Origin of the sequence: Burkholderia sp. CCA53 (assembly GCF_001685525.1) — a bacterium.
GTDB classification, from domain to species: Bacteria; Pseudomonadota; Gammaproteobacteria; order Burkholderiales; family Burkholderiaceae; genus Burkholderia; species Burkholderia multivorans.
On the sequence record NZ_BDDJ01000001.1, the window covers coordinates 621,878 to 736,024 of the forward strand.

The window sequence follows — 114,147 nt, forward strand, 5'->3', positions numbered from 1 at the left end:
GTGTCGAAGCGCGCGAGGCCCGCGAGCAGCACTTCGTGCGTCGGCGTCGATTCGAAGTCCACACGCAGCAGCTGCTGCTGGCGTGCGAGCACGCGCAGCTTGATCGTCGTCGGCAGCGCCGGATCGCGCTCGAGATGCGGCGTCACGCCGCTATGGCCGAGCAGCTCGACGATCCGCTCGCCGGGCTCGTCGCAACCGACCACGCAGAGCAGGCCCGCCTGGCCGCCGAGCGTCACCGCGTTGCGCGCGACGTTCGCCGCGCCGCCGAGCCGCTCCTCGTGACGCTGCACGTGCACGACGGGCACCGGCGCCTCCGGCGAAATGCGGTCGACGTTGCCGAACCAATAGCGGTCGAGCATCACGTCGCCGACGACGAGCACGCGCGATCGAGCAATCTGGTCGCGCGGAACCGGAACGACTTCGCGAAGCGTGGTCATCGTGCGTTCATCCATGGGAGTGGGCCTGCGGGTCGAGATGGGGGCGCCCGATCGCGTAGTAATCGATGCCGAGCTCGGCCATTGCGTCGGGCTCGTACAGGTTGCGCCCGTCGAAAATCACCGGTGCCTTCAGTTCGGCCTTCAGGCGCGTGAAATCCGGACTCTTGAATTCCTTCCATTCGGTGACGATCACGAGCGCGTCCGCGCCGATGACCGCCGCGTCCTGCGTGTCGACGAAGTGCAGCCGCGCGAGCGCGTCCGAGCCTTCGCCGAGATCGAGCGCGAACACGCGCCGCGCCTCGTCGAGCGCGACCGGATCGTAGGCGCGCACGGTCGCGCCGCGCGCGAGCAGCGCCGCGATCAGACGGCGGCTCGGCGCCTCGCGCATGTCGTCGGTGTTCGGCTTGAACGCGAGCCCCCAGACGGCGAATTCGCGGCCGCTCAGATCCGCGCCGAAACGCCGCTCGATCTTGCCGATCAGCACGTCCTTCTGCGCATGGTTGGCCGCTTCGACCGCTTCGAGAATGCGCAGCGGCTGGCCGTTTTCACCGGCGGTGCGGATCAGCGCCTGCACGTCCTTCGGGAAGCATGAACCGCCATAGCCGACGCCCGCGTACAGGAAGTGATAGCCGATGCGCGGATCCGAACCGATGCCGCGGCGCACGGCCTCGATGTCGGCACCGACCTTGTCGGCGAGATTCGACATCTCGTTCATGAACGAGATGCGCGTCGCAAGCATCGCGTTCGCCGCGTATTTCGAGAATTCGGCGGAACGCACGTCCATGTAGATCGTGCGCTCGTGATTGCGGTTGAACGGCGCGTAGAGCTTCTTCATCTTCTCGCGCGCGACCGTGCCGGTCTCGTCGTCGTCGACGCCGATGATGATGCGGTCCGGACGCATGAAGTCGTCGACCGCCGCGCCTTCCTTCAGGAACTCGGGATTCGATACGACCGAGAAGCGATGCGCGACGCTGCCCGCGAGGCCGCGCGCGGCGAGCGCTTCCTCGACGACGCCGCGCACGCGCTGCGCGGTGCCGACGGGCACCGTCGACTTGTCGACGATCACCTTGAAGCCGGTCATGTGGCGGCCGATGTTGCGCGCGGCTTCGAGCACGTATTGCAGGTCGGCCGAGCCGTCTTCGTCGGGCGGCGTGCCGACCGCGATGAACTGGATCTCGCCGTGCGCGACGCTTGCCTCGATATCGGTCGAAAAACGCAGCCGTCCGGCCGAGCGGTTGCGCGCGATGATCTCGAGCAGCCCCGGTTCGTGGATCGGCACGCCGCCGTTGTTGAGGATCTCGATCTTGCGCGGATCGACGTCGAGACAGAAGACGTCGTGGCCGATCTCCGCGAGACACGCGCCCGTGACGAGGCCGACGTAGCCCGTGCCGATGATGGTGATTTTCATAGATGTTCCGGTGCTTCCCGGTAATAGACTAACTTGGCCGCCGGGCTTCGCCCGGCGACGACCGCGATGCGTCGGCGCCGTGTGCCGGGATCAGCCCGGCATCGCAGGTTCGACGCGGCGCGGCGCATAGGTTTCCCAGCCGCTGCAGCCCGGGCATTGCCAGTAGAAGAGCCGCGCCCGGAAACCGCAATTCTGGCACGTATACCGTGGCAGATTTTTGGTGCGCTGCTTGATCAGCGCACGCATCATTTCAAGTTCCTTACGCCGCGGCTCGTCGGCACCGGCGATCTGCGCATCGAGCAGATGCAGCATGCCGGACAGATTCGGCGACTTCTCCATCTGCGTGCGCGCGAGCGTATGCGCGGCGTCCTGCCCGCGCAAGCCCGCGATGTGCTGATACGCGATGTCGAGCAGGTCGTTCGACGGATAGCGGTCGACGTAGCCCATCAGCAGCTCCGCACCCTCGGCCGCCTTGCCGAGCGCGACGTACGCCTTCATCAGCTTGTCGGCGACGAGCGGCAGATAGGCGGGATTCTGCGCTTCGACGCGCTTCCAGTGCTCGATCGCCGCCGCGTGATCGCCGGCCGCGTCGGCCGCATCGCCGGACAGGATCGTCGCGCGCACGTTCTGCGGGTTCGCGGCGAGCGCGAGCCGCAGCTGTTCGGCCGCCGCCGCGCCGTTCTTGCGCTGCAGCGCATCCTGCGCGAGCTCGCAATGAAACTGCGCGATTTCGGTCCCGAGCGGCTTGTCGCTCATCGATTCGATGCGCTTCGCGGTATCGATCGACTTGTTCCAGTCCTTCTCGATCTCGTAGATCGTCAGCAGCGCGCGCTGCGCACCGAGCGCATAGTCGCCGTCGGCGAGCTTGTGAAACGCCTCTTCGGCGCGATCGAGCAGGCCGGCCTTCAGGAAGTCCTGACCGAGCTCGTACAGCGCGTGATCGCGCTCGTTGACGGGCAGGTCGGTCCGACTCAGCAGATTCTGGTGCACGCGAATCGCGCGATCCGTCTCGCCGCGGCGGCGGAACAGGTTGCCGAGCGCGAAGTGCAGCTCGACCGTTTCGGGATCGAGCTTCGCGACTTCGATGAACGCATCGATCGCCTTGTCCGGTTGTTCGTTCAGCAGAAAGTTCAGGCCGCGAAAATACGAGCGCGGCAGGTTCGCGCTCTCCGACAGCAGACTCTTCAGGTCATAGCGGGACGCCGCCCAGCCGAGCGCGAAAGCGACCGGAATCGCGAGCAACCACCAGAAATCCAGATCCATGCGAAATATCGAAGCAGAGACGAAAACCGCGCGAGACTCGCGCGGTGTCGGGGTTTAAATGACGGGCGGCATCGGCGGCTGATCGACGACGGCCGGCGTTTCCCGCGCCGCGCGCAGATCGCGCTTCAGGCGGCCGTTCTCGAGCCGCAGGCGAAACACCGCAGGCAACGCGGACAGCAGGCCGGCCAGCAGCCCGACGCCGAAGAACGCCAGCCCGATCAGGATCAGCGGCGCCTGCCACGCATAGCCGGCAAGGAAATTCAACGTCGCCGTCTGCGTATTGGCCAGTGCGAGCACCAGCAGCAGCACGAACACCAATACCCGAACCAGCCAGACGATAAACTTCATGAAGCCCTCTCTTTGTTGAGGTTTGCCGCGGCGCGCGACTCCCCTTCGCCGCGCCGAATCGACCCGTATTGTAAAGGAAGCGTTTCCGCGTCAGCGCAGATCGTGCGCGCCGGCTATTGCGCGACGGCGGCCGGAAACGAAAAAAGCGCCCACGAAGGGGCGCTTTTTTCTTCAGCCTTTGCCGGACGGGTTCCGGGCCGGCCGCACGACGCTCAACGCTCGTCGTCCGGCTCGTCTGCCTTCAGCGGCTCGCCCGCGCGACCGTCGACGCGTTCACGCAACTCCTTGCCGGGCTTGAAGTGCGGCACGAACTTCTCGGGCACCTGCACTTTCTCCCCCGACTTGGGGTTGCGTCCGACGCGCGCCGGACGACGGTTGAGGCCGAAGCTGCCGAAACCCCGAATTTCGATGCGATGCCCTTTCGACAAAGCGTCGGACATCGCATCGAGCATCGTCTTCACCGCGAAATCCGCATCCTTGAGGACAAGTTGCGGAAATCGCGATGCCAGCTGCGCGACCAACTCGGATTTGGTCATACTTCAGCAGACCTCGTGAGGCTTACTGGTTCTGGCCGTCGAGCTTCGCCTTCAGCAGCGCGCCGAGGTTGGTCGTACCGGTCGCGGCAGCGCTGGTGTCGGCTTGCAGGCCGCGGATCGCTTCCTGCTGCTCGGCCGAATCCTTCGCCTTGATCGACAGGTTGATGCCGCGCGACTTGCGATCGATGTTGATCACCATCGCGTTGACCTTGTCGCCTTCCTTCAGCACGTTGCGCGCATCTTCGACGCGATCCTGCGAGATTTCCGACGCACGCAGGTAGCCTTCGATGTCGCCCGTCAGCGCGATGACCGCACCCTTCGCGTCGACCGACTTCACGACGCCGTCGACGATCGAGCCCTTGTCGTTCATGGCAACGTAGTTGCTGAACGGGTCGCCTTCGAGCTGCTTGATGCCGAGCGAAATGCGCTCCTTCTCGACGTCGATGCCGAGCACGATCGCTTCGACTTCGTCGCCCTTCTTGTACTTGCGAACGGCCTCTTCGCCGGCTTCGCTCCACGACAGGTCCGACAGGTGGACCAGGCCGTCGATGCCGCCCGGCAGACCGATGAACACGCCGAAGTCGGTGATCGACTTGATTGCGCCCGTGATCTTGTCGCCCTTCTTGAAGTTGCGGCTGAAGTCATCCCACGGATTCGGCTTGCACTGCTTCATGCCGAGGCTGATACGACGACGGTCTTCGTCGATCTCGAGCACCATGACTTCGACTTCGTCGCCGAGCTGGACAACCTTCGACGGTGCGACGTTCTTGTTCGTCCAGTCCATTTCCGACACGTGGACCAGGCCTTCGATGCCCGACTCCACTTCGACGAATGCGCCGTAGTCGGTGATGTTCGTGACCTTGCCGAACAGACGCGTGCCCGACGGGTAACGGCGCGAGATGCCTTCCCACGGATCGTCGCCCAGTTGCTTGATGCCGAGCGACACGCGGTTCTTCTCTTGGTCGAACTTGAGGATCTTCGCGGTGACTTCCTGGCCGACCGACAGCACTTCGCTCGGGTGACGCACACGACGCCATGCGATGTCGGTGATGTGCAGCAGGCCGTCGATGCCGCCGAGGTCGACGAACGCACCGTAGTCGGTGATGTTCTTGACCACGCCGTTGACGATCGCGCCTTCCTTCAGCGTTTCGAGCAGCTTCGCGCGCTCTTCGCCTTGCGTCGCTTCGATCACGGCACGACGCGACAGCACGACGTTGTTACGCTTGCGATCGAGCTTGATCACGCGGAACTCGAGCGTCTTGCCTTCGTACGGCGTCGTGTCCTTGACCGGACGCGTGTCGACGAGCGAACCCGGCAGGAACGCGCGGATGCCGTTGACCATCACGGTCATGCCGCCCTTCACCTTGCCGGTGATCGTGCCGGTGACGAGTTCGTTGTTGTCGAGTGCCTTTTCCAGCGACAGCCACGATGCAAGGCGCTTCGCCTTGTCGCGCGACAGGATCGTGTCGCCGTAGCCGTTTTCGAGTGCGTCGATCGCGACGGACACGAAATCGCCCGCCTGCACCTCAACCTCGCCCTGATCGTTCAGGAATTCCTCGATCGGAATGTAAGCCTCGGACTTCAGGCCTGCATTGACGACCACGAAGTTGTGGTCGACGCGCACGACTTCGGCGGAGATCACTTCGCCGGCGCGCATGTCTTGGCGGGTCAGCGACTCTTCGAACAGAGCCGCAAAGGATTCGGTATTCGGGTTGGAGGTTTGCAGGTCGGACATAAAAATCGGTTTGTGCGTGGATCGCGGTGCCGCGCCAGCCGGAATGGCTGACTGAAAGGGCCAGAGCGAAAACCACACGGGGTTAAGGGTTCAACACACACTCCGCGCTTGCGCGCGGAGCACCTACTGCCGCCCGCCGGATCAGGCGGGCTGGCCGAGCGCCCGGTACCACTGCAGCACCTGGTCGACCGCTTCATCGACCGACAATGCCGACGTATCGAGCAGCTTGGCGTCTGCCGCGGGCTTCAGCGGCGCGGCCGCACGATTGCTGTCGCGCGCGTCGCGCTCGCGGAGATCCCGGAGCAAGTCATCAATATTAGCAGAAAAACCTTTTTGCATCAATTGCTTATGCCGTCTGGCCGCGCGTGCCTCCGCGCTGGCCGTCAGGAACACCTTCAGCATCGCGTCCGGAAAGATCACGGTGCCCATGTCGCGGCCGTCCGCGACGAGGCCCGGCGTCTTGCGGAACGCGCGCTGGCGCGCCACCAGTGCGGCGCGCACCGGCCCGTGCACCGCGATGGCCGACGCGCGGTTGCCGACCGCCTCGGCACGGATGTCGTTCGACACGTCGACACCGTCGAGCTGGGCACAGCCTTCGCGAAACGTGATGTGGAGATCGTCGATCAGTTTCACAAGGGCGTCGACGTCTTCGGCCGCGATGTCGTAGCGCATGCTCGCGAGCGCCGCGAGGCGATACAGCGCGCCGCTGTCGAGCAGGTGAAAGCCGAGATGCGCGGCGACCAGCGCCGCGACGGTGCCCTTGCCGGAAGCGGTCGGGCCGTCGATCGTGATGACGGGGGTCGGGTGAAAGGGTCGGGTGGATTTCATCAGGTCAGTCGGTCAGGCCTTCGCGAGCGCGGCGAAGCGGTCGAAATAGTCGGGGAACGTCTTGCCGACGCACTTCGGATCGTTGATCCGCACGGGCACGCCGCCGAGGCTGACGAGCGAGAAGCACATCGCCATCCGGTGATCGTCGTACGTGTCGATCGCGGCGTTCGGCGTGAGCGCCGCGGGCGGCGTGACGACGAGATAGTCGGCGCCCTCCTCGACGGTCGCGCCGACCTTGCGCAGTTCGGTCGCCATCGCGGCGATGCGGTCGGTTTCCTTCACGCGCCAGCTGGCGATGTTGCGCAGCGTGCTCGTGCCGTTCGCGAACAGCGCCGCGACCGCGATCGTCATCGCCGCGTCGGGAATCAGATTGAAGTCCATGTCGATCGGCTCGAGCTTGCCGTGGTCGTGACCGATGCCGCGCACCTCGATCCAGTCGTCGCCCATCGTCACGTTCGCGCCCATCTGCATCAGCGCGTTGGCGAAGCCCACGTCGCCCTGGATGCTCGCGCGTCCGACGCCCTCGACGCGCAGCGGGCCGCCGCCGAGCGCACCGGCCGCGAGGAAGTACGACGCCGACGAGGCATCGCCCTCCACCATGATTCGCCCCGGCGAGCGATAGCGCACGCCGGCCGGCACCGTGAAGCGCTGCCAACCCTCGCGCTCGACGTTCACGCCGAAGCGCGCCATCAGCCGGATCGTGATGTCGATGTACGGCTTCGAGATCAGTTCGCCGTCGATCTCGACGATGCTGCGGCCGTCCTTCGCCTTCACGAGCGGCAGCGTCATCAGCAGCGCGGTGAGGAACTGGCTCGACACGTCGCCGCGCACGCGGATCGGCGCGTCGACCGAGATCGTCGCGGGCCGGATCCGCAGCGGCGGAAAGCCTTCGTTCTGCTCGTAGTCGATCTGCGCGCCGATCTGACGCAGCCCGTCGACGAGATCGCCGATCGGCCGCTCGTGCATGCGCGGCACGCCGTGCACGCGATAGTCGCCGCCGTTGATCGCGAGCGCCGCCGTCAGCGGCCGCACGGCCGTGCCCGCATTGCCGAGGAACAGATCGGCCGTCTTCGCGGTAAACGCGCCGCGCGTGCCGGTGACGACGCACGTGTCGCCATCGCGCGCGAGCTTCACGCCGAGCTTGCCGAGCGCGTCGAGCATCACGCGCGTATCGTCGGAATCGAGCAGGTTCGTGATCGTCGTGTCGCCTTCGGCGAGCGCGGCGAGCAGCAGCACGCGGTTCGAGATGCTCTTCGAGCCGGGCAGGCGCACGGTGCCCGACGCACTGGAATACGGGCCGAGATCGAGATAGTCCATGGGAATCGTCCTGTTATTGCTTGTTCGCTTCGGCAGCGGGCTTGGCGCCGCGCTCCTGCCACGCACGGCGCGCCGCGCGCGAGCGCGTGAAGACCGCTTCGAGCGCGGCCCCGTCGCCGGCGTCGATCGCCGCGCGCAACCGCGCGAGCACGCGCGTGTAGCCGTCGAGCTCGTCGAGCAGCGCCGCGCGGTTCGCAATGCACACGTCGCGCCACATTTCGGGGCTCGACGCGGCGATTCGCGTGAAGTCGCGAAAGCCGCCGGCCGCATACGAGAATTTCAGTTCGGCGTCCGCTTCGCCGAGAATCTGCTCGACGAGCGCGAACGACAGTACATGCGGCAGATGGCTCACCGACGCGAACACGCGATCGTGCTGCGCCGTGCTCATCGTGCGCACGTCGGCGCCCGTCGCGCGCCACATCGCGTCGATGCGCGCGACCGTCGCGGGCGCGTTCTCGGGCAGCGGGCACAGCACGACGTTGCGGCCGACATAGAGATCCGGCAGCGCGGCCTCGACGCCGCTCGATTCGCGTCCGGCGATCGGATGGCCCGGCACGAACTGCGCGATCCGCTCGCCGAGCGCGTCGCGCGCGGCCGCGACGACGTCCGACTTCGTGCTGCCGGCGTCGGTGACGATCGTCGCGGCGTCGAGCCACGGCGCGATGCGGCCGAGCAGCGGGCCCGTCTGCGCAACCGGCGCGGCCAGCAACACGAGATCCGCGCCGGCGAGCGCGTCGCGCAACTGCGCGTCGTCGTCGAGCGCCGCCGCGCGATCGATCACGCCGAGCGCCAGCGCGCGTTCGACCGAGGCGCGCGAGCGACCGACGCCGACGATCTCGCCCGCGCCGCCCGGCGCACGTTCGCGCAGCGCGCGGGCCAGCGATCCGCCGATCAGGCCGACGCCGAAGATGACCAGTTTGTTGAATGCAAAGCCTGACACGACTAGAGCCAAGTTACGCGCACGGGCCGCAGCCGCGCACACGGAATTCCAGATCCCGGGCAACGGGCCCGCACCGCGCGATCGCTCGCGGATGCCGCCCGAACCCGCCTTCGCAGCGCCGTCCGGCCTGCGCTGCGCGCGCCCTCGCGACACGCGCGCCGCGTGCGGGACGCGGCCGCACGCTCAGCGCGCGCGCGGATACGAACCGAGTATCTTCAGGAACGCGGCCTTCTGGCCGAGCTCCGCGAGCGCGGCCACGACCGGCGCGTCGTCGCGGTGCCCCTCGATGTCGATATAGAAGTAGTACTCCCACGTGCCGACGCGCGCCGGACGCGACTCGAAACGCGTCATCGACACGCCGTGCCGCGCGAGCGGCTCGAGCAGCTTGAACACCGCGCCCGGTTCGTTCTTCACGGAAACGATCAGCGACGTCTGGTCGTATCCGGTCGGACCGGCCGGCTGCTTGCCGATGATCACGAACCGCGTGCGGTTGTGCGGATCGTCCTGGATCAGCGAGAACGCGATCTGCAGCCCGTAATGCGCGGCCGCGCGATCGCCCGCGATCGCCGCGACGGTCGGATCGGCCGCCGCCTGCCGCGCGGCTTCCGCGTTGCTCGCGACGGCCTGCCGCTCGAGATGCGGCGCGTTCGCCGCGAGCCATTGCTGGCATTGCGCGAGCGCCTGCGCGTGTGCGCACACGCGCTTCACGCCGTCGAGCGTACCGCTCTGCGTGAGCAGATTGTGGTGGATCGGCAGTGCGAGCTCGCCGCTGATGAGCAGTTGCGTCTGCAGCAGCAGGTCGAGCGTGCGCGACACCGCGCCCTCGGTCGAATTCTCGACCGGCGCGATCCCGAACGATGCGGCGCCGGCCTCGACGGAGCGGAACACCTCGTCGATCGACGGACACGGCAGCCCCTCGATCGACTGGCCGAAATACTCGAACATCGCCTGTTCGCTATACGTGCCGACCGGCCCGAGAAACGCGACGTGGATCGTCTGCTCGAGCGCGCGGCTGGCGGCCATGATCTCGCGCCAGATCGCGCTGATATGCTCGCTCGCGAGCGGCCCGGCGCTCATGTCCTGCAGCCGCGCGATCACCTGCAGTTCGCGCTCCGGCCGGAACACCGGCGCGTTGAAATGCTTCTTGACCTCGCCGACCTCGAGCGCCACTGCGGCGCGCTGGTTCAGGAGCGTGATCAGCTGCGCGTCGATCGCGTCGATGCGGTCGCGCAGCGGTTTCAGGCGGGAATTCAGTTCGTCGTCCATGCGTTTTGCCGTGCTGTTTGAGCCGCGCGCCGCCGTCAGGCGCAGCGCTGCTCGAAGTCCTTCATGTACTCGACGAGCGCCTTCACGCCCTCGAGCGGCACCGCGTTGTAGATCGACGCCCGCATGCCGCCGACGGACTTGTGGCCCTTCAGCTGCAGCAGCCCGCGCGCCTTTGCGCCGGCAAGGAAGTCTTCGTTGCGCGATTCGTCGGCCAGGAAAAACGGCACGTTCATGCGCGAACGCACCGCCGGCTCGACCTTGTTCAGATAGAAGCTGCTCGCATCGATCGTGTCGTAGAGCAGCTTCGCCTTTTCGATGTTGCGCGCCTCGATCGCGCCGAGGCCGCCCTGCCGCTTCAGCCACTGGAACACGAGGCCCGCGATGTAGATCGCATACGTGGGCGGCGTGTTGTACAGCGAGTTGTTCGCGGCGACGGTCTTCCATTCGAACGCCGACGGGCAGATCGACAGCGCGCGGTCGAGCAGATCCTCGCGCACGATCACGACCGTCACGCCGGCCATCCCGATGTTCTTCTGCGCGCCGCCGAACAACACGCCGTACTTCGCGACGTCCATCGGGCGCGACAGGATGTGCGACGACACGTCGGCGACGAGCGGCACGTCGCCGAGATCGGGGATCTCGAACGTCTCGACGCCGTCGATCGTCTCGTTCGTGCAGAGGTGCACGTAGGCCGGATCGTCCGACAGTTGCCATTCGGCGAACGCCGGCGCGCGCGTGAAGCCGGCGTCCGTCTTGCCGGTTGCCGCGAGATGCGGCGTGCAGTATTTCTTCGCCTCGTTGAAGGACTTCTGCGACCACGAGCCCGTCACGACGAAGTCGGCCGTCTTGCGCGAGCCGAGCAGGTTCATCGGCACGATCGCGTTCTCCGCGATGCCGCCGCCCTGCAGGAACAGCACGCGATGGCTCGCCGGCACGTCGAGCAGCTCGCGCAGGTCGGCGAGCGCCGCCTCGTGGATCGACATGAATTCCTTGCCGCGATGGCTCATCTCCATCACGCTCATGCCGCTGCCGTGCCAGTCGAGCATTTCGTCGGCGGCCTGCCGCAGCACTTCCTCGGGCAGCGCCGCGGGGCCGGCGGAGAAATTAAAGACGCGCATCGTGAAAAACCTCGGGAGGGACGCGACCGGCGGGCTTGCCGCCTGTCATGCAATGCCAATGAGCCGCGCCGGAAAAGAAATGGCCGCTTGCGCTCGCGCGCAAACGGCCATTATCGCACTGTCATCAGGCTCCCGCCAAACGCGGCCGATCGGCCGGCGGCGTGCCCGGACCGCTTACTTGCCCGGCTTGACGGCCGCGACTTCCTTGTCGGCCTGGGCGCGCGTCGCCTGGATCGCTTGCGGCATGTACTTCTGCATCAGGCCGTTGACCACGTCGCGACCGACCTGATCCTGAACCTGGATGAACTTGCGGCCCGTCGGGCTCTTGTAGAACGTCGTCAGATCCTTGATCTCCGACGTGCTGTAGTACTTCGCGTACGCGTCGTACTGAGCCGACATCGCGTCGCTCTGGAACTGCTGCGTACCGAACACCTTGCCTGCGCTGTCGACCAGCTTCGGCACCGCGTTCTTCTGCAGCGTCGGAACGGCAGCCTGCTTCTGCTTGTCGTTCAGCGTCTTGTTCTCGGACAGTGCGTCCGACAGGATCGCCGGCACGAGCTGCTTCGCCTGCATCTCGGCGCTGTTGCCGATGGCCGACACGAGCTTCGGCGCGTCGATCGCGTCGAGCAGGTCCTTGATCGCCGCCTTCTTGTCGGCGTCGATCGGCGCAGCTGCCGCGGGTGCAGCCGGTGCGGAATTCGACAGCGCTTGCGCCATCGCGAACGTCGGCACCAGTGCAGCCAGCAGGACCAGTTGCTTGAATTGCTTTTGCATCATCACTCCCTCTTGGAAATATGAATGTTTTCTCGCCGATCGCAGCGTGCTGCGCTCACCCGCTTGCGCGGCACGCGTGCGGCGGCCCGAGAGTCTCATCCGTTCAGGCCTCGCCGTCCGACGCCTCGTCGGCTTCGCCGTCACCGTCCTCGGCCTCGGCGATCTGCTGCAGGCCAGAGAGCTTCGTACCCTCATCGAGACTGATGAGTGTAACACCTTGCGTCGCGCGTCCCATCTCGCGGATCTCCGACACACGCGTGCGGATCAGCACGCCGGCCGTCGTGATCAGCATGATCTGGTCTTCGGCGTCGACGAGCGTCGCCGCGACGACCTTGCCGTTACGCTCGGACGTCTGGATCGCGATCATACCCTTCGTGCCGCGGCCGTGGCGCGTGTATTCGGTGATCGGCGTGCGCTTGCCGAAGCCGTTCTCGGTCGCGGTGAGCACCGACTGGTCTTCGCTGCCGGCCACCAGCAGCGCGATGACCTGCTGCCCTTCGTCGAGCTGCATGCCGCGCACGCCGCGCGCCTCGCGCCCCATCGGCCGCACGTCGTTCTCGTCGAAGCGCACGGCCTTGCCGGCGTCGGAGAACAGCATCACGTCGTGCGCACCGTCGGTGATCGACGCGCCGATCAGGTAGTCGCCCTCGTCGAGGCCGACCGCGATGATGCCCTTCTTCATCGGACGGCTGAATGCCTCGAGCGGCGTCTTCTTCACGGTGCCGAGCGACGTCGCCATGAACACGAACTTGTCGGCCGAGAATTCCTTCACCGGCAGCACGACGTTGATCTTCTCGCCATCCTGCAGGGGGAACATGTTGACGATCGGACGGCCGCGCGAGTTGCGCGAGCCCTGCGGCACCTCGTAGACCTTGATCCAGTACACGCGGCCGCGGTTCGAGAAGCAGAGCATGTAATCGTGCGTGTTCGCGATGAACAGCGTCTCGATCCAGTCGTCTTCCTTCATCTGCGTCGCCTGCTTGCCGCGACCGCCGCGCTTCTGCGCGCGGTATTCGGACAGCGGCTGCGACTTCACGTAGCCCGCGTGCGACATCGTGACGACCATGTCCTGCGGCGTGATCAGATCCTCGGTGTTGAGCTCGGTCGCGTTCAGCTCAATCTTCGAGCGGCGCGCGTCGCCGAACTCGGCCTTCACCGTGGTCAGCTCTTCGCCGATCATCGTCGTGATCCGCTCCGGACGCGCGAGGATGTCGAGCAGATCGGAGATCTGCGCCATCACGTCGCGATACTCGCCGATGATCTTGTCCTGCTCGAGGCCCGTCAGGCGCTGCAGACGCATCTGCAGAATTTCCTGCGCCTGCGTGTCGGACAGCTTGTAGAGCCCGTCGCCCTGCATCCCGAACGCCGGGTTCAGCCCTTCCGGCCGATACGCCGCGCGGCCGCCGGCCGCCGCGTTCTCGGCTTCGGCGCGCGTGAGCATCTCGCGCACGAGCGACGAATCCCACGCCTTCGCCATCAGTTCCTGCTTCGCGATCGGCGGCGTCGGCGCGGCCTTGATGATCGCGATGAATTCGTCGATGTTCGCGAGCGCGACCGCGAGACCTTCGAGCACGTGGCCGCGTTCGCGCGCCTTGCGCAGTTCGTAGACCGTGCGGCGCGTCAGCACTTCGCGGCGGTGCGACAGGAAGCACTGAAGGATTTCCTTCAGGTTCAGCAGCTTCGGCTGGCCGTCGACGAGCGCGACCATGTTCATGCCGAACGTGTCCTGCAGCTGCGTCGCCTTGTAGAGGTTGTTCAGCACCACTTCCGGCACTTCGCCGCGCTTGAGCTCGATCACGACGCGCATGCCGCTCTTGTCGGACTCGTCGCGGATGTCGGAGATGCCCTCGAGCTTCTTCTCGTTGACGAGCTCGGCGATGCGCTCGAGCAGCGAGCGCTTGTTGACCTGGTACGGCAGCTCGTCGACGATGATCGCCATGCGCTGGCCGCGGTCGATTTCCTCGAAGTGCGTGGCCGCGCGCATCACGACGCGGCCGCGCCCGGTGCGGTAGCCGTCGCGCACGCCGGCGACGCCGTAGATGATGCCGGCCGTCGGGAAATCGGGCGCCGGGATGATCTCGATCAGCTCGTCGATCGTCGCGTCGGGATTGTTCAGCAGATGCTGGCACGCATCGACGACTTCGTTCAGGTTGTGCGGCGGAATGTTGGTCGCCATGCCGACCGCAATGCCCGACGAACCGTTGATCAGCAGGTTCGGGATCCGCGCGGGCAGGATCAGCGGCTGCATCTCGCTGCCGTCGTAGTTCGGGCCGAAGTCGACCGTTTCCTTGTCGATGTCGGCAAGCAGCTCGTGACCGATCTTCGCCATGCGAATTTCGGTGTAGCGCATCGCGGCGGCGTTGTCGCCGTCGATCGAGCCGAAGTTGCCTTGCCCGTCGACCAGCATGTAGCGCAGCGAGAAGTCCTGCGCCATCCGCACGATCGTTTCGTAGACCGCGCTGTCGCCGTGCGGGTGGTATTTACCGATCACGTCGCCGACGATACGCGCCGACTTCTTGTAGGCCCGGTTCCAGTCGTTGTTCAGTTCGTGCATCGCGAACAGTACGCGCCGGTGCACGGGCTTCAGGCCATCGCGGACATCCGGGAGGGCACGTCCGACGATCACGCTCATCGCGTAATCGAGATACGAACGGCGCATTTCCTCCTCGAGGGAGGTGGGCAGGGTCTCTTTGGCGAATTGATCCATGTATCCGTATCTTTTCGGAGCGAAGACGGGAACGCCTTTCGCGTGAGCGATGCATGCGCAACGCAACGCGAGATTCTAACATGCGCCCAACAGCCGCCAATTCGCCGCCCCTCTATATATAAATAGCGGAAATTTGCGCGGCGCCGGCTGCGCACTCGGCCGGCGCACCGCACGGTCGTGCGGCGATCTGTCGCGTCGCCGGCCGCGCCGGTAAACGACCTTCGCGTCCCGCGCAATTTTGCGGGTACGCCCTTGACAATTCCTGAAACTTACGGCAGGCCGGTGTTGCGCATGCACCACAATCGCGGAGACGATCTTGGGGTGGGGAGGATTTTTTTTCGTAGGAAGGGAACGATATGGCAAAATGCCAACGCACTGAAAGTTAGACGCTGCTCGAAGTCTACACAGAGCGGTGCCGCGTTTTTTGTGCCGCACCAATGTTATACTTCGAGCAATGTATGACTTGTCACCGTCAACAGGCTCGCAGTAAACCTGCGGTAATCTCAATTTCGAGAGGAGAAATATGAATAAACTTTCAAAGCTCGCGTTCATTGCAGCTACCGCAGTTATGGCTGCATCCGCTTCGGCACAGTCGGTGCCGGCGTCGCGTCAAGCCGTCAATGACAACTGGGTGAACGGCACGGGCGAATGGGTGTGGATGAACGGCACGAACGAGCTCTGCTGGCGTGACGCGTTCTGGACGCCGGCCACCGCCAACGCGAAGTGCGACGGCGCACTGGTCGCCCAGGCACCGCAGCCGCCGGTCGCTCCGGTCGCTCCGGCCATCACGAGCCAGAAGATCACGTATCAAGCCGACGCACTGTTCGACTTCGACAAGGCGACGCTCAAGCCGCTGGGCAAGCAGAAGCTCGACGAACTGGCTTCGAAGATCCAGGGCATGAACACGGAAGTGGTCGTCGCAACGGGCTACACCGACCGCATCGGTTCGGACAAGTACAACGACCGTCTGTCGCTGCGCCGTGCGCAAGCCGTCAAGTCGTACCTGGTCAGCAAGGGTGTCCCGGCCAACAAGATCTACACGGAAGGCAAGGGCAAGCGCAACCCGGTCACGACGGGCTGCAACCAGAAGAACCGCAAGCAACTGATCGCCTGCCTCGCACCGGATCGCCGCGTGGAAGTGGAAGTGGTCGGTACGCAAGAAGTGCAGAAGACGACCGTTCCGGCGCAGTAAGCCGCGGTTTTCGACTGCTTCAAAGCCCCGCTCCGGCGGGGCTTTTTCATTGACGCCCGTCCGGGCGCTCGCCGGTTCGCCGCTCGCCCGCATCTTATATACTCGGGACTGACGAACCGAAGCACCGCCCTCCTCCCGTATCCCGTTTGCCGACATGACCAACGCCGATCCGCACGAACTCCAGAAATTCAGCGACCTCGCCCATCGGTGGTGGGATCCGAATGCCGAATTCAAGCCGCTGCACGACCTGAACCCGGTCCGGCTCGCCTGGATCGATTCGCATGCGCATCTCGCCGGCAAGCGCGCGCTCGACGTGGGCTGCGGCGGTGGCATCCTGTCCGAATCGATGGCCGGCCTCGGCGCGCAGGTGAAAGGCATCGACCTGTCGACCGAAGCGCTCGGCGTGGCCGATCTGCACAGCCTCGAGAGCGGAATCACCGTCGACTATGAAGCGATCGCGGCCGAAGCGATCGCGGCGCGCGAGCCCGGTACCTACGACGTCGTCACCTGCATGGAAATGCTCGAGCACGTGCCGTCGCCGGCCGACATCGTCGCCGCATGCGCGACGCTCGTGAAGCCGGGCGGCTGGGTGTTCTTCTCGACGCTGAACCGCAACCTGAAGTCGTACCTGTTCGCCGTGATCGGCGCCGAATACATCGCGCAGATGCTGCCGAAGGGCACGCACGACTACGCGCGCTTCATCCGGCCGTCGGAACTCGCGGGCTTCGTGCGCGCGACCGATCTCCACATCGTCGAGATCAAGGGCATCACGTATCACCCGCTCGGCAAGCGCTTCGCGCTGTCGAACGACACCGACATCAACTACCTGGTCGCGTGCCGCCGCGCCGCGTAACCTGCCGACCCGCATGACGACTCCCCTTTCGCCCGCGCGGGACGTGCTCGACGCACCGCCCCTGCAGCACTGCGAAGCCGTGCTGTTCGACCTCGACGGCACGCTCGCCGATACGGCGCCCGATCTCGCGGCGGCCGTCAACAAGATGCAGCGCGTGCGCGGCCTGCCGGAAACGCCGCTCGACGCGCTGCGGCGCCTCGCGTCCGCGGGCGCGCGCGGCCTCCTCGGCGGCGCGTTCGGCATCACGCCCGAGACGCCCGGCTACGATGCGATGCGCGACGAGTTCCTCGCAAACTACGCCGCCGATATTTGCGTTCAGACGACGCTGTTCCCCGGCATTGCCGAGGTGCTCGACGAACTCGAAGCGCGCGGCGTGCGTTGGGGGATCGTCACGAACAAGGCGATGCGGCTGACCGCGCCGCTCGTCGAATTGCTGGGCCTCGCGTCGCGCGCGGCCTGCGTGGTGGGGGGCGACACGACGCCGCACTCGAAGCCGCATCCCGCTCCGCTGCTGCACGCGGCCGGCCTGCTCGCACTGGCGCCGGACCGCATCGTCTACGTCGGCGACGACCTGCGCGACATTCAGGCGGGCTACGCAGCCGGGATGGCGACGGTCGCGGCCGCGTACGGCTACTGCGGCGACGGCGCCGCGCCGGGCGACTGGCGTGCGCAGCACCTCGTCGGCACGACCGGCGAGCTGCGCGATCTGCTGCGCGATGTTGCGCTATAATGATCAATCTTATCCGCGGGGGCGACCTGGTTTCGACAGGGGTTGTGAAGCGGCTAGGGCATGTCGAGGACCCGTCACCTCGTTAATCAATGGGAAAAACGTAACTGCAAACGACGATACGTTCGCACTGGCAGCCTAAGGGCCGCCGTCCTCTGCCTAGTTCACTGACGGGCTAGCGTCGCAAGACCGGTAGCAATACCGCCAGAGGTCATATACGTCAGTTAAGCCTTGCCGGCGTCGCGACGGCCGGGTCGAAAACTTAGCGAATCGCCGTAGCGCAGCGTGTTCGTCCGCGTCGCTGCGGTTAAATCAAAAGACTGAACTAAACATGTAGAACTAGTCGTAGAGCGCTTCTGGACGCGGGTTCGATTCCCGCCGCCTCCACCACTTACCAAAAACCCAACCACTCTCGGTTGGGTTTTTTTCTGCCCGGAACGCCAGTGTTGGCGCGGTTCCGCGTCGATGTCTCGCGAGCGCCACCCAGCCGGGTGACCCCGTTTCGGCGTCCTTCCCGCCTCTCTGTCTCCGTTTTTCTCTGCTGGCCTCGTGAGCGTTCTCGGCCACACCTCCCGCATTCTTGCGGGTTTGCGCGGGGCTGGTTGTAGATTGCAACTGCTTCCCCCGGTCGGGCACCGAGAACGGAGAAACGCACGGAAGCCGCCCCGGCGGTGGCTTCCCGCAGGGAGGGCTTGGCTGTGGCCGAACCCCGGCGCAGGATGAGGCCGAACTACCAGGAGAACCGATGAGAACCGTGGAAGACGTGATGCCGATCCGCTCAGACGCCGAGTACCAGCAGGTGCTGGAGGCGATCAGGGCTGCGTCCGACGCGGCGACGAGTGATGAGCGTTTGTTGGCGCTACGGCAGCGCGCCGAGGCCTACGAGCGACGACTCCGGGTCGATCCGAAGCGCTTGCGCGCGCTGGAGGAACTCGCCGCGCAGGCGCAAGATTTGAAGATGGGGTACGACTGACGGCCGCCGCAGTGCGGCCGCCAGTTCATGCAACGGGGCCGAACAGCGCCGGAGGTATCCGGAATTTCGTGTGTGAGGCGGGTTGAGATTCGGACTCCAATGTTGAATCGTTCCGGGTAAAGCAGCGCGAACTGTGTCATCGCGCTCTTCCAATCGTGCCGAGAGCCGGTCCACTTGGCCACGACGTTGCGCAGCGCCAGCCAGATCAGTTTGAGCGCGGCCTCGTCCGACGGGAAGTGGCCGCGCGCCTTGATGATCTTTCGAAGCTGCATGTGCAGCGACTCGATCGCGTTGGTCGTATATACAATTTTCCGGATGTCAGGCGCGAAGGCGTAGAACGGAATCACCTGATCCCAGGCCCGGCGCCAGAGCGCGGCAATCGGAGGGTATTTCGTACCCCACGGGCTCGTATCGAACGCGTCCAGCGCCACGGCGGCCGCTTCGGCCGACGGTGCCCGATAGACCTCCTTGAGCGCCGCTGCGACCGATTTCCTGTCTTTCCAGCTGGCAAAGTCCAGCGAGTTCCGGATCAGATGCACGATGCAGGTCTGGACCGTCGTTTCCGGGAACACCGTGTTGATCGCTTCGGGGAAGCCCTTCAGGCCGTCGACCACGGCGATCAGGATGTCCTGCACGCCGCGCAGCTTCAGGTCGTTCACCACCCGCAGCCAGAACTTGGCGCCCTCGGTCTGCTCGATCCAAAGGCCGAGCACGTCGCGTGTGCCGTCGCGGCGCACGCCCAGCGCCAGGTAGATCGCCTTGTTGCGCACCACGCCTTCGTCGCGGATCTTGACTCGCAAGGCATCGAAGAACACGACCGGGTACATCGGCTCGAGCGGTCGCTGCTGCCATTCGCGCACTTCGTCGATCACGGCATCAGTCACCGTGCTGATGAAGTCCGGCGACACCTCGATGCCATACATGTCCAGCAGGAAGCCCTGAATCTCCCGCACGCTCATGCCGCGGGCATACATCGCGATGATCTTGTCGTCGAAGCCTGTGAAGCGTCGCTCGCCCTTGGCGATCAGCACCGGATCGAACGTGCCTTCGCGGTCGCGCGGAATCTCGACGTCGAGCAGGTCATTGTCGGTTGCGATGCGCTTGCGGCTGGTGCCGTTGCGATGGTTCGTGCGGCCCGCCGGCTTGGCATCGCCCTTCTCGTAGCCCAGGTGGTGGGTCAGTTCGCCGCCCAGCGCGCGCTCGAATATCGCCTTCTTCAGGGCCGCGAATTGCTCGTTGATCGTCGCCCGATCCAGCGTCCCGGGCACCAGTTGCTTGATGAGTTCCGGGTCCAGGTTCAATCCCTTGCCCGGTTCAATCGTCACTTCTTCCTTGCGTTTGCGTGGCATAAAGTGGCTCCTTGGCCATCAGTTTATGCCTCACACACAAAAGTTCGGATAGGCTCCCAGGCTGCCGAAGGACTGAAGCAATTGATCATTCCGCTCATCCTCAAAATCACGGCCTGCGGTTTGCAGCACTCCAATTCCAGGTCGTGCCTGCAGAGGGACAGGCATGCCGTTGGCCTCAAGCTCCGAGTCCTCGTGTAATGACAGATAAAGCTCACGGTCGCACTTTGTGCGGAGAAACATGGACAGAGTGCTTTTTGAAATTCGTTTCTTTGCCATAGTGATTAATCCGCACAGATGTTCGCGCAGCCTTTCTTGGAATTTGCTTGAAATCAGTTCTGCCGATCGGCAGGCTGGTCAATTGTCTTGCGTGCGCGACGCGTCTCCTCGAACTCACGCCATCCCGGCACATGCGCGCTCATCAGCGCCTTAAACACCCGCCCATGGTTCGCGAAGCGCAAGTGAAGCAACTCATGGACGATGACGTAGTCCTGGAAGCGTTCATCCTGACTGACCAGATCGGCGGCCAAGGTGACCGTCCCGGCCGAGGAGCAGGAGCCCCATTTCCTGCGCATTTCCTGAACCCGAACGACACGCGGGTTGAGGCGCAACTTCACCGCCCACGCCAGAGCACGTCGTCGCAGTTCTTGCGTGGGGTACAGGGACGACTTCACTCGCCGGCCTCTGCAAGCAGCAGCCGGATGATCAGGTCGACGACACGGGCGCGTTCGTCCTGTCGAAGTGCCAATACCGGCTTGTACATGGCCGCGCGAAGGCGGCGTTGCTCATCGGGATTCACAGCTGCATTCGGGAAGCGCGACAACAGTGCTTCGGCATCCTTTGCGAGCGCCATCGCATCGACCGACGCCGCCTTGACAGCAGCGTCTTCGCGCAGCACCCAGTAGACGGCAAACGCTCGCGCTGAAAGTCCGCTGTCCCGTGCGGCCTTCATCGCGATTTCCTTCTCGGCCGCCAATGCCGCGAGCTGGTCCATTGCGGCCAGGCCGGTAGTCTTACGATCCTCCAGGTCCTTGAGGATGCGCTCGGCGCGATCCTTCAAGGGTTGCAGCACGGGCGCGGCCGCCGGGTCCTCGTCCATCTCCTGCTGCAGGCCCCGCACCAGGTTGAAGACCTTACCCTCGTCTGAGCCGTCCTCTTTCCGCAGAGCTTGCAAGGTCCGCACGTCGAATGTGACGCTCTTGGTCAACCTACCCAGCCCTTGCTGTTCCGCGCTCTCCTCGATCAAGCGGCGTGTTTTGTAGGCCAGGTCCGCCACGAACCCGACCTTCTCGGCGTAAGCGTTGCGCACCGCTGCATAGAGCTGCGTAAGCTGCTTGTAGGTGACGATGTGATCGCGCAGCTCCGGCGATGGCGAGAGGATTTCCCATAGCGCCTCGATTTCCTTGTAGGCCTCGAAGAACGCCTTGCGCGCTTCGGGCGCGAGGAAGCGGCCGAAGACCAGCTTCTCCAGCCGCTCGTCCGGCGTGTCCCCGCTGGAAACCAGCAGGTAGTCTTTCTCGGCTTGCGCGATCTTCTGCAGGAAGTCCTGGAGCAGCACGTCTAGGTCTTCGATCACGCCGCTGACGTCCGACGAATCAAACTGCAGCGCCTTCTTCAGTTCGCGCAACACGCCCACGAAATCCACCACCAGCCCGACGCGCTTCTGGACGCCATTGGCATCCACGTACGGGCGGTTCACGCGCGCAATGGATTGCAGCAGCACGTGGTCGCGCATTGGCTTGTCGAGGTACAGGCAGTACAGCGGCGGGGCGTCGTAGCCCGTTAGCAGCTTGTCGGTGACGATCAGGATCTTTGGGTTTTCGGTGGGCTTCTTGAACAGCAGGCGCACCTGCTCCTCGCCCTCGTCCGAGAGCTGCAGTTTGGCCACCAGCGGACGGTCCACCACATCCGCCGCGTTCTGCGTGTAGACCGGTGCCGTCCATTCGGGAGGAAGCAGCTTGTCCAGCGCCTTCTTGTACTTGGCGCAGGCCTCGCGATTCACCGCCACCACGAACGCCTTGTAGCCCAGCGGCAGGACGTTCTCCTTGAAGTGCTCGGCGACGAAGGCGGCCACCTTCTCGATGCGGTCGTCAGCGGTGAGGAAGGTGCGCAGGCCCACGGCGCGGTCAAGCACCTTGTTCAGCTCTTCAACATCGGTGACGCCCTCGCTTTCGGCCAGCGCGAAGAACTCCTTGTCCAGTCGCTCGGCAGGCACCGTCATCTCGCTCGGCGCCATCACGTGCTTGATTGGCAGCGTGGTCTCGTCGGCGATGCTCTCGGCAATCGAGTACTTGTCCAGGTAACCGAGCTCGTCTTGAGTACCGAAGATCTTGAACGTGCCTTCGCCCTGCGAGGTGCGCGAGATGGGCGTGCCGGTGAAGCCGATGATCGTGGCCGTGGGCACCGCAGCCATCAGGTAGGTGCCGAGGTCCTTGGCCACCGAGCGGTGGGCTTCGTCGATGAAGACGTAGACGTTGTCGCGCAGGCAACTGTCTTTGCGGATGGCCTCGAACTTATGGATCATCGAGATGATCAGGCCCCGGAAGTCGGCGTCCAGCAAGGACTGCAGCTCAGCCTTGTTGTTGGCTCGCTTGACCGCGATGTCCTGCTGCTGCATCTCGCCGAGCAGGCGCTCCACCCAGCCTTTCAACTGGCCTTCCAGCTCGGTGCGATCTACCACCAGGATCACCGTCGCATTGGCGAAGCGCGCCCTGTCTTCCAAGATCAGCCGCGCGGCGGTCAGCAGGGTGAAGGTCTTGCCCGAACCCTGGGTGTGCCAGACCAGACCGCGCGTCTTGGTCGGATCAGCGCAGCGGTCCAGGATCGCGTCAATCGCTCGCCGCTGGTGCTGCCGCAGTATGGACTTGCGGGTCTCGCCGTCCTGCACGTAGAACAAGATCCAGTGCTGTAGCGTGCGCAGGAAGTCGGTGGGCTCGAAGAAGGCCTGCACCGCGAAGCGGTAGGTCTCTTCCGGCGCCTGCTTCCAGCGTGCCATGTCGCGCCGGTTGGCGTTCCAGGTCACGCCGTACCAATAGTCCAGCAGGTGCGTCACGTTGAAGAGCTGGGCCGTACCTAGCAGCTCCGGCGTCTCCAGCTCGTAGCGGCGCAGTTGCTTAATCGCACGCTCGATGGCGTCACCGTCCTTCGGGTTCTTGTGCTCGACGATCACCACCGGCACGCCGTTGACGACGAACATCACATCGGCGCGGTTGCCCTTGCGCGCGGGCGGCTTGATCTTCCACTCCCACGTCACGTGGAAAGCGTTGTCCGCCACGTGCTCGAAGTCGATCAGCGTCACCGGCCGGTGCCGCTTTTCCGCCTCGTCGTACCACTGGCGCTCGCCGCGCAACCAGGCCAGAAGCTCACGGTTGCCCTCAATGCTGGCTGGTAGCGCATCAAGCGTTTCCACCACAGAGCGGACCGCGTCCGCGGACATCCAAGGGTTGAACGCCGCGAGCTTGGCTTCCAGCACGTCGCGGAAGAAGGTGCCCGCCTCGCCGCCGCGCTTGGCGCGCGCGTCCTCCGGTGTGATCGGCGTCCAGCCGATCTCCACGGCGTGCTTCACCATCGGGAACTGCACGGTGCCGGCCTCGCTGATCTTCAGTGTGCTCATGCCGCGACCTCCTCACGCTGTGTCGAGGCCGTGGACAGGGCCGACAAATCCAGATCCGAGACCGAGATTTCCCCGGTCATCAGCTTATGCAGCAAGGATTTGAAAAGCTCCTCCAGTACCTTGCGCTTCTTCTGGTGCAGGTCGATCTTGCGGTCGAGGGCTTCGAGGACGCCGACGATTTCCGCCTGCTCGTCCAACGTAGATGGCAGGGGCAGCGGCAGCGAGTCAATGGTGCCGGTGTTCAAGTTGTACTTGCCGTCTGCCGCTGGGGTCGCGCGGCCGGCGACCAGCGATGTGCCGCGGCGTGATCCGTAGAAATAGGAGAGGTACCGCGGATCGGCGACTCCCGTCTTGATGCGAGCCCGGATCAGGTAGGACGCGAAGAGGGCCCCTTCCGGCTCCCTCTGATAGACGGCGCAAGAGCCTAGTCGTTCCAGTACCCCGTTGGTGCGAATGAAAAGGAGATCGCCTGGTTGCAGCAGATACTTGCTGGCCTCAGCGGCAGAAAGGTCGCAGTACTTCAAGTCAGAAGGGTTGACGCGCCCGGACTCGACGTTCGGTATCCGCAAAACCGGATAGCTGCGTCTTTCCACGGTGCAGTGGGTGGATGTGCCGTACTGCAACCACTCCCGGATTTCGCGGAACTCGACGAGGTTCCAGCTCTCCGGCATCGGCCCGATCTCCGTTTCCTTCTGCGATTCGCCGCGCAAGCCGCGCGTGAAAAGGTCATTCATCACCGCGTGTTTCAGCTCCAATGCGGTTGATGTGGCCTTGTCATGAACGGTGATCGCGTCGCGCACCTTGGCAAGCGACTGCGCAATCGACTGCTGTTCTGCTGGCGGCGGGTGGGGAACGCCCAGTGCCGCGAGCCGGTTGCGAGAAAGATTGGGGATCGTAGTCTTGTTGCCTGCGCCTTCAAAGATGCCCAGCTGCGTGAACGCACTCTGCAGGAAATAGACGTAGAACCGCGCATCGACGTCGTCCTGAATGGGGCGCAGACGATGCAGGTGGTTCTGGAACGACATCACCGGTACGCGACCATCCCAGACGGCCGCACGCCCGATCTCTCCACCCTCGCAGACCAGCAGATCACCCGCCTTGAGGCTCTTGTCCACTAGCTCGGCTGCAGAGATCGACATCTCGTCAACCTCCGTGAGATCGATTTCGTCCCACAGCACATTCGATGTGCGAAGAAAGGGGACTTTGTCAGTGCCAGCGCGCGCGGCGGCGGACATCGTCTTTCCGGCGCCAATGTCGAACAGCTCGCCCAGGGGGCGCCATTTCCAGTTTGGGTTTGTCATAGCGGTGCGAGCACCTTTGCGAGGGTCTGGTCAATCTCTCTGGCCTTCTCGTCTAGTGCCAGCATGTCCTTGACGATGCTCTTGATGGACCGATGGTCAGCGTCGCCGCCCTGTGCGATCCAACGCCCCGGGCTGAGGTTGTAGTCCGCCTCTTCGGCTTGCTGCTTCGTGATGACAGTCAGCTCGCCCTCTACCGGTTCGCCCTTGAGGTACATCGCCGCCAGAGCCCGAATGTCCTCCTCGGGCAGGTAGTTCTTCGGCCGGCCCTTGCGGAAGTGGCGGCTGGCGTTGAGCAGGACGATCTTGTCCTTGCGCGCGGCGGGTTTGCGCTTGTTTAGCACCACGATCACGCCCGCCGCCGTCGTGTTGTAGAAGAGGTTTTCGGGCAGCAGGATCACCCCGTCGATCAAGTCCTGATCGACGAACCACTTGCGGATGTTTCGCTCCTTGTCCTCGTTCTTCGAGCCTGAGCCGCGTGTGACCGCGCCGGTATCAAGCACCACTGCGGCCCGACCGTCGTCATCCATGCAGGCAAGCGTGTGCTGCAACCAAGCCCAGTCGCCCTTGCCGCTCGTGACGCCGCCGGCAGTGCGGAATCGATCAAACGGGTCGTTGGCGAACAGGTCTGACGTGAACGGCTGGTTCCACATCGGATTGGCAACGACGATGTCGTGCTGGCGGATCGTGCCGTCAGCATTCCGGAACTTGGGATTAATCATCGTGTCGCCGCGCGCGAGCTCCACCTCCATGTCGTGGATGATTGCGTTCATCTGCGCGACGGCGTAGCTCTCGGCCTGGAGCTCCTGGCCGGAGAGCCTGAGCGGTACCTTGCTGGTCGGGTCGAGTTCGCGGGCGACGAGCTGCAGTTTGATGAGCAACCCCGCCGAGCCGCATGCGTAGTCATGGCAGGTTTCGCCGGGCTTCGGCCGCATGACGTGGGCCATCAAGAAGCCCACCTCGGTCGGCGTGAAGAACTCACCGGCGCTCTGGCCCGACCCTTCGGCGAACTTGCGCAGCAGGTACTCATAGGCACGCCCCAGGAAGTCTGGCTGCACGTCGGCCAGGCCGAGGCGGTAGCGCGGATCGGAGAACGTCTCAACCACGCCGCGCAACTTGGCGGGGTTGATGTCGCGCTCGCCGTTGCGTTCTGTAGCGAAGTCCACCACGTCGATCACGCCGGAGAGCGTCGGGTTCTGCTTGACCACGGCACGCACGGCCTTAGTCAGGTGCTCACCGATGTCCCTAGGCGCGGTCGGGCGGCCGCGCTCGTCCAGCGGCCAGTCAAATGACTCGCGCCCGCTGATAACCGCCCATCGGGCTTCCGGGGGCAGGTAGAAACGTAGCAGCGAGTGATCGGATTCAGCGATCTCCAGAGCGGTAGCACTGTCGCCGTACTCTTCGGCTAGCCGTTCGATCTCGTCATCGAACACGTCGGACAGCCGCTTCAGGAAGAGCAAGGGCAGCAGGTAGTCCTTGAACTTGGCCGCATCTTTCTCGCCCCGGATCGAGCACGCCGCATCCCAGAGCATTTGTTCCATTGGTTTGGTGCTGGTGGCCTGAGCAGCTGCCGCGCGCCCGCGACGGCGGCGTGGCGGCATGGGGCTCTCGCCCGGGTCCACAGCAGGCTCGTCTGCAACACCAGCATCTTGGGCGAGCGCCGTGATGGCCTGCACCGCTGCACGTTGGGGTTTGCTACCACCACCTTCCCAACGGTTGACGGTGGCGAACGAAACACCCAGCCGCTCTGCGAGCTGCTCCTGGGTGAGGTTGAGCTTGGCGCGGATGGCGCGAAGCGTATTGGGCAGGGAGGAGGCTTGATCTGTCATGTTTGTGATATTTGCAATATCGCAGAATTTTGTCAAGCCCCTGCCAGCAACCAACCGAACTGCAACCCCCGAAAAGCTCAAATCATCGAATCCGCGCCCTCAAGGCCGAGGCGTTGCTATCTGGTTCAGCAAGCGGACGCGGGTTCGGTTCCGTGTTCCGCCACCACATTCAGCGTCACGCGCAACAACCCCGCACGACATCGCGTCTGCGGGGTTTTTTGTTGCCGACGCGGCCCGCGCATCCGCCTCCGAAATAGCGCCCGGCCCTCCTCGAGCCAGCCGCCTGCCGCCGGCATCCCGGCAGCAGGAGGTGACGCACGTGGGCCGGCGCCTGTATCTGCGTAGGTGCCGGCGGACGCGGCGCCGCCTTGCGGACGCGGCTCATCGCCGCACCCCATACCGGCCGCATCGCGCACTACGCTGATTAGCTGCCGCGATACAGCGACTTCATTTCCTCGTCGCTCGCCGGGCGCACGATCGCGCGCGAACCCGACGCCGATGCGCCTTGCGCCTGCGCGCCATAACCGCTGGTATCCGCGCCTCGCGATTGCGCCAGCGCGGCGCGCTGCTGTTCCGCGACGCGGGCCGTCGCCGCCTGAATGGCTTCCGGGTAATGCGGATCTTCGCCGCGGGCCGAGTTGTAGCCGGCTTGCTGCAGCTGAATCAGCTCCGCGCGGACCTGCTCGCGCGTGATCGTCGAGCCCGACTGCGCGAACGACACGACCGGCGCAACGACGGCTGCGGCAACGACAACGGCTTGAACGAGCGACTTCATGATGACCTACCTCCAGATTTGTCCGATTTCGCGATGAACACCTCGCTCATCGCTGACAGTCCGAAGTTTATGTAGGCGAATGCTTAAGAATAAGGCAGGTTTCAGGAACACATCCTTCCTGAATTCGGGTTAACCCGAATCCGAAGCGGACATACCGCCCGAAACGTATGAGCCCCGCGCAACACCATGGCTGCGCGGGGCTCGTCTGCTTGTCTGCCGAGTCGGGCGTCGACGCACGCGCGCGACGCCGCGATCAGCGTGTCACTGACTGTCCATCGGGCACTTCAGGTTGCAGCCGTTCGGATCGCCCATGTCGCCCTTGCGGCGCAACGCCGACTTCTTGCCGCTCTGATATTTCCTGGACGGCTCCGATGCCGCGAACGGCATCTGCGGATGCTCGTTCAGACGAAACTGGTCGCTGAGGATGCCGCCCGGCACGCCCGGCGAATTCTGCGCGAGTGCGAGCGGCGAAACAGCGATCAGGAACCCCGCGGTCAACGCTGCCGCGGAGAGGGAAACGGAAAGTTTCATGGCGGGAATGACGCCTGAACGGCGTGCTTGTTGGAACGTTGGTCAAGCGGCAAGCGTAGCGCAATTCCCCCGCTGCTGCAGCGCGGCCCGGCGGCCCGCGTGTTACCGCGCATTGCCGCCCTCCGCGGCTGCGAGGTCGCCGCCCGCGAGCCCCGCGGCGACGTCGACCAGCGTCCCGCAGGCGGCCGGATCGTAACCGTCGAGATCGCCGACGCGCTCGATGAAGCGCGCATCGCGCAACAGTGCGAGCACGCCCGCGAGCGGCCGTGCGTCGAGCCGTGCCCGCTCGCAGGCGAAGTAATAGTCTTCGTCGACGACCGGAATGAAGTCGAGCCCGAAATGACGGGCCGCCGGCTCGACGCCGAAACCGAGATCGGCCATCCCGCTCGCGACGAACGCGGCGATCGCCGAATGCGTGAGCTCGGCCGACGCATAGCCGTTGATGCGCGCCGGATCGATGCCGATCGCGCTCAGCGCGAGCTCGAGCAGCATGCGCGTGCCCGAGCCGGGCTGGCGGTTCACGAACCGGATGTCGTCGCGCGCGAGATCCGCGAGCCCCTTCACGTGCTTCGGATTGCCGCGCGGCACGAACAACCCTTGCTGACGGCGCGTCAGATGAATCAGTACATGCCGGCCGTCGTCGAGCCACGGCCGGTAGATCTGCGCGCACTGCGCGCGAAACGCGCCGCGCGGCAGATGAAAGCCGGCCAGTTCGCACTCGCCGCGCGCAAGCGCCCGCACGGCCTCGACGCTTTCCCGATACTTGATGTCGACGGCGGCTTGCGCATCGACGAGCGCCGATACGAGCGTCGCGACCGCATAGCCGTGCGACGCGTGAATCCGTACGGCGCCGTCGCGTTGCGCGAGCCGCCGGTTCAGATCGCTCGCCACTTCGGCCGCGAGCGCGCGCAGGTTGCCGTCGAGGCGGCTGCGCGCGAGGCGCTGCGCGTCGACGATCGCCAGCCCCAGCTCGGACAGCGTCGAACCCTTGCCGCGCGCGGTTTCGATCAGCTCGCCGCCGACGCACGCCTCGAGCGCACGAAGCATCCCCCACGCATGACGGTACGACAGCCCTTTCGCTTGCGCGGCCTGCGCGATGCTGCCCGTTTCGGCGACCAATTCGAGCAGCGGCGCGACCTCCGAGAGGCTCGCGGTGCGCCCTTCCGTGTCGCGCACGGTCAGATACGCGTCGCATTCGATTCGAATCAATTATGTACTCCGATTTCCTATTGCGACGTCGAAAGCTTCCGCTTATCGTTGACCAAAATCAATCAGAACGAAGTCGCCATGCGGACTATATGAAGTTCAGTCGCATATGAGACTTTGGAGGAGCATAACCGATGTCCCCGAATTCCCACGCGCCCGAGGCGCTGGTCGAGCGCCATGCGCGCGCCGGCCGGTCGCTCGTCGCGATTCTGCACGCCATCCAGGACGAGGTGGGCTATGTGCCGCCGGGCTGCGTCGCGCCGCTCGCGAAGGCGCTGAACCTGTCGCGTGCCGAAGTGCATGGCGTGCTGACTTATTACCACCACTTCCGCACTGCGCCGCCCGCGCGCGTGACGATCCAGATGTGCCGCGCCGAAGCGTGCCGCAGCATGGGTTGCGAAGCGCTCGCCGAGCATGCGCAAACGCGTACCGGCTGCCGCTTCGATGCCGCGCACGACGACGCGGCGCAGGCCTCGGCGCCGCCCGCCGTCGCGCTCGAATCGGTGTACTGCCTCGGCCTGTGCGCGCAGTCGCCGTCGATGACGGTCAACGGCGTACTGCACGCGAAGGTCACACCGGAAAAATTCGATGCGCTGCTCGCCGACGCGGTCGCGCACGCCGGGGAGGCCGCATGACGACCCGTATCTACGTCCCGCGCGATTCGTCCGCGCTCGCACTCGGCGCCGACGCGCTCGCCGCCGCGATCGTCGCCGAGGCCGAACGGCGCGGCGCCGCGATCGAACTCGTTCGCAACGGCTCGCGCGGGCTGCTGTGGCTCGAACCGCTCGTCGAAGTCGGCACCGCGGCCGGCCGCGTCGGCTATGCGAACCTGACGGCCGCCGACGTCCCCGCGCTGTTCGACGCCGGCTGGCTCGAAGGCGGTGCGCATCCGAGCGGCGTCGGCCTCGTCGACGCGCTGCCGTATCTCGCGCGCCAGCAGCGCCTGACCTTCGCGCGCATCGGCATCACCGACCCGCTGTCGATCGACGACTATCTGAAATACGACGGCCTCGTCGGCCTGAAGAACGCGCTCGCGCTCGACGGCGACGCCGCATGCGAGACGCTGATCGAGTCGGGCCTGCGCGGCCGCGGCGGCGCGGCGTTCCCCGCCGGCATCAAATGGCGCACGGTGCGCCAGGCGAGCGCGAAACAGAAATACATCGTCTGCAACGCAGACGAAGGCGACTCGGGCACGTTCTCCGACCGCCTGCTCATGGAATGCGATCCGTACTGCCTGATCGAAGGGATGATCATCGCCGGCGTCGCGACGGGCGCGACGGTCGGCTACATCTACGTGCGCAGCGAATACCCGCACGCGATCGCGACGCTCGAAGCGGCGATCGCGCGCGCCCGCGAAGCCGGCTGGCTCGGCGAGCACGTGCTCGGCTCCGCGCACGCGTTCGAACTCCACGTCGCGAAGGGCGCGGGCTCGTACGTGTGCGGCGAGGAAACGGCACTGCTCGAATCGCTCGAGGGCAAGCGCGGCGTCGTGCGTGCGAAGCCGCCCCTGCCCGCGCTCGCGGGCCTGTTCGGCCAGCCCACCGTCATCAACAACGTGATCACGCTCGCCACCGCGCCCGTGATCTTCGCGCGCGGCGCGGCGTTCTATCGCGATTACGGGATGGGCCGTTCGCGCGGCACGCTGCCGTTCCAGCTCGCCGGCAACATCCGCTACGGCGGCCTCGTCGAACTCGCGTTCGGCGTCACGCTGCGCGAGCTGCTGTTCGACTTCGGCGGCGGCACCGCGACCGGCCGCCCCGCGCGCGCCGCGCAGGTCGGCGGCCCGCTCGGCACCTACCTGCCCGAGCATCAGTGGGACGTGCCGCTCGACTACGAGGCGTATACGGCGATCGGCGCGGTCGTCGGTCACGGCGGCATCGTGCTGCACGACGACACGTCGAATCTCGCGGAACTCGCCGAGTATGCGATGAAGTTCTGCGCGATCGAATCGTGCGGCAAATGCACGCCGTGCCGGATCGGCTCGACGCGCGGCGTCGAGACGATCGCGCGCATCCGCGGCGGCGACACGTCCGAACGGCAGATCACGCTGCTGCGCGACCTGTGCGACACGATGCTCGCCGGCTCGCTGTGCGCGATGGGCGGGATGACGCCGTATCCGGTGCTGTCCGCGCTCGACCATTTCCCCGAAGATTTCGGGCTCGCCGCCGGCACGGATGCCGCGTCGAAGCCCGTCAAGGCTGCGGCCTGAGCCAGAAGGAGCCCTGCATGTCCCTCGACACGAACAACGTCCGCCAAGGCGGCTGCGGCTCGGGCCAATGCGCGTGCAAGAGCGCCGCACAGGCGCGCACGCGCGACCCGCTCGACGATACCGATTACGGCACGCCGCAGCGCTATGCGGACACCGACGTCACGCTCGAAATCGACGGCCAGCCGGTCACGGTGCCGGCCGGCACGTCGGTGATGCGCGCCGCGATCGAAGCCGGCATCAACGTGCCGAAGCTCTGCGCGACCGATTCGCTGGAGCCGTTCGGCTCGTGCCGCCTCTGCCTCGTCGAGATCGAAGGCCGGCGCGGCTATCCGGCGTCGTGCACGACGCCCGCCGAAGCGGGCATGAAGGTACGCACGCAGTCGGACCGGCTGCAGGCACTGCGCCGCAACGTGATGGAGCTGTACATCTCCGATCACCCGCTCGACTGCCTCACCTGCCCGGCCAACGGCGACTGCGAACTGCAGGACATGGCGGGCGTCGTCGGGCTGCGCGAGGTGCGCTACGGCTTCGACGGCGCGAATCATCTGCACGATCGCAAGGACGAATCGAATCCGTATTTCACGTACGACCCGTCGAAGTGCATCGTCTGCAACCGCTGCGTGCGCGCGTGCGAGGAAACGCAGGGCACGTTCGCGCTGACGATCGCCGCGCGCGGCTTCGAGTCGCGCGTCGCGGCCGGTGAAAGCGAGCCGTTCATGGAGTCGGAATGCGTATCGTGCGGCGCATGCGTCGCCGCATGTCCGACCGCGACGCTGCAGGAAAAGACCGTCGTCCAGCTCGGCCAGGCCGAGCATTCGGTGATCACGACCTGCGCGTACTGCGGCGTCGGCTGCTCGTTCAAGGCCGAGATGAAGGGCACGCAGGTCGTGCGGATGACGCCGCACAAGAACGGCCTCGCGAACGAAGGGCATGCGTGCGTGAAGGGACGTTTCGCGTGGGGCTACGCGACGCACAAGGACCGCATCACGAAGCCGATGATCCGCGAGAAGATCACCGACCCGTGGCGCGAAGTGAGCTGGGACGAAGCGCTCACGTATGCGGCGACGCAATTCCGCAAGCTGCAGCAGAAATACGGCCGCGATTCGATCGGCGGCATCACGTCGTCGCGCTGCACGAACGAGGAAACCTATCTCGTGCAGAAGCTCGTGCGCGCCGCGTTCGGCAACAACAACGTCGACACCTGCGCGCGCGTGTGCCACTCGCCGACCGGCTACGGGCTGAAGACGACGCTCGGTGAATCGGCCGGCACACAGACCTTCGCCTCGATCGGCAAGGCCGACGTGATCGTCGTGATGGGCGCGAACCCGACCGACGGCCACCCGGTGTTCGGCTCGCGGCTCAAGCGCCGCGTGCGCGAAGGCGCGAAGCTGATCGTCATCGATCCGCGCCGCATCGACGTCGTCGACGGCCCGCACGTGAAGGCCGCCCATCACCTGCAGCTGCGCCCCGGCACGAACGTCGCGATCGTCAACGCGCTCGCGCACGTGATCGTGACGGAAGGACTCGTCGACGAATCGTTCGTCGCCGAGCGCTGCGAAACGCGCGCGTTCGAGCAGTGGCGCGATTTCGTCGCGCGCGCCGAGAACTCGCCCGAAGCGACCGCGGACGTGACGGGCGTGCCGGCCGAACTGGTCCGCGCAGCCGCGCGGCTGTACGCGACCGGCGGCAATGCGGCGATCTACTACGGGCTTGGCGTGACCGAGCACGCGCAAGGCTCGACGACGGTGATGGGCATCGCGAACCTCGCGATGGCGACCGGCAACGTCGGCCGCGAAGGCGTCGGCGTGAATCCGCTGCGCGGCCAGAACAACGTGCAGGGCTCCTGCGACATGGGTTCGTTCCCGCACGAACTGCCCGGCTATCGGCATATCGGCGATACGACGGTGCGCACGCAATTCGAGCAGGCATGGGGCGCGACGCTGCAGCCGGAACCGGGGCTGCGCATTCCGAACATGTTCGACGCGGCGCTCGACGGCAGCTTCAAGGGGCTCTACTGCCAGGGCGAGGACATCGTTCAGTCCGATCCGAACACGCAGCACGTCGCGGCCGCGCTGTCCGCAATGGAATGCATCGTCGTGCAGGACATCTTCCTCAACGAGACCGCGAAGTATGCGCACGTGCTGCTGCCGGGCTCGACGTTCCTCGAGAAGGACGGCACGTTCACGAACGCCGAACGCCGGATCTCGCGCGTGCGCAAGGTGATGCCGCCGCTCGCCGGCTATGCGGACTGGGAAGTCACGCTGATGCTGTCGCGCGCGCTCGGCTACGAGATGCACTACGCGCATCCGTCGGAGATCATGGACGAGATCGCGCGGCTCACGCCGACGTTCGCCGGCGTGAGCTACGAGAAGCTCGACGCGCTCGGCAGCATCCAGTGGCCATGCAACGAGGACGCGCCGGAAGGCACGCCGACGATGCACGTCGACGCATTCGTGCGCGGCAAGGGCCGCTTCGTGATCACGCAGTTCATTCCGTCGCCGGAAAAGGTCACGCAACGCTATCCGCTGATCCTGACGACCGGGCGCATCCTGTCGCAATACAACGTCGGCGCGCAGACGCGCCGCACCGAGAACGTGCGCTGGCATGAGGAGGATCGTCTCGAGATCCATCCGCACGACGCGCAGGATCGCGGGATCCGCACCGGCGACTGGGTCGGCATCGAGTCGCGCGCGGGCCAGACGGTGCTGCGCGCGCTCGTGACCGACCGCATGCAGCCCGGTGTCGTCTATACGACGTTCCACTTCCCCGAATCGGGCGCGAACGTGATCACGACGGAGAGCTCCGACTGGGCGACGAACTGCCCCGAATACAAGGTCACGGCCGTCCAGGTGATGCCGGTCGCGCAGCCGTCCGACTGGCAGCGCGCGTATGCACGCTTCAACGCCGAACAGCTCGCGCTGCTCGAGCAGCGAACCGGTGCTCCCGCCGCCGCGACGGCAGGCAAGTGAGGAATCGATGGACAGCACACACCTGATCGACATGGCGAACCAGATCGGCGCCTTCTTCGAATCGATGCCCGATCGCGAGGAAGCGCTGACCGGCATCGCCGAGCATATCCGGCGCTTCTGGGAACCGCGCATGCGCCGCGCGTTGCTCGCTTCGCTCGACGATCCGTCCAGCGAAGCGGCGCGGCGCGCCTCGCCGATCGTGATCGAGGCGGTAGCCACGCACCGCGCTTCGCTCGTGCCGGCCGCTGCAACGGCCTGAGCGCGCTACGCAGACGGTGAAGGAACGCCCGCGAACCAGGTTTCGCAATGTCGCAGCAGCGCGTTCGCGTCGCTCGATGCGCGGCCGCGTGCGGCGATGTAGCCGTCCGGCCGCAACAGGTAGAACGCCGGACGCGAGCGGCCGTACGCCTGGACCAGCGTGTCCGCGCCGTCGCCTTCGACATCGGTCACGCGCCAAGCGCGCACCGCGCCCGGCATGATCCGTTCGAGGCGCTGGATCAGCGCTTGTGCGTCGGCCGCCAGCGGCGACACGTCGTCGAGGCCGGTGCTCGGGGGCGCCTCGAGCAGCAGCAGCGTGAAGCTCGCCGGGTCGTGCACGTCGTATAGCCGCGCGGTGCCGGGCGCCTGACCGAGCGGCCCGTCGATCACATGCAGCAACGCATCGGGCGCGCGTTCGCCCGCGCGCGGGCCGCCGTCGAGCACGCGTTCGAGCGTGAGCGGACTCTTCCGGTACTGAACGCCGAGTTCGCTGACACTACGCCGAACCGCATCGCGCAGCGGCCCGAGCGACACCAGCAGCGGCACCAGGTGATCGCGCAGCAGCTTCATCGCGCCATGATCGGCTTCGACGATCTGCGTGACCAGACTCGTCTGGCGCAGCACGTCGCGCTCGATCGGATGACGCTCGGTGTGGTAAGTGTCGAGCAGCCGGTCGGGCGCCCCGCCCGCGAGTACGCGCGCGAGCTTCCAGCCGAGGTTGAACGCCTCCTGCACGCCCGTGTTCATTCCCTGCGCACCGGCCGGGCTGTGGATGTGCGCGGCGTCGCCCGCAAAGAACACGCGGCCGTGCCGCAGCCGCTCGACCATGCGGCTGTGCAGCCGAAAATACGACGACCATGCGAGATCGCTCGGCGCGATCGACGCGCCGATGCGCGCCCGCACGACCGCTTCGCAGTCGGCCAGCGACGGCGGCGGCGAGTCGGGCGACACATCGCCGACAGGCGGACGGTCGGCGACGAGCCGATAGCGGCCGCTACCGAGCGGAAACAGCCCGGCGATGCCGTCGGGCGTCGTGAATAGGTGGATCTCGTCTTCCGGCCAGTCGGGAATCGCCGCGAAATCGGCCAGCAGAAACGTCTGTTCGAACGCGCGGCCCGCGAAGCCGATGCCGAGCAGATGCCGCACCGTGCTGTGCGCGCCGTCGGCCGCGATCAGATACGACGGCGAGAACCGCTCGTCGCGGCCGCCGGCATCGCGCAGCGTCACGTCGAGCGACGCGCCGCCCGCATCGCATTCGACGAGCGTCACGCCGCGCTCGATCGTTACGCCGAGCTCGGCGAGATGCTCGGCCAGCAGCCGCTCGGTGACGCTCTGGTCGAGCAGCAGCAGATAGGGATAGCGCGTTTGCAGCGGATCGAAATCGAGCCGCGCGATCACGCGGCCGTCGGCATGCAGCGCGGCCGCGTGCGCGCGATGCCCAAGCGCGAGAAACGGTTCGACGGCGCGGTGCTGCTCCAGCAGTTCGAGCGTGCGCGCCTGGATGCCGATGGCGCGCGAATACGGCGCCGGCGCCGCGAGCTTGTCGATCACGCGCACCGGGACGCGGGCACGCGCGAGGCTCATCGCCGCAGCCAGGCCCGTAGGCCCGGCGCCGACGATCAGCACTGGCGGGATGTCGAGCAGGGTGTCAGCCATGAGTTCCTCGATCGGACACGACGCTGCCAGTCTACGCCGCTCCGCGTGACGGGGCCATATGCCGAACGGCCGAGCGGCGGCGTGCCTGCGCGCTGTGGGAAAATACGCGCTTTCCGCCAGTTTTCGCGTCATGGATTCCGCATTCGACCGAGCGTACGCCGCGCATCGCGCCGGCCGCCTCGCCGAGGCCGAGCACGGCTACCGCACCGCCCTCGCCGACAATCCCGCCGATGCCGACGCACTCCACCTCTTCGGCGTGCTGCGGCATCAGCAGGGGCAGCATGCCGAAGCGGCCGATCTCGTCGGCCGCGCGGTCGCGCTGCGCCCGGGCGATGCCGCGCTGCAACTGAACCTCGGCAATGCGCTGAAGGCGCTCGGCCGGCTCGACGAAGCGATCGAGCGGTTCCGCAACGCCCTCACGCTCGCGCCCGAATTTCCGCTCGCGCATTACAACCTCGGCAACGCCTATGCGGCGCTGCAGCGTCACGAAGACGCGGTCGACGCGTTTCGCCGCGCGCTGCGGCTCACGCCGGACGACGCGTCGATCCACAACAACCTCGGCAACGCGCTGAATGCGCTCGGCCGTCACGACGATGCGCTTGCCGCGTTCCGCCGCGCGCTGGAGCTGCGTCCGGGCCACGCGGGCGCGCACAACAATCTCGCGATGGCGCTGAACGCGATGGGCCGCGCGGACGAAGCGATCGCGCATTTCCAGGCCGCGATCGCCGCGCAGCCGCGCTTCGTCGCCGCGCACTTCAATCTCGGCAACACGCTCGACGCGGTGGGCCGCCATGCGGAAGCCGCGGCCGCGTTCGAGGCGGCGCTCGCGCTGCATCCGCCGTTTCCGCTCGCGCTGTTCGGTCTCGCGAACGCGCTCAGCGCGCAATCGCGTCACCGCGACGCGCTGCCGTATTACGAGCGCGCGGTCGGCCTCGACCCGTCGTTCGCGCTCGCCTGGCTCAATCTCGGCAATGCGCATCACGCGCTCGGCGCACACGAGCGCGCACTGCGCGCGTTCGATCAGGCGCTGCGCGTCGCGCCCGACCTCACGCTCGCGCAACTGCACCGCGCCGTCACGCTGCTGACGCTCGGCGACTTCACGCGCGGGCTGCCCGCCTACGAAGCGCGTCACGACACGCCGGGCGCGACGCCGCTCGGCGGGCTGCCGCGCTGGCAAGGCGAGCCGATCGCGTCGCGCACGCTGCTGATTCGCGCGGAACAGGGGTTCGGCGATACGCTGCAGTTCGTCCGCTTCGTGCCGCGCGCGCGCGCGCGCTGCGCGCGTGTCGTGCTCGAAGTACAGCCGGCGCTCGTCACGCTGCTCGCGCCGGCCGCCGCGCAGTGGCGCGTGACGCTCGTCGCACAAGGCGCGCCGAAGCTGCCGGCCGCCGATGTCGCCTGCACGCTGATGAGCCTGCCGTTCGCGCTCGGGCTGCAACCGGCCGACATCGCGTCCGGCACGCGCTATCTCGACGCGCCCGACACCGCGCGACGACGCTTTCGCGGTTCGCTCGGCGGCCAGGCCAAGCGCAAGTTCGGGCTCGCATGGTCGGGGCGCCGTCAGGCGCAGGACAATCGGTCGATGCCGTTCGACGCGCTCGCGCCGCTGCTCGCGCTGCCCGACATCGACTGGCTCGTGCTGCAGCCTTCGCTCGACGACGACGAGTGCGCCCGCGTCGACGCGCATCCGCGCGTGTATCGTCTCGACGGCCGGCTGAACGACTTCGCGGATACGGCCGCGCTGATCGAACGGCTCGACGGCGTCGTGACCGTCGACACGGCCGTCGCGCACCTCGCGGGCGCGCTCGGCAAGCCGCTGTGGGTCATGCTGCCGTTCGCGGCCGACTGGCGCTGGTTCACTGGTGACGAATGCCCGTGGTATCCGCGTGCGCGGCTCGTGCGTCAGCCCTCGCCCGGCGCATGGGACGACGTCGTCGCGGCCGTCGCGCAGGCGCTCGCCGCGCCCGGGCGCGGATGAAAAAACGGAGCGCCGTGCGCTCCGTCCTTCGTTACCGCCAGGCCGCGCCGCGGTGCGGCGTCAGACGGCCTTGTACTGGTTGCGCGACTCCGGCGTCCGGTACAGCACGAGCGTCGCGATCAATCCGCACAGCGCGGCGACGCTGAGCCACAGCCCGGGCGCGGCCTTGTTCGCCGTTTCGTGGATCAGCAGCGTCGAGATCGCCGGCGTGAACCCGCCGATCGTCGTCGCGAGGCTGTACGCGAGCGAGAAGCCGGCCGTGCGCACGTCGGCCGGCATCACTTCGGTCAGCGCGACGACCATCGCGCCGTTGTACGACCCGTAAAGGAACGACAGCCACAGCTCGACGGCGAGCAAGCGCAGGAACGACGGCTCGGCGACGAGCCACGACACCGTCGGGTACGCGGTGAGCAGCGTGAGCACGGTGAACGCGATCAGCACCGGGCGGCGGCCGATGCGGTCCGACAGGGCACCGGACAGCGGCAGCCAGACGAGGTTCGACACGCCGATGCAGACCGTCACGACGAGCGCGTCGAGCGACGAGAGGTGCAGCACTTCCTTGCCGAACGTCGGCGTATAGGCGGTGATCATGTAGAACGACACCGTCGTCATGATCACCATGCCCATCCCCGCGATCACGATCCCCCAGTTGTCGAGCATCGAGCGCATGATCTCGCCCATCGACGGACGATGGCGCTTCGCGAGGAACTCGTCCGTCTCCTTCAGCGAGCGGCGAATCAGGAACAGGAACGGCACGATCAGGCAGCCGATCAGGAACGGGATGCGCCAGCCCCATGCGGTCATCTCTTCGGCCGGCAGCGTGCGGTTCAGCAGCACGCCGACGAACGCCGCGAACACGACCGCGACCTGCTGGCTGCCCGACTGCCACGACGTGTAGAAGCCCTTGTGCCCCTTGGTCGCGATTTCGGACAGATACACCGACACGCCGCCCAGCTCGACCCCTGCCGAAAAACCCTGCAGCAGGCGCCCGAGCAGCACGAGCACCGGTGCGAGCACGCCGATCGTCGCATAGCCGGGCACCGCGGCGACGGTCAACGTGCCGAGCGCCATCAGCGTGAGCGTCAGGATCAGCCCCTTGCGGCGTCCGTGATGGTCGATGTACGCACCGAGCACGATCGCGCCGACCGGGCGCATCAGGAAACCCGCGCCAAACACCGACAGCGACAGCATCAGCGACGCGAACGCGTTGCCGCTCGGGAAATAGGTCTTCGCGATCGCCGACGCGTAATAGCCGTAGACCATGAAGTCGTACATTTCGAGGAAGTTGCCGCTGACGACGCGAAACACGGTGCGGACTTTCGATTCCTGCGTGATGGCTTGCGATGCTGTGGACATGTCCTTGTCTCGATCTCGAAGGGCGCGCGACCGTCGGCGCCTCATGAACGGACGCGGCGTGCGCCGTGCCGACCCCGACACCTGCACGCTCGCGCCGTGCCGGCCGCTGCGCACGATGAACGCGGCGGCGGCCGGCATGATCGGGCCATGATGCCACGCGAACCCGACATTTGCCTTTTGGTGACCATCCGCCGTCGCGATCGCGCGCGGGTCGTGCCGCTGCGGAAAAGCATGCGCCCGCGCAAAAAATCGGATCGACGCGATGGCCACGGCAGCATGACGCGCCGTTGCCCGTGCCAACTAACGAGAACGTGGGAAGGCCGACGTCGGCGCCCGCGTACGAACCGAAACGCGCACCGATTGGCGCACACGCCGCGGCCGCCTCACGAACCGCGGCGACGCGCCCGCGCGGCCTTCCGCGGGCGCTGCGGAAGCCGCTTACAGACGCGTTTCGCGTGCCGAGCGCAGGAACGCGTCGAGCAGCGGCGTGCAGTCGAGCAGCTCGGAGCCGCCCGCGCGATGGAACTCCGGGTGCCACTGCACGCCGACGACGAACGGCGCGCGCCGATAACGGATCGCCTCGATGATCCCGTCGCCGGACGAGACGGCCTCGATGTTCAGATCGCGGCCGAGATCGCGAATCGCCTGATGGTGGATCGAATTGACGATCGCCTCGCTGCGGCCGGGGAACATGCTCGCGAGCGTCGACGAATCGGGAAAGCGGATCGCATGGCGGTGCTGGTCGTAATGCTCGCTCACGTGCGCGTTGGCGGTCGGCACGTCGGTCGCGATGTCCTGGTACAGCGACCCGCCGAATGCGACGTTGATCAGCTGACAGCCGCGGCACACGCCGAGCACCGGCTTGCCGGACTCGATGAACTCGTGCAGCAGCTCGAGCTCGTACATGTCGCGCACGCGGTCGCCGGGCCATTCGGGGCGCGCGTCGGACGCCGCGTAGGTCTGCGGCGACACGTCGGCGCCGCCCTGCAGCAGCAGGCCGTCGAGATGCTTCGCGTAATCGCGCAGCCGGATGTTGCTCGGATGCAGCATCCCCTGGTGGCCGACGGTCGGAATCATGAACACGAGCACGTCGCGCGACATCACCCAGTGCGCGATCGATTCCTCGAGATACTGCAGCGTCTTGCCGCGCAGCCCCTTCGCGCCCGGCTCCGGATGGAAGATCCGCGCCGACACGCCGATCCGCAGCGTGCGCTGCGTGATGCGCTGGCCGGCGCGGTCGAACAGCCGGCGTGCGCGCGCGGCGATGATGCGGCCGAACACCGACCACGGCGTGTCGCTCTGCTTCAGATACGCAGGCGGCGCATTCTGCGCGCTCGCGGGCGGCGGGCGCGGCGTGTCGAAATCGGGCGGCGCGCCGAATCCGGGCGGCGGCGATCCGGGCTTCGACGCGGCGGCCGCTGCCGTCGCGGCCGCGGGCTCGGCGGCGGTCGCGGGCTCGGCGGCGGTCGCGGACGAGCCGGGCGCGCCCGGTTCGGTTGCCGTCGTGACGGGCGACGCGCCGTCGTCGGCGACATCCTGTGCGGCAGCTGCCGCCTGCGCCGCCGACGTGTCGGACATGTCGGTGGCTTTGGCCGGGGTGGAACGGGGAGAATCGGAAGAAGCGGACGAGGTGCCGGGCAGACCGGCCGGGGAAGGCGTGTTTTCGCTCATGACGATGGTCTGGTGCGTCGCTCACGCGGGTAGATAGACGAGGATTCATTATGCTTCAGCGCACGATCGTCCGGTAAACCTGCAACATCCTGTCGAGATTGTTGCAAGCCCGTCGCAAGCGCCTCGCCGTACGTCCGGCATCCGGTTCGCAGCCGGCTGGACACGTGTGATATATCACAATAATATCGACGCTTCGCCACGTTTCCGGGATCCCGCGCCATGATCGCGCCTCGTCCGGCCGCCGCGCCGCCGTCCGCATGAATGCCCCGACCGACCGACCGCGCGACCGCATCGATGCGTCCGCCACGAGCCTCGCCGAGCGCGCGTACGCGCTGATCCGGCGCGACATCGTCACGATGCGGCTGAAGCCCGGCGCCGCGCTGAACGAGGCGGACCTGGTCGCGCGCACCGGCATCGGCCGCACGCCCGTCCATCAGGCCGTGCATCGGCTCGTGCTCGAAGGGCTGCTGTCCGTGATGCCGCGCAAGGGGTTGATGGTGCAGCCGCTGTCGCTCGACGAGATCGTCGCGGTGATCGACGTGCGCCGCATCAACGAAGCCCATTGCGCGGAACTCGCCGCGCGCCACGCGACGCCCGACGATCTCGCAGCGCTCGCCGCGCTGCTCGACGCAGGCCAGGCGTGTGTCGAGCAGCACGACGTCGAAGGGATGATGGAGCTCGATCGCGCGTTCCATCAGACGATCGCGGCGGCCGCGCGCAACGCGGTGCTCGCCGACATCCTGCGCGGGCTGCACGATCGCTCGCTGCGCTTCTGGTTCGTCACGCTGTCCGAGCCGCACCATCTGGCCGACGTCCAGCGCGAGCACTGCGCGCTGTTCGAGCGGCTGTCCGCGCGCGACGCCGCCGGTGCACGCGCGGCCGTCGAACGTCATATCGATTCGTTCCGCTCCACGCTTGTCCAACATCTTCGCCCCTGAGCCGCTCATGACCACTTTCACGCCCTTCCCCCCGCTCGCCCAGCTCGCCGCCGATCTCGCCGCCGGCACGACCACGAGCCGCGCGCTCGTCGACGCCGCGCTCGAACGGATCGCCGATCCGTCCGGCCAGGGCGCCGTCGTCTTCACCGAAGTCGATGCGGACAACGCGCGCGCGGCCGCCGACGCGCACGACCGGCTGCGGGCCGCGGGCACCGTGCTGTCGCCGCTCGCGGGCATTCCGGTGTCGATCAAGGATCTGTTCGACGTTGCCGGACAAGTCACGCGCGCCGGTTCGCGCGTGCTCGACGACGCGCCGCCCGCGCGCGCCGATGCGGTCGCGGTCGCGCGGCTGCGCCGTGCGGGGGCGGTGCTGGTCGGCCGCACCAACATGAGCGAGTTCGCGTTCTCGGGGCTCGGGCTCAATCCGCACTTCGGCACGCCCGCGTCGCCGTATCGACGCGACGTGCCGGGCGATGCACGCATCGCGGGCGGGTCGTCGTCGGGCGCCGCCGCGTCGGTCGCCGACGGCATGGCGGCCGTCGCGCTCGGCACCGACACCGGCGGCTCGATCCGCATTCCGGCCGCGCTGTGCGGGCTGACCGGCTTCAAGCCGACCGCGAGCCGCGTGCCGACGCAAGGCGGCGTCCCGCTGTCGACGACGCTCGATTCGTTCGGGCCGATCGGCGTGACGGTCGCGTGCTGCGCGCTCGTCGACCGCATGCTCGCCGGACTCGAGCCGAGCGTGCCGGCCGCGCGGCCGCTCGAAGGCGTGCGGCTCGGCGTGCTGACGAACTACGTGACCGACGGCGTCGACGCCGACGTCGCCGCTGCGCTCGATACCGCGCTCAAGCATCTGGAAGCGGCCGGCGCGATCGTCACCGAAGTGCGGTTCTCCGCGCTGGACCGGCTGCCGGACATCAACCGCTTCGGCTTCTCGCCGATCGAGGCGTACGCGTGGCACCGTCCGCTGCTCGCCGAGCATCGCGACCGCTACGACCCGCGCGTGCTGACGCGCATTCTGAAAGGCGAGCCGGCCACCGCGGCCGACTATCTCGATCTGCTCGCGGCGCGCCGCGCGATGCTCGACGAAGCCGCGCACACGGTGTGGGCGCGCTTCGATGCGCTGGTCGCGCCGACGGTGCCGATCGTGCCGCCACGCATCGCGGAACTCGAAACCGACGACGCCGCGTTCACGCGCACCAATGCGCTGATCCTGCGCAATCCGAGCGCGTTCAACTTCCTCGATGCCTGCGCGCTGTCGCTGCCCTGCCATCCGCGCGACGGCGCGCCGGTCGGCCTGATGCTCGCAGCCGCGCCGCACCGCGACGATGCGCTGCTCGCGATCGGCCAGTCGGTCGAGGCCGTGCTGAACACGATCCGCTGAGCGCGGCGCGCGGGGATGCGGCGGGGTGCCGCAGGCGCGGCGGCCGGTGGGGGCCGGACCGTTCGCGCTAAAATCGCGCGATCGTTTTCCGTACCGACCGACGAGGATCCCTGCCGACATGAAAGAAGCCACGCTTGCGCTGCGCCGCCAACGCCATCTGCTGATGCTGCTCGGATGGGTCTGCATTGCCCTGCTCGCCGGTGCGCTGTATCTGCAGTACGTGAAGAACGAAGATCCGTGCCCGCTGTGCATCATCCAGCGCTACTTCTTCGCGGCGATCGGCATTTTCGCGTTCCTCGCCGCCGGGATGCGCAACTGGCGCGCAATCTGGGTGCTCGAGCTGCTGATCGCGATCGCGGCGGCCGCCGGCGTCGGAACGGCCGCGCGGCACCTGTCGATCCAGATGAATCCGGGCTTCAGCTGCGGCTTCGACACGCTGCAGCCGATCGTCGACAGCCTGCCGCCGGCGCACTGGTTCCCCGGCATGTTCAAGGTCGCCGGGCTGTGCGAAACCGTCTATCCGCCGATCCTCGGGATCCTGCTGCCCGGCTGGGCGCTGATCGCGTTCGCCGTGATCCTCGTCGCGGTCGCCGCGAACCTCTGGCGGCATCGCCGCAAGCTCGCGGGCTGAGGCCTGCACACTGCGCGGGCGGCGGCCGCGCGCCGCGGCCCCGTTCGCACGCGGCCCGGCCCTGCCGGCCGCTGCGCGTAAACACCTAGCCGTTTCGTCCCCGTCGCGCGACGCCCGCGCGGCCCGCGCCCCTGCCGCGCAAACGGCGCGCCGCTGCGGCTTTCCGGCCCGACGCGCACGCATCGCTCCCCGCCATCGCGCGGTCGGCCTATGATCGACATGATCGCCGTCTGATAGCCCGCATCACCGCCCGGCCATGTTCGCGCGGCCGCGCGATGCTATCTTCGCGGCTGGATGGCGATCTACGTGCGCGAGGCCGGGCGGTCTCACCCTGCGTAACGCGCGCCTGATCCGCAATGTCGACTGGATTCATCATGACAACGCAAACCATCCGCATCCGTCACCCTCATGGCGTCCGCACGTCCGGCCGCCCCGCTTGCGCGCGGCCCGCGCCTGCCGGGCGCGGACCGCTCCCGACCGTTCCCGTTGCCGCCGCGCCCGCCAGCCCGCGCCGCGCGTCGTGCCGCGTCGTCCCGATCGGAGCGCGCTGATGGAAGCGTGGCTCGGCGATCTGCAGCAACTGCTCGCGCACGGCGAATCGGCCGTGCTCGTGACGGTCGCACACACCGACGGCTCCGCGCCGCGCGAGGCCGGCACGAAGATGCTCGTCACGCGCGATACGGCGCGTCATACGATCGGTGGCGGTCATCTGGAATGGAAGGCGATCGAAATCGCGCGGCATCTGCTGAAAGACGGCGCGCACGTGCCGCACGCGCGCCGGCTCGAACGGCTCGCGCTCGGCCCGAGCCTCGGCCAGTGCTGCGGCGGCGCCGTCGTGCTCGCGTTCGAGCGGCTCGACGTCGGCGATCTCGGCTGGATCACGTCGCTCGCGAAACGCGTCGCGGCCGGCGCGGCGACCGTGCGTAGCGTATCATTCGGCCCCTCGCCCGGTGCGCCGCTGCTCAGCGAGCCGGAACCGGCCGCCGCACGCGCCGACTGCCTGCTGTGGGAAACCGGCGGCGTGTCGCTGATGACCGAAACGATCGCACCGTATGCGTTCCCGGTCGCGCTGTTCGGCGCCGGCCACGTCGGCGCCGCGCTCGTGAAGGTGCTCGCGACGCTGCCGTGCCGCGTGCGCTGGATCGACCGGCGCGACGCGGCCTTCCCGGCGGCCGACGCGCTCGCCGGCATCGGCGATCTGACGATCGATGCGCTCGACGATCCGGCAACGGCCGTCGACACCGCGCCGCCGCACACGTACTTCGTCGTCATGACGCACGACCACGCGCTCGACTTCGCGCTGGCCGAGCGCATCCTGCGGCGCGGCGACTACGCGTACTTCGGCATGATGGGCTCGCACGCGAAACGCGTGCAGTTCGATCATCGCCTCGCGGCGATCGGCATCGATCCCGTTCAGGTCGCGCGGATGCGCTGCCCGATCGGCGTCGAAGGCATCGTCGACAAGGCGCCCGAAGTGATCGCGATCTCGGTGGCCGCGCAGCTGCTGCAGGCCGTCGAGGCGAACGCGCAGGTGCCGGCGCACGCTTCCCCTACTCTCTGACCGACCATCACGACGCCATGACTCCGACATTCAAGAACAAGATCGCTCGCGCGCCGAAGGCCGAGCTGCATATCCATATCGAAGGTTCGCTCGAGCCCGAGCTGATCTTCGCGCTCGCGCAGCGCAACGGCGTGAAGCTTCCCTACGATTCGATCGACGCGCTGCGCGCCGCGTACGCGTTCACCGATCTGCAGTCGTTCCTCGACATCTACTACGCGGGCGCGAGCGTGCTGCTGACCGAGCAGGACTTCTACGACATGACCGCCGCGTACTGCGAACGCGCGCTCGCGGACAACGTCGTCCATACCGAGCTGTTCTTCGATCCGCAGACGCATACCGCGCGCGGCGTGCCGATCGAGACCGTCGTCGCCGGCATCGAGCGCGCGCTCGCGGATGCGGAAAAGCGCGGGCTGTCGAGCAAGCTGATCCTGTGCTTTCTGCGCCATCTGCCGGAAGAAGATGCGCTCGCAACGTTCGAATCGGCGCTGCCGCTGTTCGAGCGCTATCGTCACCGGCTGATCGGCGTCGGCCTCGACTCGTCCGAGCTCGGCCATCCGCCGACGAAATTCGCGCGCGTATTCGACAAGGCACGGGCGCTCGGGCTGAAGCTCGTCGCGCATGCGGGCGAGGAAGGCCCGCCCGCGTACATCTACGAAGCACTCGACGTGCTGAAGGTCGACCGGATCGACCACGGCGTGCGCGCGATCGAGGACGGTGCGCTCGTCGAACGGCTCGCGCGCACGCGCACGGCGCTGACGGTGTGCCCGTTGTCGAACCTCAAGCTCTGCGTGTTCGACGACATGTCGAAGCACACGCTGAAGGCGCTGCTCGACCGCGGCGTCGCGGTGACGATCAATTCCGACGATCCCGCCTATTTCGGCGGCTACGTCAACGACAACTATTTCGCGACGGTCGAGGCGCTGCAGCTCGGCGACGCCGACGTGCACGCGGTGATCCGCAACGGCTTCGAGGCGTCGTTCGTCGACGCCGCGCAGCGCGACGCGCTGATCGCGCGGCTCGACGCATACTGGCGCGCCGCGTGACGGCTGCAATCGAGGCGACGGACAGATGATCACGCACCGCACCGGCCGGCATGTCGCGACGACGGGACGCGCGCCGCACCGCACGCCGAGGCGATGCGACGTGGCGCGCCCGCCGCGCCCGGCATGGGCAACGCGCGATGCGGTGCGCGCTGCACGCGGCGCAATCGCGAATAACCGCCATGCACGCGCGTGCGCATCGCAGCGCGCGAACCGCCGCTGCGCCGATACGCGCACGGCTTCGTCGACGCCTTCGCCGCTGCGGCGCCGGCCGTTTTCTTCTGTCTGTCTTACCTTGATGCAGGACCCTTCGTCATGACGCAAACCGCTTTTCGCTCCCAGTTGCTGACCTTCAACGGCGACCCCGCACAATCGAGCCAGGCCGCGATTCACGAGACCGACGGTCTGCTGATCGTCGACGACGGCAAGGTCGTCGCGGCCGGCCCGTATACGCGCATCGCGCCGATGCTCGCGCGCGACGCAGTCGTGCACGACCTGCGCGGCAAGCTGATCGTGCCGGGCTTCATCGACACGCACATCCACTACCCGCAGACCGACATGATCGCGTCGCCGGCGCCCGGCCTGCTGCCCTGGCTCGACACGTACACGTTCCCGACCGAGCGCCGGTTCGGCGATCCCGAGCATGCGCGCGAGGTCGCGGACTTCTTCGTCGACGAACTGCTCGCCTGCGGCACGACGAGCGCGCTCGTCTACTGCACGGTGCACAAGCAGTCGGCCGACGCGCTGTTCGCGGCGAGCGAAGCGCGCGACCTGCGGATGATCGCGGGCAAGGTGATGATGGATCGCAACTGCCCCGAGTTCCTGCGCGATACCGCGCAGTCCGGCTACGACGACACGGCCGAGCTGATCGGGCGCTGGCACGGCCGCGGCCGGCAGATGTACGTGATCACGCCGCGCTTTGCGCCGACCTCGACCGAAGCGCAACTCGAGGCATGCGGCGAGCTCGCGCGCCGCCATCCGGACGTGTTCGTGCAGAGCCACGTCGCCGAAAACGTCGACGAGGTGAAATGGGCGGCCGAGCTGTTCCCCGGCCATCGCAGCTATCTCGACATCTACGATCGCTACGGGCTGCTGCGGCCGCGCGCCGTGTACGGCCACTGCATCCATCTCGACGACGAGGACCGCCGCCGGATGGCCGAGACGCGCACGGTCGTCGCGCACTGCCCGACGTCGAACTTCTTCCTCGGCAGCGGCTTGTTCGATTTCGACAAGGCCGGCGAATACGGCGTGCCGGTCACGCTCGCGACCGACGTCGGCGGCGGCACGTCGTTCTCGATGCTGCAGACGATGAACGAGGCGCACAAGGTCGCGCGGTTGTCGGGCCATCATTTGAGCGCGACGCGGATGTTCTGGCTCGCGACGGCGGGCGCCGCGCAGGCGCTCGATCTCGCCGATACGATCGGCGCGCTCGCGCCGCGCACCGAGGCCGACTTCGTCGTGCTCGATCCGCAGGCCACGCCGCTGCTCGCGCGGCGCACGCAGCGCGCGGAATCGCTCGAGGAACTGCTGTTCGCGTTCGCGCTGCTCGGCGACGACCGCGCGGTCTATCGCACCTATGCGGCCGGCCGCCTCGTGCACGAGCGCGGCGCCGCACGCCGCGTCGCCGCGAACTGACGACGTCCCCGTGCCCGCACGCAGCGCGTGCGGGCCGGCAGCCGAGCGCCGTTCGATGCGCGCGCAACGCACATTTGCACGTTGCGCGCGCCATGCTAGAATGCGCCGCTCATTGGGGAGTAGCCGCTCCGCTCGATCCGTCGCACCGCTGCGTCGATCGTGACGGAGGCGTCCGTCAACAGACTTGGCCGTTCGGCCATGGCGGACGCAGCCACCGAGGCCTGGCGAGACCGATGGTTCATGGCGCGCCGCATCAGGGCCCGGCGCGCGGTGGATCGTCGCTCGCACGCATAACAAGGCCCGTGGAACCCCGTACGTGACTCAAGCCTTCCTGATCTCCACCGGCGCCGTCGCTCTCGCTGAAATCGGCGACAAGACCCAACTGCTCTCGCTCGTCCTCGCTGCGCGCTATCGCAAGCCGCTGCCGATCATTCTCGGCGTGCTCGTCGCGACGCTCGTCAACCACGGTTGCGCGGGTGCGCTCGGCGAATGGCTCGGCGCGCTCGTCACGCCGTCGATCATGCGGTGGGCGCTCGCGGTGTCGTTCGTCGGAATGGGCTTGTGGATCCTGGTGCCGGACAAGCTCGACGCGGACGAAGCCAATGCGAACCGCTCGAGGCTCGGCGTGTTCGGCGCGACGTTCGTCGCGTTCTTCCTCGCGGAGATGGGCGACAAGACGCAGCTCGCGACCGTCGCGCTCGCCGCACGCTTTCAGGATTACATTGGGGTCGTCGCCGGTACGACGTTCGGCATGATGCTCGCGAACGTGCCGGCGATCCTGCTCGGCGACCGCTTCGCGCATCGCCTGCCGACCAAGCTCGTGCACGGCATCGCGGCCGTGCTGTTCGTCGTGCTCGGCGTGCTGGCGCTGTTGGGCGTCGGCCTCTGATCGCACGCGCGGACGTCGCGGCGAACAGGCCGCGACAGTCCGCCTGCGCGCCGGATTCCGCCGATTATTTCGGCGCGGCCGCGGCGCCCGACGCCGGCGCCGGTGCAACCGGACGCTCGTTGGAAGCCGGCATCGCGGGCCCGCCACGCTTGTCGACCGGCAAGCGGACCGTGCGCACCGCGCCGTTCGCAAGCGGGAAATCGGCGAGCGCGCTGCGCGCGAGAAACGGCATCGCGTTGAGCATCGCGCCGTTGTCGCCGGTCGTGCGCGCGGTCACGTTGTAAACCTCCTTGCCGGTCGCGCGCTCGGTGATGCGGATGCCGAGCGTGTAGTCGAACACGCGATACGTCTGCGCGACGTAGCCGGCCGGCATCGGCCCCCAGGGCCCCCAGGGGCCCCACGGGCCGCCGCGCCAGTACGGCCCCGGCCCGATGAACCACGGATCGTAATAGACCGGCTGCGGCACCGTCACGAGATCGCTGCCGACGTTGTACGACAGGCCGACGAGATAGCGTGCCTGCGCAAGCGGCACCTGCCGGAACGCATACACGGACAGCTCGTTCGCGACGATCGGCTCGTACGTCGACTGCTCGATGCTGTTCTTCTGCGCATCGGTGCGCGTGAACGCATAGGTACGCGTCGCGTCGCTGCCGCTCCAGTCGGAAAAGGCCGTGACCTGCGTCGTCACATAGCTGGTGCAGCCTGTCAGCAGCGCCGCGCCGAATGCCGCGATGCAGCCGGCGGCACGATGAATCCATTCGCGTTTCATGTTCGTCCTCGTCGATCCGTTTCCCGTTCGTCGCACCGCGCGAACCGGACGGGATGTCGATAATACGCGGACCGTCCGAACCGGTAAAAAGTTCGCGCGGCGCGCAGCCGCAAGCCTTTGTACAATGAGCCGGTTCGCCAGGTCCGCGCCGCGGGCCCGATCCCCTTTCCACGACCTCGACGACCATGTCCGACAACGCCTCTTCCACCGTGATTCGCCGCGCCGACTACACGCCGCCGGCCTTCCTCATCGATTCCGTCGCGCTCGAATTCGATCTCGAGCCGGCCCGTACGATCGTCAGGAATACGATGCGCGTGCGTCGCAATCCCGATGCCGCGCCCGCACCGCATCTGGAGCTGATGGGCGAGGCGCTCGAATTCCTCGGCGCCCAGCTGAACGGCGCACCGCACGGCGCCGTGCGCGCGCACGAGCACGGGCTGACCGTCGAGAACGTGCCCGACACGTTCGACCTGACGCTCGAAAGCGCGTGCGCGCCCGACCAGAACACGACGCTGTCGGGCCTGTACGTATCGAGCGGCAACTTCTTCACGCAATGCGAGGCCGAAGGCTTCCGCCGCATCACATACTTCCTCGATCGTCCCGACGTGATGGCGTCGTATACGGTCGTGCTGCGCGCCGACAAGGCCGCGTATCCGGTGCTGCTGTCGAACGGCAACCTCGTCGATTCGGGCGACCTGCCCGACGGCCGCCACTTCGCGAAATGGGAAGACCCGTTCCGCAAGCCGAGCTATCTGTTCGCGCTGGTCGCGGGCAAGCTCGTCGCGATCGAGGAGCGGATCACGACCGGCTCCGGCAAGGAAAAGCTGCTGCAGGTGTGGGTCGAGCCGGCCGATCTCGACAAGACGCGTCACGCGATGGATTCGCTGATCCATTCGATCCGCTGGGACGAACGGCGCTTCGGCCTCGAGCTCGATCTCGACCGCTTCATGATCGTCGCGGTCGGCGACTTCAACATGGGCGCGATGGAGAACAAGGGGCTCAACATCTTCAACACGAAGTACGTGCTCGCGAACCCCGAGACGGCGACCGACGTCGATTTCGCGAACATCGAATCGGTGGTCGGCCACGAGTATTTCCACAACTGGACCGGCAACCGCGTGACGTGCCGCGACTGGTTCCAGCTGAGCCTAAAGGAAGGCCTGACGGTGTTCCGCGACCAGGAGTTCTCGGCCGACATGGCCGCCGGCGACGATCTCGAATCGGCCGCGCGTGCGGTCAAGCGCATCGAGGACGTGCGCGTGCTGCGCCAGCTGCAGTTCGCCGAGGACGCCGGCCCGATGGCGCATCCGGTGCGCCCGGAAAGCTACGTCGAGATCAACAACTTCTACACGATGACCGTCTACGAGAAAGGCGCGGAAGTCGTGCGGATGTATCAGACGCTGTTCGGTCGCGACGGCTTCCGCAAGGGGATGGACCTCTACTTCAAGCGCCACGACGGCCAGGCCGTCACGTGCGACGATTTCCGTCACGCGATGGCCGATGCGAACGGGCGCGATCTCGCGCAGTTCGAGCGCTGGTACAGCCAGGCCGGCACGCCGCGCGTCAGCGTGCGCACCGCGTATGACGCCGCCGCGCGCCGCTACACCGTCACGCTCGCGCAGGGCTACGGCGATGCGTCGCCGGCCGCGCGCGACACGCAGCAAGGTCCGCTGCTGATTCCGTTCGCGATCGGGCTGATCGGCCGCGACGGCCGCGACCTGCCGCTGCGCCTCGACGGCGAGGCCGCTGCAGCGGGCACGACCCGCGTGCTCGAGTTCACCGAGACCGAGCAGACGTTCACGTTCGTCGACGTGCCGGAAGCGCCGCTGCCGTCGCTGCTGCGCAATTTCTCGGCACCGGTGATCGTCGAGTACGACTACAGCGACGACGATCTCGCGTTCCTGCTCGCGCACGACAGCGACGCGTTCAATCGCTGGGAAGCCGGCCAGCGGCTCGCGACGCGCGCGCTGCTGACGCTCGCTGCGCGCGCGGCCGCGAACGAGCCGCTGACGCTCGGCGAGAACTTCGTCGCCGCGTTCCGCCGCGTGCTGACCGACGCGAACCTGTCGCCGGCGTTCCGCGAACTCGCGCTGACGCTGCCGTCGGAAACCTACCTCGCCGACCAGATGGCCGAAGCCGATCCGGCCGCCGTGCATCGCGCTCGCCAGTTCGTGCGTCGCCAGCTCGCGACCGCGCTGCGCGCCGAATGGCTCACCGCGTACGAACAGCACCAGACCCCCGGCACGTACGAGCCGACGCCCGAAGCGTCGGGCCGCCGCGCGCTGAAAAACCTCGCGCTCGCGTATCTCGCGGAACTCGAGGATCCGGCCGACGCGGTACGGCTCGCGACTGCGCAATACGAGGCGGCGAACAACATGACCGATCGCGCGGCCGCGCTCGGCGCACTGCTGTCCGCGGCGGCGGCCGGCGCGAACGAGCCGGCCGAGCGCGCGCTCGACGACTTCTATCGCCGCTTCGAGAAGGAAGCGCTCGTGATCGACAAGTGGTTCGCGATGCAGGCCGCGCAACGCGGCACGCCCGCGCAGCCGACGCTCGCAAAGGTTCGCAAGCTGATGGCGCATCCGGCGTTCAATCTGAAGAATCCGAACCGCGCGCGCTCGCTGATCTTCAGCTTCTGTGCGGCAAACCCCGCGCAGTTCCATGCGGCGGACGGCTCGGGCTATGCGTTCTGGGCCGAGCAGGTGCTCGCGCTCGACGCGATCAATCCGCAGGTCGCCGCGCGGCTCGCGCGTTCGCTCGAGCTGTGGCGCCGCTACACGCCCGCGCTGCGCGACAAGATGCGCGAGGCGCTCGAAAAGGTCGCCGCAGGCGCGAAATCGCGCGACGTGCGCGAGATCGTCGAGAAGGCGCTCGCCTGACGCGCCACGCATCGCGGCAGGCGCGCTCGCGCATCGAGGCCGGTACTGCGCCCTGCAGTGCCGGCCTTTTTCCATGAGGCGCGGAGCGTGCCCGCCGCGCGCGTGCGCTACCGCACCATAGCCACGCGAACCGGGCCGATTCGCGCGCCGCGCGTTGTAACGGGACGAAAAAACCCGTCGGCCGCCGAGGCCCGGCAGGTAAAATTGCGGCAACTCAAGGATTCTTTGGCCTTTCGGAGTCTGTCATGTCCATTGCCCGCCGCACCACGCTGTCCAAGTTCCTGATCGAACAGCAGCGCGAGACCAACAACCTCCCCGCCGACCTGCGCCTGCTGATCGAAGTCGTCGCCCGCGCGTGCAAGGCGATCAGCTACAACGTGTCGAAGGGCGCACTGGGCGATGCGCTCGGCACCGCCGGCAGCGAAAACGTCCAGGGCGAAGTGCAGAAGAAGCTCGACATCCTGTCGAACGAGATCCTGCTCGACGCGAACGAATGGGGCGGCAACCTCGCCGCGATGGCCTCGGAGGAAATGGAAACGTTCTTCCCGATCCCGGCGAACTATCCGCGCGGCGAATACCTGCTGGTGTTCGATCCGCTCGACGGCTCGTCGAACATCGACGTCAACGTGTCGATCGGCACGATCTTCTCGGTACTGCGCTGCCCGGACGGCAAGCAGGCGACCGAAGAATCGTTCCTGCAGCCCGGCACGCAGCAGGTGGCGGCAGGTTATGCGGTTTACGGCCCGCAGACGGTGTTCGTGCTGACCACCGGCAACGGCGTGAACTGCTTCACGCTCGACCGCGAAGTCGGCTCGTGGGTGCTCACGCAGAGCAACATGCAGATCCCGGCCGATACGCGCGAATACGCGATCAACGCCTCGAACGCGCGTCACTGGTACGACCCGGTCAAGCGCTACGTCGACGAACTGAACGCCGGCAAGGACGGCCCGCGCGGCGATAACTTCAACATGCGCTGGATCGCATCGATGGTCGCCGACGTACACCGGATCCTCAACCGCGGCGGCATCTTCATGTATCCGGCCGACAAGCGCACGCCGGACCGCCCGGGCAAGCTGCGCCTGATGTACGAGGCGAACCCGATGGCATTCATCGTCGAGCAGGCGGGCGGCGCGGCCACCACCGGCACGCAGCGGATCATGGAAGTCCAGCCGACCGGCCTGCACCAGCGCGTGCCGGTGTTCCTCGGCTCGAAGAACGAAGTCGAGCGTGTGACCGCCTATCACCACGAAAGCCAATAATTTGCACCGCAACACTGGACGGACGCGCGCGACGCAAGTAAAATCGCGCCTCGCGATGTGGCCCTGACAGGCCGCATCGCGGTGAAGTGAAAGCGGGAAGTCCGCCGGATCGACGGTTTCGCGAAGCAGGCGCCAGGCGCTAAAAAAATTTCGCGAAACCTATTGCCAAGGTCTCGGATTTCACCCTATAATTTCATTTCTCTGCTGCCGGTGTAGCTCAGTTGGTAGAGCAGCGCATTCGTAATGCGAAGGTCGTAGGTTCGACTCCTATCTCCGGCACCACTGATTCAGGCAAAAAGCCCAGTCCTCGCGACTGGGCTTTTTGCTTTCCGAGCCGCGATACGCGGCGCAACACGCTATGCGTGTCGCACGCAGCGCTCCGACACGATGCTGCGCTGCTGGATCCACGCGATCGCCAGTTCCATTGCGCGATCGCGCGCTTCGTCCGACTCCGCGAAGTTGCCTTCGACGCCGAGCGTGCGCGTCTCGCCGTCGCGGTCGGCGACGATCGCGGCCGCCGTGTAGCGGCCGTCCTCTTCCGTCGTGACGACGGTACGGATCGCGCAACTTCGGTATTCGCTGAACGTTTCCGTCTGCATGTTGCCTCCTATGGTCGCGTGTGCGCCGGCGAGCAATCGTCAGGCCGCGGTGCCGACGCGTCCCGACGCGATCGCCTTGATCGCATATTCCACGGCTTCGCGGTGCGCCTCGTCAGCGCTCGCCCACTGCTGCGCATAGCGCGGCAGATGCCAGTCGGCCAGCACGGTCCCCGCACGTACGATGCGCACGAGCGCGACGTACGTATCGCGCGTCGCCGACGGCGTCGCGCAATGCCTGACCGGCATCTCGCGCGTGTCGATCTCGAAGCCCTTCCAGTGTTCGTGTCTGACGGGATCGATCATGGCTCGTTTCTCCGTGTACGGCGCATCCCGTTACGTGCGATGCACCGGATCGTCGCGCCGTTGCGGCGCGGTATCGTCAGACGCTGCGGCCTGGCGCGCATCGAAGAAGCGGCCGATGCGCGTTGCGCGCAGCCGCGCGGGGAGACCCGCGAAGAAATGCGCGATCTGCCGTTGCAGGCGCCGCAGATCGCCACGCAGATTCACGTCGAAGAAAAAATCGCTCATCACCGGCTCCTGATTTCAGAGGGGCCTGCGCGCAAGCCGAACCGGACCACGCGCTCCAGTTCGTCTGCCGCGTGCATGGCCGCCGACACACAAATCGAAACACGCAGTGCGTGAACCGCAACTGCCGAGCGACAGATAACATAGCGCACGCGACGAAAAATTCAAGCGGCGCGGCCGGTTCGCATTCGCGCGACGCGCACCTCGTCTCGCGCACGACGGCAGCAGAAAAAACGGCCGGCATCGCTGCCGGCCGCTTGCACGAATTACCCGGTCACCGGGATGCGGCGCACGCGGCTCTGCGCGTCGGGCCGCTTCGCGATCGTCACGGTAAGCACGCCGTTGCGGAAGCTGGCCGTCACCTTCTCCGGATCGGCGTCGGGGCTCAACTGCACCGAACGCTGGAACGCGCCCTGCCAGCGCTCGCTGTAGACGGCGCCGGTCGACGCGCCCTTCTTCTCGCCGCGGATCGTCAGCACGTCGTGATCGAGCGACACGTCGATGTCCTTCTGCTCGAGGCCGGGCAGCTCCGCGACGACGGTGATTTCGTTGTCGCTCTCGTTGAGCTCGATGTTCGGCCAGCCGAACGACGAAGCCGCCAGCGACGAGCCGAAACGTGCGGGCATATCGAAGCTGCGGAAGAAGTCGTCGAAGAGCCGATTCATTTCGCGATGCAGCGCCAGCACCGGATGATCGTCCTCGCGCTGACGCACGGCCGGCACGTTGCGATCGCGGTTCCACGGAATCAGATTCCTGAAGTCCATTTTCCACCTCCTGTATTTCGGAAGGCAGGCGAACGATGCACGGCGAGCGCGAGACGCACTGCGTTCGTCCGCGCATGCTGCCTGCACACACGAAGCAGTCGACTACGGTCCGGCGCATTCGCGCCGAACCACCACGCCGTGAAGATAAGGGCAGCGCGCACGGCTTCAAGAGTGCCGAGCGCTCGCAGATGCGGCAGAGCGACGCTCGCGCAAGCGCTCGTCGGCACGGTCCGTATGCCGAGTGCGTTCATCAGGAAACCGTAGCTTTCGTTCAGGCGGGACGCGCACGAGCACGCAGTCGCCGCGATCGTCATTACATTTTCATTACGGCGAACATACTGCGCATTCGCGCGCGCTCATCAGACAAATCAACTGGAAAATCCCGTTAAGCGTGCATAACATTACTTAACGATTCCGACCCGTCTATCGCGTTACATTGCGAAGGCGGCACGACGGATCGTCAGCCGCACTCGCCCAGCGCTTGCGGCACTCCGCCGATGTCCGGTCATTTCGACTCAACACAAGGAGAGGATCAATATGACTCATGGCTTGATTATGTGGCTCATCATCGGCGCCATCGCCGGCTGGCTCGCGGGCGTACTCGTCAAGGGCGGCGGCTTCGGGCTGATCGTCGACATCATCGTCGGGATCGTCGGCGCGGTGATCGGCGGCTGGCTGGCCGGTGTGCTCGGCATCAGCGTCGGCAGCGGCTTCATCGGTTCGGTGATCATCGCGGTGATCGGTGCGGTGATCCTGCTGTTCATCATCCGCCTGTTCCGACGAGCCTGACGATCGTCTCCGCGCGCCCGCGGGCGCGCCCCGTATCGAGCGCGGCGCGCGGCCCCTTCGCCGCGCGCCGCGTTCCGTTTCAGCGCCGCTTCGCGCGCTGCAGCCAGCCGTCGAGCACGTCGTCGCTGAGCAACCCGCTGCGCGCCTCGCGCGCGCCGTCGCGCGCGATCCACACGGTGCGCGGCATCTCGCCTCGCCATCCCGCATCGAGCGCCGCGCGCAGACGCTCAGGCATCGGCTCCGCATTCGCATACTGCGCGATCTGCGGCGGCAGGTTCATCTGCGCGAGCGCCTGTTCGAGCGCCGCGCGATTGTCGTCGTACGCATCCATCGCGATCATCGCGACACGCACGTCCGGATGACGACGCTGCCACGCGACGAGATGCGCGGCGTTCTCGCGGCAGTAGCCGCAATCGAGCGACCAGATTTCGACCGCGAGCGGACGTTCGTGCGCGCCGGCGTACAGCGTCGCGACCTCGGTCGCGCGCAGCGGCTGCAGCGTGGCCGCCGCCCATGCAGACACGCTCGCCAGCACGAGCATCATCGATGCGATCAGCCGCTTCATTGCCCGTCCTCCACCGCGATCAGCCGGTAACCGTCGTTGCGCGTGCGCCACGACAGATAGATGCGGCCCGCATCGTCGAGCAGTTGCGGGTTGTCGCTCGCACCCGACGTCGAGGCAATCACGCGCGGCGCCGACCAGTGTTCGCCGCGATCGTCGGACCGGCGCAGCTTGATCTGCATCGCATCGCCGTCGAACGCCTTCCAGGCGAGCCACACGACATCGCCGTGCGATACGAGTGCCGGATGCGACGCCTGCTCGACCGGAGCCGCCGGATTCGCACCGAAGGCCCACGGCGTGCCGCGCGGCTGGCCGTCCGCGCCGATGCGCGAATAGAACACGTCGGCGCGGCCGCCGACGACGCCGAACCAGGCGAGATGGCGCGTGCCGTCCGGCGTGATCGCGAGCGCGGGCCCGTGCTCCGGACACGCTTCGACATGCCAGTTCGAGAACGTCGCGCGCAGCGGCACGACGGGCTCCGACGCCGATACCGGCAGCACCGCGAGCGCATGGTCGCGGATCTGCCCCGGAAACACGTTGCGCCAGGCCGCCTGGATGCGGCCGGCCGGATCGACCGTCATTGCGATCCGGCAGCACTCGCACGTGTGATCGGTCACCTTGCGCTCGGGCTCGAACGATGCGCCGCCGTCGCGCGACACCGCGTAGTAAACGGCCGCGCCATCGTAGCTGCGCCCCGCGGCCTTGGCGGCGACGAGGTCGCGCTTGTCGATCCACGCGATCGCGATATTGCCGGCCCGATCGACGGCCATCATGTCGAAGCGGTGCGTGATCGCCTGCCGATCGCGATGCACGGTCGTCGGCACGCTCCAGGTCGCGCCGCCGTCGAGCGAACGCGAGAAGCGGACCATGCCGGTGTACGGCGCATCGAGCGGCATCGACCACGACACGTAGACCGCGCGCCCGTCCGGGCTCGTCGCGACCTTCGGGCGATTCTCCGCACTCGTGTAGATCGGCTCCGGCATCGCATTGACGACGACCGGCGCGGACAAGGTGCGGCCCGCGTCGTCGGAGTGCGCGACGACGACATGCGCGCCTTCGACCCACGCGACCCACAGCCGATGCTGCGCGTCGAACGCGGCGCCGGTCGCGAGCGGTGCCTTCTGTTGCGCGGGCGCGCCCGACATGCTCATGTGCGCGGCATGCGGATCGGCGGCCGCCGGCGCATCGTGCGCGCCGGCCGACGACAGCGCCGCGAGCCACAGCGCGCAGCCGGCGACGATCGATTTCACAGCGACCATTTCAGTTCTCCATAGAAAGTGCGACCCGGATACGGGTGGAACACGTAGTAGCGGCGGTCCGTCAGGTTGTCGATGCCGACCGATGCGGTCCAGTGACGATCGAAGCGATAGCGCGCCTTCACGTCGACGACCGTAAACGCGCTCGTGCCGCCATAAACGTCGGGATTCACGTCGCTGTTGTCGAGCGTGTTGAACTGCCGCCCCGAATAGCGCACGCCGACGCTCGCGAGCCAGTGCTCGTCGAAGCGATACGACGCGAGCAGATTCGCGCGCATCCGCGGAATGCGCGGAAAGCGCGAGCCGACGTACGCGGGGTTGGCGGCATCGGCGAGAATCTGCGCGTTGCTCGCCGATACGTTCGCGTCGATCGCGAGTCCCTTGAGCCCGACGTTTTCGCCGCTGAACGCGAGTTCGACGCCGCGCACGCGCACGCGGTCGACGTTCGAGATGTTGGTGACCGTCGAGGCGCCGGCGACCGTCGTCTGGCTGTAGATCGAATCGCGCAGATCGCTCTGGAACACGCTCGCGCGCACGACGCCGACGCCGACGTCGCGCTCGGCGGTGAAGTCCCAGTCGATCGCCTTTTCGGGGCGCAGGCTCGGATTGTTGTTGACGATCGCGTTATTCGAGATCGTCCCCTGGAACAGCTCGCCGACCGTCGGAAAACGTGTGCCGGTCGCGAACGACAGCCGGAAGCGCCACACGTCGGTCGCATCCCATTGCAGCGCAACTTTCGGCGACAGCGCGTTGGCGCTGCGATCCGCATAGCCGAACGTGCCGCTCGCGTTGCCGAGCGCGCCGCCGTAGGCGTCCCAGCGCTCGTAGCGCAGCCCGAGCGTCGCGAGCCAGCCCGGCGCGAAGCGCCATGCGTCCTGCGCGTAGAGCGCCCGCGTGCGCGTATCGCCGCGATAGACGCTGGCGAGCGACGTGACCGGACCGTTCAGCCAGTCGGCCGTGTTGTACGTCACGTTGCGCAGGAAATAGTTGTCGTAGTGATAGCCGAACGTGAACGCATGGCCGTGCACCTCGGGCGCTTCGGCCTTCAGGTCGAGCGTGCGCCAGCCGGTGCCGTCGCCCTGGAACAGCGTGCCCGCCCCGCCCTGCGCGGTAGACGCGGCGCGCAGCACGTCGCGCGACACGTCGTACGCCGACACGATGCCCGACAGCCGCCAGCCCGAGGCGAGCCGGCCGTTGAGCCCAAACGCGTACAGCCAGTTCTCCTGGTCGCCGCGCTGCGGCGCGAATGCGCCGGGCGCAATCGTCATGCTCTGCCCGCCGACCGACACGTTGCCGCCGTAGACCGGCTGGCCGGCCGCGTCGCGCAGAAACGTGTCGCCGTGCTGGCGGTAGTGGTTCTCCCAGTGCCCGAGCGTCAGCGTCGCGTCGACGCGGTCGGTGAACGCATAGCCCATCCGCACGGTTTCGTTGATCTGCTCGGTGCGCTCGAGCGATTGCGCGCCGACGATCGTGCGCGCCTTGCCGTTCGGCCCGATGTCCGTTGCGGCGCCCGTGACGGGCACCGCGCGGCCGAGTTTCGCGTTGTAGCTCGCGTTCGGGCTCGCGTACTGCATCGGCTGACCGTCGTTCTCGAGCCGGTCGAGCGACAGCGAGAACCAGAAGCGGCCGATGCGGTTCGCGATTCGCGCAGTCTGATGATTGCCGCCGAAGCTGTCGGCGAATCCGTAGCCGTCGCGATAGCGCTGCGTGAAGAATTGCGTCGACAGCGACGCCTCGAGCTTGTCCGGCCGCCGCGTGGTGAGCAGCACCGTCGAGCCGATCGCATTGCCCGGATACAGCGCCGAAAACGGGCCGTACAGCACGTCGACGCGCGCGATGTCGTCGGGCGCGATCAGCGACCAGCGCGGCGGATACGCATAGCTCGAACCGAGCAGGTTCGACAACAGCAGGCCGTCCGCGTACACGAGGCCGCGCGCGCTCTGCAGCTCGTTGAAGTCGCGGCCCGCGAACACGCTGTTGCGGTCGCCGATATAGCGCTTGCGCACCATCAGGTTCGGTGCGTACTTCAGCGCATCCTCGGTGGTGACGTTGGTATGCGTGTCGATGCGCTCGCGCGTCATCGATTCGACGACGGCCGGCGTATCGGGATCGAGCGGCTGGCGCTGGGCCGTCACGCTGACGGCACTCAGCGTGTCGCCGGCCGGATCGGCGGCAGCGGCGGAAGCAGCCGAAGCCGCGGAAGCCGCGGGCACGGCGGCCCGCGCGGAGCGATTCGCCGGATCGCGGATCGGATCGGTCGGCGCGCTGTCGGACGATGCCGCATATGCGCCGGGCAAGGCAAAAGCGGCCGCGCACGCCAGCGCGAGCCGGCCGCGCGTCGGTCGCGCGGCAAGGATGAGCAACATGGAGGGTGTCCTGAAAACGTAACCGGATACCGCCGTGCAGATGCGGACGCCGGCGCGCCGTGCAGCAAGCGCACGGCGCGCGGCATCGGCCGCGGGCGGCGGACCGTGCGCCGCAGCGGCGCACGGACGACGTCAATCAGATCGCGGTGTTTTCAGGGGGAGCGCGCGGTTGCGCGAGACGCAGGCCCGTGCGTCTGACGTCCGCGGCGACGGGCGCGACGGCGCGGTACGCGAAGGCCCGCACGAAGCCGGGCAGCCGCGGCACGCTCGCGCCGAGCGCGAGGTTCGCCGCAAAGCCGGGACAGTACACGCAGTGCGGCACGCCGGCGTGATCGAACGACGACGCGGCGCGATCGTCGTCCGCCTGCGCGAGCGCGACATGGCGTGCGCCCGCCGCACTGCACAATTCGAGCGTCAGCGGGCCGGAGCCGCTCGACGCGACGCGCGCATAGCCGATGACGGGCGACAGTACGTTCAGTACCAGCGCCAGCCAAACCAGGCCGATCCATCGCGTCGTTCGTTTCATCGCGGTCCAGGAAAAAGTGCGCGCAAGTATAACAAGCGGCCCGACTGTTGCCGATTCTGCAGACGGCAATAGCGGGCATCAGAGCGCGTGCTGCAGCGCATGTGCCGTTAATACAACAGAGACAAAATCTAACGATTCGTCTCTGGCACAAATCCGAGCACGAGGTTGATAATCGTTGAACCCGTTGGAGAAATGACCATGGACGAAAGACCGACCCGCATGCCGCCGCCCGAGCAAGTGATGAGCCCGGATCCGGAACCCGTCGGCGTGGAATTCCTCGCCGAATTGCCCGAGCATGTGCGGGCGTTCTTCGACGAGCAGCACAAGCTGTACTCGCCGAAGTGAACGACCGTTCCGCTCTGTAACCGACACGTGTCGATCGTCATCATCGTGCGGTTCATCGCTGCGTCTGTTGCGCAGTTTTCTTCGCACCCGGGCTGCAACGGCCTGACGGTGCCGGATCGGCTCGCCCGCTGATTCTTCCGCTGCGTCGCCACGCCGCGCGGCCGCGTTCGTCTATCCTTCTGGTTTTCCACCTCGGGCCTACCCCGCCCCTCCGATCATTCCGATGAAGCAAGCCTTTCGTGTCAGCGCCGTTGCCGCCGCGCTCGGTCTCGCCCTCTTCTCGTCGTCGCCCGTTCGCGCGGACGGTGACGATACCGCGCTCACCAACCTCGTCGCGCTCGCGTCGCAGCGTCTCGCGCTCGCCGAGCCGGTCGCGCGCTGGAAATGGGCGAATCGTCAGCCGATCGAGGATCGTCCGCGCGAGGCCGCGCTGCTCGCGGCCGTCGAACAGCGCGCGGCGCAGGCGGGCCTCGATCCGTCGTTCGCGCGCACGTTCTTCGAGGACCAGATCGCCGCGAGCAAGGAAGTGCAGAACGCGCTGTTCGCGACATGGCGCGCGACGCGGCCGCCCGAAGGCACGCCGCCCGATCTCGCGACCAGCACGCGTCCGGCGCTCGACCGGCTGACGCAGAAAATGCTGGCCGGTCTCGCGCAGGTCGCGCCGCTGCGCGATGCGCCCGACTGCCAGGCGCGTCTCGCGCGCAGCATCGCGAACTGGAAGGCGCTCACGCGCTACGATGCGAGCCGGACACCCGCGCTCGATACGGCGCTGTCGCACGTGTGCGCGGGCGGCGGCGCGAGCGCGATCGGCTGATACCGGCGCGTGCCGAGGCGGGCCTCGCGCCCGCCGCTCAGGCGGCCGACGTCGCCGCAGCGAGCGGAATCAATTGCAGACCGCGCGCGAGGTGGGTCTGCAGCAGACGGTGCGTGAACGGTTCGAACGCGCTGCCCGCGGCGTCGGCAGCGAGACGCGCGGCCGCATCGAGCGATTCGGCACCGCCGAGGTAGCACCAGCCGTCGATCACATGAAAGAGCCGCCGCTCGCCGTGCGCCTCGAACGCGACGGCGCCGTCGAACGGCCAGGGCGCGCTGCCCGCACGCACCGCCTCGGCAACCGGGCGGCGGTTGTACGACGGCCGCAACCGCGCGATCCACTGCGCTTCGACGAGCATCGCGCCGAGCTCGTTGCCGGTTTCCCGCCATTCGACGCGCCGCACCTGCTGGGCGATCCGCATCTCTTTCGACGAACGCCGCTCGCCGGTCAGCAGCGCGCGCAGCCGCTGCCGCACGCGCACGCTGCGGCCGACGTAGAGCGGCTGGTCTTCCTCGCCGAACAATGCATACGCGCCGCAGCCCACCGGCGCCGTGTCGAGCAGCGCTTCGGTCACCTCGCCCGCGAGCCGGAACCGGCGCGTCGTCCGCGCGATCTGGTCGCGCAGCCGCTCGCGCGGCACGACATCGTGCAGGTGCCGCCAGAATTGCCATAGCAGATCGGCGTCCGCGAGCGCGCGGTGCCGCGCGGCCGGCACGAGGCCGTGCCGTGCGATCAGCGCGTCGAGGCCATGCCGCGATTCGCGCGGAAACAGCGCGCGCGACAGGCGTACCGTGCAGAGCACGTCCGGATTGAACGCGAAGCCGGCCCGTTCGAACTCTGCGCGCAGGAAGCCGCGGTCGAAGCTCGCGTTGTGTGCCACGAACAGCTTGCCGTCGAGGCGCTCGAACAGCGCCGGCGCGAGCTCGGCGAACGACGGCGCGTCGCGCACCATCGCATCCGAGATGCCGGTCAGTTGCTGGATGAACGGCGGAATCGGCTGCCCGGGATTGACGAGCGTCGTCCAGGTCGACACGCCGAGCGGCCCGATTTCGACGACGCCGATTTCGGTAATCCGGTGCTCGGCGGGCGTGCCGCCGGTGGTTTCAAGGTCGACGAAGACGAGCGGCTGTTCGCTGGAGGGATCGGACGGGCAGGAATCGGACATGAAAGGACGGAAAAGCGGTGCTGCCGTGAGTATGCACCACGCGCGGCGCGATTCGCCGCCCAGATGCAAAAAGCCCCCGCCATTGCGGGGGCCTGCTTGATCGGCCATGCGCGGCGCGTCAGAGCGCCTGGATGTTCGCAGCCTGCTTGCCCTTCGGCCCGACCTTCACGTCGAACGAAACGCGCTGGTTTTCCTTCAGCGTCTTGAAACCGTCCATCCGGATTTCGGAAAAGTGCGCAAACAAATCTTCGCCGCCATTGTCGGACGTAATAAATCCGAAACCTTTAGCATCGTTAAACCATTTCACGATACCGGTATCCATACCTTCGTTCCCCACTCAATTTGATAAAAAAATCGCTACGTTATAGCTGATTCCCGAAATCCCGCGATCGGGCGCCGGCACCGGTACCGGGCACTACGCCCGAGGACGGAGTGCTCACTTTATAAATGGGACAATCCGGGCGCGTCAAGAAAATTTTTAACGTTCGCTTTACGCGAAAAACGAATACAGACGGAATCGGTACCGCATCACTGATGATTAATTGATTCGCATCAGAAACCCTGTCAATATTACCGGGATCGGATCCATTATTAATCGGATAGTGAAAATCCTACCGGGGACGTATCCCGTCGGTAAATCGTCGGGGTTTTTACGGTTGCACGACGCGCCGGATGTTGCGATCCTGAGACAACGCAGTTTGAGGAGAGGGTCATGTGGCTGGACGGAATCAAGCGCTTCGCGAGTCGGCTCGCGCGCGTGCGCCGCAAGTCCCGCGCGCTGGCTGAAACGTCCCGTACTGCGCCGTGCGACACCGAGTTCGACCCGACGTGGCACGGCGATCACTGGCAGAACCTTCTGGCGTCCCCGCTGGATGCGCGCCACTACGTGATGGAAGACTGGACGTACACGCCGCCGCAGGCGGACACCGACGACACGCCCCCCGCGGGCAAGCGCAAACGGCGCTCATACGGGCAGTAAGGGCAACCGACGGACCAAACGGGCAAAAAAAAGCGCGACTGGGAAGTCGCGCCGACAAAGGTTTGGAGATCTTTTCCGTCAACGAAAAAGTCTGCTTCGGAAAGCAGAAACCGCAGTATAGCGAGATAACATCCTTACATTAGCCATAGCCCGCACAAACCTCTATTGCCGATGTGTCAATAATCGCGCTATAGCGGCCGCGGGCGGCTAGAGGGCGCGTGTCGCCGTCGCGCAACGCACGGCGGACGCGCGCCGCGCTTCGCCGCGCGCCCTCGCGGACTGTAACCCTTTGATCTCAATATGGTTTTCAATCCACCCAGATCATTTCCAAATCCAAAATACAGTATTGCCGGAAGCGGTTTTCGTCCGCTTGCGGCACGCTCCTTACACTTCAAGTGGATTTCCGACGATGCCGCCCGACTCCGTCGCGCCCGGCAACAGGTCCGATCGACATCATCGTGTCTGGAGACAGCATTCCATGAAAAAGACCCTGATCTTCGCCGCCCTGTCCGGCGCGTGCGCGGCCGCGCACGCGCAAAGCAGCGTCACGCTCTACGGGCTGATCGACGCCGGCATCACGTATACGAACAACCAGGGCGGCCACAGCGCATGGCAGGAAACGAGCGGCTCGATCAACGGCAGCCGCTGGGGGCTGCGCGGCACCGAGGACCTCGGCGGCGGATTGAAGGCGATCTTCACGCTGGAGAACGGCTTCGGGATCAACAACGGCACGCTGAAGCAGAACGGCCGCGAATTCGGCCGCCAGGCATTCGTCGGCCTCGCGCATAGCGGGTTCGGCTCGCTGACGCTCGGTCGCCAGTACGACAGCGTCGTCGACTTCCTCGGCCCGCTGTCGCTGACGGGCACGCAGTACGGCGGCACGCAGTTCGCGCACCCGTTCGACAACGACAACCTGAACAACTCGTTCCGGATCAGCAACGCGGTCAAGTATCAAAGCGCGGACTTCGGCGGACTGAAGTTCGGCGCGCTCTACGGCTTCTCGAATTCGACAGATTTCTCGAACAACCGCGCGTACAGCGTCGGCGCGTCGTACAGCTTCATGGGCTTCAGCGTCGCCGCCGCCTACATGCAGCTGAACAACAACATCAACTCGCTCGCGCTCGCGGCTAGCGATCCCGGCGCGGTGGCCGGCGACTGGACGTTCGCGGCGAGCCGGCAGCGCACCTGGGGCGCCGGCCTCAACTACGCGTTCGGCCCGGCAACCGCGGGCTTCGTGTTCACGCAGACGCGCCTCACCGACTCGGCCGGCATCAGCGCCGGGCAATCGGGCGTGTCGGGCGGCATCCCGCTGACGGGCGACACGCGCTTCAACAACTACGAACTGAACGCGCGCTATGCATTGACGCCGGCGTTCTCGCTCGCAGGCTCCTATACGTACACCGACGGCCGCATGGAAGGACAGAAGCCGAGCTGGCACCAGTTCAACCTGCAGGCCGACTACGCGCTGTCGAAGCGCACCGATCTGTATCTGCAGGGCGAATACCAGCGCGTGAACGGGGACGGACTCGCGGTCGGCGCGAACATCAACGGCCTCGGCGTCGCGTCGTCGACCAACAAGCAGATCGCGGTGACGGCCGGCATGCGTCACCGCTTTTGAGCGACGGCCGCGCGGCTCGCCGGCCGGCATTCGAATGACGAAGCGCCCCGATTGGGGCGCTTTGTCGTTGCGGCGGTGTGCGGTCGCCTCTATGCGTCTACACGCCTACGCGTCGCCGCGCGCCGGATAGCGGACGTCGAGCACGTCGATCGGCTGCGGGCCGGCCGGCGTCATCAGCGTGACGGTGTCGCCGATCCGCGCCTTGATCAATGCGCGTGCGACCGGCGAGATCCAGCTCACGCAGCCGCGATCCAGATCGACCTCGTCGATGCCGACGATCGTGATCGTGTGTTCTTCGCCGTCCGGCGTGGCGTAATCGACGGTCGCGCCAAAGAACACCTGATCGACGTTTTCCTGCCGGCTGGCGTCGACGACTTCGGCGAGATCGAGCCGCTTGGTGAGGAAACGGATACGGCGGTCGATCTCGCGCAGCCGCCGCTTGCCGTAGATGTAGTCGCCGTTCTCCGAGCGATCGCCGTTCGATGCGGCCCACGACACGAGCCGCACGACTTCCGGCCGCTCGACGTCGATCAGGTTCAGCAGCTCGTCCTTCAGCCGCTTGTGGCCGGCGGGCGTGATGTAGTTCTTCGCGCCCGCCGGAATGGCGGTCTGGGCCTGGTCGAGATCGTCGTCGTCGCCGTCGGACTCTTTGACAAACGCCTTGTTCATGATGCAGATTCGAATTGCGGTTGACAGATGCGTCAAGGGTACACGAAGGGCGTCGTAGCGCGGTCGCGCCCCTCAATTTGCGAATAAGGCTTCCCTTTTTATATAACCCTGCTATAATCCCTCTTCTGCGTGCGGCTGTAGCTCAGTTGGATAGAGTACTTGGCTACGAACCAAGGGGTCGTGGGTTCGAATCCTGCCAGCCGCGCCACCTTTTTCGAGGGCCTTCCAAACCGAAGGCCCTTTCAGTTCGATGTAGTAGCGTTTTGCGTGCGGCTGTAGCTCAGTTGGATAGAGTACTTGGCTACGAACCAAGGGGTCGTGGGTTCGAATCCTGCCAGCCGCGCCATTTTCGGGGGCCTTCCCATCGCAGAAGGCTCCGACAGTTGAAGTAGTACCGCTTTGCGTGCGGCTGTAGCTCAGTTGGATAGAGTACTTGGCTACGAACCAAGGGGTCGTGGGTTCGAATCCTGCCAGCCGCGCCACCTCATCAGGGCCTTCCTTCGGGAAGGCCCTTTTTTCTTGTCCGCTCGTTCCGCGCGCGTGGCGCCTCCCCTCCCTGTCGAACCCATGTCAAGTCCTAGAATAGGTTGACAGTATCCGTACGCTAGAACGCCCGATGCACCGCATCGGGCGTTTTGTATTTCAGGGCAGCATGTGGCCGCTCGTGGTTGTAGGTGCGCACGGACTGTTCGACCATCTTGGTGGCCTGCTCGAGGTCAGCAGGACGCTGCAGCAAGAACTCACCCTTGAGGATGCCGTTGACCCGCTCGGCCAGCGCATTTTGATAGCAGTCGTAGCCGTCCGTCATCGAACAGCGCAAGCCGTGACGCCGATGGATGTCCTGATAGTAGGTCGAGCAGTACTGGATCCCACGATCGGAATGATGGATCAAGGGCTGGCTGGTCTGGCGCGTGCGCAACGCCTTCTTCAGCGCCTGACTGACCTGTTCGGTCTGTAGGCTGTCGTGAACGTGATGACCGACGATCTTGCGCGAGAACGCATCGGTAATCAGGCTCAGGTACACGAACGGGCCAGCCGTGGGCAGATAGGTGATGTCGGCCACCCACACTTGTTCGGGCCCAGTCGGCACGACCTGATCCGGCCCGGGTTTAAGCAGATTCGGATGTCGCCGGAAGCGATGATGGCTCTGCGTCGTCTTGTGGTACGCCCGGTGTGGCACGACCAACAGGCGCGCGGCGCGCAGCACATCGAACAATCGATCTCGCCCGAGCTTGATGCCGCGCTCACCCAAGACAGGCCCGAGCAGATGGTGCAGCTTTCGTGCCCCGAGTCTCGGTTGGCGCAGCCGTATATCGCGCACCAGCGTCGTCACGACTTCGGCTTGCGTGCTGCGGCGTTCCTCGCTGCGACATCGCTTGTAATACGCTTGCCGGCTGATGCCCATGTAGCGGCAGGCTCGTTCGACGCTCAGCTTTTTGATCCGCTTTTGCGCGACGACCTGCCCGAAGGCTTTTTTACGGTGATCCCGTAGTCCTTGCGCATCACGTCGAGCACGGCCTCGAACAACGCAGCTTTCTCCTGTGCCTCTCGCAGCTGCGTTTCCAATTCCTTGATGCGCTGCTCCGGCGTGAGCGGCTTGGCGTCTTGCTTTGACATAGTAGAACCCGATCGCGCACGGCCGGATGGATCGGCCCAATCCTGCAAGCCGTGCTTACGTAACCATACCAGCACGGTCGAGCGTCCTTGGATGCCGTAGCGCCGCTGCGCCTCTTTATACGTCAGCTCGCCTTTTTCGACTTGGGCCACCACCGATAGCTTAAAAGCCAAGCTGTAGTCCCGCTGCGTCCGCTTGATCCCTTGTTCCACTTGCCACCTCTTCGTCTCGGCGAAAAAGTGTCAACCTATTTCAGGACGGGTCACCACGTACAAAAACGGCGGCCCGCGGCCGCCGTTTCGTCATTCGATTCATCCCAGGTCAGTAATCCTGCCGCTCGCGCTCGATGCGCATTCCGCCGTCGTGGCGCGCATGCGTGCCGTCGTCGGTCGAGCGCTCGCGCATGATGCGCATGACGTCCGGATTCGTGCGCACGCGGCGCATCACGTTTGCCAGATGCACGCGGTCGCTGACCTGGATCACGAAGCGCAGCACCGTCGATTCGTGCGTGAGATCCTCGTCCATCGCGATGTGCACGATGTTCGCGTCGGCCGACGTGATGTCGGCCGCCACGCGCGCGAAGATGCCCTTCGTGTTCTTCACGAGCGCCTTCACCGCGACGTCGAACAGCCGGCCCGGCTGCGGCGCCCATTCGACGTCGATCCAGCGCCCCGGATCGCGACGATGGATGCGCTGCGCGACGCGGCAGTCGGTCGTATGGATCGCCATCCCGAGGCCGATGCCGATATAGCCCATGATCGCGTCGCCCGGGATTGGCCGGCAGCACGCGGACAACTGTACCGACATCCCTTCCGTGCCGGTGATCACGACCGGCGGCGCGTGCGGCACGACGTGGCGCTCGCCCTTCGGCAGATCGTCGTCCGCGTCGCGGCCGCTCATCAGCACCTCGATGCGCTTGGCCATCACCGCCGCGACGCGGCGGCCGAGGCCGATGTCGGCGAAGATTTCCTGACGACTCTTGTTGCCCGTCCACTGCACGAGCTTTTCCCACACCTCGGGCGCGACGTCGGCCAGCGATAGGCCGTAGCCCTTCAGGCTCTGGTCGACGAGCCGCTCGCCGAGCTGCACCGACTCGTTCAGCCGCATCGTCTTCAGATAGTGACGAATCGCCGAACGCGCCTTGCCGGTGCGCACGAAGCCGAGCCACGCCGGGTTCGGCTTCGAATACGGCGCGGTAATGACCTCGACGATGTCGCCGCTCTTCAGCTCGGTGCGCAGCGGCAGCAGTTCGTTGTTGATCTTCACGGCGACGCACTGGTTGCCCAGATCGCTGTGGATCGAATACGCGAAGTCGAGCGCGGTCGCGCCGCGCGGCAGCGCCATGATCTTCGACTTCGGCGTGAACACGTAGACCGCGTCGGGGAACAGGTCGATCTTCACGTGCTCGAGGAATTCGCTCGAATCGCCGGCTTCGCTCTGGATGTCGAGCAGCGATTTCAGCCACTGATGCGCGCGTTTCTGCACGTCGTTCAGATCCGCGCCGCCGTTCTTGTAGAGCCAGTGCGCGGCCACGCCGGCTTCCGCGATCTCGTGCATCTTGCGCGTGCGCACCTGGAATTCGATCGGCGCGCCGAACGGCCCGACGAGCGTCGTGTGCAGCGACTGATAGCCGTTGATCTTCGGGATTGCGATGTAGTCCTTGAACTTGCCGGGTACGGGCTTGTAGAGCGCATGCAGCGCGCCGATGCACGTGTAGCAGTCGAGCGGGCTGTCGACGACGACGCGAAAGCCGTACACGTCGAGCACCTGCGAGAACGACAGCTGCTTGTCGCGCATCTTGCGGTAGATGCTGTAGATCGTCTTTTCGCGCCCGGTGATCTCGGCGTCGAGCTTCGCGTCGGCCATCGCGCGCTGCGCGGCCTCGAGAATCTTGCCGATCACTTCGTGGCGATTGCCGCGCGCGGCCTTCACGGCCTTCTCGAGCGTCGCGTAGCGATGCGGATTGAAGTTCGCGAAGCTCATGTCCTGCAGCTCGCGATACGTATTGTTCAGACCGAGCCGGTGCGCGATCGGCGCATAGATGTCGAGCGTTTCGCGCGCGACGCGGCGACGCTTTTCCATCGGCACCGCGCCGAGCGTGCGCATATTGTGCAGGCGGTCGGCGAGCTTCACGAGGATCACGCGCACGTCGCGCGCCATCGCGAGCAGCATCTTGCGGAAGTTTTCCGCCTGCGCTTCCTCGCGACTGCGGAATTCCATCTTGTCGAGTTTCGACAGGCCGTCGACGAGCTCGGCGACCTTCGGGCCGAAGCGCTCGGCGAGCTCGCTCTTCGTGACGCCCTGGTCTTCCATCACGTCGTGCAGCAGCGCCGCCATGATCGCCTGCGCGTCGAGCTTCCAGCCCGCACAGATTTCGGCGACGGCGACAGGATGGGTGATGTAGGGTTCGCCGCTCTGGCGATATTGACCGAGGTGGGCTTCGTCGCTGAAATGGAACGCCGCCTTCACCTCTTTGATTTCGTCCGGACCGAGATACTCGGCAAGCGCGGCCGTCAGATTCGCAATCGAAACGACGCCGTGCTTGCGCGGCTGCTCCGGAGTGGCGGTCGGCCCGAACAGATGCCGGAAGGACTGTTCGAGGACCGCGTCGATGTACTGGCGCGCTGGCGACCGGACCGTGTCTTCGGTGATCGCATCCGCGGAGGCGGACGATGGGGTGGTGCTCATATTCGCCTCCTGGTCGAGTCGTTGCGCGCGTGAATTACATGGCTGAAACGGGCCGGGTGCGCGTTACACCGGCACCTTCTTCAACATCTCGAGGCCGACCTGGCCGGCCGCGATCTCGCGCAGCGCGACGACGGTCGGCTTGTCGCGGCTTTCGATCTTCGGCGTATGGCCTTGCGCGAGCTGCCGCGCGCGATAGGTGGCGGCGAGCGCCAGTTCGAAGCGGTTCGGGATTTGCTTCAGGCAGTCTTCGACAGTAATGCGAGCCATGTTGGTAATTCCTTCTGAATATAGTCCTTATTCTACCTTATGTCCCTCATGCCCCGCGTCATTCCGCGTGGGGCAGATGGATACCGAGTTCGATGAACAGCTCCGTGTGACGCGCGTACTGCGACGCAAAGCGCAGACGCGTCGCCGCGACGATGCATTCGAGCTCCGCGAGCGCACGATCGAAGTTCTCGTTGATCACGACGTACTCGGCTTCGGACGCGTGCGCCATCTCGCTGCCCGCCGCGAGCAGGCGTCGCGTGATCACGTTCGGCTCGTCCTGGCCGCGCTTTTTCAGCCGCTCTTCGAGCGCGTCGAGCGACGGCGGCAGAATGAAGATGCCGACCGCGTTGCGGAACTGCTTCTTCACCTGCTGCGCGCCCTGCCAGTCGATCTCGAGCAGCACGTCGTGGCCGCTCTTCATCTGCTCTTCGATCCAGACACGCGACGTGCCGTAGTAGTTGCCGTGCACTTCCGCGCTTTCGAGGAATTCGTGCGCCGCGTGCCGCGCGCGGAAATCCTCGACCGTCGTGAAATGATAGTGCTGGCCGTCCTGCTCGCCCGGGCGCGGCTTGCGCGTCGTGTACGAGATCGACAGGCGGATGTCGCTGTCCTTCGACAGCAGCGCATTCACGAGCGTCGACTTGCCGGCGCCCGACGGCGCGACGACCATGAACAGGTTGCCGGGATAAACGCCGCCGTGCAGTGAATGCGACGCGTGGCCGTCGCGGGTGGATTCGGTCATCTTGCTTTTACTCCAGGTTTTGCACTTGCTCGCGCATCTGCTCGATCAGCAGCTTCAGCGCCATCGATGCGTCGGCGAGTTCCTTCGCCGCTGCTTTCGAGCCGAGCGTATTCGCTTCGCGATTCAGTTCCTGCATCATGAAGTCGAGACGCTTGCCGACACGGCCGCCCTTCTCGATCACGTGACGCGTTTCGTTCAGGTGCGCGGTGAGTCGCGACAGCTCTTCCGCGATGTCGATCCGGATCCCGTACATCGTCACTTCCTGACGAATGCGTTCCGCGGCCTCTTCGCGCGACACGATCGGCGCGCTGCCTTCCGGCGCCGCGATGCCGAGCGCTTCCTGCAGCCGCTCGACGATCTTCTGCTGATGCTTCGCGATCAGCTCCGGCACGAGCGGCGTGATGCGCGCGACGATCGCCTCCATCTCGGCGACGTTCGACAGCAGCATCGTCGCGAGCTGCGCCCCTTCGCGCGAGCGCACGACGACCAGTTCGCCGATCGCTTCCTTGCCGCAGGCGAGCACCGCATCGCGGATCGCGTCGGCCGACACGCCGCTCTCGGCGAGCACGCCGGGCCAGCGCAGGATTTCACCCGCGCGCAGCCGGCCGACGCCGGGAAACGCGTCGAGCACCGAGCGCTCGAGATCGGCGAGCTGGCCGAGCGCCGTTTGATTCAGCGCGCCGGCGCCGATGCTCTGCTCGCCGCGCTGCAGGTTGATGCGCACGTCGACCTTGCCGCGCGACAGCTTGTTCATCAGCATCTCGCGCAGCGCGGGTTCGCACGCGCGCACGTCGTCCGGCATGCGGAAGTTCAGGTCGAGGAAGCGCGAGTTCACGGTGCGCAGTTCGACCGACACGCTGGCGCCGCCATTGCCGGTGGCCGCCGCGAGTTCGCGCGTCGCGCTCGCGTAGCCCGTCATGCTGTAAATCATGGTTCGTCTCGCCGTCTGGGTGCCCTTGCGGGCAGGATATGTCGAGGCGCCCGGCGCGTTCCGAAGCGCGGGGCGGGAAGCGCGCATTATCCCATTTTTGCGGACGACCCCGCCGGGCAAGCCCGCCGTTCGGCGCTAAAATCGGGGTTTCCTCTTCCTCCTCACGATTGGCTCATGACGTCCTCCCTTTCCCGCCCGAGCGGCCGCCGCGCAGACGAACTGCGCAAGGTCGCGCTCACCCGCCACTACACGAAGCACGCGGAAGGCTCCGTGCTCGTCGAATTCGGCGACACGAAGGTGATCTGCACGGCGAGCGTCGCCGAGCGCGTGCCCGAATTCCTGCGCGAGCGCGGACAGGGCTGGCTCACCGCCGAATACGGGATGCTGCCGCGCGCGACGCACACGCGCAGCGATCGCGAGGCCGCGCGCGGCAAGCAGACCGGCCGCACGCAGGAAATTCAGCGCCTGATCGGCCGCGCGCTGCGCGCGGTGTTCAATCTCGAAGCGCTCGGCCCGCGCACGATCCACCTCGACTGCGACGTGATCCAGGCCGACGGCGGCACGCGCACCGCGAGCATCACCGGCGCCTTCGTCGCCGCGCACGATGCGGTGTCGACGCTGCTTGCAGCGGGCAAGCTCGAACGCTCGCCGATCGTCGATCATGTCGCCGCGATTTCGGTCGGCGTGTACGAAGGCACGCCGGTGCTCGACCTCGACTACGCGGAAGACTCGCGCTGCGACACCGACATGAACGTCGTGATGACGGGCGCGGGCGGCTTCGTCGAAGTCCAGGGCACCGCCGAAGGCGTGCCGTTCTCGCGCGCCGAGATGGACGCGCTGCTCGATCTCGCGCAAAGCGGCATCGGCACGCTCGTGCAGCTGCAGAAGGACGTGCTGGGCCTGCGCCATGTCTGAGCATCGCATGGCCGCCCCGCTCGCGCGCATCGTGCTCGCGTCGAACAATCCCGGCAAGCTGCGCGAGTTCGCCGCGCTGTTCTCGACGGTCGGCATCGAAATCGTGCCGCAAGGCGAGCTCGCCGTGCCGGAAGCCGAGGAGCCGTTTCGCACCTTCATCGAAAACGCGCTGACGAAAGCGCGCCACGCATCGCAGCTCACCGGGCTGCCGGCGATCGCCGACGATTCGGGGCTCTGCGTACGCGCGCTGCGCGGCGCGCCCGGCGTCTATTCGGCGCGCTACGCGCAGCGTGCGGGCCGCGAGAAGGGCGACGCGGCGAACAACGCCTATCTGGTCGAGCAACTGCGCGGCATCGACGACCGCCGCGCGTACTACTGCTGCGTGCTGGCACTCGTGCGCCATGCGGACGACCCCGAACCGCTGTTCGCCGAAGGCCGCTGGGAAGGCGAAATCGTCGACACACCGCGCGGCGAACACGGATTCGGCTACGACCCGTATTTCTATCTGCCCTCGCTCGGCGCGACGGCCGCCGAACTCGAACCGGCCGTGAAGAATACGCACAGCCATCGGGCGCGCGCGCTGAAGGCGCTGCTCGCGCGACTCGCGGAGGAAGCATGACGCGCGTCGACGTCAGCCGTGTGCGGGAGGCCGCATGAGTCAGGCCGCCGAAACCGGCGCACGCGTGGTCGCGACGTTCACGTCGCCCGGACAGGTGCGGCTCACGTCGCTGCCGCCGCTCGCGCTGTACGTGCATTTCCCGTGGTGCGTGCGCAAGTGCCCGTACTGCGATTTCAACTCGCATGAATGGAAAGGCGAGCGCTTCCCGGAAACCGAGTATCTCGATGCGCTGCGCGCGGATCTCGAGCACGCGCTGCCGCTCGTGTGGGGCCGGCAGGTGCATACGGTGTTCATCGGCGGCGGCACGCCGAGCCTGCTGTCGGCGGCCGGCCTCGACCGGCTGCTGTCGGACGTGCGCGCATTGCTGCCGCTCGACGCGGACGCCGAGATCACGCTCGAGGCGAATCCCGGCACGTTCGAAGCCGCGAAGTTCGCGCAGTTTCGCGCGAGCGGCGTGAACCGGCTGTCGGTCGGCATCCAGAGCTTCAACGAAGCGCACCTGAAGGCGCTCGGCCGCATCCACGACACCGCGCAAGCGCGCGCCGCCGTCGAGATCGCCGCGAAGACGTTCGACAACTTCAACCTCGACCTGATGTTCGCGCTGCCGAACCAGACGTTCGACGAATGCCGCGCCGACATCGAGACCGCACTGTCGTTCGCGCCGCCGCATCTGTCGCTGTACCACCTGACGCTGGAGCCGAACACGCTGTTCGCGAAATTTCCGCCGGCGGTGCCCGACGACGACGCGTCGGCCGACATGCAGGAATGGATTCATGCGCGCACCGCGGAAGCCGGCTACGAACGGTATGAAGTGTCCGCGTATGCGAAGCCGAATCATCGCTGCAAGCACAATCTGAACTACTGGCGCTTCGGCGATTACCTCGGGATCGGCGCGGGCGCGCATACGAAGCTGTCGTTTCCGAACCGGATCCTGCGGCAGGCGCGCTACAAGCATCCGGCGACCTTCATCGAACAGGCGCTGGCCGGCACGCCGGTGCAGGAGGAGCGCGAAGTCGGCGCACGCGACCTGCCGTTCGAGTTCATGCTGAACACGCTGCGGCTCGTCGAAGGCTTTCCGGTGCACAGCTTCGTCGAGCGCACGGGGCTGCCGATCAGCACGATCGAGCCGGCGCTGCAGGAGGCGGAACGGCGCGGACTCATCACGCGCGACTTCACGCGGATCGCGCCGACGCCGCTCGGCCAGCGTTTCCTGAACGATCTGCAGGAACTGTTCCTGCGCGACGATTGACGGCAAAACGGTGCGGCATTTCGGTTACAATGCCGCCTCGCATGGAAGCGTGGCCGAGTGGTTTAAGGCACTGGTCTTGAAAACCAGCGACGGGCAACCGTCCGTGAGTTCGAATCTCACCGCTTCCGCCAACGCTTGAATGGAAAACGGGCCGCTCGGCCCGTTTTTCGTTTGTGCGGCCGACGCGGCGATGCCGCGATGCGGCAGCCGCCTTGCACGTGCCGCGCGACGGCCGCGCCGACGCGCGTCGCGCCGGATGCCGCTACAATTCCGCGCTCCGATTCGCGAAACGGGAAACCCGTCATGAAGCCCTTTCTCCTCTCGTCGCTCGCCGCCGTGCTGGCCGTCGTCAGCGCGCAGGCGGCCGCGGATACCGCCGCCGGCGACACGCAGAGCGCATCGTGCGCGATCGCGTCCGTGACGGGCGTCGGCGGCGCGCCCGGCAGCCTGCGCGAATATCTCGCGAGCCCGACGCCGTACAACTATCTGAAGGAAAACGAGCTGCAGTGCAAGGTGTCCGACGATGGACGCGCGTCGAACTGCACGGGCGTCACCTATCTGCGCAACGAGCGCGTCAGCGTGTACGACGATTCGGATCCGACGATGCTGACGGTCGTCGCGCCGGTCGAGCTCGACCACGGCAGGACCTATCCCGTGATCATCGACGTGCAGAGAAAGGACGCGCGCTGCAAGCCGTGATCCGATCGCGCGCGCATGCCTGAGCGCGGCGACCACGGCAGCGCGGATGTCGCCGCCGCACGCGCGGCCATCGCCTAAAATTCGGATCAGCACGGCGACACGATCCGCCGCGCACTCGACGCCGCGCGCGCGATCCGTGCGCGCCGCATACGGAGACCGCCATGACCGAGCTGTCGACCCCGACCGATCACGTCGATTACGAAGGTTTCGAGATCCACGTCGTGCCCGGCACGGCGCCCGGCAACGCGATGCGCTTCACGTACACGGGCTACGTCTGCCATCCGGGCGCGAATCCCGCGCTGCCCGGGCATGCGGTGCCGTTTCATGCGGACGGCGAGGAGAGCTTCGCGAGCGTCGACGAAGCCGTGCACGAGGCCGTGCACGTCGGCAAGAGCATCATCGACGGCACGCATCCCGACTTGTCGGTCCTGTCGCTCGTCACGCACGGGTACTGACGTCCGCGCACGGCGCGCGCCCGCTCCATCATCTGCCGCGTGCGTATTGCGCCTCGCGGGCTATGCGTTTCTCCCCATATCGCGCGGCGTGCGCGCGTCTATCATTTTTCTATCGTCACCTCGGCTGCCCTGCCATGCGTCCCCTATCCGTTCCGATCGTCGACCGGCTGCGCGTCGTCGCGCTCGCCGCCGTCGCGATGCTCGCCGCGTGCACCATCACGCCTCCGCCGTCGCACACGAGCGCAGTCGTTTCACCCGTGATCCGTTCCGCGAGCCTCGATCAGTACCGCATCGAGATCGCGCGGCGCGTGGCCGAACGCAATCCGTCGGGCCTGCTGCGCGGCACGCCGCAGGCGATGCTGCGTTCGCTCGTCGTCGTCGCGTTCACCGTCGATCGCGGCGGCCGGCTCGTCAACGCGTCCGTCTATCGCAGCAACGGCGACAGCGAAGCCGAAGCGCTCGCGCTCGCCTCGCTACGCCGCTCGGCGCCGCTGCCCGCGCCGCCGTCGCGGCTGCTCGACGGCGACGGCCGGCTCGAACTGATGGAAGGCTGGCTGTTCAACGACGACGGTCACTTCCAGTTGCAGAGCACGGCCTCCGCACAGGCGCAGTCGCTCGACTGAACCGCCGCCGGTCGCAATTGCCGGCGCGCGGCCGCGATCGCTATAATTTTCCGCACACTCGCGCGGCCATCACGCTGCGCGCCGCCCGCGCGCCGCACCCGGCAGGCGGGCCGACCACGCCGGCACCGGGCGGCGGCGACCATCCGTCTCCATCCTCGACCGGCGGACGACGTCCGCGCGGCGACGCGCGACGCCCTCCCCGCATCCATCGCTCGGCCGCGCCGGCGGGCCTTCGTCCGACCGAACGCGCGCAGCCGCCCCAACGACAAAACGGAGACATCCATGTCCGCATCCCCACCGGCCGTTGCACGTGCAACCGGTTCGGCCGGCGCCGTCAGCCACCGGCGCATCGTGTTCGCGAGCTTCATCGGCACCGCGATCGAGTTCTACGATTTCTACGTCTACGCGACGGCCGCCGCGCTCGTGATCGGCCCCGTGTTTTTCCCGCACGGCTCGGCGACCGCGCAGGCGCTGTCCGCCTTCGTCACGTTCGGCATCGCGTTCATCGCGCGACCGATCGGCTCGTTCCTGTTCGGCCACTTCGGCGACCGCATCGGGCGCAAATCGACGCTCGTCGCCTCGCTGCTCGTGATGGGTCTGTCGACGACCGCGATCGGCTTCGTGCCCGGCTACGACGCGATCGGCACGCTCGCGCCCGTGCTGCTGTGCGTGCTGCGCTTCGGCCAGGGCATCGGCCTCGGCGGCGAATGGGGCGGCGCAGCGCTGCTCGCGACCGAACATGCGCCGCAGGGCAAGCGCGGCTGGTTCGGCATGTTCCCGCAGCTCGGCCCGTCGGTCGGCTTCCTGATGTCGAACGGGCTGTTCTTCGCGCTCGCGCTGTCGCTGTCCGACGCGCAGTTCCGCAGTTGGGGCTGGCGCATTCCGTTCCTCGTCAGCGCGGTGCTCGTCGCGCTCGGCCTCTATGTGCGGCTCAAGATCGCCGAGACGCCGGCGTTTCAGGCCGCCGTCGACCGTCAGGAGCGCGTGCGCGTGCCGGTCGCGACGCTCGTGTCGCAGCACTGGCAGCCGACGCTGCTCGGCGCGCTCGCGATGGTCGTCTGCTACACGCTGTTCTATATCTCGACGGTGTTCTCGCTGTCGTACGGCGTGTCGGCGCTGCACATTCCGCGCCAGAGCTTCCTCGGGCTGCTGTGCTTTGCCGTCGTGTTCATGGGGCTCGCGACGCCGCTGTCCGCGTGGGCATCCGACCGGTTCGGCCGCAAGCCGGTGCTCGTCGTCGGGTCGATCGCCGCGTTGCTGTCGGGCTTCGCGATGGCGCCGCTGCTCGGCAGCGGGTCGATGCCGCTCGTCGCGCTGTTCCTGACGATCGAGCTGTTCCTGATGGGCGTCACGTTCGCGCCGATGGGCGCGCTGCTGCCCGAGCTGTTCCCGACCAACGTCCGCTACACGGGTGCCGGCGTCGCGTACAACCTCGGCGGGATTCTCGGCGCGTCGATCGCGCCGTACATCGCGCAGCTGCTGGCCGCGCGCGGCGGGCTGTCGTGGGTCGGCGGCTACCTGTCCGTCGCGGCCGCGATCAGCCTGATCGGCGTGCTGCTGATGCGCGAGACGCGCGACACGTCGCTCGTCTGACGCTCCGGGACGACCCGGGTTGCACGGCGCCGGGCGCTCCTTATACTCGGATCCGAGGGCGCCGCCGCGCCCCCCCATCCGTCCCTGAAGGAGCCGCGCCCATGAGCGTCCGTCTCGGCAACGCCGACCTCGTCCTGATCCTCGCGCTCGCGCTGGGCGGCGCGCTGCTGCTCGCGCTGCGCTTCCGGCCGAAAACCTGGCGCGGCCTCGTGTTCGAGGCGCTGCTCGCGAACCTCGCGGCGATCGCCGCGGTCGTCACCGTCGAAGCGCTGCTTGCGTAGCGCGACGGCCGCGCGCGTCAGCTCGCGCGCGCGAATGCGCCGTATGCGGGCCCGACCGTATCGATCGCACGGAGCGCATCGTCGACGGTCGGCATCACACCCTGCTCGCCGATCGACAACGCATGCGGCGCACCACCGATCCCGCAGTGATGACGCGACGTCGCGACGAAGATCATCACGGTCGGCCGCCCGAGCGCGTGCGCCATATGGACGAATCCCGTATCGACGCCGACGACGAGCGCCGCCCGGCCGATCGCCGCGCCGAGCGCGCGCACCGACATCGCGGGCAGCACGATCGCGCCCGGCGCCCTGGCGGCGATGTCCTGCGCGTCGTCATGCTCGGCGGCCGAGCCCCACGGCAGCAGCACGCGCAGGCCGCGCGCCATCATTCGCGTCGCGAGCGCGGCCCAGCGGTCGGCCGGCCATTTCTTGTCGGGATTCGACGTCGCGTGAAACAGCAGCATGAACGGCGCGCCGCTCGTCACGGCAGGCGGCAGATCCGCATGCTGCGGTGCGACGATGCCGTATGTCGCTGCGCCCTCCGGCACGTACCCGAGCGCCTCGCCGGCGCTCACGCGCATCCCGTGCCATGCGTCGCACGCCGGCCGCGGGCCGAAGCGATGCGAGTACGCGAAGCGCGCGCCCGTTTCGCCGAGATCCTGCGTCTGATAGCCGACGCGGCGCGCCGCACGCGCGAGCGCCGCGATGATCGCGCTCTTGTACACGCCGTGCAGGTCGATTACCGCGTCGTAGCGATGCGCGCGCAGCGCGCCGATCGAGGCGGTGATCGCCTTCAGATCGCCGGCGTTGCGCAGCTTCTTGAACCGCCGCAGCGGCGCACACAGCACCGTGCTGACGCCGGGATGCCAGCGCACGACTTCCGCGCACGATTCGTCGACGGCCCAATCGACCGTCACGCCGGGAAACGCGCGATGGATGTCCGCGACGACGGGCAGCGTCTGGACGACATCGCCGAGCGACGTCACTTTTACGATGAGGATGCGGTTCACGTTTGCGGGGAAGAGCCGGCCATTTCGGCATACTAAAGAGGATTGGCGCGCGCAAATATTACGATTTCACTACACTTGCAACAAAATGCGTCGCGAGAGTAAAAGCTCGTCGAAAGGCGCGCCGGCGGCGTTCTTTTTATAATCGAATCTTTGCCCGCCCGGCCCCGCCGATGCCACGCCCCGCGCTTCCCACCCTGTTTCCCGCCCTCACCCGCCGCTCGCTGCGGATCTGGCGCCAGTACGGCGTGTTCTGGCTCGGCGCAATCGCCGTCGGCCTCATTGCGGTGCTCTATGCGCGGCTGATCGACTGGGGCTACGAGACGTTCCGCACGATGCGCGCCCATGCCGTGTGGCTGCCGCTCGTGCTGACGCCCGCGATCGCGGCCGCCTCCGTGTGGACCACGCGCCGGTTCTTCCGCGGCGCCGAAGGCAGCGGCATTCCGCAGGTAATCGCGACGCTGCACGCGCAGCCGAGTGCATTCGGCTCGCGGCTGCTGACGCTGCGCATCCTGTTCGGCAAGATCCTGATTTCGTTTCTCGGCATCCTCGGCGGCTTCACAATCGGCCGCGAAGGGCCGACCGTGCAGGTCGGCGCGGCGCTGATGTTCAATCTGCGGCGCCTGTATCCGCGCTCGAACGCGCAGATCGAACGCCAGCTCGTGCTCGCCGGCGCGGCCGCCGGCCTGTCGGCCGCATTCAACACGCCGCTCGCGGGGATCGTGTTCGCGATCGAGGAACTGACGCGCAGCTTCTCCGCGCGCGCGAGCGGCGTGCTGATCACCGCGATCATCCTCGCCGGCGTCGTCGCGCTGGGCCTGAACGGCAACTACACGTATTTCGGCACGATCGACGTCGGCGCGCATTTCCCGAAGCTGCTCGCGGTCGCGGTGCTCGTCACCGCGATCGTGACCGGCATCGCCGGCGGCCTGTTCAGCTGGCTGCTGCTCAATACCGCGCGCTGGCTGCCCGAGCGGCTGCTCGGCCTGTACCGCGGGCGGCCCGTCGCGTTCGCCGCGCTGTGCGGCTTCGTGATCGCCGTCGTCGGCCTCGTGTCGGGCGGCACGACGTTCGGCAGCGGCTACGCCGAAGCGCGCGGGCTGCTCGACGGCCACGAGCAATTGTCGGTCTTCTATCCGTTCATGAAGATGGTGTCGATGGTCGCGTCGTATCTGCCCGGCATTCCGGGCGGGATCTTCGCGCCGTCGCTGTCGATCGGCGCGGGGTTCGGCAACCTGCTGCACCTCGTGTTCGGCAACATGCCGCTGCCGTTGCTGATCGCGCTCGCGATGGTCGGCTATCTCGCCGCCGTCACGCAGTCGCCGATCACGTCGTTCGTGATCGTGATGGAAATGATCAACGGGCATGCGCTCGTGATTTCGCTGATGGCGACCGCGCTCGTCTCGAGCCGCGTCGCGCGCTTCTTCGCGCCGCCGCTCTACGAGACGCTCGCCGAGCGCTACCTCGCGCCGCCGGCGCCCGTCGCCGCGCAACCGGCGCCGACCGCAGCGGCGGCCACCGACGTCGTCGCCGCGCAGGATGCGGGCGCCGCGCCTGCCGATCCGCTCGATACGCTGCGCGACGACGACGACGGCGGCGGCGGCGGCGAGGCCGGCAATCGCGCAGAAAGCGACGCCACGCCGGCCGGCGCGGCGCCGCAACGCGCCGCGGCAGATACGGCCGCCGCAGCCGATGCGGCGCGCAACGGCCCGCGCGACACTCAGTAGATCACCACGGGCGCCGGCCGGTAGTAGACGGGCCGCGCCGGCACGACGATGCAGCCGGCGAGCGTGACGGCGGTGAGCGCGATGGCAAGTAGCGTTCGTTTCATCGTGCGCCTCCGTCAAGCCCAGTGACCGCGCGTCCAGAACCAGTTCGGCCCGCGCCGATCCCAGTGGCCGGGCACCCAGTGCATGCCGACGCGCTCGGCCTCCCAGTGGCCGCCGATCCAGACATAGCGGCCGTGCTCCCAGCGCCAGTGGCCACGCTCCCACACGTAGCCGACGCGCGCGGCCGGCACGACTTCGTAGCGCACGGGCGGCGGCGCGCTCGGCGCGACGACCACCACTTCTTCGGCGGCCGGCACCGCCACGGGTTGCGCGACGACGATGCGCGCCGGCTGCGCGACGACGGGCGCGCCGACGAGGATTTCGTCGGCGTGCGCGGCGAACGGCGCGGCGACGGCCGACAGGCCCGCGGCACAAAGCGCGAGCGACACGAGACGGCGGGGAACGGAAGAGACAGTCATGACAACCTCCTGATTGAACGGATCACGCGGAACGTATTCGTTCAATGCGGGAGGCAGGCGAACGGCCGACAGACGCCGTGTTACGGCAGGGCCGAAAGTGCAACAACGCGTAAGACGCGCACGGCGGCCTGCGCCGCCGTGCGGGAGGATACCGAAACGGTCAGGCCTGCGGGATCTCGATCTTCACTTCGAGGACTTCGAGATCGTCCTGGCGCTCGAGGCTCACGCGGATGTCGTCGTTCGAGATCTGCACGTACTTCGAAATGACGGCAACGAGTTCCTTCTGCAGCGCCGGCAGGTAATCGGCCGGCGGCCGGCCGCCGACCCGCTCGTGCGCGATGATGAGCTGCAGACGCTCCTTCGCGACCGATGCGGACTTCTTCTTCTCGCCGAGGAGAAACGAAAGAATGGACATGAGCGGCCTCCGTTACTTGCTGCCGAAGAGGCGCTGCAGCAGGCCCGGCTTCTGGTATTCGGTGAAGCGCAGCGGCTTGTCCTCGCCGAGGAAGCGCGCGACGATGTCCTTGTACGCTTCGGCGACGTCGGTGCCGTCGAGATGCACGGCCGGCAAACCCTGGTTCGACGCGTGCAGCACCGCTTCGGACTCCGGCACCACGCCGATCAGCTTGATGCGCAGGATCTCGCTGATGTCCTCGAGCGAGAGCATCTCGCCCTCGCTCACGCGCTTCGGGCTGTAGCGCGTGATCAGCAGATGCTCCTTGATCGGCTCCTTGCCTTCGGTCGCGCGCTTCGTCTTCGACGACAGGATGCCGAGAATGCGATCCGAGTCGCGCACCGACGACACTTCCGGGTTCGTCACGATCAGCGCCTCGTCCGCGAAGTACATCGCGTGCAGCGCGCCGGCCTCGATACCGGCCGGCGAATCGCAGACGATGTATTCGAAGTCCATCGCCGCGAGATCGTTCAGCACCTTCTCGACGCCGTCACGCGTGAGCGCATCCTTGTCGCGCGTCTGCGACGCCGGCAGGATGAACAGGTTCTCGCACTTCTTGTCCTTGATCAGCGCCTGGTTCAGATTCGCTTCGCCCTGGATCACGTTCACGAGGTCGTACACGACGCGACGCTCGCAGCCCATGATGAGATCGAGGTTACGCAGGCCGACGTCGAAGTCGATCACGGCCGTCTTGTGGCCGCGCAGCGCGAGACCGGACGCGAAGCTCGCGCTCGTCGTCGTCTTGCCCACGCCGCCCTTGCCCGAAGTCACCACGATGATTTTTGCCATTTACCCAATACCCTGTGTTCGTCAATGAGAGCCGATCGATCCGGAGCGCGCCGTATGCATCACGTGAGGCGCAGCGGTTCGATCATCAGTTTTTCCTCTTCGAGCCGGATCTGCACCGATTTGCCCAGTACGTCTGCGGGCAGCGGGTTCTCGGTCGTTCGATAGATACCCGCGATCGAAATCAGTTCCGGCTCGAGACACGTGCAGAAGATGCGCGCGTCGTGATTGCCGTGCACGCCCGCGAGTGCGCGGCCGCGCAACGGCGCGTAGATGTGGATGTTGCCTTCCGCGATGATTTCGGCGCCGTGGCTGACCGGCGCGAGCACCACGAGGTCTCCTTTCGCGTAAATCTGCTGCCCCGAGCGCAGCGGCCGGTCGATCACGAGCGTCTGGACGCCCGCCGGCTGCGACGCCGCGCCGGGCTCCGGCGTCGGTTCCGCTGCCGGTGCAGCGACGGCTTCGACAGCCGGCGCCGCGGCAGGCTCCGCTTCGTCGGGCGCTTTCGCGGCCGGCGCGCGGCGATCGCGCGCCTCGAGCAGCGGCAGGCCCGCTTCCGTCGCCCAGCCCTGCGAGGCAAGCGCGACGACGCCCACCGGACGCATCCGCACGTCGCTCAGCATCTGCCGGATGTCGGCCAGCGCGACGCGCTCGCCGTCCGCGAGGCGGCGGACGTCGATGGCGACGACATCGTCGGCGAAAAACTCGGGAGTCGCTTCGAAACGTTTGACCAGTTCGGCACGCAACGCATCGAGATCGGTCGTCTTCACGGTGAACAGCAACGTATCGACCGATCCGCTGCGCAGCTCGAAGAATGGCGATTTTTTAAGCGACATGGACACTCTGCAAAAAATTTTTGCGTATTTTACAGGCGTCCACGCGCGCAGCCATCATTTTTGGGCGGCCGCGATGCGCGGCCCCGGTGCGCCGCTCACTGCGCGCAGCGGCCACGGGAAGGATGCCGGTTCACGGCTTGATGTGGGACACGAACAGCGACTTCAGCGCGCCCGGCATCCGCACGATCGGCGCGTGCTCGCCGGTGTTGCTGAAACCGACGCGTTCGTAGAAACGGATCGCGTTCCGGTTCGCGTCGGCGATCCAGGCATAGACGTCCTGCGCGCCGCGCTCGGCGAGCCAACCGGTCGCGGTCTCCACCAGCAGCACGCCGCCGCGCAGATGACGCACCGCATGCGCGACCCACAGTTCGCTGACGAACGCACGCCGCTCGGGCGAGTTGTCGAAGTAGGCGCCGATCATGCCGGCCGGGTGGCCTTCGGTGTAGAGCACGAAGGTCGTCGACGTGTCGGATGCGGCGCGCTGCGCGGCGATGGCCGCCGCGGCGTCCGAATCGACGTTCAGCAATTCGGCCTCCGGCGCTTCGCCCGGTGCGTAGGGCTCGCGCAGCGACGCCGCGCGCAGTTCGCGATACACGTCGCCCTGGTCGGCGGCGATACGACGAACGGTCAAGGTCGAACTCATGCAGGCACAGCCCCCTTCGGACAGCAAGCTATTAGCTTCAACCGAAAGCGGGGCATGAGTCAAATCGTTATTTTCAAATGGCGGCGCCGATCGAAAGGCGGCAGGCAACGTCCGTTGCGCGTTTCGCGCGCGGCGATGTGCATGTGCAGCATGGCGTGTCGATGTGCGGCGGGTGGTGCGTCGTGCGCGCCGCGTTATCGGCGGCGATCGGCGTGCGCATTGATACGCGCGGGCGGGAGCGGATTCTTTCGAAACGATGTCGGCGCGAGTGTCGTAATCGGCGGTAATACACAGCGCGGAAAGTGCGCCGGCGAAACCGGTGACGACATGTCCGATATTGCGACGCAACATTTGTTGTCGCGACGCGCCTGCGACTGAGCGGCACCGTCTTCGCTCGATTCATCCGACGATACGACCGCGGCGCACGACGATTCGCCCTGCGCCGCCGCGTTTCAATCAGGGCACGCGGCCGCTTCTACGCGCGGCGCACGCACCGCGGCGCGTTTGGAGTTTGGCGCCTAGCGCCGGCGTTTGGAAAGCGCGCGCACGGGTCGTATAACGGCAGAACCGGGCGACGATCTGGCGTCTCGCACGCGCACCCCGGCCGACGAGGATCCGCACAAAACCGTAACGGACCGGACGATGCACTGCCGCATACGATCCGGCCGACTGGAGGGAGACGATGGCAACGAGCGACGCACCGGCCGCGAGCTGGTCGGATGGCAAACGTTATCTATGGCTGCTCGGCGCGCTGACGATCACGCTGCCGATCTTCGCCGCGCAGCTCGCGCTGTCGACGGGGTTTCACGTGTTCTGGTGGTTCGGCCCGCTGTTCGCGTTCGGCGTGATTCCGATTCTCGACACGCTGATCGGCGACGACCGCGACAACCCGCCCGAAGACGTCGTGCCGCACCTCGAACGCGAGCGCTACTACCGCTTGATCGTCTATCTCGCGACGCTCGTCGAGTACGTCGCGTTCTTCATGTGCGTGCGGATCGTCGGCACGCATGCGCTGGCGTGGTACGACTACGTCGGCTTCGCGCTGTCGCTCGGCGCGGCGACCGGCATCTCGATCAACACCGCGCATGAACTCGGGCACAAGACGAACCGCTTCGAGCGCTGGCTCGCGAAGATTACGCTGGCGCCGGTCGCATACGGACACTTCTTCGTCGAGCACAACCGCGGTCATCACGTGCGCGTCGCGACCGCCGAGGATCCCGCGAGCGCACGTTACGGCGAATCGTTCTGGGCCTTCCTGCCGCGTACCGTCGTCGGCAGCGTGCGCTCCGCGTGGCGGCTCGAACGCACGCGTCTCGCGCGGCTCGGCCGCTCGCCGTGGACCTGGCGCAACGAGGTGCTGCATGCGTGGGCGATGACGGTCGTCGTATGGGGTATCGCGATTGCGATCGGCGGCGTGGTGGTGATCCCGTTTCTCGTGATCCAGGCCGTGTACGGCGCGTCGCTGCTCGAAGTCGTGAACTACGTCGAGCACTACGGGCTCGGCCGGCGCAGGCTGCCGGACGGTCGCTACGAGCGCTGCACGCCGCAGCATTCGTGGAACAGCAATCACGTCGTCACGAACCTGTTCCTGTATCAGCTGCAGCGACACGCGGATCATCATGCGAATCCGACGCGCTCGTATCAGGCGCTGCGCCACTTCGACGACGCGCCGCAATTGCCGGCCGGCTACGCGACGATGATCCTGCTCGCGTACGTCCCGCCGCTCTGGTATCGCGTGATGAACCCGCGCGTCGTCGCGCATTACCGCGGGAACATGGCGCAGTCGAATATCAAGCCGTCGATTCGCGACAAGGTGCTCGCGCAGTATCCGGCGCCGGCGTGATGCGCGGCCAAAACGAAAAACCCCTTGATCCTTCCGGATCAAGGGGCTTCGTATTTTGGCGGAGAGGGTGGGATTCGAACCCACGGTACGGGGAAACCGTACGCCTGATTTCGAGTCAGGTACATTCGACCACTCTGCCACCTCTCCTTCCTTGCTGCTTCATTTCCCGGTTGGTCGTTTCCGGGAAAGCAAAGATTATAGAACGAACTCCGCGAAACTTCCAAGCCCTTTTTGCAAATTTTTTTGCTGGGCGTGGCATGCGCATCGTCGCGCGCGGTTACGACGCCTGTGCCGGCGCGTCGATCCGCTCCAGACCGCCCATGTACGGACGCAGCACTTCCGGCACCGTGACCGAGCCGTCCGCGTTCTGGTAGTTCTCGAGCACCGCGACGAGCGTACGGCCAACCGCGAGCCCCGAGCCGTTCAGCGTATGCACGAGCTCCGGCTTGCCCTGCGCGTTGCGAAAGCGCGCCTGCATCCGGCGCGCCTGGAACGCCTCGGTGTTCGAGCAGCTCGAGATCTCGCGATAGGTGTTCTGCGCGGGCAGCCACACCTCGAGGTCGAACGTCTTGGCGGCCGAGAAACCCATGTCGCCCGTGCAGAGCGCGACCACGCGGTACGGCAGGCCGAGCTTCTGCAGAATCGCTTCCGCGTGGCCGACCATTTCGTCGAGCGCCGCGTACGACGATTCCGGCGCGACGATCTGCACCATCTCGACCTTGTCGAACTGGTGCTGGCGGATCATCCCGCGCGTGTCGCGGCCGTACGACCCGGCTTCCGAACGGAAGCACGGCGAATGGGCCGTGAGCTTGATCGGCAGCGCGGACGCTTCGACGATCGACTCGCGCACGGTGTTCGTCAGCGAGATCTCGGACGTCGAGATCAGATATTGCGTGACCGTGTTCTCGGCACCGCCCTTCTCGACGCGGAACATGTCGTCCGCGAACTTCGGCAGCTGGCCCGTGCCGTACAGGATCTCCGGATTCACGATGTACGGCGTGTACGTCTCGCTGTAGCCGTGCTGCTGCGTATGCGTGTCGAGCATGAACTGCGCAAGCGCGCGATGCAGGCGCGCGATCGGGCCGCGCAGCATCGTGAAGCGCGCGCCGGCCAGCTTCGCGCCCGTCTCGAAATCGAGGCCGAGCGGCGTACCGATGTCGACGTGATCCTTCACGTCGAAGTCGAACTGGCGCGGTGTGCCCCAGCGGCGCACCTCGACGTTGTCGGCCTCGTCCTTGCCGACCGGCACGCTTTCGTGCGCGAGGTTCGGCATGCCCAGCAGCAGCTCCGACAGGCGCGCCTGGATCTCGTCGAGCTTCGCCGCCGATGCCTTCATCTCGTCGCCGATCCCGCCGACCTCGGCCATCACGGCCGACGTGTCCTCGCCCTTCGCCTTCATCGCGCCGATCTGCTTCGACAGCGTGTTGCGGCGTGCCTGGAGCTCTTCGGTGCGGGTCTGGATCGCGCGGCGTTCCGCTTCGAGCGCGGAGAACGCGGCGACGTCGAGGGTGTAGCCGCGATCGGCGAGGCGCTTCGCGACGCCGTCGAGGTCTTTGCGCAGCAGCTGGATGTCAAGCATGGGAGGACTGGAAAATCGTTGTGTAAGACGGGGATTCTAACGCACGGCGGCACCGCCAACGCATCGGCCGGGCGGACGATGACGGAAAACCTCGGGCGGTGGCAGTATCGAACAAGCGCGTGGCGGGGGCCGTGCGGCAGGCGGCGCTCGTCGGGCGAACCGCGCCCGCCGCAACGCCCGCACCGTGTGGGAGTGCCCCGCGCTCCGCCGCCCTCCGGGCGCCACCCGATCACACAGGCCAGGACCGATGCCCATCGAACTCGACAAGGACGTACGCGACCGTGCGATCGCGTCGCTGCAACGCTATTTCACAGAAAACCTGGACGAGCCGATCGGCAACATCCAGGCCGGTGCATTGCTGAACTTCTTCGTCGACGAAATCGCGCCGGCGATCTACAACGCCGCGATCGCCGACGCGCAGGCGCGCCTGCACACGCGTGTCGCCGAACTCGACATCGACTGCCACGAGGAGCCGTTCGGTTACTGGACGAAGCAGCCGCACCGCAAGCGCTGACGCGCCGGGCCGTCAGTCCTTCTTGCCGGCCTCGCGATCGAGCTCGCGCAGCCACGCAAGCTTGTCCGCGATCTTCGATTCGAGCCCGCGCGGCACCGGCTTGTACCAGTGCGGCTCGCGCATGCCGTCCGGCAGGTAGGTCTCGCCGGCCGCATACGCGTTCGGCTCGTCGTGCGCGTAGCGATACGCGTGACCGTAGCCGAGCTCCTTCATCAGCTTCGTCGGCGCATTGCGCAGATGCACGGGCACCTCGCGCGACTTGTCCTGCTTCACGAACGCCATCGCCTGGTTGAAAGCGTTGTAGCCCGCATTGCTCTTCGCCGCGCACGCGAGATAGATCACGGCCTGCGCGAGCGCGAGTTCGCCTTCCGGCGACCCGAGCCGCTCATATGTCTCGGCTGCGTCGTTGGCGATCTGCATCGCGCGCGGATCGGCAAGCCCGATGTCTTCCCACGCCATGCGCACGATCCGGCGCGCGAGGTACTTCGGATCCGCGCCACCGTCGACCATCCGGCAGAACCAGTACAGCGCGCCGTCCGGGCTGGACCCGCGCACCGACTTGTGCAGCGCCGAGATCTGGTCGTAGAAGTTGTCGCCGCCCTTGTCGAAGCGGCGCGCATTCAGCGTCATCGCGCTGCCGACGAAGTCCGCATCGATCGTCGTCACGCCGGCCGAGGACGCGGCCGTCTGCGCCTGCTCGAGCAGGTTCAGAAAGCGCCGCGCGTCGCCGTCCGCATAGCCGATCAGCGTATCGACCGCCTTGTCGTCGAATTCGAGACCGTCGAGCGCGATGTGCTGCGCGCGCTTGAGCAGCTGCCGCATTTCGTCGTCGGTCAACGATTTCAGCACGTACACCTGCGCACGCGACAGCAGTGCGGAGTTGACCTCGAAGCTCGGATTCTCGGTGGTCGCGCCGATGAACGTGACGAGCCCCGACTCGACGAACGGCAGCAGCGCGTCCTGCTGCCCTTTGTTGAAGCGGTGGATTTCGTCGACGAACAGGATCGTGTGGCGGCCCGTGCGGTTCAGCGTCTCCTTCGCCTGGTCCATCGCCTCGCGGATGTCCTTCACGCCGCCGAGCACCGCGGACAGCGCGATGAACTCGCAGTCGAACGCGAGCGCGGTGAGCCGTGCGAGCGTCGTCTTGCCGACGCCGGGCGGCCCCCAGAGGATCATCGAATGCGGCTTGCCGGATTCGAACGCGAGCCGCAGCGGCTTGCCTTCGCCGAGCAAATGCGTCTGGCCGATCACGTCGGCGAGCGTTTTCGGCCGCAGCGCCTCGGCGAGCGGACGGCGCGGCTCGACTTGAAACAGGTCGGACATGAACCCTCGCTCCACAACAAACGGTAGCGGCCGAACGCGGCCGCCGGACCCGACATTATGACAGTCGCGCGACGCGCCCGCCGTGCCCGGAAACGACACGGGCCTGCCGTTGCCGGCAGGCCCGTCGTCGGTGCGAGCGGCGTGCCGCTCAGCCGGTGATCACGTCCGCGCCCTTCGGCACGACGAACTTGAACGTGTCGGCCTTCAGCGGCGGATTGGTCTGGATGTTCGAGAACGTGAGCAGCGTGACGTTGCCGAACACGTCGTGCAGCTCCATCGCCGCGAGCGTGCCGTTCTTGAACCCGATGCCGATTCGCTGGAACTGCGTGTCCTGCGCCTTCGGCAGCATCTCGAGCCATTCGATGCCGCCCTTCTCGCCGGCGTCGCGCAGCGTGTAGCTCTTGTCGAGATCGTTGCTGCCGAACAGGATCGCGGCCGGGCTCGCGCCGAGCGCGCCGTTCAGCTTGCGTTCGGTGACCTGATTCAGATCGCGGTCGTACACGTAGAGCTTGTCGCCGTCGGCCTGCAGCACCTGCTGGTACGGCTTCTGGTAGGTCCAGATGAACTTGCCGGGACGCGAGAACACGAACGTGCCGCTCGAGTTGTCGGTGGGCTTCGGCGCGGCCTGCGCGGCGCTCGCGCCCTTGGCCGGCGCCTTGACGATCTGCTGCGTGAAGTCGCCCTTCGCCGAGCGCACTTGCGCCACGAATGCCCTCAACTGCTCGGTGCCGCCCGCGAACGCGTGCGTGGCCGCGAGCATCAGCGACGCGCCGGCGAGCGCGGCGCCGAGCCAGCGGCGCGTCGAACGAAGGGAAGGGACGAACGAAAGTTGCTGCATGATGCGGTTTTCTCCGTGGGTGGCCGGCGCCGCGGGCGCCGCAGACTTCATTCCGCGTCGCGTACCGGCACAAGAATTTCGCGGTTGCCGCTCGACGACATCGCCGACACGAGCCCCGACTGCTCCATCTGTTCGAGCAGCCGTGCCGCGCGGTTGTAGCCGATCCGCAGATGACGCTGCACGAGCGAGATCGATGCGCGGCGATTCTTGATCACGATCTCGACCGCCTGGTCGTACAGCGGATCAGACTCTGCGCCGGCTTCGCCGGTTCCCGCGCCGGCCGAGCCCTCGTCGCCGTCGGCGGTGCCGCCTTCGAGCAGGCCCTCGACGTAATTCGGCTCGCCCTGCTCCTTGAGCTTCTCGACGACGCGATGCACTTCATCGTCGGCCACGAACGCGCCGTGCACGCGCACCGGCAGCCCGGTGCCCGGCGGCAGATACAGCATGTCGCCCATCCCGAGCAGCGACTCGGCGCCCATCTGGTCGAGAATCGTGCGCGAGTCGATCTTCGACGAGACCTGGAACGCGATCCGCGTCGGCACGTTCGCCTTGATCAGGCCGGTGATCACGTCGACCGACGGACGCTGCGTCGCGAGGATCAGATGGATGCCGGCCGCGCGCGCCTTCTGCGCGATTCGCGCGATCAGCTCCTCGACCTTCTTGCCGACGACCATCATCAGATCGGCGAGCTCGTCGATCACGACGACGATGTTCGGCAGCCGGCCGAGCGGCTCCGGATCCTCCGGCGTCAGGCTGAACGGATTCGGAATCTTTTCCTCGCGCTTGGCCGCCTCGTCGATCTTGTTGTTGTAGCCCGCGAGATTGCGCACGCCGAGCTTGCTCATCAGCTTGTAGCGGCGCTCCATCTCGGCGACCGTCCAGTTCAGCGCGTGGCCCGCCTGACGCATGTCCGTGACGACCGGACACAGCAGATGCGGAATGCCTTCGTAGACGCTCATTTCGAGCATCTTCGGATCGATCAGGATCAGCCGCACCTGCTCGGCGGTGGCCTTGTACAGCAGTGACAGGATCATCGCGTTGATGCCGACCGACTTGCCCGAGCCCGTCGTGCCGGCGACCAGCAGGTGCGGCATCTTCGCGAGATCGGCACACACCGGCTTGCCGCTGATGTCCTTGCCGAGGCTCAGCGTCAGCGCGGACGGCGCGGCCGCATAGACCTCGGAGCCGATGATCTCGGACAGGTACACCGTCTGGCGGCGCTGGTTCGGCAGTTCGAGCGCCATGTAGTTCTTGCCCGGGATCGTCTCGACGACGCGGATCGACACGAGCGACAGCGAACGCGCGAGATCCTTCGCGAGGTTCACGATCTGGCTGCCCTTCACGCCGGTGGCCGGTTCGATCTCGTAGCGCGTGACGACCGGGCCCGGATACGCGGCGACGACGCTCGCCTCGACGCCGAAGTCCTTCAGCTTCTTCTCGATCAGCCGCGACGTGAATTCGAGCGTATCGGCGGAGATCGATTCCTGCGTCTTCGGCGCGGGATCGAGCAGCGACACGGGCGGCAGCGTCGAGTCGCCCGGCAGGTCGGTAAACAGCGGCACCTGCCGCTCGCGCTCGACGCGTTCGGACTTCGCCGGCGTGACGACCGGCGGCACGATCGTCACGGGCTCGTGATCCTCGATGCGCACGCGCTCTTCCTCGACCTTGCCCTCGCGGCGCACCGCCGCGGCTTCGCCGAGCTTGCGGTCGCGCTCGGCCTCGCGGCGCAGCTTCGCGACGTTCACCGCGGACAGGATCGCGCCGCCGACGCGCTCGGCGACCGCGAGCCACGAGAAGCGGAAATACAGCGACAGGCCGATCGCGAGCGCGATCAGCAGCAGCAGCGTGCCGCCGGTGAAGCCGAACGCATGCGACATCGCGCCCGCGACGGCCTCGCCGACGACGCCGCCCGGCGCGCGCGGCAGCTGCACCTTCAGCGACCACATGCGCAGCGCCTCGATGCCGTCGCACGCGAGCACGACGAGCACGAACGCGAAGATCTCGGTGAGCCAGCCGATCGGCCGCTCGGGCTCGTCGGCAAGCGCGTCGTGGCGCGTGATGCGCCGATAGTTGACCGCGATGCGCCGCGCGAGCGGAACGATCAGCCAGTACGCGGACAGGCCGAACAGCAGCAGCACGATGTCGGCCGTCCATGCGCCGACGCGGCCGGCCCAGTTCGAGATGTGGTCGACCTGCGCGGCGTGCGTCCAGCTGGGATCCCGCCGGCTGTAGCTGAGCAGCGCCATCACGAGAAATGCGCACAGCGCGACCTGGAGAATCCAGCGGATCTCCATCAGGAGCTTCGACATCCGGTGCGGCAACGCCTGTGCCTGGGCGGAATAAGGAGCTTTTGCCATGAATCCGTATAAAGAGAACGGGCCGCGCATGCCGCGCGTCCCGCCTGTCGTTCGATCCCGCTTATTGTAAACGCTGCATCGGGCGCCCAAGTGTAAATGACGGTTACATCGGCGGGCCGAACGCCGAAGCGGACAAGCGGCGCACCGCGCGCCGTGCGTGCGAAACGCTATCGCGCCGATTGAAACTCTCGTTCGGCATCGCAGCAACGGGGCCTTTATAATGCGCGTCTGATACCCATCTACGCACGGCATCCCGGTCAACCCGGACCGTCCGGCGAGCCGCACCGCGCCCGCCGTGGCCGTCTTTTACGGATTTCGCACATGTCCACGCCCAAACACGCCAAAGTCCTGATTCTCGGTTCCGGCCCCGCCGGCTACACGGCCGCCGTCTATGCGGCACGCGCCAATTTGTCGCCGGTGCTGATCACCGGCATCGCGCAGGGCGGGCAGCTGATGACGACGACGGACGTCGAAAACTGGCCGGCGGACGCGAAAGGCGTGCAAGGTCCGGAGCTGATGGCGCGCTTTCTCGAGCACGCCGAGCGCTTCAACACCGAGATCGTGTTCGACCACATCCACACCGCGAAGCTGCACGAACGGCCGATCCGGCTGATCGGCGATTCCGGCGAATATACCTGCGACGCGCTGATCATCGCGACCGGCGCATCGGCGCAGTATCTCGGCCTGCCGTCCGAGGAAGCGTTCATGGGCAAGGGCGTGTCGGCCTGCGCGACCTGCGACGGCTTCTTCTACCGCGGCCAGGACGTCGCGGTGATCGGCGGCGGCAACACGGCCGTCGAGGAAGCGCTCTACCTGACCGGCATCGCGAAGAAGGTCACGGTGATCCACCGCCGCGACAAGTTCCGCGCGGAGCCGATCCTCGTCGACCGTCTGCTCGAGAAGCAAAAGGAAGGCGTCGTCGACATCAAGTGGGATCACGTGCTCGACGAAGTGACCGGCGAGGACTCGGGCGTGACCGGCGTGCGGATCAAGCACGTGAAGACCGGCGCGACCGAAGACATCGCGGTGCAGGGCCTGTTCGTCGCAATCGGCCACAAGCCGAACACCGATCTGTTCCAGGGCCAGCTCGAAATGAAGGACGGCTATATCCTGACGAAGAGCGGCCTGCAGGGCAACGCGACCGCGACGAGCGTGCCGGGCGTGTTCGCGGCCGGCGACGTGCAGGACAACGTCTACCGTCAGGCGATCACGAGCGCCGGCACCGGTTGCATGGCCGCGCTCGACGCGCAGCGCTACCTCGAAAGCCTGCACGACAAGAAGTAAGCCGCAAGCGCCGCCCGCCGCGTCGGGCGCTACAATGGCGGCCGCTGCCGCGAAGCGGGCCTGGCCGGAGCCGCTGCCCGTCGCGCAGCGGCTTTTTTGTGCCCGCGCGCCCCGGCGCTGCATTGCGTATCGAATCATGGCGAAGAATCAGCCCCATCCGAGCGATCCCGCGAAGCGGCAGATCGCCGCCCGTCCCGCCGCCGCGCCGGTCGCGCCGCCGCCTGCCGTCGAACCGGCCGCATTGCGCGGCCAGGGTCTCGCCGGCCTCGCCGCGTTGCGCCAGGCGCTGCAAGGCGAAGCCGAGCGCCGCGAGCGCACGCGCGTCGAAACGGTCAAGGCCGCGCGCCAGGCCGAAGCCGACGCGAACCTGTTCCGCAACGAGATCGGCGCGGTGCGGCCGCTGAACGCGCCGCCGCGCGCGGCGTCCGGCCGCGTCCCGCCGCCGCCCGTGCCCAAGCAGACGCAGCGCGACGAGGAAGCGGTGCTGAACGCGACGCTGTCCGACGAGTTCGATCCCGAGACGCTGCTCGACAGCGACGAATCGCTGTACTACCACCGCCCCGGCATCAGCCGCGACGTCGTGCGCAAGCTGCGAAGCGGCGCATGGATCGTGCAGGCGCAGCTCGATCTGCACGGGATGCGCCGCGACGAGGCGCGCGAGGCGCTTGCGGAGTTCATCCGCGAAGCCGGCAAGAAAGGGCTGCGCTGCCTGCGCGTGATCCACGGCAAGGGGCTCGGCTCGATCGGCAAGGAGCCGGTGCTGAAGGGCAAGGTCCGTGCGTGGCTCGTGCAGAAGGAAGAAGTGATCGCGTTCTGCGAGGCGCGCGGCCACGACGGCGGTGCGGGCGCGGTGCTCGTGCTGCTGCAGCCGCTCGCGGCATCCGCCGAGCGGGGACCGCGTGCCGCATCCTAGGCTCACGCTCGCGATCGCGGTACTCGAAGCGATCGCCACGCTCGCCTTCGCGATCTCCGGCTTCATCGAAGCGCGCAAGAACCGGCTCGACTCGGTCGGCACGTTCGTCGTCGCGATCGCGACGGCGTTCGGCGGCGGCACGCTGCGCGACATCCTGCTCGAGCGCCGGCCGTTCTACTGGGTCGTGCACGACGACTACGTGATCGCGATCTTCGTGCTCGCGCTGTTCGCGCCGTTCCTGCTGCGCATGCTGTCGCGGCTGTCGGCCGAGCGCGTGCTGCTCGTCGCCGATGCGATCGGGCTCGGTATCTTCAGCATCTCCGGCACGGCGATCGCGCTCGAAGCCGAAATGCCGCGCTTCATCGCGGTGATGATGGGCGTGATTACGGGGGTCGTCGGCGGGATCGTCCGAGACGTACTGTGCAACGACATTCCGCTGATCCTGCGCGACTCGCGGCCCTATGCGACCTGCGCGTTCGTCGGCTGCTGGTTCTATCTGCTGCTCGTGTGGCTGCAATTCGACTCGGTGTACAGCGTGCTGCTCGCGACCGGCTTCACGCTCGTCGCGCGGCTTCTCACGTTCAAGTTCGACGTGCGGCTGCCGCACTGAGCGGCGCGCATCGGGCATCGCACCGAGCAACCGTAAAGCGGCGCGACGCGCCGCACACCGCCGCGCCGCCGGCCCGGCTCCGAGCCCGGCGGCACGCCCCTTCCGCGGGCCCGCGTGCATCACGCGATGCGCGCCTCCGTCTGCGGATCGAACAGCACGGCCTTCGACACGTCGAACAGCAGCGACTGCGTCTGCCCCGGCTGCGGATTCGCGGCCGGATGCACGCGGCTCACGATGCGCTTGCCGTTCACCTGCGCGAACACGTGCGTGTCGGGCCCTGTCGGCTCCGTCACGTCGACGCGCACGTCGACCGGCTGCAGCCGCGACGCTTCACCGTTGTGCGCGCTGCGCGCATCGGTGATGCGCTCCGGCCGCAGCCCGAGGATCACGTCGCGGCCGATGTACGACTTCAGCTTCGCCGCATCGAACGGCAGATTCAGCGCGCTGCGCGCCAGGCCCGTATCGAGCTCGAGCGCGACGCCGCTGCCCTGCTCCGTGAGCTTGCCGCTGATGAAGTTCATCGGCGGCGCGCCGATGAAGCCCGCGACGAACAGGTTCGACGGCGAGTCGTAGATCTCCTGCGGCGCGCCGAACTGCTGGACGACGCCGTCCTTCATCACCGCGATCCGGTCGCCGAGCGTCATCGCCTCGATCTGGTCGTGCGTCACGTAGACGATCGTCGTGCCGAGCCGCTGGTGCAGCAGCTTGATCTCCGCGCGCATCTCGATGCGCAGCTTCGCGTCGAGGTTCGACAGCGGCTCGTCGAACAGGAACAGCGCCGGATCGCGCGCGAGCGCGCGGCCCATCGCGACGCGCTGGCGCTGGCCGCCCGACAGCTGGCCCGGCTTGCGGTCGAGCAGATGCTGGATCTGCAGCATCTGCGACACGCGATCGACGATCTGCTGCTGCTCGTTCTTCGGCACCTTGCGGATGTTCAGGCCGAACGAGATGTTCTCGCGCACCGTCATCGACGGGTACAGCGCGTACGACTGAAACACCATCGCGATGTCGCGGTCCTTCGGCGACAGGTCGTTGACGACCTTGCCGTCGATGCGGATCTCGCCGCTCGTGACGGTCTCGAGCCCCGCGATCATGTTGAGCAGCGTCGACTTCCCGCAGCCCGAGCCGCCGACGAGAATCAGGAACTGGCCGTCCTCGATGTCGATGTCGACACCCTTCAGGACCGGCACCCCGTTCGGGTAGGTCTTGTACACGTCACGGATGGAAAGGCTTGCCATGCTTGTGAATCCTCTGTCTCGTGTGTCGGCCGCGGCGGGCGTCGGCGCCCGCCTGCGGTCCCATCCAAAGCCCGGCGCGCTCCAGCGCCGTGTCGGCTCGTTTCGACGCGCCGCACGGCGGCGCATCGCGTTGCATCGTGGTCGTCGCGCTCAGCCCTTCACCGCGCCCGCCGTCAGGCCGCGCACGAAGTAGCGGCCGGCGATCACGTAGACGAGCAGCGTCGGCAGCGCGGCGATGATCGCGCCGGCCATATCGACGTTGTATTCCTTCACGCCGGTCGACGTGTTCACGAGGTTGTTCAGCGCCACCGTGATCGGCATCGAATCGACGCCGGAGAACACGATCCCGAACAGGAAGTCGTTCCAGATCTGCGTGAACTGCCAGATCAGGCAGACCATGAAGATCGGCAGCGACACCGGCAGCAGGATCTTCGTGAAGATCGTGAAGAAGCCCGCGCCGTCGATGCGCGCCGCCTTCACGAGCTCGGCCGGCACGCTCACGTAGAAGTTGCGGAAGAACATCGTCGTGAACGCGATGCCGTACACGACGTGCACGAACACGAGGCCCGGAATCGTGTTCGCGAGCCCGAACATCCCCTGCAGCCGCGCCATCGGCAGCAGGATCACCTGGAACGGAATGAAGCAGCCGACCAGCATCATCGTGAACAGCGCATCCGCGCCGCGAAAGCGCCAGTGCGTGAGCACGTAGCCGTTGAACGCGCCGATCAGCGACGAGATCAGCACGGCCGGAATCACCATCTGGATCGAGTTCAGGAAGAACGGCTTCATGCCGTCGCAGCGCACGCCCGTGCAGGCCTCGCTCCACGCCTTGACCCACGGCGCGACCGTCCAGTGCGACGGCGGCGTCAGCAGGTTGCCCGTGCGCAGCTGGTCGAGATCCTTGAACGACGTCGACAGCATCACGTAGATCGGGAACAGGAAGTACAGCGCGAACAGGATCAATGCCGCGTAGATCACCGCCCGGCTGATGGTCATCTTAGGCTGCATTGCGCGTGCTCCTCGATTCCATATACATCAGCGGCACGAGCACCGCGACCACGGTCGCGAGCATCATCACCGACGACGCCGCGCCCAGGCCCAGCTGGCCGCGGTTGAACGAAAACGTGTACATGAACATCGCCGGCAGCGACGACGACGTGCCGGGGCCGCCGGCCGTCAGCGCGACGACGAGGTCGAAGGTCTTGATCGTGATGTGGCAGAGAATCAGCAGCACCGAGAAGAACACGGGGCGCATGCTCGGAATCACGATCTTGCGGTAGATGGTGGGCAGCGTCGCGCCGTCGACCTGGGCGGCCTTGAAGATCTCGCCGTCGACGCCGCGCAACCCCGCGAGGAACAGTGCCATCACGAAGCCGGTCGACTGCCACACGGCCGCGATCACCACGCAGAAGATCGCCTTGTCCGGATCGTCGAGCCAGCCGAACGAAAAGCTCGTCCAGCCCCAGTCGTGCATCACCTTCTCGAGGCCGAGGCCCGGGTTCAGGATCCATTGCCATGCGGTGCCCGTGACGATGAACGACAGGGCCATCGGGTACAGGAAGATCGCGCGCAGCGCGCCTTCGTTGCGGATCTTCTGGTCGAGCAGGATCGCGAGGAACAGCCCGAGCGCGACGCAGATCGCGATGAACGGAATCCCGAACCAGCCGAGGTTCGCGGCGGAGGTCCACCACACGTCGTTCTGGAACAGATCCGTATAACGGCCGAAGCCGTCGAATTCGTAGTTCGGCAACAGCCGCGAGTTGGTCAGCGACAGATAGCCGGTGATCAGGATGAAGCCGTAGATGAACACGACGGCAATCGCGACGCTCGGCGCGAGCACGAGCTTCGGAATCCAGCGATCGGCGAATGCCGACATCGGCGACGATCGCCGCGCGACGGCAGCGCCGGATCCGTTTCCGCTAAGAGGGGCAGCCACTTGATTCGACTCCTGGAACGAGGGCGACGCGGGCCGCAGCCGGCGTCCGATACGGCACGGGCGCGCGGACGCGCCCGTTTGCAGCGCTGGCGGATCGCCCGGCGGCCAGCGCGGCCGGCCGGGCGCCCGTCGCGCTACGGCATTACTTCACCTTCGCGGCCTTCGCGAGCGCCGCCACCGCGCTCTTCGAATCCTGCTGCGAGTTCATGAACTTCGTCACGACGTCGGTGATCGCACCGGCCGTCGCATCGCCCTGCGCCATCCCGTGCGCGAGCGACGGCACGTAGCCGCCGGCCTTCAGCGCGGTCTGCTCGTCGGCATACGACTTCTTCGCGCAGTCGTCGAACTTGTCCATCTTCACGCCGAGGCGTACCGGAATCGAGCCCTTCAGCAGGCTGAACTGCTCCTGGAATTCGGGCGTCATGATCGTCTTCGCGAGCGCGAGCTGGCCCGGCGTCGCGGCCTTCTGGCCCTTCTGCTGGAAGAACACGAACGAGTCGACGTTGAACGTGTACGCGTTGCTCGTGCCCGGCACCGGCGCGCAGATGTAGTCCTTGCCCGCCTTCTTGCCCGCGTTCTCGAACTCGCCCTTCGCCCAGTCGCCCATGAACTGCATGCCGGCCTTGCCGTTGATGACCATCGCGGTCGCGAGGTTCCAGTCGCGGCCGTTGCGGCCCGCGTCGAAGTAGCCCTGGATCTTGCGCACGGTATCGAACACCGACACCATCTGCGGCGACGTCAGCGTCGCCTGGTCCAGATCGACGAGCGCCTTCTTGTAGAACGCGGCGCCCTGCGACAGCACGACGTCTTCCCACAGCGTCAGGTCCTGCCACGGCTGGCCGCCCATCGCGACCGGCTGGATGCCGGCGGCCTTGAGCTTGTCGGCGACCGCGAAGAACTCGGGCCACGTGGTCGGCACCTTCGCGCCGACCTTGTCGAGCGCGGCCTTGTTGATGTAGAGCCAGTTCACGCGGTGCACCGAGAACGGCGCAGCGACGTAATGGCCCTTGTACTTCATGATCTTGTCGATTTCCGGCGGCAGGTTCTGCTTCCAGTCGCCGGCAGCCGAATCGATGTTCACGAGCACGCCCTGATCGGCCCAGTCCTGAATCAGCGGGCCCTTGATCTGCGCCGCCGACGGCGCATCGCCGCTGATCACCTTGGTCTTCAGCGCCGTCATCGCCGCTGCACCCGCACCGCCCGCGACCGCGAAGTCCTTCCACACGTAGCCCTGCTTCTGCAGGTCGTCCTTCAGCACGCCGACGGCCTTCGACTCGCCGCCCGAAGTCCACCAGTGCAGCACCGTGACGTTCTCGGCCGCCTGCGCCGCCATCGCGCCGGCCATCAGACCTGCGGCGCAGAGCGCGCCCATGATCGAGCGAACTTTCATTCCTTATCTCCTCCAGACTGAATCAACTCGTGAAGTTCCCTCAGCGGGAACGGCTTCTTGATAACGACGGGGAAATCGAGCCGCGAGACGCATGGCGCGTACGGGGCCGATGACCGGCCGGGGCTCTTACAGAAAGCGTGACTTGAGATTCAACTGCATGTCTCCTCTTGTGTTTCTGGCCCGCCGCGAAGCGGCACGAGCCCGGGGCCGACGGCGCGCGGACGATGCGCGCCGCCAATGTCCGATAACATTCGGCACAAGGCGCTCCCGCAGGCGAAGCGCGCGCAGTTCATCGGCCGCACTTCATTTTTTTCTTCGCCCGGGTGCTACCCCTTGCGGCGGATTGTAGTTAAACTACAATTCAGTGTCAAAAATATTTTTATCGCACTACGGATCGCTTCCCAGCACCCCCAAAACGGCGGAGACACATGCATACCGATTCCAGCTTTACCTTCGTACTTTTCGGCGGCACCGGCGATCTGTCGATGCGCAAGATCCTGCCTGCGCTGTTCGAGGCGCACCGCGCGAACATGCTCGCGCAAAGCGGCCGGATCGTTGCCGTCGCGCGGCACGAATCGGATCGGGCCGGATATCTGGAATGGGTCGACACGCACGTGAAGCCGCACGCGGCAAAGGCAGCCGGCAGCGCGTTCGATCAGGCCGCGTGGCAGTCCTTCCTCGAGCGCATCGAATACGTGAAGCTCGATCTCGGCCGCGCGGAAGACTACGCGGTGCTGCGCGATGCGGTCGAACCGCTGCCCGGCATCCGCGTGTTCTATCTCGCGACGGGGCCGTCGCTGTTCGTGCCGATCTGCAAGGCGCTCGCATCGGTCGGGCTCAACGAAGGCTCGCGCATCGTGCTCGAGAAGCCGCTCGGCTACGACCTGCGCTCGTCGAACGCGATCAACGACGCGGTCGGCGAAATCTTCGCGGAAGAGCAGATCTACCGGATCGACCACTACCTCGGCAAGGAGCCCGTGCAGAACCTGCTCGCGCTGCGCTTCGGCAACGCGCTGTTCGAGCCGCTGTGGCGCCGCGAGTGGGTCGAGAGCATTCAGATCACGATCGCCGAGGAGCTCGGCGTCGAAGCGCGCGGCGATTTCTACGACAATACGGGCGCGCTGCGCGACATGGTGCAGAACCACCTGCTGCAGCTGCTGTCGATCGTCGCGATGGAGCCGCCGCACTCGATGGATTCCGATTCCGTGCGCGACGAAAAGCTGCGCGTGCTGCGCGCGCTGAAGCCGGTCGATCCGCGCGACATCGGCAAGGTCGCGGTGCGCGGCCAGTATCATGCCGGCGTGATCAAGGGCGTGCAGGTGCCCGCCTATGCGACCGAGCCGGGCGTGAAGCCCGACAGCCAGACCGAAACGTTCGTCGCGCTGAAGGCGGAAATCGAGAACTGGCGCTGGGCCGGCGTGCCGTTCTTCCTGCGCACCGGCAAGCGGCTGGCCGATCGCGTCGCGGAAATCGTCGTCAATTTCCGGCCGGTCCCGCATTCGGCGCTCGGGCCGACCGCGCTGCGTCCCGGCGCAAACCGCCTCGTGATCCGTCTGCAGCCGAACGAGACGATTCGCCTCTACTGCCTCGCGAAGCAGCCGGGCGAAGGAATGAATCTTGCCAGCGTGCACCTCGATCTCGCGTTCGATCAGTTCTTCAAGGAAGGACAGATGGAGGCATATCAGCGCCTGCTGCTCGACGTGATCAACGGTCGCCTCGCGCTGTTCGTGCGCCGCGACGAGCAGGAAGCCGCGTGGCGCTGGGTCGAGCCGATCCTCAACGAATGGGCGCGCTCGCTGAAGCCGCCGAAGCCCTATGCGGCAGGCACGTGGGGGCCGGCCGCGTCGAGCGCGATGCTCGCGCAGCACGGCACGTGCTGGCTCGAAGAAGAAAACTGATGCGCGCGTGGCCGCGCCGCGCGGCGGCCCGGCATCGCGTCGCATGAACGACACGATTTGAACAGACAAAGCAGTCCGGAGGAGATGTGATCGAGATCCACGCTTTCGACACCCAGGAAGCGCAAAGCGAAGCGCTCGCGCAGGCCGTCGGCGACGCGCTGCGCGCGGCACGCGCGCGGCCCGCGCGGCCGCTGCTCGCGGTGTCCGGCGGCACGAGCCCGCGCCCGTTCCTGCAAACGCTGTCGCACGCCGCGCTCGACTGGGCCGGCGTCGACGTGACGCTGGTCGACGACCGCTGGGTGCCGGACGACGATGCGGCGAGCAACGCGCGCCTCGTGCGCGACACGCTGCTGCAGCATGCGGCCGCGCCCGCCCGCTTCCTGCCGCTCGTCGACACGCGCGCCGCGCTCGACGCGCATGTCGCCGCGCTGAACGCCAACCCCGACTACCGCGTGCCCGACGTCGCCGTGCTCGGCATGGGCGAGGACGGCCACACCGCGTCGATCTTCGCGGACGCGCCCGAATGGGATCACGCGATCGCGACGCCCGAGCGTTTCGTCGCCGTGCATCCGGGCGCCGCGCCGCACGCGCGCGTGAGCCTGTCGCTCGACGCGCTCAAGCGCGTCGGACGCCTGTTCCTGCTGATCGCGGGCGACCGCAAGCGCGAAGTGCTCGACGCCGCGGCCGCGTCGCTGCAGAAGAACGCGATTTCCCAACTGGCCAACGACAAGGGGACCAAGCTCGATGTCTACTGGTGCGCAAAGTAAGGCCGTCGTCGCGGGCCAGCATGCCGACGGCCCGCGCCTGCTCGCGGACGTCGGCGGCACCAACGCGCGCTTCGCGCTGGAAACCGGGCCGGGCGAGATCACGCAGATCCGCGTGTATCCCGGCGCCGATTATCCGACGCTCACCGATGCGATCCGCAAATACCTGAAAGACGTGAAGATCAGCCGCGTGAACCATGCGGCGATCGCGATCGCGAATCCGGTCGACGGCGATCAGGTGACGATGACGAACCACGACTGGAGCTTCTCGATCGAGGCGACGCGCCGCGCGCTCGGCTTCGATACGCTGCTCGTCGTCAACGACTTCACGGCGCTCGCGATGGCGCTGCCGGGGCTGACCGACGCGCAGCGCGTGCAGATCGGCGGCGGCACGCGCCGCCAGAACAGCGTAATCGGGCTGCTCGGGCCCGGCACGGGCCTCGGCGTCTCGGGATTGATTCCCGCCGACGACCGCTGGATCGCACTCGGCAGCGAAGGCGGCCACGCATCGTTCGCCCCGCAGGACGAACGCGAGGATCTCGTGCTGCAGTACGCGCGCAAGAAGTTTCCGCACGTGTCGTTCGAGCGCGTCTGCGCGGGGCCCGGCATCGAGATCATCTATCGCGCGCTCGCCGCGCGCGACAAGAAGCGCGTCGCCGCGAGCGTCGATACCGCCGAAGTCGTCGAGCGCGCGCATGCGGGCGATGCGCTCGCGCTCGAGACGGTCGAGTGCTTCTGCGGCATCCTCGGCTCGTTCGCGGGCAGCGTCGCGCTGACGCTCGGCGCGCTCGGCGGTGTCTATATCGGCGGCGGCGTCGCGCTGAAGCTCGGCGAACTGTTCACGCGCTCGTCGTTCCGCGCGCGCTTCGAGGCGAAGGGCCGCTTCACGCACTATCTGCAGAACATCCCGACCTACCTGATCACGGCCGAATATCCGGCGTTCCTCGGTGTGTCGGCGATTCTCGCGGAGCAGCTGTCGAACCGCTCGGGCGGCGCGTCGTCGGCCGTGTTCGAGCGGATCCGCCAGATGCGCGACGCGCTGACGCCGGCCGAACGCCGCGTCGCCGATCTCGCGCTGAACCATCCGCGCTCGATCATCAACGATCCGATCGTCGACATCGCGCGCAAGGCCGACGTGAGCCAGCCGACCGTGATCCGCTTCTGCCGCTCGCTCGGCTGCCAGGGGCTGTCCGACTTCAAGCTGAAGCTCGCGACCGGGCTCACCGGCACGATTCCGATGAGCCACAGCCAGGTGCATCTCGGCGACACGGCGACCGACTTCGGCGCGAAGGTGCTCGACAACACGGTGTCCGCGATCCTGCAGCTGCGCGAGCATCTGAATTTCGAGCATGTCGAGAACGCGATCGAGATCCTGAACGGCGCACGCCGCATCGAGTTCTATGGGCTCGGCAACTCGAACATCGTCGCGCAGGACGCGCATTACAAGTTCTTCCGCTTCGGGATTCCGACCATCGCGTACGGCGACCTGTACATGCAGGCTGCCTCCGCCGCGCTGCTCGGCAAGGGCGACGTGATCGTCGCGGTGTCGAAATCGGGACGCGCGCCCGAGCTGCTGCGCGTGCTCGAGGTCGCGATGCAGGCGGGCGCGAAGGTGATCGCGATCACGTCGAGCAATACGCCGCTCGCGAAGCGCGCGACCGTCGCGCTCGAGACCGATCACATCGAGATGCGCGAGTCGCAGCTGTCGATGATCTCGCGGATCCTGCATCTGCTGATGATCGACATCCTCGCGGTCGGCGTCGCGATCCGCCGCGCATCGCCGAACGACGCGCTGCCCGAAGCGCTCGCGCAGGCGAAGGCACGCGCGAACGACGAGGAAACGGCCGACGTGCTCGACTGGCTCAGCCACGGCGCATCGCCGGCCGCGAAGGACGTCGCGCGCGACTGACGCAGCACGCACGCGGGCACGCCCGCGCGTGCCCAAAGCAAAACGCCACCGGCGCAAATGCGCGCGGTGGCGTTTTGCATGCGGCGACGCGCTCAGGCGGCCGCTTTGACCGGCCGCCCGTGCCAGCGCAGCACGAGATAACGTCCGACGAAACAGAGCACGCCGGTCACGCCGATCGTCACGCCCATCGCGAACGGCGTGCCGTCCGCGAGCACGCCGATGGCGACGCTCGCGAGCGCGCCGAGCGCGAGCTGCATCGCACCGAACACGGCTGCCGACGCGCCCGCGTTGTGCGGATAGCGATGCATCAGGTCGGTCGTGCAGTTTGCGGACAGAATCCCGACCACGCCGACGACGAAGAACAGGCAGACGACGATCGACCACAGTCCGCCCCACCCCGTCAGCGCGACGAGCGCGACCGCGAGCGATGCGATGCAGCTCAGCAGCGACGCGGCGGAGATGATGCGCAGCGAGCCGACCCGGCCGACGAGCCGCGTATTCGTGAAGTTGCCGATCATGATGCCGACCACGTTGAGCCCGAACAGCAGGCCATAGTGCTGCGGCGACACGTGGAAATATTCGATGTACACGAACGGCGTCGCGGTGATGTACGAGAACATCGACGCGAACGCCATCCCGCCGCACAGCATGTGGCCCCACGCAACGGGGTCGGACAGGATGCGCCCGTACGACGCGAACGACGCGAGCACGGCCGCGCTCTTGCGCCGCTCCTTCGGCCAGGTTTCGGGCACGCGCAGATACGCGGTCGCCGCGCATAGCGCGCCGAACGCGGCGAGCACGACGAACACGCCGCGCCAGCCGGCAAAACGCAGGATCTGCCCGCCGAGCAGCGGCGCGAGCAGCGGGCCGACCGCGGTGACGATCGCGACCATCGACAGCACTTTCGCCGCATCGGTCGGCTCGTGCGCATCGCGCGCGATCGCCCGCGCGAGCACCGACGCCGCACCGGCGCCGAGCGCCTGCAGAAAGCGCACGACGATCAGCATGTCGATCGACGTCGACACGAAGCAGCCGACGCTCGCGAGCGTAAACAGCGCGATACCGCCGAGCAGCACGGGCCTGCGGCCCCACGTGTCGGACAGCGGGCCGTACAGCAGCATGCCGATCGAGAAGCCGGCCATGAAGCTCGTCAGCGTGCGCTGCGCGGCGCCGGGGCTGACGGAGAAGCCTTGCGCGATCGACGGCAGGCTCGGCAGGTACATGTCGGTAGCGATCGGCCCGCACGCGGCCAGCGCGCCGAGCAACAGGATCAGCCGGGCATCGGGCCGGCGCCGGACAACGTGAGACATGGGATTCCGGGTCGAAGCCCGCGCGCTTCGCGGCGCGCGTGGCGGTGAAGACGGGGCCGCGCCGCACACGGCGCGCTCAGGCCCATGATTGTACGCGCAACTTTTTTCGCACGACCGTGCGGGCGGTGACACGGCCGCGCGACGCGCCGGAATACGCGCCGTATCCGCGGCGGTGCGAGCGCGAATTGCATTAAGCTTGCGTCCGTTGTCTGAACAATGCGCCTCGAACCGATGACCGCCTTCCTGCTGATCTGGAGCCCGAAGAAGTGGCCGTGGCCCGAACTGCCCGACGTCGCCGCGCGCGTGAAGGCCGGCGAGGCCGTGCACGACGTCTGGGGCTGCGGCTTCGCCCGCAGCATCCTGCCGGGCGACCGCGTGTTCCTGCATCGCGTCGCGCAGGCGCCGAAGGGCATATTCGGATCGGGCTACGTGACGCGCGCGCCGTACGAGGTGCCCGATCCGACGACGAAGCGCGGCTACCGGCTCTGCATCGATTTCGTCTACGACTGGCTCGTCGACGGCCATCAGGACGTGGTGATCCCGCGCGACGCGCTGCGCGTGCATCCGTACTCGGTGCAAACGTGGGACGCGCAGACCTCCGGCACGTCGATCAAGCCGATGGTCGAAGGCCCGCTCGAGAAGCGCTGGGCCGAACTGACCGGCGGCCGGCGCAAGCCGCCGCGATAACGGGGCGGCAGGCGGCGCGCATGCCGGTCGCAAGCGGCCGGCGCGACGCGCCGAAAGGCCGCAAGCCGCGGCCCGGCTGGCCGCGCGCGTCTCCGGTACAATCGGACGATCGTTCCGCCCAGGCGCCGCGGCCCGTGCACAGGCCCCGCGCCGTTCTCTCGCAGGTTTCGCTCATGTCCAACAATCAGATCCTCTTCGAACGCGCCCAGAAGACCATTCCCGGCGGTGTCAACTCGCCGGTTCGCGCGTTCCGTTCGGTCGGCGGCACCCCGCGCTTCGTCGCGCGCGCGCAAGGCCCGTACTTCTGGGATGCCGACGGCAAGCAGTACATCGACTACATCGGCTCGTGGGGTCCGATGATCGTCGGCCACGTTCATCCCGAGGTGCTCGACGCCGTGCAGAAGGTGCTCGCCGACGGCTTCTCGTTCGGCGCGCCGACCGAGGCCGAGATCGAGATCGCCGAAGAGATCTGCAAGCTCGTGCCGTCGATCGAACAAGTGCGGATGGTGTCGAGCGGCACCGAAGCGACGATGAGCGCACTGCGGCTCGCGCGCGGCTTCACGGGCCGCAGCCGCATCGTGAAGTTCGAAGGCTGCTACCACGGTCACGCGGACAGCCTGCTCGTGAAGGCCGGCTCCGGCCTGCTGACGTTCGGCAATCCGACCTCGGCCGGCGTGCCCGCCGACATCGCGAAACACACGACCGTCCTCGAATACAACAACGTCGCCGCGCTCGAAGAAGCGTTCGGCGCGTTCGGCGACGAAATCGCGGCCGTGATCGTCGAGCCGGTCGCCGGCAACATGAACCTCGTGCGCGGCACGCCCGAGTTCCTCAACGCACTGCGCGCGCTGTGCACGAAGCACGGCGCCGTGCTGATCTTCGACGAAGTGATGTGCGGCTTCCGTGTCGCGCTCGGCGGCGCGCAGGCGCACTACGGGATCGCGGCCGACCTGACCTGCCTCGGCAAGGTGATCGGCGGCGGGATGCCGGCCGCCGCGTTCGGCGGGCGCCGCGACATCATGGCCCATCTCGCGCCGCTCGGCGGCGTGTATCAGGCCGGCACGCTGTCGGGCAACCCGATCGCGGTCGCCGCGGGGCTGAAGACGCTGCAGCTGATCCAGGCGCCCGGCTTCTACGACGCGCTCACCGCACAGACCAAGCGGCTCGCCGACGGCCTCGCGGCCGAAGCGCGCGCGGCAGGCGTGCCGTTCGCGGCCGACTCGATCGGTGCGATGTTCGGCCTGTACTTCGCCGAGCGCGTGCCGACGAGCTTCGCCGAAGTCACGAAGAGCGACATCGAGCGCTTCAACCGCTTCTTCCACCTGATGCTCGACGAAGGCGTGTATTTCGCGCCGTCCGCGTACGAAGCGGGCTTCGTGTCGAGCACGCACGACGACGCGGTGATCGACGCGACGCTCGCGGCCGCGCGCCGCGCGTTCGCGGCCCTCGCCGCCTGAGCGGGCGCGCGCATGTTTTCGGACATCGACTTCGCCCACATGCAGCGCGCGCTCGCGCTCGCTGCACGCGGGATGTATACGACCACGCCGAACCCGCGCGTCGGCTGCGTGATCGTCAAGCACGGCGAGGTGATCGGCGAAGGCCACACGCAGCCGCCCGGCCAGGACCACGCGGAAGTGCAGGCGCTGAAGGATGCGCGCGCGCGCGGCCACGACGTGGCCGGCTCGACCGTCTACGTGACGCTCGAGCCGTGCAGCCACTTCGGCCGCACGCCGCCGTGCGCGAACGCGCTGATCGAGGCGCGTGTCGCGAAGGTCGTCGCCGCGATGGAAGATCCGAATCCGCTGGTGTCGGGGCGCGGCCTCGGGATGCTGCGCGACGCGGGCATCGACGTGCGCTGCGGGCTGCTCGCGCATGAGGCGGGCGAACTGAACATCGGCTTCGTGTCGCGGATGACACGCGGCCGCCCGTGGGTGCGGATGAAGGCCGCCGCATCGCTCGACGGCCGCACCGCGCTGCCGTCCGGCGAAAGCCAGTGGATCACCGGCGAAGCGGCGCGGGCCGACGGCCACGCGTGGCGCGCGCGCGCATGCGCGATCCTGACCGGGATCGGCACCGTGCGCGAAGACGATCCGCAGCTGACCGTGCGCGGCATCGACACGCCGCGCCAGCCGCAGCGCGTGCTCGTCGACAGCCGGCTCGAACTGCCGCTCGACGCGCGGCTGCTCGAAGGCGCGCCGCTGCTGATCTTCTGCGGCCGGCTCGACGCGGACGGCGAAGCGCGCGCGAGCGCGCTGAAGGCGCGCGGCGCGGAAATCGTGTCGCTCGCGAATGCGCACGGCAAGGTCGACCTCGGCGCGATGCTGTCGGCGCTCGGCGCGCGCGGCATCAACGAACTGCATGTCGAGGCCGGCCACAAGCTGAACGGTTCGCTGCTGCGCGAACGGTGCGTCGACGAGCTGCTCGTCTATCTCGCGCCGAGCCTGCTCGGTGCCGACGCGGCCGGCATGTTCGATCTCGCCGCGCCGGCCAGCCTCGACGCACGCACGCGGCTCACGTTCCACCATATCGAGCGGATCGGCGACGATCTGCGGATTCTGGCGCGTATCGCGCCGCCCCCCGCCACTCATTGAACGGAATCGTCACGATGTTTACCGGAATTGTCGCGGCAGTCGGCCGCATCGAATCGATCAATCCGCTCGGCGCGTCGCCGGACGCCGGCGTGCGGCTGACCGTGAACGCCGGCGGCCTCGACCTCGCGGACGTCGCGCTCGGCGACAGCATCGCGATCCAGGGCGCCTGCATGACCGTGATCGCCAAGACCGACACGAGCTTCGACGTCGACGTGTCGCGCGAAAGCCTGAACCGCACGGTCGGGCTCGCGCAGCCGGGCGACGTCAATCTCGAGAAGGCGCTGCGCGCGCACGACCGGCTCGGCGGCCATATCGTGTCGGGCCACGTCGACGGGCTCGGCACCGTGTCGCGCTTCGCGCCGGTCGGCGAGTCGCACGAGCTGCGCATCGTCGCGCCGCGCGAGCTCGGCCGCTATCTCGCATACAAGGGTTCGATCACGGTGAACGGCGTGAGCCTGACCGTCAACGCGGTCGAGGATCGCCCGGACGGCTCCGAGTTCTCGATCAACCTGATTCCCCATACGGTCGAGGTCACGACGCTGCGTCATCTGAAGGCCGGCGACCAGGTCAATCTCGAAGTCGACATGATTGCGCGCTATGTGGAGCGGATGTTGACGATGTCGCAGGGCGCAAGCCAGGACTGACGGCCGCGGCCGCCGGCGAGCCGCACCCTCAACTCGCGCCCGCTGCAGGCGGCCTGCCGGCTCCCGGCGATCCCATCGGGCGGCCCGCCGCGTGACGGCCTCCCTGCCCGCTGCGCACCGCAGCGTCGCGTCACCGTCGACGATCTGCTGCCGCTCGACGATTGCCCGCCATCACGACGCCACGCGCCTCACAAGCGCGCGGCAATCGCGCGCCAGGCACGCCCTGCCCGGCCGCGCTAAGATGCCACGACCGCGGTTTCGGCGCCGCAACGAACGCGCGTTGCACCGCGGCCGCCCTCTTCCACAAGGAGTCGTCCCCATGTCCATCTCGATGTACCAGGCCTCGCTGCCCGTGCTGATCCGCGGCCTGACCAACCTGCAGCACATCCTCGGCAAGGCACAGGCGCACGCGGCCGAAAAGCAGATCGATCCGTCGGTGTTCGTCGGCGCGCGTCTCTATCCGGACATGCTGCCGCTCGTGCGCCAGGTCTACATCGCGACCGACACCGCGAAGGGCTGCGCGGCGCGGCTCGCCGGCGTCGACATCCCGAGCTACCCGGACGTCGAACAGACGTTCGACGAACTGCACGCGCGCATCCAGAAGACGATCGACTATCTGAAAAGCTTCGACGCCGCGCAGATCGACGGCAGCGAAACGCGCCAGATCGTGCTGAAGATGCGCGTCGGCCCGATCGAATTCACGGGCCAGTCCTACCTGCTGCACTTCGTGCTGCCGAACTTCTTCTTTCACGTCACGACGGCGTACGACATCCTGCGCCACAACGGCGTCGAGCTCGGCAAGCTCGACTACCTCGGCCGCAACGAGCAGGCCTGACGACGCACGGCCGCACCGCGTTCCGGCCCGTTCGCGGGCCGTGCGCGGGCGCGCCGGCCGAAACGCGGCGCGGCTAGCGTAAAATACGCACTTTCCTCTTTCTCGCCCCCTTATGACGCTCGCCTCCACGCCCGACATCATCGCCGAGCTGAAAGCCGGCCGGATGGTGATCCTCGTCGACGAAGAAGACCGCGAAAACGAAGGCGACCTCGTGATTGCCGCCGAATTCGTCACGCCGGAAGCGATCAACTTCATGGCCAAGTACGGCCGCGGCCTCATTTGTCTGACGTTGACGCAGGAACGCTGCAAGCAGTTGCAACTGCCGCTGATGACGTACCGCAACGGCACGCAGTACGGCACCGCGTTCACGGTCAGCATCGAAGCGGCCGAAGGCGTGACGACCGGGATCTCGGCGGCCGACCGGGCACATACGATCGCGACCGCGGTCGCGCACGACGCGCGTCCCGAGCAGATCGTGCAGCCGGGCCACGTATTCCCGATCATGGCGCAGCCGGGCGGCGTGCTCGTGCGCGCCGGGCATACCGAGGCGGGCTGCGACCTCACCGCGCTCGCGGGCCTCACGCCGGCCGCGGTGATCTGCGAGGTCATTAAGGACGACGGGACGATGGCGCGCCTGCCCGACCTGATCGAGTTCGCGCAGCAGCATGGTCTGAAGATCGGCACGATTGCCGACCTGATCCACTACCGCAGCCGCACCGAATCGATCATCGAGCGCGTCGCCGAGCGCACGATGCAGACCGCGCACGGCGCGTTCCGCGCGGTGCTCTACCGCGACCAGCCGACCGGCTCGCCGCACATCGCGCTCGTGCGCGGCCAGCCGTCGCCGGACGCCGACACGCCGGTGCGCGTGCACGAGCCGCTGTCGGTGCTCGATCTGCTCGAAACGGGCGTGTCGACGCACTCGTGGACGCTCGACGCCGCGATGCGCGAGATCGCGCGGCGCGACCTCGGCGTCGTCGTGCTGCTCAATTGCGGCGATACGAAGGAACATCTCGTCGACGTGTTCAAGGCGTTCGACGAGGAAGAGAAGGCGGCCGCGCTGAAGCGCCGGCCGGTCGATTTCAAGACGTTCGGCATCGGCGCGCAGATTCTGCGCGATGTCGGCGTCGGCAAGATGCAGGTGCTGTCGAATCCGCGCAAGCTGGGCAGCATGTCCGGCTACGGTCTCGAAGTGACGGGTTTCGTTCCGATGCCCGGCGGCGAGGCCAAGCCCTGCCCGGCGCCGCACGCGTGACCCGCCACGGCGCTTTCGCCCTATAACCGTTCATCCAACCACGGACAGATCATGGAAATCGGACAATACCAACCGAATCTCGAAGGCGACGGCCTGCGTATCGGCATCGTGCAATCGCGCTTCAACGAGCCCGTGTGCAACGGCCTCGCGGACGCCTGCGTCGAAGAACTGGAGCGCCTCGGCGTCGCCGGCGAAGACGTGCTGCTCGTGTCGGTTCCCGGCGCGCTGGAAATCCCGCTCGCGCTGCAAAAGCTCGCGGAAAGCGGCCAGTTCGACGCACTGATCGCGCTCGGCGCGGTCATCCGCGGCGAGACGTATCACTTCGAACTCGTGTCGAACGAAAGCGGTGCGGGCATCACCCGCATCGCGCTCGACTTCAACGTGCCGATCGCGAACGCGGTGCTCACCACCGAAAACGACGAGCAGGCTGTCGCCCGCATGACCGAAAAAGGTCGTGACGCGGCACGCGTCGCGGTCGAGATGGCCAACCTGACGATGGCGCTCGACCAGCTCGGCGACGACGACGAGGACGAAGAAGAGGACGAAGACGACGAAGAGGAGCGCGCATGAAGAAGAGCGCCCGCCGACAATCGCGCGAGCTGGCGACGCAGGGCCTGTATCAATGGCTGCTGTCGAACGCGTCCTCCGGCGAGATCGACGCGCAACTGCGCGGCGCGCTCGGGTACGACAAGGCTGACA

103 protein-coding genes, 6 tRNA genes, 1 other RNA gene, 1 pseudogene and 1 riboswitch (2 of these 112 only partly in view) are annotated in these 114,147 nt (G+C 66.9%); of the genes and pseudogenes, 54 read left to right on the plus strand and 57 right to left on the minus strand.

Translation table 11 applies throughout. From position 1 onward, the window contains the following. The 13 genes from rfaE1 to gyrA all read right to left on the minus strand — a co-directional run. Positions 1-437: the beginning of a D-glycero-beta-D-manno-heptose-7-phosphate kinase gene (gene rfaE1 / locus BCR55_RS02885; RefSeq protein ID WP_006400720.1), read on the minus strand. Its footprint begins 514 nt before the window's first position; 437 of the gene's 951 nt are visible here — the first part of the coding sequence; the start codon lies at positions 435-437; the stop codon falls past the left edge of the window. A gap of 7 nt (positions 438-444) precedes the next feature. Next, positions 445-1,845: a UDP-glucose/GDP-mannose dehydrogenase family protein gene (locus BCR55_RS02890; RefSeq protein ID WP_012213840.1), complete on the minus strand. Its 1,401-nt coding sequence runs from the start codon at positions 1,843-1,845 to the stop codon at positions 445-447. Between the two features lie 90 nt (positions 1,846-1,935). Continuing rightward, on the minus strand, positions 1,936-3,108 hold the full coding sequence (lapB, locus tag BCR55_RS02895; RefSeq protein ID WP_006400722.1) for a lipopolysaccharide assembly protein LapB: 1,173 nt from the start codon (positions 3,106-3,108) through the stop codon (positions 1,936-1,938). Between the two features lie 54 nt (positions 3,109-3,162). Continuing rightward, positions 3,163-3,456, minus strand: coding sequence for a lipopolysaccharide assembly protein LapA domain-containing protein (locus BCR55_RS02900; RefSeq protein ID WP_006406241.1), 294 nt, complete (start codon positions 3,454-3,456; stop codon positions 3,163-3,165). Between the two features lie 212 nt (positions 3,457-3,668). Further along, complete coding sequence (locus BCR55_RS02905) at positions 3,669-3,992, minus strand: integration host factor subunit beta (protein WP_006400726.1); 324 nt, start codon at positions 3,990-3,992, stop codon at positions 3,669-3,671. A 22-nt stretch (positions 3,993-4,014) separates the two neighbouring features. Beyond that, positions 4,015-5,727 (minus strand): 30S ribosomal protein S1, encoded by a 1,713-nt coding sequence (rpsA, locus tag BCR55_RS02910; RefSeq protein ID WP_006400727.1) that lies wholly within the window; start codon positions 5,725-5,727, stop codon positions 4,015-4,017. Positions 5,728-5,868: 141 nt separating this feature from the next. Next, positions 5,869-6,555, minus strand: coding sequence for a (d)CMP kinase (gene cmk / locus BCR55_RS02915; RefSeq protein ID WP_006406242.1), 687 nt, complete (start codon positions 6,553-6,555; stop codon positions 5,869-5,871). 12 nt (positions 6,556-6,567) lie between these two features. Beyond that, positions 6,568-7,872 carry a 3-phosphoshikimate 1-carboxyvinyltransferase gene (aroA, locus tag BCR55_RS02920; RefSeq protein ID WP_006413202.1) on the minus strand — a complete coding sequence of 435 codons (1,305 nt, stop codon included), beginning with the start codon at positions 7,870-7,872 and terminating at the stop codon, positions 6,568-6,570. Positions 7,873-7,885: 13 nt separating this feature from the next. Further along, positions 7,886-8,812, minus strand: a complete 927-nt coding sequence (locus BCR55_RS02925) for a prephenate dehydrogenase/arogenate dehydrogenase family protein (RefSeq protein WP_065494154.1) — start codon at positions 8,810-8,812, stop codon at positions 7,886-7,888. Positions 8,813-8,995: 183 nt separating this feature from the next. Next, positions 8,996-10,078: a prephenate dehydratase gene (gene pheA, locus BCR55_RS02930; protein WP_006400731.1), complete on the minus strand. Its 1,083-nt coding sequence runs from the start codon at positions 10,076-10,078 to the stop codon at positions 8,996-8,998. A gap of 35 nt (positions 10,079-10,113) precedes the next feature. Further along, a complete protein-coding gene (gene serC / locus BCR55_RS02935; protein WP_006400732.1) occupies positions 10,114-11,196 on the minus strand; it encodes a 3-phosphoserine/phosphohydroxythreonine transaminase in 1,083 nt (360 codons plus the stop codon). Between the two features lie 174 nt (positions 11,197-11,370). Beyond that, positions 11,371-11,970, minus strand: a complete 600-nt coding sequence (locus BCR55_RS02940; RefSeq protein ID WP_006400733.1) for a DUF2059 domain-containing protein — start codon at positions 11,968-11,970, stop codon at positions 11,371-11,373. A 103-nt stretch (positions 11,971-12,073) separates the two neighbouring features. Then, positions 12,074-14,677 carry a DNA gyrase subunit A gene (gene gyrA, locus BCR55_RS02945; protein ID WP_012213844.1) on the minus strand — a complete coding sequence of 868 codons (2,604 nt, stop codon included), beginning with the start codon at positions 14,675-14,677 and terminating at the stop codon, positions 12,074-12,076. Between the two features lie 523 nt (positions 14,678-15,200). Here gyrA and ompA point away from each other — a divergent pair. The 4 genes from ompA to ssrA all read left to right on the plus strand — a co-directional run bounded on the left by ompA (position 15,201) and on the right by ssrA (position 17,839). Further along, the gene (gene ompA, locus BCR55_RS02950) at positions 15,201-15,869 is read left to right on the plus strand and encodes an outer membrane protein OmpA (RefSeq protein ID WP_006400736.1); all 669 of its coding nucleotides are present in this window, start codon (positions 15,201-15,203) and stop codon (positions 15,867-15,869) included. Between the two features lie 154 nt (positions 15,870-16,023). Beyond that, a complete protein-coding gene (gene ubiG / locus BCR55_RS02955) occupies positions 16,024-16,722 on the plus strand; it encodes a bifunctional 2-polyprenyl-6-hydroxyphenol methylase/3-demethylubiquinol 3-O-methyltransferase UbiG (protein ID WP_006400737.1) in 699 nt (232 codons plus the stop codon). Positions 16,723-16,735: 13 nt separating this feature from the next. Then, a complete protein-coding gene (gph, locus tag BCR55_RS02960; protein ID WP_065494155.1) occupies positions 16,736-17,452 on the plus strand; it encodes a phosphoglycolate phosphatase in 717 nt (238 codons plus the stop codon). A gap of 17 nt (positions 17,453-17,469) precedes the next feature. Beyond that, positions 17,470-17,839, plus strand: a transfer-messenger RNA (tmRNA) gene (gene ssrA / locus BCR55_RS02965). Positions 17,840-18,526: 687 nt separating this feature from the next. Here ssrA and BCR55_RS02970 read toward each other — a convergent pair. The 9 genes and pseudogenes from BCR55_RS02970 to BCR55_RS03005 form a co-directional block, all read right to left on the minus strand. Beyond that, a pseudogene (locus BCR55_RS02970) lies at positions 18,527-19,771 on the minus strand (IS256 family transposase); the annotation flags it as partial. A gap of 30 nt (positions 19,772-19,801) precedes the next feature. Further along, positions 19,802-20,047, minus strand: a complete 246-nt coding sequence (locus tag BCR55_RS30035; RefSeq protein ID WP_201776352.1) for a hypothetical protein — start codon at positions 20,045-20,047, stop codon at positions 19,802-19,804. 53 nt (positions 20,048-20,100) lie between these two features. Next, positions 20,101-20,442 (minus strand): M48 family metallopeptidase, encoded by a 342-nt coding sequence (locus BCR55_RS02975; protein ID WP_006410411.1) that lies wholly within the window; start codon positions 20,440-20,442, stop codon positions 20,101-20,103. Further along, entirely contained in the window at positions 20,439-23,381 is a 2,943-nt protein-coding gene (locus tag BCR55_RS02980; RefSeq protein WP_006410402.1) for a type I restriction endonuclease subunit R, read from the minus strand. Before BCR55_RS02980 ends, BCR55_RS02975 begins: the two co-directional genes overlap by 4 nt. Further along, entirely contained in the window at positions 23,378-24,682 is a 1,305-nt protein-coding gene (locus BCR55_RS02985) for a restriction endonuclease subunit S (RefSeq protein ID WP_006410415.1), read from the minus strand. Before BCR55_RS02985 ends, BCR55_RS02980 begins: the two co-directional genes overlap by 4 nt. Continuing rightward, complete coding sequence (locus tag BCR55_RS02990; RefSeq protein ID WP_035947096.1) at positions 24,679-26,508, minus strand: N-6 DNA methylase; 1,830 nt, start codon at positions 26,506-26,508, stop codon at positions 24,679-24,681. Before BCR55_RS02990 ends, BCR55_RS02985 begins: the two co-directional genes overlap by 4 nt. A 424-nt stretch (positions 26,509-26,932) precedes the next feature. Then, positions 26,933-27,283: a DUF4148 domain-containing protein gene (locus tag BCR55_RS02995; RefSeq protein ID WP_006400739.1), complete on the minus strand. Its 351-nt coding sequence runs from the start codon at positions 27,281-27,283 to the stop codon at positions 26,933-26,935. A gap of 261 nt (positions 27,284-27,544) precedes the next feature. Further along, positions 27,545-27,814 carry a hypothetical protein gene (locus BCR55_RS03000; protein WP_006410405.1) on the minus strand — a complete coding sequence of 90 codons (270 nt, stop codon included), beginning with the start codon at positions 27,812-27,814 and terminating at the stop codon, positions 27,545-27,547. A gap of 102 nt (positions 27,815-27,916) precedes the next feature. Continuing rightward, positions 27,917-29,023, minus strand: a complete 1,107-nt coding sequence (locus BCR55_RS03005; RefSeq protein WP_006410413.1) for a substrate-binding domain-containing protein — start codon at positions 29,021-29,023, stop codon at positions 27,917-27,919. A gap of 131 nt (positions 29,024-29,154) precedes the next feature. On the opposite strand from BCR55_RS03005, the gene BCR55_RS03010 reads away from it, so the two are divergent. The 4 genes from BCR55_RS03010 to BCR55_RS03025 are packed head-to-tail and all read left to right on the plus strand — an operon-like array spanning position 29,155 to position 34,457. Then, the gene (locus tag BCR55_RS03010) at positions 29,155-29,655 is read left to right on the plus strand and encodes an NAD(P)H-dependent oxidoreductase subunit E (RefSeq protein ID WP_065494156.1); all 501 of its coding nucleotides are present in this window, start codon (positions 29,155-29,157) and stop codon (positions 29,653-29,655) included. Next, on the plus strand, positions 29,652-31,229 hold the full coding sequence (locus BCR55_RS03015; RefSeq protein WP_039225171.1) for an NADH-quinone oxidoreductase subunit NuoF: 1,578 nt from the start codon (positions 29,652-29,654) through the stop codon (positions 31,227-31,229). Before BCR55_RS03010 ends, BCR55_RS03015 begins: the two co-directional genes overlap by 4 nt. Positions 31,230-31,246: 17 nt before the next feature. After that, a complete protein-coding gene (gene fdhF, locus BCR55_RS03020) occupies positions 31,247-34,198 on the plus strand; it encodes a formate dehydrogenase subunit alpha (RefSeq protein ID WP_006406248.1) in 2,952 nt (983 codons plus the stop codon). Between the two features lie 7 nt (positions 34,199-34,205). Then, on the plus strand, positions 34,206-34,457 hold the full coding sequence (locus BCR55_RS03025; RefSeq protein WP_006410407.1) for a formate dehydrogenase subunit delta: 252 nt from the start codon (positions 34,206-34,208) through the stop codon (positions 34,455-34,457). Between the two features lie 5 nt (positions 34,458-34,462). Here BCR55_RS03025 and BCR55_RS03030 read toward each other — a convergent pair whose 3' ends face one another. Further along, positions 34,463-36,112: an FAD-dependent monooxygenase gene (locus BCR55_RS03030; RefSeq protein ID WP_006406249.1), complete on the minus strand. Its 1,650-nt coding sequence runs from the start codon at positions 36,110-36,112 to the stop codon at positions 34,463-34,465. A gap of 130 nt (positions 36,113-36,242) precedes the next feature. On the opposite strand from BCR55_RS03030, the gene BCR55_RS03035 reads away from it, so the two are divergent. Next, positions 36,243-38,090, plus strand: coding sequence for a tetratricopeptide repeat protein (locus tag BCR55_RS03035; RefSeq protein ID WP_065494157.1), 1,848 nt, complete (start codon positions 36,243-36,245; stop codon positions 38,088-38,090). 60 nt (positions 38,091-38,150) lie between these two features. On the opposite strand, the gene BCR55_RS03040 is transcribed toward BCR55_RS03035, so the two are convergent. Both BCR55_RS03040 and BCR55_RS03045 read right to left on the minus strand, forming a co-directional pair. Continuing rightward, a complete protein-coding gene (locus tag BCR55_RS03040) occupies positions 38,151-39,446 on the minus strand; it encodes an MFS transporter (protein ID WP_006410412.1) in 1,296 nt (431 codons plus the stop codon). Positions 39,447-39,884: 438 nt separating this feature from the next. Continuing rightward, positions 39,885-41,117, minus strand: coding sequence for a gamma-glutamyl-gamma-aminobutyrate hydrolase family protein (locus BCR55_RS03045; RefSeq protein ID WP_045594032.1), 1,233 nt, complete (start codon positions 41,115-41,117; stop codon positions 39,885-39,887). A gap of 257 nt (positions 41,118-41,374) precedes the next feature. Between BCR55_RS03045 and BCR55_RS03050 the strand changes: the two genes are divergently transcribed. The 7 genes from BCR55_RS03050 (at position 41,375) to BCR55_RS03080 (ending at position 49,195) form a co-directional block, all read left to right on the plus strand. Then, positions 41,375-42,055: a GntR family transcriptional regulator gene (locus BCR55_RS03050; RefSeq protein WP_059940806.1), complete on the plus strand. Its 681-nt coding sequence runs from the start codon at positions 41,375-41,377 to the stop codon at positions 42,053-42,055. A 7-nt stretch (positions 42,056-42,062) separates the two neighbouring features. Next, a complete protein-coding gene (locus BCR55_RS03055; protein ID WP_006400753.1) occupies positions 42,063-43,439 on the plus strand; it encodes an amidase in 1,377 nt (458 codons plus the stop codon). A gap of 118 nt (positions 43,440-43,557) precedes the next feature. Then, positions 43,558-44,070 carry a disulfide bond formation protein B gene (locus BCR55_RS03060; RefSeq protein ID WP_006400754.1) on the plus strand — a complete coding sequence of 171 codons (513 nt, stop codon included), beginning with the start codon at positions 43,558-43,560 and terminating at the stop codon, positions 44,068-44,070. Between the two features lie 550 nt (positions 44,071-44,620). After that, the gene (gene xdhC, locus BCR55_RS03065; protein WP_059940804.1) at positions 44,621-45,631 is read left to right on the plus strand and encodes a xanthine dehydrogenase accessory protein XdhC; all 1,011 of its coding nucleotides are present in this window, start codon (positions 44,621-44,623) and stop codon (positions 45,629-45,631) included. 17 nt (positions 45,632-45,648) lie between these two features. Then, the gene (locus BCR55_RS03070; protein ID WP_006400756.1) at positions 45,649-46,674 is read left to right on the plus strand and encodes an adenosine deaminase; all 1,026 of its coding nucleotides are present in this window, start codon (positions 45,649-45,651) and stop codon (positions 46,672-46,674) included. 312 nt (positions 46,675-46,986) lie between these two features. Beyond that, positions 46,987-48,306: a guanine deaminase gene (gene guaD / locus BCR55_RS03075; RefSeq protein ID WP_065494900.1), complete on the plus strand. Its 1,320-nt coding sequence runs from the start codon at positions 46,987-46,989 to the stop codon at positions 48,304-48,306. Positions 48,307-48,397: 91 nt separating this feature from the next. Continuing rightward, a riboswitch (yybP-ykoY riboswitch) is annotated at positions 48,398-48,582 on the plus strand. 40 nt (positions 48,583-48,622) lie between these two features. Then, the gene (locus tag BCR55_RS03080) at positions 48,623-49,195 is read left to right on the plus strand and encodes a TMEM165/GDT1 family protein (RefSeq protein WP_006400759.1); all 573 of its coding nucleotides are present in this window, start codon (positions 48,623-48,625) and stop codon (positions 49,193-49,195) included. Positions 49,196-49,259: 64 nt separating this feature from the next. Here BCR55_RS03080 and BCR55_RS03085 read toward each other — a convergent pair whose 3' ends face one another. Continuing rightward, a complete protein-coding gene (locus BCR55_RS03085; RefSeq protein WP_065494158.1) occupies positions 49,260-49,964 on the minus strand; it encodes a DUF4136 domain-containing protein in 705 nt (234 codons plus the stop codon). A 185-nt stretch (positions 49,965-50,149) separates the two neighbouring features. Here BCR55_RS03085 and pepN point away from each other — a divergent pair, with 185 nt between their 5' ends. The 3 genes from pepN to BCR55_RS03100 all read left to right on the plus strand — a co-directional run bounded on the left by pepN (position 50,150) and on the right by BCR55_RS03100 (position 54,384). Beyond that, positions 50,150-52,843: an aminopeptidase N gene (gene pepN / locus BCR55_RS03090; protein WP_065494159.1), complete on the plus strand. Its 2,694-nt coding sequence runs from the start codon at positions 50,150-50,152 to the stop codon at positions 52,841-52,843. 245 nt (positions 52,844-53,088) lie between these two features. Then, positions 53,089-54,102, plus strand: coding sequence for a class 1 fructose-bisphosphatase (locus BCR55_RS03095; protein WP_006400763.1), 1,014 nt, complete (start codon positions 53,089-53,091; stop codon positions 54,100-54,102). A 206-nt stretch (positions 54,103-54,308) separates the two neighbouring features. After that, positions 54,309-54,384 (plus strand) — tRNA-Thr (locus BCR55_RS03100). A 74-nt stretch (positions 54,385-54,458) separates the two neighbouring features. On the opposite strand, the gene BCR55_RS03105 is transcribed toward BCR55_RS03100, so the two are convergent. Next, positions 54,459-54,701, minus strand: a complete 243-nt coding sequence (locus tag BCR55_RS03105) for a hypothetical protein (RefSeq protein WP_006400764.1) — start codon at positions 54,699-54,701, stop codon at positions 54,459-54,461. 39 nt (positions 54,702-54,740) lie between these two features. Then, entirely contained in the window at positions 54,741-55,004 is a 264-nt protein-coding gene (locus BCR55_RS03110; RefSeq protein ID WP_006400765.1) for a hypothetical protein, read from the minus strand. A 39-nt stretch (positions 55,005-55,043) separates the two neighbouring features. On the opposite strand from BCR55_RS03110, the gene BCR55_RS32955 reads away from it, so the two are divergent. Next, on the plus strand, positions 55,044-55,343 hold the full coding sequence (locus BCR55_RS32955) for a hypothetical protein (RefSeq protein WP_172820302.1): 300 nt from the start codon (positions 55,044-55,046) through the stop codon (positions 55,341-55,343). 149 nt (positions 55,344-55,492) lie between these two features. Here BCR55_RS32955 and BCR55_RS03120 read toward each other — a convergent pair whose 3' ends face one another. Next, positions 55,493-55,990 (minus strand): Hsp20/alpha crystallin family protein, encoded by a 498-nt coding sequence (locus BCR55_RS03120; RefSeq protein ID WP_006406255.1) that lies wholly within the window; start codon positions 55,988-55,990, stop codon positions 55,493-55,495. Positions 55,991-56,527: 537 nt separating this feature from the next. On the opposite strand from BCR55_RS03120, the gene BCR55_RS03125 reads away from it, so the two are divergent. Then, positions 56,528-56,779 carry a GlsB/YeaQ/YmgE family stress response membrane protein gene (locus BCR55_RS03125; protein ID WP_006400770.1) on the plus strand — a complete coding sequence of 84 codons (252 nt, stop codon included), beginning with the start codon at positions 56,528-56,530 and terminating at the stop codon, positions 56,777-56,779. Positions 56,780-56,858: 79 nt separating this feature from the next. Here BCR55_RS03125 and BCR55_RS03130 read toward each other — a convergent pair whose 3' ends face one another. The 4 genes from BCR55_RS03130 to BCR55_RS03145 form a co-directional block, all read right to left on the minus strand. Further along, positions 56,859-57,344, minus strand: a complete 486-nt coding sequence (locus BCR55_RS03130; RefSeq protein WP_006400771.1) for a TlpA disulfide reductase family protein — start codon at positions 57,342-57,344, stop codon at positions 56,859-56,861. Next, positions 57,341-58,600 carry a sialidase family protein gene (locus BCR55_RS03135; protein WP_035947665.1) on the minus strand — a complete coding sequence of 420 codons (1,260 nt, stop codon included), beginning with the start codon at positions 58,598-58,600 and terminating at the stop codon, positions 57,341-57,343. The genes BCR55_RS03130 and BCR55_RS03135 overlap by 4 nt, the downstream gene beginning before the upstream one ends. Next, on the minus strand, positions 58,588-60,963 hold the full coding sequence (locus tag BCR55_RS03140; protein ID WP_006411149.1) for a TonB-dependent receptor: 2,376 nt from the start codon (positions 60,961-60,963) through the stop codon (positions 58,588-58,590). The genes BCR55_RS03135 and BCR55_RS03140 overlap by 13 nt, the downstream gene beginning before the upstream one ends. 136 nt (positions 60,964-61,099) lie before the next feature. Further along, on the minus strand, positions 61,100-61,489 hold the full coding sequence (locus BCR55_RS03145) for a DUF2946 domain-containing protein (RefSeq protein ID WP_065494160.1): 390 nt from the start codon (positions 61,487-61,489) through the stop codon (positions 61,100-61,102). A gap of 198 nt (positions 61,490-61,687) precedes the next feature. On the opposite strand from BCR55_RS03145, the gene BCR55_RS32960 reads away from it, so the two are divergent. Together BCR55_RS32960 and BCR55_RS03150 are read left to right on the plus strand one after the other, a co-directional pair. Continuing rightward, positions 61,688-61,834 (plus strand): hypothetical protein, encoded by a 147-nt coding sequence (locus tag BCR55_RS32960; protein ID WP_009690993.1) that lies wholly within the window; start codon positions 61,688-61,690, stop codon positions 61,832-61,834. Positions 61,835-62,057: 223 nt separating this feature from the next. Further along, positions 62,058-62,648, plus strand: coding sequence for a chorismate mutase (locus BCR55_RS03150; RefSeq protein WP_006400776.1), 591 nt, complete (start codon positions 62,058-62,060; stop codon positions 62,646-62,648). A 37-nt stretch (positions 62,649-62,685) separates the two neighbouring features. On the opposite strand, the gene BCR55_RS03155 is transcribed toward BCR55_RS03150, so the two are convergent. Together BCR55_RS03155 and BCR55_RS03160 are read right to left on the minus strand one after the other, a co-directional pair. Beyond that, positions 62,686-63,813, minus strand: a complete 1,128-nt coding sequence (locus tag BCR55_RS03155; RefSeq protein WP_006406261.1) for an exonuclease domain-containing protein — start codon at positions 63,811-63,813, stop codon at positions 62,686-62,688. A 118-nt stretch (positions 63,814-63,931) separates the two neighbouring features. After that, positions 63,932-64,135, minus strand: coding sequence for a cold-shock protein (locus BCR55_RS03160; RefSeq protein ID WP_006400778.1), 204 nt, complete (start codon positions 64,133-64,135; stop codon positions 63,932-63,934). A 390-nt stretch (positions 64,136-64,525) separates the two neighbouring features. On the opposite strand from BCR55_RS03160, the gene BCR55_RS03165 reads away from it, so the two are divergent. Beyond that, positions 64,526-64,792 carry a hypothetical protein gene (locus tag BCR55_RS03165; RefSeq protein WP_006400779.1) on the plus strand — a complete coding sequence of 89 codons (267 nt, stop codon included), beginning with the start codon at positions 64,526-64,528 and terminating at the stop codon, positions 64,790-64,792. A gap of 478 nt (positions 64,793-65,270) precedes the next feature. Further along, on the plus strand, positions 65,271-66,410 hold the full coding sequence (locus tag BCR55_RS03170; protein WP_065494161.1) for a porin: 1,140 nt from the start codon (positions 65,271-65,273) through the stop codon (positions 66,408-66,410). A gap of 105 nt (positions 66,411-66,515) precedes the next feature. On the opposite strand, the gene greB is transcribed toward BCR55_RS03170, so the two are convergent. Further along, positions 66,516-67,079, minus strand: coding sequence for a transcription elongation factor GreB (gene greB, locus BCR55_RS03175; RefSeq protein WP_006400781.1), 564 nt, complete (start codon positions 67,077-67,079; stop codon positions 66,516-66,518). A 131-nt stretch (positions 67,080-67,210) separates the two neighbouring features. On the opposite strand from greB, the gene BCR55_RS03180 reads away from it, so the two are divergent. The 3 genes from BCR55_RS03180 (at position 67,211) to BCR55_RS03190 (ending at position 67,561) form a co-directional block, all read left to right on the plus strand. Next, positions 67,211-67,287 (plus strand) — tRNA-Arg (locus tag BCR55_RS03180). A gap of 61 nt (positions 67,288-67,348) precedes the next feature. After that, a tRNA-Arg gene (locus BCR55_RS03185) sits at positions 67,349-67,425 on the plus strand. A 59-nt stretch (positions 67,426-67,484) separates the two neighbouring features. Continuing rightward, positions 67,485-67,561 (plus strand) — tRNA-Arg (locus BCR55_RS03190). Between the two features lie 122 nt (positions 67,562-67,683). On the opposite strand, the gene BCR55_RS03195 is transcribed toward BCR55_RS03190, so the two are convergent. The 5 genes from BCR55_RS03195 to BCR55_RS03220 form a co-directional block, all read right to left on the minus strand. Beyond that, a protein-coding gene (locus BCR55_RS03195) for an IS3 family transposase (RefSeq protein ID WP_105775252.1) occupies positions 67,684-68,906 on the minus strand; the annotation gives its coding sequence in 2 pieces (ribosomal slippage) (positions 67,684-68,538 and positions 68,541-68,906; 1,221 coding nt in all). A gap of 109 nt (positions 68,907-69,015) precedes the next feature. Continuing rightward, a complete protein-coding gene (locus BCR55_RS03205; protein ID WP_065494162.1) occupies positions 69,016-71,382 on the minus strand; it encodes a bifunctional (p)ppGpp synthetase/guanosine-3',5'-bis(diphosphate) 3'-pyrophosphohydrolase in 2,367 nt (788 codons plus the stop codon). Between the two features lie 63 nt (positions 71,383-71,445). Then, positions 71,446-71,649, minus strand: a complete 204-nt coding sequence (gene rpoZ, locus BCR55_RS03210; protein ID WP_006400783.1) for a DNA-directed RNA polymerase subunit omega — start codon at positions 71,647-71,649, stop codon at positions 71,446-71,448. Between the two features lie 58 nt (positions 71,650-71,707). Continuing rightward, a complete protein-coding gene (gene gmk, locus BCR55_RS03215; protein WP_006400784.1) occupies positions 71,708-72,391 on the minus strand; it encodes a guanylate kinase in 684 nt (227 codons plus the stop codon). A 7-nt stretch (positions 72,392-72,398) separates the two neighbouring features. Then, positions 72,399-73,322, minus strand: a complete 924-nt coding sequence (locus BCR55_RS03220; RefSeq protein ID WP_006400785.1) for a YicC/YloC family endoribonuclease — start codon at positions 73,320-73,322, stop codon at positions 72,399-72,401. 174 nt (positions 73,323-73,496) lie between these two features. Here BCR55_RS03220 and rph point away from each other — a divergent pair, with 174 nt between their 5' ends. From rph to BCR55_RS03265, 9 genes are all read left to right on the plus strand, one after another. Next, complete coding sequence (gene rph, locus BCR55_RS03225; protein ID WP_065494163.1) at positions 73,497-74,237, plus strand: ribonuclease PH; 741 nt, start codon at positions 73,497-73,499, stop codon at positions 74,235-74,237. Then, positions 74,230-74,856: an RdgB/HAM1 family non-canonical purine NTP pyrophosphatase gene (rdgB, locus tag BCR55_RS03230; protein WP_043279610.1), complete on the plus strand. Its 627-nt coding sequence runs from the start codon at positions 74,230-74,232 to the stop codon at positions 74,854-74,856. The genes rph and rdgB overlap by 8 nt, the downstream gene beginning before the upstream one ends. Before the next feature lie 34 nt (positions 74,857-74,890). Further along, on the plus strand, positions 74,891-76,105 hold the full coding sequence (gene hemW, locus BCR55_RS03235) for a radical SAM family heme chaperone HemW (protein ID WP_039225131.1): 1,215 nt from the start codon (positions 74,891-74,893) through the stop codon (positions 76,103-76,105). Between the two features lie 43 nt (positions 76,106-76,148). Then, positions 76,149-76,236, plus strand: a tRNA-Ser gene (locus BCR55_RS03240). Between the two features lie 172 nt (positions 76,237-76,408). Further along, positions 76,409-76,804, plus strand: a complete 396-nt coding sequence (locus BCR55_RS03245) for a hypothetical protein (RefSeq protein ID WP_006400789.1) — start codon at positions 76,409-76,411, stop codon at positions 76,802-76,804. 161 nt (positions 76,805-76,965) lie between these two features. Further along, complete coding sequence (locus tag BCR55_RS03250) at positions 76,966-77,259, plus strand: hypothetical protein (protein WP_059783527.1); 294 nt, start codon at positions 76,966-76,968, stop codon at positions 77,257-77,259. A gap of 134 nt (positions 77,260-77,393) precedes the next feature. Continuing rightward, complete coding sequence (locus BCR55_RS03255) at positions 77,394-77,882, plus strand: energy transducer TonB (RefSeq protein WP_170933536.1); 489 nt, start codon at positions 77,394-77,396, stop codon at positions 77,880-77,882. Positions 77,883-78,164: 282 nt separating this feature from the next. Further along, positions 78,165-79,475: an MFS transporter gene (locus BCR55_RS03260; RefSeq protein WP_065494164.1), complete on the plus strand. Its 1,311-nt coding sequence runs from the start codon at positions 78,165-78,167 to the stop codon at positions 79,473-79,475. Positions 79,476-79,576: 101 nt separating this feature from the next. Next, positions 79,577-79,756: a hypothetical protein gene (locus BCR55_RS03265; RefSeq protein ID WP_006400794.1), complete on the plus strand. Its 180-nt coding sequence runs from the start codon at positions 79,577-79,579 to the stop codon at positions 79,754-79,756. A gap of 17 nt (positions 79,757-79,773) precedes the next feature. Here BCR55_RS03265 and waaC read toward each other — a convergent pair whose 3' ends face one another. Continuing rightward, positions 79,774-80,766 carry a lipopolysaccharide heptosyltransferase I gene (waaC, locus tag BCR55_RS03270; RefSeq protein WP_006400795.1) on the minus strand — a complete coding sequence of 331 codons (993 nt, stop codon included), beginning with the start codon at positions 80,764-80,766 and terminating at the stop codon, positions 79,774-79,776. Positions 80,767-80,936: 170 nt separating this feature from the next. On the opposite strand from waaC, the gene BCR55_RS03275 reads away from it, so the two are divergent. Beyond that, the gene (locus tag BCR55_RS03275; RefSeq protein WP_035489267.1) at positions 80,937-82,490 is read left to right on the plus strand and encodes a chloride channel protein; all 1,554 of its coding nucleotides are present in this window, start codon (positions 80,937-80,939) and stop codon (positions 82,488-82,490) included. Between the two features lie 116 nt (positions 82,491-82,606). On the opposite strand, the gene BCR55_RS03280 is transcribed toward BCR55_RS03275, so the two are convergent. The 5 genes from BCR55_RS03280 to BCR55_RS03300 form a co-directional block, all read right to left on the minus strand. Further along, positions 82,607-83,011: a YXWGXW repeat-containing protein gene (locus BCR55_RS03280; protein WP_048996701.1), complete on the minus strand. Its 405-nt coding sequence runs from the start codon at positions 83,009-83,011 to the stop codon at positions 82,607-82,609. 160 nt (positions 83,012-83,171) lie between these two features. Then, positions 83,172-83,426, minus strand: a complete 255-nt coding sequence (gene minE, locus BCR55_RS03285; RefSeq protein ID WP_006400798.1) for a cell division topological specificity factor MinE — start codon at positions 83,424-83,426, stop codon at positions 83,172-83,174. A 12-nt stretch (positions 83,427-83,438) separates the two neighbouring features. Next, positions 83,439-84,254, minus strand: coding sequence for a septum site-determining protein MinD (minD, locus tag BCR55_RS03290; protein WP_006400799.1), 816 nt, complete (start codon positions 84,252-84,254; stop codon positions 83,439-83,441). Between the two features lie 59 nt (positions 84,255-84,313). Then, complete coding sequence (gene minC / locus BCR55_RS03295; RefSeq protein WP_006406273.1) at positions 84,314-85,087, minus strand: septum site-determining protein MinC; 774 nt, start codon at positions 85,085-85,087, stop codon at positions 84,314-84,316. A 130-nt stretch (positions 85,088-85,217) separates the two neighbouring features. Beyond that, a complete protein-coding gene (locus BCR55_RS03300) occupies positions 85,218-85,838 on the minus strand; it encodes a GNAT family N-acetyltransferase (RefSeq protein WP_223852620.1) in 621 nt (206 codons plus the stop codon). Between the two features lie 574 nt (positions 85,839-86,412). On the opposite strand from BCR55_RS03300, the gene BCR55_RS03305 reads away from it, so the two are divergent. Next, entirely contained in the window at positions 86,413-87,573 is a 1,161-nt protein-coding gene (locus BCR55_RS03305; RefSeq protein ID WP_065494165.1) for an alkane 1-monooxygenase, read from the plus strand. Between the two features lie 56 nt (positions 87,574-87,629). Here the strand turns inward: BCR55_RS03305 and BCR55_RS03310 are convergent. Then, positions 87,630-87,720: transfer RNA gene (locus BCR55_RS03310), tRNA-Ser, on the minus strand. Between the two features lie 130 nt (positions 87,721-87,850). Continuing rightward, the gene (serS, locus tag BCR55_RS03315) at positions 87,851-89,152 is read right to left on the minus strand and encodes a serine--tRNA ligase (protein WP_006400804.1); all 1,302 of its coding nucleotides are present in this window, start codon (positions 89,150-89,152) and stop codon (positions 87,851-87,853) included. A 247-nt stretch (positions 89,153-89,399) separates the two neighbouring features. On the opposite strand from serS, the gene BCR55_RS03320 reads away from it, so the two are divergent. Beyond that, positions 89,400-89,666: a DUF2164 domain-containing protein gene (locus tag BCR55_RS03320; protein ID WP_006400805.1), complete on the plus strand. Its 267-nt coding sequence runs from the start codon at positions 89,400-89,402 to the stop codon at positions 89,664-89,666. A gap of 12 nt (positions 89,667-89,678) precedes the next feature. On the opposite strand, the gene BCR55_RS03325 is transcribed toward BCR55_RS03320, so the two are convergent. The 3 genes from BCR55_RS03325 to BCR55_RS03335 all read right to left on the minus strand — a co-directional run bounded on the left by BCR55_RS03325 (position 89,679) and on the right by BCR55_RS03335 (position 94,184). Next, positions 89,679-90,989, minus strand: coding sequence for a replication-associated recombination protein A (locus BCR55_RS03325; RefSeq protein WP_006406276.1), 1,311 nt, complete (start codon positions 90,987-90,989; stop codon positions 89,679-89,681). Positions 90,990-91,137: 148 nt separating this feature from the next. Further along, on the minus strand, positions 91,138-91,827 hold the full coding sequence (gene lolA, locus BCR55_RS03330; protein WP_006406277.1) for an outer membrane lipoprotein chaperone LolA: 690 nt from the start codon (positions 91,825-91,827) through the stop codon (positions 91,138-91,140). Between the two features lie 47 nt (positions 91,828-91,874). Beyond that, positions 91,875-94,184 carry a DNA translocase FtsK gene (locus BCR55_RS03335; RefSeq protein ID WP_012467517.1) on the minus strand — a complete coding sequence of 770 codons (2,310 nt, stop codon included), beginning with the start codon at positions 94,182-94,184 and terminating at the stop codon, positions 91,875-91,877. 321 nt (positions 94,185-94,505) lie between these two features. On the opposite strand from BCR55_RS03335, the gene trxB reads away from it, so the two are divergent. From trxB to BCR55_RS03350, 3 genes are all read left to right on the plus strand, one after another. Continuing rightward, a complete protein-coding gene (trxB, locus tag BCR55_RS03340) occupies positions 94,506-95,468 on the plus strand; it encodes a thioredoxin-disulfide reductase (protein WP_006400809.1) in 963 nt (320 codons plus the stop codon). Between the two features lie 136 nt (positions 95,469-95,604). Next, positions 95,605-96,381, plus strand: coding sequence for a Smr/MutS family protein (locus BCR55_RS03345; RefSeq protein WP_006416962.1), 777 nt, complete (start codon positions 95,605-95,607; stop codon positions 96,379-96,381). Continuing rightward, positions 96,368-96,991: a trimeric intracellular cation channel family protein gene (locus tag BCR55_RS03350; RefSeq protein ID WP_006400811.1), complete on the plus strand. Its 624-nt coding sequence runs from the start codon at positions 96,368-96,370 to the stop codon at positions 96,989-96,991. The genes BCR55_RS03345 and BCR55_RS03350 overlap by 14 nt, the downstream gene beginning before the upstream one ends. Before the next feature lie 119 nt (positions 96,992-97,110). On the opposite strand, the gene BCR55_RS03355 is transcribed toward BCR55_RS03350, so the two are convergent. From BCR55_RS03355 to BCR55_RS03370, 4 genes are all read right to left on the minus strand, one after another. Then, positions 97,111-98,229: an ABC transporter ATP-binding protein gene (locus tag BCR55_RS03355; protein WP_048996697.1), complete on the minus strand. Its 1,119-nt coding sequence runs from the start codon at positions 98,227-98,229 to the stop codon at positions 97,111-97,113. A gap of 150 nt (positions 98,230-98,379) precedes the next feature. After that, complete coding sequence (locus tag BCR55_RS03360; RefSeq protein ID WP_006406281.1) at positions 98,380-99,237, minus strand: carbohydrate ABC transporter permease; 858 nt, start codon at positions 99,235-99,237, stop codon at positions 98,380-98,382. After that, positions 99,227-100,165 carry a carbohydrate ABC transporter permease gene (locus BCR55_RS03365; protein ID WP_006400814.1) on the minus strand — a complete coding sequence of 313 codons (939 nt, stop codon included), beginning with the start codon at positions 100,163-100,165 and terminating at the stop codon, positions 99,227-99,229. The genes BCR55_RS03360 and BCR55_RS03365 overlap by 11 nt, the downstream gene beginning before the upstream one ends. 142 nt (positions 100,166-100,307) lie before the next feature. Continuing rightward, entirely contained in the window at positions 100,308-101,555 is a 1,248-nt protein-coding gene (locus BCR55_RS03370; RefSeq protein ID WP_006400815.1) for an ABC transporter substrate-binding protein, read from the minus strand. 428 nt (positions 101,556-101,983) lie between these two features. Here BCR55_RS03370 and zwf point away from each other — a divergent pair, with 428 nt between their 5' ends. The 3 genes from zwf (at position 101,984) to BCR55_RS03385 (ending at position 106,126) form a co-directional block, all read left to right on the plus strand. Further along, the gene (gene zwf / locus BCR55_RS03375) at positions 101,984-103,453 is read left to right on the plus strand and encodes a glucose-6-phosphate dehydrogenase (protein ID WP_006400816.1); all 1,470 of its coding nucleotides are present in this window, start codon (positions 101,984-101,986) and stop codon (positions 103,451-103,453) included. 86 nt (positions 103,454-103,539) lie between these two features. Then, complete coding sequence (gene pgl / locus BCR55_RS03380; RefSeq protein ID WP_012213937.1) at positions 103,540-104,220, plus strand: 6-phosphogluconolactonase; 681 nt, start codon at positions 103,540-103,542, stop codon at positions 104,218-104,220. After that, positions 104,198-106,126, plus strand: a complete 1,929-nt coding sequence (locus BCR55_RS03385) for a bifunctional transcriptional regulator/glucokinase (protein ID WP_006400818.1) — start codon at positions 104,198-104,200, stop codon at positions 106,124-106,126. The genes pgl and BCR55_RS03385 overlap by 23 nt, the downstream gene beginning before the upstream one ends. Positions 106,127-106,218: 92 nt before the next feature. On the opposite strand, the gene BCR55_RS03390 is transcribed toward BCR55_RS03385, so the two are convergent. Beyond that, the gene (locus BCR55_RS03390; RefSeq protein WP_006400819.1) at positions 106,219-107,436 is read right to left on the minus strand and encodes a Bcr/CflA family multidrug efflux MFS transporter; all 1,218 of its coding nucleotides are present in this window, start codon (positions 107,434-107,436) and stop codon (positions 106,219-106,221) included. Between the two features lie 231 nt (positions 107,437-107,667). Here BCR55_RS03390 and BCR55_RS03395 point away from each other — a divergent pair, with 231 nt between their 5' ends. The 8 genes from BCR55_RS03395 to nusB form a co-directional block, all read left to right on the plus strand. Continuing rightward, positions 107,668-108,123, plus strand: a complete 456-nt coding sequence (locus BCR55_RS03395) for a hypothetical protein (protein ID WP_035489288.1) — start codon at positions 107,668-107,670, stop codon at positions 108,121-108,123. A 173-nt stretch (positions 108,124-108,296) separates the two neighbouring features. Next, positions 108,297-109,580: a glutamate-1-semialdehyde 2,1-aminomutase gene (gene hemL / locus BCR55_RS03400; protein ID WP_006410509.1), complete on the plus strand. Its 1,284-nt coding sequence runs from the start codon at positions 108,297-108,299 to the stop codon at positions 109,578-109,580. Positions 109,581-109,592: 12 nt separating this feature from the next. Next, the gene (gene ribD, locus BCR55_RS03405; RefSeq protein ID WP_006400822.1) at positions 109,593-110,714 is read left to right on the plus strand and encodes a bifunctional diaminohydroxyphosphoribosylaminopyrimidine deaminase/5-amino-6-(5-phosphoribosylamino)uracil reductase RibD; all 1,122 of its coding nucleotides are present in this window, start codon (positions 109,593-109,595) and stop codon (positions 110,712-110,714) included. 14 nt (positions 110,715-110,728) lie between these two features. Continuing rightward, the gene (locus BCR55_RS03410; protein ID WP_006400823.1) at positions 110,729-111,358 is read left to right on the plus strand and encodes a riboflavin synthase; all 630 of its coding nucleotides are present in this window, start codon (positions 110,729-110,731) and stop codon (positions 111,356-111,358) included. 319 nt (positions 111,359-111,677) lie between these two features. Beyond that, on the plus strand, positions 111,678-112,193 hold the full coding sequence (locus BCR55_RS03415) for a DUF1993 family protein (RefSeq protein WP_006400824.1): 516 nt from the start codon (positions 111,678-111,680) through the stop codon (positions 112,191-112,193). A 112-nt stretch (positions 112,194-112,305) separates the two neighbouring features. Continuing rightward, on the plus strand, positions 112,306-113,448 hold the full coding sequence (gene ribBA / locus BCR55_RS03420) for a bifunctional 3,4-dihydroxy-2-butanone-4-phosphate synthase/GTP cyclohydrolase II (RefSeq protein ID WP_048994405.1): 1,143 nt from the start codon (positions 112,306-112,308) through the stop codon (positions 113,446-113,448). Positions 113,449-113,499: 51 nt separating this feature from the next. Then, positions 113,500-114,018, plus strand: coding sequence for a 6,7-dimethyl-8-ribityllumazine synthase (gene ribH, locus BCR55_RS03425; protein ID WP_006400826.1), 519 nt, complete (start codon positions 113,500-113,502; stop codon positions 114,016-114,018). Continuing rightward, a protein-coding gene (gene nusB, locus BCR55_RS03430) for a transcription antitermination factor NusB (RefSeq protein ID WP_006400827.1) crosses the window boundary here: on the plus strand, positions 114,015-114,147 show its start. The gene runs 305 nt beyond the window's last position; 133 of the gene's 438 nt are visible here — the first part of the coding sequence; the start codon lies at positions 114,015-114,017; its stop codon lies off the right edge, out of view. The genes ribH and nusB overlap by 4 nt, the downstream gene beginning before the upstream one ends.

Coding starts and splice junctions, on each gene's coding strand:
- BCR55_RS02890 (WP_012213840.1), bottom strand. CDS start 1,845: ATGAAAATCACCATCATCGGCACGGGCTACGTCGGCCTCGTCACGGGC.
- lapB (WP_006400722.1), bottom strand. CDS start 3,108: ATGGATCTGGATTTCTGGTGGTTGCTCGCGATTCCGGTCGCTTTCGCG.
- BCR55_RS02900 (WP_006406241.1), bottom strand. CDS start 3,456: ATGAAGTTTATCGTCTGGCTGGTTCGGGTATTGGTGTTCGTGCTGCTG.
- BCR55_RS02905 (WP_006400726.1), bottom strand. CDS start 3,992: ATGACCAAATCCGAGTTGGTCGCGCAGCTGGCATCGCGATTTCCGCAA.
- rpsA (WP_006400727.1), bottom strand. CDS start 5,727: ATGTCCGACCTGCAAACCTCCAACCCGAATACCGAATCCTTTGCGGCT.
- cmk (WP_006406242.1), bottom strand. CDS start 6,555: ATGAAATCCACCCGACCCTTTCACCCGACCCCCGTCATCACGATCGAC.
- aroA (WP_006413202.1), bottom strand. CDS start 7,872: ATGGACTATCTCGATCTCGGCCCGTATTCCAGTGCGTCGGGCACCGTG.
- pheA (WP_006400731.1), bottom strand. CDS start 10,078: ATGGACGACGAACTGAATTCCCGCCTGAAACCGCTGCGCGACCGCATC.
- serC (WP_006400732.1), bottom strand. CDS start 11,196: ATGCGCGTCTTTAATTTCTCCGCCGGCCCCGCGGCGCTGCCCGAGGAA.
- BCR55_RS02940 (WP_006400733.1), bottom strand. CDS start 11,970: ATGCAAAAGCAATTCAAGCAACTGGTCCTGCTGGCTGCACTGGTGCCG.
- gyrA (WP_012213844.1), bottom strand. CDS start 14,677: ATGGATCAATTCGCCAAAGAGACCCTGCCCACCTCCCTCGAGGAGGAA.
- ompA (WP_006400736.1), top strand. CDS start 15,201: ATGAATAAACTTTCAAAGCTCGCGTTCATTGCAGCTACCGCAGTTATG.
- ubiG (WP_006400737.1), top strand. CDS start 16,024: ATGACCAACGCCGATCCGCACGAACTCCAGAAATTCAGCGACCTCGCC.
- gph (WP_065494155.1), top strand. CDS start 16,736: ATGACGACTCCCCTTTCGCCCGCGCGGGACGTGCTCGACGCACCGCCC.
- BCR55_RS30035 (WP_201776352.1), bottom strand. CDS start 20,047: ATGGCAAAGAAACGAATTTCAAAAAGCACTCTGTCCATGTTTCTCCGC.
- BCR55_RS02980 (WP_006410402.1), bottom strand. CDS start 23,381: ATGAGCACACTGAAGATCAGCGAGGCCGGCACCGTGCAGTTCCCGATG.
- BCR55_RS02985 (WP_006410415.1), bottom strand. CDS start 24,682: ATGACAAACCCAAACTGGAAATGGCGCCCCCTGGGCGAGCTGTTCGAC.
- BCR55_RS02990 (WP_035947096.1), bottom strand. CDS start 26,508: ATGACAGATCAAGCCTCCTCCCTGCCCAATACGCTTCGCGCCATCCGC.
- BCR55_RS02995 (WP_006400739.1), bottom strand. CDS start 27,283: ATGAAGTCGCTCGTTCAAGCCGTTGTCGTTGCCGCAGCCGTCGTTGCG.
- BCR55_RS03000 (WP_006410405.1), bottom strand. CDS start 27,814: ATGAAACTTTCCGTTTCCCTCTCCGCGGCAGCGTTGACCGCGGGGTTC.
- BCR55_RS03010 (WP_065494156.1), top strand. CDS start 29,155: ATGTCCCCGAATTCCCACGCGCCCGAGGCGCTGGTCGAGCGCCATGCG.
- BCR55_RS03015 (WP_039225171.1), top strand. CDS start 29,652: ATGACGACCCGTATCTACGTCCCGCGCGATTCGTCCGCGCTCGCACTC.
- fdhF (WP_006406248.1), top strand. CDS start 31,247: ATGTCCCTCGACACGAACAACGTCCGCCAAGGCGGCTGCGGCTCGGGC.
- BCR55_RS03025 (WP_006410407.1), top strand. CDS start 34,206: ATGGACAGCACACACCTGATCGACATGGCGAACCAGATCGGCGCCTTC.
- BCR55_RS03030 (WP_006406249.1), bottom strand. CDS start 36,112: ATGGCTGACACCCTGCTCGACATCCCGCCAGTGCTGATCGTCGGCGCC.
- BCR55_RS03035 (WP_065494157.1), top strand. CDS start 36,243: ATGGATTCCGCATTCGACCGAGCGTACGCCGCGCATCGCGCCGGCCGC.
- BCR55_RS03040 (WP_006410412.1), bottom strand. CDS start 39,446: ATGTCCACAGCATCGCAAGCCATCACGCAGGAATCGAAAGTCCGCACC.
- BCR55_RS03045 (WP_045594032.1), bottom strand. CDS start 41,117: ATGAGCGAAAACACGCCTTCCCCGGCCGGTCTGCCCGGCACCTCGTCC.
- BCR55_RS03050 (WP_059940806.1), top strand. CDS start 41,375: ATGAATGCCCCGACCGACCGACCGCGCGACCGCATCGATGCGTCCGCC.
- BCR55_RS03055 (WP_006400753.1), top strand. CDS start 42,063: ATGACCACTTTCACGCCCTTCCCCCCGCTCGCCCAGCTCGCCGCCGAT.
- BCR55_RS03060 (WP_006400754.1), top strand. CDS start 43,558: ATGAAAGAAGCCACGCTTGCGCTGCGCCGCCAACGCCATCTGCTGATG.
- xdhC (WP_059940804.1), top strand. CDS start 44,621: ATGGAAGCGTGGCTCGGCGATCTGCAGCAACTGCTCGCGCACGGCGAA.
- BCR55_RS03070 (WP_006400756.1), top strand. CDS start 45,649: ATGACTCCGACATTCAAGAACAAGATCGCTCGCGCGCCGAAGGCCGAG.
- guaD (WP_065494900.1), top strand. CDS start 46,987: ATGACGCAAACCGCTTTTCGCTCCCAGTTGCTGACCTTCAACGGCGAC.
- BCR55_RS03085 (WP_065494158.1), bottom strand. CDS start 49,964: ATGAAACGCGAATGGATTCATCGTGCCGCCGGCTGCATCGCGGCATTC.
- pepN (WP_065494159.1), top strand. CDS start 50,150: ATGTCCGACAACGCCTCTTCCACCGTGATTCGCCGCGCCGACTACACG.
- BCR55_RS03095 (WP_006400763.1), top strand. CDS start 53,089: ATGTCCATTGCCCGCCGCACCACGCTGTCCAAGTTCCTGATCGAACAG.
- BCR55_RS03105 (WP_006400764.1), bottom strand. CDS start 54,701: ATGCAGACGGAAACGTTCAGCGAATACCGAAGTTGCGCGATCCGTACC.
- BCR55_RS03110 (WP_006400765.1), bottom strand. CDS start 55,004: ATGATCGATCCCGTCAGACACGAACACTGGAAGGGCTTCGAGATCGAC.
- BCR55_RS32955 (WP_172820302.1), top strand. CDS start 55,044: ATGCACCGGATCGTCGCGCCGTTGCGGCGCGGTATCGTCAGACGCTGC.
- BCR55_RS03120 (WP_006406255.1), bottom strand. CDS start 55,990: ATGGACTTCAGGAATCTGATTCCGTGGAACCGCGATCGCAACGTGCCG.
- BCR55_RS03125 (WP_006400770.1), top strand. CDS start 56,528: ATGACTCATGGCTTGATTATGTGGCTCATCATCGGCGCCATCGCCGGC.
- BCR55_RS03130 (WP_006400771.1), bottom strand. CDS start 57,344: ATGAAGCGGCTGATCGCATCGATGATGCTCGTGCTGGCGAGCGTGTCT.
- BCR55_RS03135 (WP_035947665.1), bottom strand. CDS start 58,600: ATGGTCGCTGTGAAATCGATCGTCGCCGGCTGCGCGCTGTGGCTCGCG.
- BCR55_RS03140 (WP_006411149.1), bottom strand. CDS start 60,963: ATGTTGCTCATCCTTGCCGCGCGACCGACGCGCGGCCGGCTCGCGCTG.
- BCR55_RS03145 (WP_065494160.1), bottom strand. CDS start 61,489: ATGAAACGAACGACGCGATGGATCGGCCTGGTTTGGCTGGCGCTGGTA.
- BCR55_RS32960 (WP_009690993.1), top strand. CDS start 61,688: ATGGACGAAAGACCGACCCGCATGCCGCCGCCCGAGCAAGTGATGAGC.
- BCR55_RS03150 (WP_006400776.1), top strand. CDS start 62,058: ATGAAGCAAGCCTTTCGTGTCAGCGCCGTTGCCGCCGCGCTCGGTCTC.
- BCR55_RS03155 (WP_006406261.1), bottom strand. CDS start 63,813: ATGTCCGATTCCTGCCCGTCCGATCCCTCCAGCGAACAGCCGCTCGTC.
- BCR55_RS03160 (WP_006400778.1), bottom strand. CDS start 64,135: ATGGATACCGGTATCGTGAAATGGTTTAACGATGCTAAAGGTTTCGGA.
- BCR55_RS03165 (WP_006400779.1), top strand. CDS start 64,526: ATGTGGCTGGACGGAATCAAGCGCTTCGCGAGTCGGCTCGCGCGCGTG.
- BCR55_RS03170 (WP_065494161.1), top strand. CDS start 65,271: ATGAAAAAGACCCTGATCTTCGCCGCCCTGTCCGGCGCGTGCGCGGCC.
- greB (WP_006400781.1), bottom strand. CDS start 67,079: ATGAACAAGGCGTTTGTCAAAGAGTCCGACGGCGACGACGACGATCTC.
- BCR55_RS03205 (WP_065494162.1), bottom strand. CDS start 71,382: ATGAGCACCACCCCATCGTCCGCCTCCGCGGATGCGATCACCGAAGAC.
- rpoZ (WP_006400783.1), bottom strand. CDS start 71,649: ATGGCTCGCATTACTGTCGAAGACTGCCTGAAGCAAATCCCGAACCGC.
- gmk (WP_006400784.1), bottom strand. CDS start 72,391: ATGACCGAATCCACCCGCGACGGCCACGCGTCGCATTCACTGCACGGC.
- BCR55_RS03220 (WP_006400785.1), bottom strand. CDS start 73,322: ATGATTTACAGCATGACGGGCTACGCGAGCGCGACGCGCGAACTCGCG.
- rph (WP_065494163.1), top strand. CDS start 73,497: ATGACGTCCTCCCTTTCCCGCCCGAGCGGCCGCCGCGCAGACGAACTG.
- rdgB (WP_043279610.1), top strand. CDS start 74,230: ATGTCTGAGCATCGCATGGCCGCCCCGCTCGCGCGCATCGTGCTCGCG.
- hemW (WP_039225131.1), top strand. CDS start 74,891: ATGAGTCAGGCCGCCGAAACCGGCGCACGCGTGGTCGCGACGTTCACG.
- BCR55_RS03245 (WP_006400789.1), top strand. CDS start 76,409: ATGAAGCCCTTTCTCCTCTCGTCGCTCGCCGCCGTGCTGGCCGTCGTC.
- BCR55_RS03250 (WP_059783527.1), top strand. CDS start 76,966: ATGACCGAGCTGTCGACCCCGACCGATCACGTCGATTACGAAGGTTTC.
- BCR55_RS03255 (WP_170933536.1), top strand. CDS start 77,394: ATGCGTCCCCTATCCGTTCCGATCGTCGACCGGCTGCGCGTCGTCGCG.
- BCR55_RS03260 (WP_065494164.1), top strand. CDS start 78,165: ATGTCCGCATCCCCACCGGCCGTTGCACGTGCAACCGGTTCGGCCGGC.
- BCR55_RS03265 (WP_006400794.1), top strand. CDS start 79,577: ATGAGCGTCCGTCTCGGCAACGCCGACCTCGTCCTGATCCTCGCGCTC.
- BCR55_RS03275 (WP_035489267.1), top strand. CDS start 80,937: ATGCCACGCCCCGCGCTTCCCACCCTGTTTCCCGCCCTCACCCGCCGC.
- BCR55_RS03280 (WP_048996701.1), bottom strand. CDS start 83,011: ATGACTGTCTCTTCCGTTCCCCGCCGTCTCGTGTCGCTCGCGCTTTGT.
- minE (WP_006400798.1), bottom strand. CDS start 83,426: ATGTCCATTCTTTCGTTTCTCCTCGGCGAGAAGAAGAAGTCCGCATCG.
- minD (WP_006400799.1), bottom strand. CDS start 84,254: ATGGCAAAAATCATCGTGGTGACTTCGGGCAAGGGCGGCGTGGGCAAG.
- minC (WP_006406273.1), bottom strand. CDS start 85,087: ATGTCGCTTAAAAAATCGCCATTCTTCGAGCTGCGCAGCGGATCGGTC.
- BCR55_RS03305 (WP_065494165.1), top strand. CDS start 86,413: ATGGCAACGAGCGACGCACCGGCCGCGAGCTGGTCGGATGGCAAACGT.
- serS (WP_006400804.1), bottom strand. CDS start 89,152: ATGCTTGACATCCAGCTGCTGCGCAAAGACCTCGACGGCGTCGCGAAG.
- BCR55_RS03320 (WP_006400805.1), top strand. CDS start 89,400: ATGCCCATCGAACTCGACAAGGACGTACGCGACCGTGCGATCGCGTCG.
- BCR55_RS03325 (WP_006406276.1), bottom strand. CDS start 90,989: ATGTCCGACCTGTTTCAAGTCGAGCCGCGCCGTCCGCTCGCCGAGGCG.
- lolA (WP_006406277.1), bottom strand. CDS start 91,827: ATGCAGCAACTTTCGTTCGTCCCTTCCCTTCGTTCGACGCGCCGCTGG.
- BCR55_RS03335 (WP_012467517.1), bottom strand. CDS start 94,184: ATGGCAAAAGCTCCTTATTCCGCCCAGGCACAGGCGTTGCCGCACCGG.
- trxB (WP_006400809.1), top strand. CDS start 94,506: ATGTCCACGCCCAAACACGCCAAAGTCCTGATTCTCGGTTCCGGCCCC.
- BCR55_RS03345 (WP_006416962.1), top strand. CDS start 95,605: ATGGCGAAGAATCAGCCCCATCCGAGCGATCCCGCGAAGCGGCAGATC.
- BCR55_RS03355 (WP_048996697.1), bottom strand. CDS start 98,229: ATGGCAAGCCTTTCCATCCGTGACGTGTACAAGACCTACCCGAACGGG.
- BCR55_RS03360 (WP_006406281.1), bottom strand. CDS start 99,237: ATGCAGCCTAAGATGACCATCAGCCGGGCGGTGATCTACGCGGCATTG.
- BCR55_RS03370 (WP_006400815.1), bottom strand. CDS start 101,555: ATGAAAGTTCGCTCGATCATGGGCGCGCTCTGCGCCGCAGGTCTGATG.
- zwf (WP_006400816.1), top strand. CDS start 101,984: ATGCATACCGATTCCAGCTTTACCTTCGTACTTTTCGGCGGCACCGGC.
- BCR55_RS03385 (WP_006400818.1), top strand. CDS start 104,198: ATGTCTACTGGTGCGCAAAGTAAGGCCGTCGTCGCGGGCCAGCATGCC.
- BCR55_RS03390 (WP_006400819.1), bottom strand. CDS start 107,436: ATGTCTCACGTTGTCCGGCGCCGGCCCGATGCCCGGCTGATCCTGTTG.
- BCR55_RS03395 (WP_035489288.1), top strand. CDS start 107,668: ATGACCGCCTTCCTGCTGATCTGGAGCCCGAAGAAGTGGCCGTGGCCC.
- hemL (WP_006410509.1), top strand. CDS start 108,297: ATGTCCAACAATCAGATCCTCTTCGAACGCGCCCAGAAGACCATTCCC.
- ribD (WP_006400822.1), top strand. CDS start 109,593: ATGTTTTCGGACATCGACTTCGCCCACATGCAGCGCGCGCTCGCGCTC.
- BCR55_RS03410 (WP_006400823.1), top strand. CDS start 110,729: ATGTTTACCGGAATTGTCGCGGCAGTCGGCCGCATCGAATCGATCAAT.
- BCR55_RS03415 (WP_006400824.1), top strand. CDS start 111,678: ATGTCCATCTCGATGTACCAGGCCTCGCTGCCCGTGCTGATCCGCGGC.
- ribBA (WP_048994405.1), top strand. CDS start 112,306: ATGACGCTCGCCTCCACGCCCGACATCATCGCCGAGCTGAAAGCCGGC.
- ribH (WP_006400826.1), top strand. CDS start 113,500: ATGGAAATCGGACAATACCAACCGAATCTCGAAGGCGACGGCCTGCGT.